This window comes from Mesorhizobium sp. M1182 (assembly GCF_040318335.1).
Lineage (GTDB): Bacteria > Pseudomonadota > Alphaproteobacteria > Rhizobiales > Rhizobiaceae > Mesorhizobium.
The window spans coordinates 56,989-158,477 of record NZ_JAMYMD010000013.1; the positions used below are offsets into that span (position 1 = coordinate 56,989).

The window sequence follows — 101,489 nt, forward strand, 5'->3', positions numbered from 1 at the left end:
TTTGCGGCGCTTTCCGGCGAAGTATCCGGGCTGGCCTGCGAAGCGTCCGGGCTGGTCTCGACTTCGCCGGACGCAGCTGCCCCGGGCGGGACCTGCGTGTCGTCGCCGGCATTGAAGTACCAATGGTCATGCTGCGTCGGCGTTTCGCCAACCGTGCGGTGATCGTCGGCCGCGTCGGCAGGTTCGTGCTCGGCCGATGCTGAGGTGCCTTCCATCGCTGCAAGGTCGATCTCCGCCGCGCCGCTGCTGGCGATCGGCTGCTCGTTGTCCTGGTCAGTTGGCTGGGGAAGATCGCCACCGCTCGGTGCCGCTGCCGCCTCGGTTTCCCCGCCGGCGCGTTCGCCATCGGGAGCCTCGCCGTCAAGCCGGTCCTCGTCGATCACCACCAGCAGGTGCCGCTCTTCCGTCAGCCGGGCAAGGCCCGCGGGATAGGAGCTGGACCCACCCGGAACCAGGCGCTTGACGATGCGGTCGCTCTCGTTCGCCACGTCGGCGACAAGCGCGGCCAGCGTCTCAGGCCGGATGCCGAGCGCCGAAAAGCCGTCCGATGCGGCGGCGATATTGCCCTTGGCATCGACAAAGGCGATGTAGTGGCCGTCTTCCGTAAAGCCACCGATGGCGCGGTCGGCGATCTCGGCGGCGCTTCGCGAGCCGGTCTGCGCCGCCGGCAAGGCCAGCATGATGGCTTCCTCGCCATCGGGCATGGTCACTGCGCTGGCCAGGAAGCCGACCGCGCGGCTGGTCAGGCCGGTCGCCAGCCGGACCATGATGGCACGGTCGCGGCCGATCTGCGGAAAACCGCTGGTTGCCATGATCTGGCGCCGGGCGATCAGCGGCAACCCTGCCGAGGCGCCGATGATAGCGCCGATGTCCGGGTAGCCGAATACCGCCGCGCCGGGCCCGTTGGCCCAGATCACCTGCTCGAGATCTGCCGACAGAATGGCGATCGCGTCGCCTGCGGCGAAGCGCAGGCGGACGGCGTCGAGCACGGCGACGTCAAGGAAGGAGTAGTTTTCAGCCGGCATGCGCTTGGCGACCCTCACAGAGCGGGCAATTTGCGGTTAACGCTTTGTTAATAAAAGCCGACGGCGCGAAGGTCCACAAGTCATAGCGTGCAACCAGCGGAATCTCTAGGCGCGTGGTTAACGCCGCGAACCAAATATTTTATGGTGCGATGCAACAAACATGTTGCAATGCACAAAATTTGCCTTTATATTGCCATGATAGATGAACGAGACGGCATTTTGTCAAAGCCGCTGCCGCTGAAAAGGATGGAAAATGTCCAGGACCAAGACCGCTGAAACGATCGAAAACGTAGAATTCCCGAGCTTCGACGCTTCGAAGGCCACCGACCAGATCCGTGCCTTCGCCGAAAAGGGCGTCGAGCAGTCGAAAGAGGCCTACGCCAAGCTGAAGACCGGCGCCGAGGAGACCCAGAAGGCTCTGGAGTCGACCTACGAAACCGCCAAGTCCGTTTCCAGCGACCTGTCGCTCAAGACCATCGCCGCCCTGCGCGCCAATGCCGAAGCCGGCTTCTCGCATTTCGAAGCGCTGATCGGCGCCAAGTCGCTGTCGGAAGTCGTCGAGTTGCAGACCGCTTTCCTGCGCAAGCGCGTCGAAATGACCGTCGAGCAGGCTAAGGACTTCCAGGCGGTTGCTGCCAAGGCGGCCGAGGACGTATCGAAGCCGATCAAGACCGCGTTCGAGAAGGCCGTGAAAGAAATCAAGATCGCCTAATATTTGCGCACAGTTTGACGATGCATCAAAAGGTCGCATTTCGTCAGACAAATAGATGTGCGATATAGTGGTTTAAGTGAATACCCGGCGGGTGGAACCTCCTCCCTCTGCCCACCGGGGTGACCAGCCAGCACCTCCTCCCGCTGGCTCGTAACAGGAAAAGGCCGGCACCTCCTCCCGCCGGCCTTTTCTTTTGTCCGGCGGAAAATGACTCGATGCCGGAGCGAGCTTTTGCCTTGCCAAAAGCCTTGAATTAAACTCCGATAGCCCGTATGGACGCATCGCCGAACGACAGAGCGGGTCCCGAACGTTTCATCTCGATCCCGCTCAGGCAAACGTGCCGTTGTAGCTCAGATGGTTAGAGCGCCGGATTGTGGATCCGGAGGTCGCTGGTTCGATCCCAGCCAACGGTACCATTCAGCTTTCAGCCAGGTTTCTGACCAATAGCGCAAGCGATCTCTACGATCCGGTTGCGGTTACCTGCGATCCCGCGCCTGGCGCGTGGCGCGCAGGTGATCCACGAGGGCTCTCAGCTTCGGCGCGATATTCCGTCGGCTTGGGAAGTAGAGATAGAAACCCGCAAACGGCGGAAAATAGCCGTCGAGGATTGGCACGAGCTCGCCGCGGTCGAGCCAGGGGCGGAATGTATCGGCCATGCCGAACGTGATCCCGGCGCCTGCAACGGCCAGCCGGATCATCAGCCACATGTCGTTGGCAGTGATCTCGGGCGCAACCGCCACGTCGAACTCGCGCCCGTCCTCGCCGAACTCCCAGCGATAGGGCGAAACTCCCGGCGCCGGCCGCCACCCGATACAGCGATGAGCCACAAGCTCACGCGGATGGACGGGTGCTCCGAACTTTTCGAGATAGCGCGGGGCGCAGACGGCCATCTGTCGCTGATCGCCCGATACCGGCACGGCAATCATGTCCTGCTCGATTACTTCGCCGAGCCTCACTCCCGCATCATAGCCTTCGGCAACGATGTCGAATTCCTCGTCGGTGACCACAATATCCAGATGCACCTCGGGAAACCTTTCTGCAAAGGACGCCAGCAACGGTCCTGACAGAAAGGCCTCTGCGATCGACGAAACCGCGATCCGCAGGCGGCCGCGCGGGCGATCCAGCAACTCCGTGGTGGCTTCGATTGCCGCGTTCACGTCGGCGATCGCCGGTGCGACGCTCGCCAGCAGGCGCTCGCCCGCTTCGGTCAGGTTGACGCTGCGTGTCGTGCGCTGCAGCAATGCGATGCCAAGGCGCTGTTCAAGCCTGAGGATGCTCTGGCTGACCGCTGAGCGCGTCACGCCCAACCGGTCTGCCGCAGCGCGAAAATTGCGTTCCTCGGCCACGGTGACGAAGACAGCAATTGCATTGAGATCGATGTCCATTGGTTAGCCAAACTTACCATATAGGTTAACGGCGGGCGGGTTATCGCGACAATGCCATGGCTCTATCTCTGTCGCAACGGCAAGAAAGGCTTGATCCCCCGATCCAGGTCGATGCCGGCTGACCAAGGAGATAACCCCATGACATCACTGCCTTCCTCCTGGAACCTGGATGGAAAGGTCGCCCTCGTGACCGGCGCGGCACGTGGCATCGGCCGTTGCGCGGCGGAACTGCTGCGGGCGCGGGGTGCCCGGATCGTGGCAAGCGATCTCAGCGACAGCGTACGCGAATTGGAAGCCGAGGATGTGGCAACGCTGGTCGGCGATGTCGCCGACGAGCACCTGGCCAGACGCTCGGTCGAACTCGCCGCGAAGCGCTTCGGACGACTGGACATCGTCGTGAACAATGCCGGTCGCACGCTCAACAAACGACTGACTGAGACCTCGGTCGACGACTATGACGGCATTCTGCAGATCAACGCGCGCGGCAGCTTCGTCACTGCCCGTGCCGCAGTGGAATTGATGGCCGCCGGCGGTAGCGGCGCGATCGTCAATGTCTCATCGATCTCGGCCGTCGCGGCCTTCGAGACGCAGGCGGCCTATGCCTCCTCCAAGGCGGCTGTCGCACAGCTGACCAAGGTGATCGCGATCGAATACGGGCGCATGGGCATTCGCTGCAACGCCGTTGCCCCTGGCGTGATCGAAACCGACATCATGGAAGGCGTGGTGGAGAATGGCCGGGAGATGCTGCGCAGCTTCGGCGGCGCGCATCCAATCGGCCGGATCGGCCAGCCGCAAGAAGTTGCCGAGGCCATCGCCTTTCTTGCCTCGCCGGCGTCCAGCTTCATCACCGGGGCCTTGCTTCTGGTCGATGGCGGCTACACCGCCCAGTGAGCCCCCCAATAGGGCCGGCGCGCCGCGGGAGCTCACCCGCACCCAATCCCTTCACATCGTGAAAATAATCACAGACCAAAAGGACCATCTCGATGACCATGAACAGAGTTGTTCTGATCACCGGTGCCTCCAGCGGCATCGGCGCTGGCATTGCCCGCGAGCTTGGCGCGGCAGGTGCGAAGCTGATGCTCGGCGCACGCCGCACCGACCGCCTTGAAGCGCTTGCGGCCGAAATCGAGGCATCTGGTGGAACGGTTCGCGTGCGAGCGCTCGACGTCACCAGGAGGGCGGATGTCGCAGCATTCGCCGAGGCAGCCCGGGCCGAATGGGGCCAGGTCGATGTCATCGTCAACAATGCGGGCGTCATGCCGCTGTCGGCCATGGCAGCCATGAAGGTCGACGAGTGGGAGCTGATGGTGGACGTCAACATCAAGGGTGTTCTGTACGGCGTCGCGGCGGTTCTGCCCGAGATGACGGCACGCGGCTCCGGTCACATCATCAATATCGGTTCCATTGGCGCACTGGCCGTCTCGCCCACGGCTGCCGTCTATTGCGCAACGAAATACGCTGTCCGCGCGATTTCCGATGGGCTCCGCCAGGAGAGTGACGATATCCGCGTAACCTGCATTCATCCTGGCGTGGTGGAAAGCGAGCTGGCGAACATGATCTCCGACGAAGCCGCTGCCGCCGCCATGAAAAGCTGGCGTGCTATTGCCCTGCAACCCGATGCCATCGCCAGGGCTGTGCGCTATGCAATCGAACAGCCCGACGATGTCGACGTCAACGAGATAGTCGTGCGTCCGACGAAGGCGGCGCATTGATGCGATCCACTTTGGCCGCAGTGCTTACGGGTATTGCCGTTGCTGTAGCTCCAACCGGCCTGACCCTTCCTGCAACTCCAATCCTTGCGGAGGAACCAATGACGCACCAAGCTCATCCCTATGTCGGAATGTGGGTCACCGAGGATCGCCATATCAGGCACGAACTCCTGGCGAACGGCCGTTATGACGAAGCGCGCGGTGACCGCGAAAGCGCCTACCGGGGACGCTATGAAGTGCACGGCAGCCACATAGAATACTGGGACGATACGGGCTTCACCGCGGATGGTGAGTTCGTCGAAGGCGTCCTCTATCATGCCGGCATGATCCTTTACCGCCAGCGGTAGAGAGCCACCCTGAGACAAGCACTTCAGGGTTTCCACAAGACGCTATTGCATGCCTTGCATGAGGCGCTCGGCAGCTTGCACGGCAAGGCCCGTCACACCACATATCTCCCAGCAAGCGCGGCGGAAAGAAGCAGGACCGCAAGCAGAGTCGACATTGCAAATGGTTATCACTATATAGCGGCGGCTTTGACGGCTCGCCTCTTACGTCGTGCCGGCGAGAGCGCGGTAAATGTGCTAGCTATTGTGACATCTATTGTGATCTAAAACGGCTTGAAAACCGAAAAAAAGCAAATAGAAACAATAGCGCGGGTCGAACGAGTTTCGTCGAGAGAATCAGTCCTCAAGAACTAGAACGTGCTCCTTGAACCCTCCATTCCCTTCAGCTCTGTGGACCTCGGACAAGTTCGGCTTGCCGGGCGAAGCCGACTCGGCTCGAATGGCAGCACGCATCTTTTCGAAGATGCCGACGTTTATGATTACCAACCGGCATAGCCGCTAGGGAAACAGCAGTATGAGTGAACACGCAATCGAGTTCTTGCGCGGGTGGATTGGCGAAAAAGTCCACTGCCAGCCCTCGCCAGCCAGGATCGAGAAGCAGGCCGAGACCCTCGCCAGGGAATGTGCGGCCAAGGCCGCCGAAGCCGGCATACCCCTGGAGGATATCCAGGAAGAGGTCGGCGACATTCAGGAGCTCATTGCTTCGAGGCTCGAAGAGGCGGCCGAGGCCGATCAGGACGAGCGGAATTCCAACAGGCCTGCCGGCTGACGGACCGCCCCCCGGCAAAACCTGCCGGGCGAACATTGCCTGTCTGATGCAGTTGCGCGGTCTTATCGCCGCGCAGCTTTGCCAAATCTCTCCTCGAGCCATGCTTCCGGCAACGCTGGCACGAAATTGTCGTCGCGCCCGGTCATGTCTTCATTGGCGACCAGAGCATTGAGGATTGCCTCTTCCACGCTCTGAACGACGGCGTCGAAGAACGGGTTGATGTCGGCATCCGGTATATAGCCGGCGCTGACCAGCTTGCCGGCCGCGCCGCGCGCCGCATCGGCATTGGCCGTGCTGAAGGCCAGAAAAATATCGCCGGATGAATTATATCCATAGCCGCCGGTCAGCGCGACGCCGAGCGGCACGCGTTTCGCCAGCCGTTTCAACTGGTGCGGCATGAATGGCGCATCGGTGGCGACGATCGCGATGATGGAGCTCTTTTCCGCTCGCGGCGTGTTGTCCCGGGTCGCCGGTTCGGCGAGTTCCGCTCCGGCTCTGATGCCACGGATCACGAGGTTTCGTCGTGCACCGAAATTCGACTGGACGAAGCAGCCGATCGTGAAACGCTCCCCATTCCAGTCGACGCTGCGCGAGGATGTGCCGGACCCTGCCTTGAAGCCGAAGGTGATCATGCCTGTGCCGCCGTCGACGCTGCCCTCTTCGATCGGCCCGCTTTCAGCCGTTTCGAGCGCGGAAAACACCTGCTCGAAGCTCACATGGTGGCCGTTGATATCGTTCAGGAAGCCGTCGTAAGTCTCGCCCGCCACCGGCAGCGCCCAGGCGCTGTCGAGCGATTGCGGCAGCACCGTCTGCATCCAGCGCAACGTTGCGTCGCGGCTGACGCCGCAGGAATGCGTGTTGGTGATGGTGATGGGAAGATTGAACGCTCCGAGCTCCTCTATCAGATGCGAGCCGGTCAGTTCGCCATTGCCATTGGCACTGAACACGCCGGCAAACGCCGGGACGGCCAACTCGTCTCTGGGCCGTGGCAGGATCGCGGTCACGCCGGTGCGTACCGGACCCTTGCCGACGACGAGCGGCCCATCCCCTGAGATCAGCGTCGTATAGCCGACCATCACGCCAGGCACATCGGTGATGGCGTTGAAGCGGCCTGGCGCGCCCTCGAATGGGATCGCGAAGGCACGGGCGCGCAGTTTGCCCGAGGGCGTCGCAAGATGCGGGTCGGTCATTTCACCCTCAAAGAAGTCTTGGTCACCCTCAGAAAAGCGAACCTTGGCCGCCCGGCGCCTTGAGCTTGGCCGCGGGCTTGGCAACCGTCTTCGGCCGCGTCGTGCCACTGATGGCGACTGCATCGGCGGTGCCGTCGGCGAACTCCAGTGAAAGCGCCATCCCCGACACAACTTCTGCCGCGTGCTTGACCACGGCGCCGTCCACATCCTTGACCAGCGCAAAGCCTCGCGCCAGCACGGCCTTGTGCGAGAGCGTCGCCAGCAGCCGGTCGGCCTGCGTCAGTTTTCCACGCAGGCGGTCCAGCCGTCTTGAAATCGCCTGGTCCTGCCGCCGTGTCAGTGCCAGCAGTGCATCGCCTTGCAGTTTCTGCCGTCTGGCGATCGGCGCCGGTGACAGTCTGGTCGCCGTGCGCGAAAACCGCGCTCGACGCTCGCGCACGATGGCGAAGAAAGCCGCTTGCGCACGGGCGAGGTCGCGGCGCGTCAGAGTGCGGGCTTCGTTCATGCGCCGCGACAAGGTCGCCGGCGTCAGCCGCTGCCCCAGAAGCCTGGCTCGCTTGCGCTCGACGCTGACCGACAGCGCCCGGCCGAGCCGGCTCGTCGCCTCGTCGAAGCGCCGCCGTGGCAGCGCCAGCAACTGGTCGGGCGAGGGCAGCGCACGGGCGGCCGCGCGTGCCGCCTGCCGCTTGCGTTCGAAATTGCGCGACAGTGCGGTCTTCAACCGCGCGCCAAGGCCGGCAAGCGTGGCTTCGAGGTCGACCTTGACCGGCGCGGCGATCTCGGCGGCGCCTGTCGGCGTCGGCGCCCGCACATCCGCAGCCAGATCGATCAGCGTCCAGTCGGTCTCGTGGCCGACCGCGGAAATCACCGGAATGCCCGAAGCGGCGACGGCCCGCGCGAGGGCTTCGTCGTTGAAGCCCCACAGATCCTCCAGGCTGCCGCCGCCGCGTGCCACGATCAACAGATCGGGCCGCGCGATGGCGCCGTCCCATGGCAGTGCGTTGAAGCCGTTGACGGCAGCGGTCACTTCCGCACCCGCCGTCTCGCCCTGCACCCGCACCGGCCAGACGAGCACGTGCAGTGGAAACCGGTCCTTGATGCGGTGGATGATGTCGCGGATGACGGCGCCTGTCGGCGATGTGACGACGCCGATGACGCAGGGCATGAACGGCAGCCGCCGCTTGCGTGCCGCGTCGAACAGGCCTTCGGCCTGCAGCCGGCGCTTGCGCTCGTCCAGCAGCGCCATCAGCGCACCGGCACCGGCCGGCTCGAGATTGTCGATAACGATCTGGTAGTTCGACTTTCCGGGATAGGTGGTGAGCCGGCCGGTGGCGATCACCTCCATGCCTTCCTCTGGACGGAATTTCAGCCGGCTCATCGTGGTCTTCCACACCACGGCGTCGAGCCGCGCGCGATCGTCCTTCAGGCAGAAATAGGCATGGCCGGAGGAATGCGGTCCGCGATAGCCGGAAATCTCGCCGCGCACCCGTACATTGCCGAAGACGTCCTCGACCGTACGCTTCAGCGCGCCGGAAATCTCGCTCACCGTATATTCGGTGGCGTTGGTGCGTGATTCGGATGCTGCGTCGCTCATCGGCCGATTGGGGGACGGTTGCTGGCCGGCGTCAAGGCGGCCGTGTTCGATGTCGGCCTCAATCGCGCGATCACCAGCCCGGCAGGATCTGGTTAGGCTTGGTCCGCTTCATCTTGGCGAAGGCGAGGGCGGCGAAATCGAACGTGCCGGTCTCCTCGCCGAGTGGCACGGAAATATTGTCGAGGCTCTCCGAAATGTGGCGCGCAAGCGCGTCGACGATCTCCGGCCGCGAGGTCTGACCGCGCATGATGCCGATGCGGCAATCGGGCAGGGCGCCGAAACCATCGGCCTCGCCCAGCACCCGCATGCCGGGCCGCAGGGCGCATTCCGGCAGCACCGAGATCGCCAGACCGGAGAGCACCGCGGCGGCGATGACGGTGGCAGAGAAGCTGGTGAACAGGATGCGATAGTCGCGGCTCTGCTGATCGAGCACGTCGGCGGCGGCCCGCCGCCAGATGCAGTTCGGCCGGCCGAAGGCCATCGGCAGGATCGGCTGCTCATGCGTCGCATGGTTGGCCGAGGTAACCCACAGCAGCGGTTCGCGCCGCACCACTTCCGACTGGCCGCGCGCGTCGTTGTGCGTCACCAGCGCCAGGTCGAGATTGCCGCGCTTGATGTGTTCGACCAGTCCCGGCGTCGGTTCGCAGATAACGGTCAGTTCGACATGCGGGTTGGAACGGGCAAACCGCGCCATGATCTCTGGCAGGAAGCGATCGGCATAATCGTCCGGCGTGCCGATGCGGATGGTGCCTTCGAGCCGGCGGTCGTCGAAGGCGGCCAGTGTTTCCTTGTTGAGATAGAGCAGCCGCCTTGCGTAGGAGAGCAGTCTGTCGCCTTCCTCGGTCAGCCTGTTGGTGCGGCCGTCTTTTTCGAACAGCGGCTTGCCGATCCGTTCCTCCAGCCGCCGCATCTGCATCGACACCGCAGACTGGGTCCGATGCACCGCTTCCGCCGCGCGGGTAAAGCTGCCGGTGTCGACAATCGAGATGAAGGTCTGCAACTGATCGAGATCGAGCGGCGCTTTCATTGGCCTAATCCATCATTGATGCTGATGCTAAAGATTAGAAACATTCGTTGGATTAATCAATCGGGCCATGGCAAATTCCGATTGTCCATATGAGCTAATGCATGTCGCCCAAAAGTGGTCACCGGTTTTGGGCCAACGACATGCATCATCTTAGATGAATCGAAGCCGGAACGGCCGCTGTCGCCAGCGCCCGATCGACCGGTTTCGCCCGTTCGAATGTGAAGGAGACCGACATGGCTACGTTTGATTTCGCCACCGAGACCTCGCGCATCACCTCGCGTCCGGCCGTTGCGACGCGCGTGGCCAATGCCGCTGCCAATGTTTACCGCGCCTGGAAAAACCGCCGCGCCTTTTATCGCCTCGGCGAGATGTCGGATGCCGAGCTCGCCGACATCGGCCTGACCCGCGCCGACCTGCACGTCGCTGTCGGTGTACCCTTTGGCCGCGATCCGACAGAGAGGCTTCGCGTCATCGCGGTCGAGCGCGCCGAAACGATCGGGGATATTGCCCGCAAGGTCGTGTGATCGCGTGGGTTTCGCCGTTCGGGCGCGTTGAACCTTTTTGCCGCACGACGCCACCAAGTTACGCAGGCTCCCCACTCCCTGCCGGATGCCCCCCGGCCAGCCTGCGCGCTGCCCGGTCCTCCCAGGACCGGGCTTTCTTTTTTGGGCGGCACTGATGATTGGTTGCCGGTATCTGGTCTAGCGCCGGCCCATGCCCTGCTTGAACTGGTCGAAGATCGACTCCATGCCTTTCTGGTAGTCGTCGCGCTGCTGGGCGCCTGTCTCGAACATCTTGCCGAACAGGTCGTCAAACGGATTTCTCGGCCTGCCGCTCGGATTGGCCTGCGGCTGCGGCGCCTGGGGCTGCTGCGGCGCCTGACGCGGCTGAGACTGTTGTGCGCCACCGCCGAACATGTCCTGCAGCACCTTGCCGAGCGGATTGTCAGCATAAGGGTTCTGTGTCTGCTGGGGTTGGTTCTGCGGCTGCTGTGGCTGTGGTGCACCGCCGCCGAACATATCCTGCAGCACCTTGCCGAGCGGATTGTCACCATAAGGGTTCTGTGTCTGCTGCGGCTGGCTTTGTGGCTGCTGCCCGCCGCCGAACATGTCCTGCAGCACCTTGCCCAGCGGGTTGTCGCCGTAAGGGCTCTGCGTCTGTTGCGGCTGCTGTGCGCCGCCGAACATGTCCTGCAACACCTTGCCGAGCGGGTTATCCGTGGGGGCTGCAGGCTGAGGGGCCGGCGCCTGGCCGCCGCCGCCCGCCTGCCGCATCATCTGCTCGATGAGCTCGCCAAGCGGATTACCGCCACCGCCTGCCGCATGCATCTGCCCGCCTAGCTGGTTGGTGGTCTGCTTGAACAGCCCGCCCATCATCATCGAGGCGATTGCCGGCAGCATCTGCTGCAACACCTGCTGGCTGACGCCGCTCGCCTGCGCGGCCTGGTTGGCGACGGCCCGCGACAGGTCCTTCGAGCCGAACAAATGGCCGAGAATGCCGTTGCCTTCATCGAGGCCCTGCGGCGAGAAGGCCCGGCTTGCATCCTCGAAATATTTGGCGTGCTGGCCGCTGGCCATCGCCGTCATGAAGGAGCCGAGCCCATAAGGGTCGGAAGTGTTGCGCTTCAGCCCCTGCGAAAAGGCCGGCAGCAGCGCCGCGACCGCCGCCTGCGTCTGCTGCTGCGAAAGCCCGAACTGCTGGGCCAGCGCCTGCATGCCGTTGCCGTTCTGGGCCTGTGCCAGAATATCGAACAAGGAAGGCATTGTTTTCTCCTCCGGGAAAATCCTCGTTGGAGAAGCCTAATTCGTTTCCATCACTGATTGAAGCGAATTTGCCGGACCATCGGCCAAGCGGATAGCGAAGCGTTAATATGCGTATTCCATGAACACCGGCTCGATCGAGCCGCCCCAGCGTGTGTGGTAGGCCGAGAGCATCTCTTCGGCGCTGGTGGTGCCACGCGCGACGACCTCGTCCAGCGTGTTGAGGAACGAGGTCTCGTCATAGTCGTCGCGGTTCTTGCGGCCGCGGTTCTTCAGTCCCATGCGCGAGATGACAAGCACGTCGCGGGCGATCTCGCGCAATGTCGTGTTGCGGAAGGGCGCCGAAATGCCCTGTTCCGGCACCGCGTTGCGCATTGCCAGCACTTCGTCATAGCTCCAGCTCGAGGTCAGCGCCTCGGCCGCGTCGAGCGCAGCCGCATCATAGAGCAGCCCGACCCAGAAGGCCGGCAGCGCGCAGATGCGCCGCCACGGCCCGCCATCGGCGCCGCGCATTTCGAGAAAGCGCTTCAGCCGCACATCGGGGAACAGCGTCGACAGATGGTTCGCCCAGTCGCCCATCGTCGGCAGCCCGTCCGGCAGGTCGTTACGGGCAGCACCCGCCATGAACTGGCGGAAGGTGATGTGCGTCATGTCGTGGTACTGGCCGTCGCGGATGACGAAATACATCGGCACGTCGAGCGCCCATTCGACATAGTCGGCAAAGCCGAAATCGGGCGAGAAGCAGAACTCGAGCAGGCCGGAGCGCTGATTGTCGGTGTCGCGCCAGATCTCGCCGCGCCAGCTCTGCAAGCCGTTCGGCCGGCTTTCGGTGAAGGGCGAGTTGGCAAACAGCGCCGTCGACAGCGGCTGCAATTTCAGCGACACCTGCATCTTGCGGCGCATGTCGGCTTCGCTTTCGAAGTCGAGGTTCACCTGGATCGTGCAGGTCCGGTACATCATGTCGAGACCCTTGGTGCCGACCTTGGGCATGTAGCGGGTCATGATCTCGTAGCGCGATTTCGGCATTTTCGGCGTCTCGGCCAGCGACCATTTCGGGCTGCCGCCAAGGCCGAGAAAACGAATGCCCATCGGTTCGGCGATCTCGCGCACCTGCGCCAGATGCGCATTGCCTTCGCGGCAGGTCTGGTGGATCGTCTCCAGCGGCGCGCCGGACAGCTCGAACTGGCCGCCGGGCTCCAGCGAGATCGCGCCCTGGCCGGTCGGCTCGACCAGGCCGATGATGCGGCCGGCATCCATGATCGGGTCCCAGCCGAGTTTGTCCTGCATGCCTTCGAGGATGGCGCGGATGCCGCGCTCGCCGCCATAGGGCACCGGCGCATTGCCGTCGACATAGAACGGGAATTTCTCGTGCTCGGTGCCGATGCGCCATTTGTCGCGCGGCTTGTTGCCTTCGGCCAGGTGCTCGACGAGTTCGTCGACGCTTTCGATCGGCCGGAAATCGGTTGTATCGCGCGCCATAATAGCCCTCCGCACATGACCCTGAAAATCGGCTTCGATTTTCGGAAGGGATCAGATGCCCAATCAAATGCTACAGCGTCCTTTGCGCGCCCGAAAGGACGCGCGGCCACTGCCGGCGCTAGATGGACGAAATGTCAGTAGCCGATCAAGCGAAAAATCCTGAGCCAGCGGGTAATTGGAATTGATCACCAATCGCCGATTGTCGCCTGGATCAGCGCCAGTGCCGCCACCGCCGCCGTATCCGCTCGCAGGATGCGCGGCCCGAGCGGAATCGCGGTAACGAAAGGCAGCGCTCTCAGCATCTTGCGTTCCTCGTCGGAAAAGCCGCCCTCCGGTCCGACCAGCAGACCGAGCTTTCTCTCCCGCACCACCTGCAATGCCGGCAGGGGATTGTTGGTCGATGCATCCTCGTCGCAGAAGATCAGCCGCCGCTCCCGGTCCCAGCCTGCCAGCAGGCGTTCGAATTTTTCCGCTTCGCGCAGCTCCGGCACCGCCAATATGCCGCATTGCTCGGCCGCCTCGACGACATTGGCGCGCAGGCGCTCGATGCCGGGTTTTGCCACTTGTGTATGCTGGGTGATGACCGGCTGCAGGATGCCGGCGCCCATCTCCACCGCCTTTTGCACGAGGTAGTCGAGCCGCCCTTGCTTCAGTGGCGCGAAGCAATAGACGAGATCGGGCAACGGCGGCTGCGGCCGCTGCAATGCCAGCAACTTCAGGCGCAACGCCTTCTTCGACTTCGCCGCGATCGCCGCCGACCATTCGCCGTCGCGCCCGTTGAAGACCAGAATTTCGGCGCCTTCGCCGAGCCGCAGCACGTGCGAGAGATAATGGCTCTGCTGCGGGCCGACGTCGAACTCGATGTCCGGTCCAAGCCCGTCCGGCACGAACAGCCGCTGCATCTTGTAATTGGCGCGCATCGCCGAGGAATGCGGCAACGTCACCCTCGGCGTCAAGCCTCGGCGGAAGGATGCCAGACAGGCTCGTAGCCTTTCTGCAGCACCGAAACAGTTGTCGCCGGCGTGAGCATGCCGATTGGACCGTCGGTAAAACCGCCGAACCCCACCGGTTCGCCATAACCGCCGAAACTCCAGGGCAGCGCGGCGCCGTCAAACAGGGCGTACGCCCTGTTTGCTGACGAGATCATCGTGCCGTCCGGCAAGTCCGCAAGCGCTTCCGCTTCCAGTCTCGTCGCCCGCCCGCCCGATGCCAGGCGCTCCTTGTGCAGGCGCTTGTCGAGCTGCGGCGCACGTGGCTCGGCAATGCCGAAGGCGTCGCCGAAATGCCGGACAAAATCCCTGGCCCGCTCGCGCTGGCAGAAGAAGCAGGGACGGTGGCCGGCGGCAAGCGCCGTCACCTCGTCGAGGAAAAACAGCTCGGTCCAGCCGGCCTTGCCGCCAGCCCGGTTGCGCCCCATCGGCTCGCGCCGCACGTTGCCGAATTCGCAAACGCAGATGATCCAGGCTTGCAGCGCCCAGCGCTTCTTCAACAGCGTTCTCGTCTCGGGGTCGTGAATGATGCCGCGATTGCCCATGAACAGGCCGCGCTCCGGCACGGCATGGATGGCGCCGAACGGGTCGACCCGGTTTTGCAGTGGCATAGGCGTTCCCTGTTGGCTGCAATGCTGGTGCCATGATATCGCTCGTTGCATCAATTGCATGTCAGCAGGTTTCGATGCGGGTCTTGGTTGTCCAGAACTTCGACAATGAGGGCCTTGGCCAGATCGGCGCGGCCCTTGTCGAGGCGGGCGCCGCTATCGACCTGCGCCGTCCCTACCGCGGCGACGCGCTGCCGCAAGATAGCGGCGGGCATGACGCCATGGTGGTGCTCGGCGGCGCCCAGAATGCGCTGGACGACGAGCTCTGTCCTTATTTTCCGGGCCTGCTCGACCTGACGCGCGACTTTGCCGAGAGGGATCGCGCGGTGCTTGGTATCTGCCTCGGCAGCCAGTTGGTCGCGCGCGCCTTTGGCGGCGAGAACCAGATCGGCGGCGCGTCGGAGTTCGGCTGGCACGAGGTCGCGCTCACCGCGGCGGCGCAGGCCGATCCGGTGCTCGCCGCCTTGCCTGAAAAATTCCCGATCTTCGAATGGCACGACGACACCTTTGTCTTGCCCGAGACTGCCGTGCGACTGGCCGGCAACGCCGTCGCCGAGAACCAGGCGTTCCGCATCGGCCGCGCCGTCTACGGCTTCCAGTTTCATTTCGAGGCCGACCGGCCGATGGTTCGCGACTGGAGCACGTCCTTCGCACCGCTGATCGCCGAACGCCATCCGGATTGGGCCGTCCGGCTCGACGACGAAATGGCCCGCAACGGACCGCAAGCCGATGCCGCCGGCCTGGCCATCGCCCGCGCCTGGGTGGCGACGATCTGACGGCCCATATAGTCAACGTATTTGGCGACGTTGCATATTTGGCACGCGGCGGCAAATCCGCCGGGGATAACGCGTTTCATCCTTGGCCTGTGTCTGTCCGCCAGCCTAAAAGGCGCGCGCTCTGCATCTTGCGTGCAACCGCGATGAACCTTTCCTGTGACCCGCGCGACACACCGCCGATACAGAACATGCCTAGAAGCGCGAAACCGTCCGACATTTGCGACGTATTTTGCGTTTCAACGCATTGGTAACCCGCTCGTGCATAGATGCAGGAAGCTCAACAAGAGATGACGTCCGTGAAAGCAGCCTTTTTGTCCTTTGTCATGTTGTCGGCTATCGTCTTGTGCGGCCTCGGCATTTATTCCGCCGACGCAGCCAACGACCACAATGCCGTTGACGGCTACGGCGTCACCGCCGCGCTTCGCTAGCCTCTCTGCTCATAATCCGACGCGTTTCCTACGCCCGCTCACCCGTCACTGTCAGGACATGCTTGTCCGCGCCGTCCACCACGAGCGCGGTGAGGTGTCCCGACTGCCAGGCGAGGGTGTCGACATTGACGCGGTTGCCGGTGATTTCGGCCTTGGGCACCGGCGTATGACCGTGCACCACGATCTTCGGATGAAGGCCGGTGTGGTCGTGGAAGACCTCGCGGATCCAGATCAGGTCCTGCCGGCTCTGGCTTTCCAGCGCAACGCCGGGCCGGATGCCGGCATGGCAGAAGAAGAAGTCGCCGAACGTCACTGAGAAGGGCAGCGAGCGCAGGAACTCGACATGGTTCTGCGGCACCGCCTCGACCAGTGCGGCGTGCCCTTGCCGCAGTGCCGCATCGGCGCGGCCAAACCAGGCGCTGCTCCCACCGAGCGACACGCCATAGGATAGCGCCGTCTGGATGCCGCCATAGCGCATGAACAGCCCGTCCGGATCGGGGACATCGAGAAAATCGAGAAAGCCGAGATCATGATTTCCGGCGAGCATCAGGTGACGCGGATCGCGTCTTTGCGCGTCGATCAGGAAATCGATGACGCCCCTGGAGTCCGGGCCGCGATCGACATAGTCGCCGAGATGGATCACGCGCCAATCGGCCGACGGCCTTTGACCGAGCTCCGCCTCGATCCGCCGGTGCATGGCTGTCAGCAAATCGAGCCGGCCGTGCACATCGCCGATCGCGTAAAGGCGCATGCCTTGCGGTCCGCGCGCCTCGTAGAAACTGATGCCGGGCTCCGTCAATGCCTGCGTCGCCTCCGTGGTCATGCCGTCACGGGACTTTAGCGCCGAAGCTGATCCTTGCCCATGTCGGTGACCAGGCGCTTTCCGCACAGAGCCAGCGTTATGTCCATCTCCTTGCGGATGATTTCCAGCGCCTTGGTAACCCCTTCCTTGCCGAGTGCGCCGAGGCCGTACAGGAAAGGCCGGCCGATATAGGTGCCCTTGGCGCCGAGGCACAGTGCCTTGAGCACGTCCTGGCCGGAACGGATGCCGCCGTCCATATGCACCTCGATCGCGTCGCCCACGGCGTCGGCGATCTCTTCGAGCGCCATGATCGACGACGAGGCGCCGTCGAGCTGGCGGCCGCCATGGTTGGAAACGATGATCGCGTCGGCGCCTGTCCTGGCCGCCATCAGCGCATCCTCCCTGTCGAGTATGCCTTTCAGGATCAGCTTGCCGCCCCAGCGCTCCTTGATCCAGGCGACGTCCTTCCACGACAGATGCGGATCGAACTGCTCCTTCGTCCACGACGACAGCGAGGCGAGGTCGCCGACGCCCTTGGCATGGCCGACGATGTTGCGGAAGCTCCGGCGCTTGGTCCCGGCCATGCCGACGCACCAGCGCGGCCTGGTCGCCATCTGCCACAGGTGCTTCGGCGTCATCCGCGGCGGCGCCGAAAGCCCGTTGCGGATATCCTTGTGGCGCTGACCGAGGATCTGCAGGTCGAGCGTCAGCACCAGCGCCGAACATTTCGCCGCCTTTGCGCGGTCGATCAAATCGAAGACGAAATCCTTGTCGCGCAGCACATAGAGCTGGAACCAGAACGGCTTCCTGGTCACCGACGCGACATCCTCGATCGAGCAGATGCTCATTGTCGACAGCGTGAACGGCACACCGAATTCTTCCGCCGCCTGGGCCGCCAGCATCTCGCCGTCCGGATGCTGCATGCCGGTCATGCCGGTCGGCGCCAGCGCCACCGGCATCGTCACCTTCTCGCCGATCATGGTCGATTCCAGCGAGCGGTTGTCCATGTCGACCAGCACGCGCTGGCGGAACTTGATCTTCTGGAAATCTTCCTCGTTGGCCCGGTAGGTGCTTTCGGTCCAGGCGCCGGAATCGGCATAGTCGAAGAACATCTTCGGCACGCGGCGGCGCGCCAGGTCCTTGAGGTCGGCGATGGTGAGAATGCTGCTCATGGATCTTTTTTCCGCTGGTTCTTCGCTGCTTCGTCGTTGAATTTTCTGGGCGGTGCCTACGGCTGTTTTCTTGCCGGCTCACCGCCACCGGGCTCGGAGCGCTGCCTGAGCCTCAGCCGCGATACGCGCTGCCAGTCGCCGCTGCGCTCGGCCTCGGCCATCGACCGTTCGACGTACGAGATGTGGTCCATCGCCGCCTGCCGCGCCGCAGCCGGATCGCCGGCCTTGACCGCGGTGTAGATCGCCCGGTGCTGCGAAAGCAGCGCCTCGCGCGCGCCCGGCACGTTGAACACCAGCCGCCGGTTCTGGAACACGCCTTCCGACAGCAGCCGATAACAGGAGCGCAGTGTGTGCAGCAGGATGATGTTGTGCGCGCATTCGCAGATCGCGTGATGGAACTCGATGTCGATTTCCGCCTCGTCGTCGAAATTGCCGGTCCGGTGCGCCTCGTCCATACGTGCCATGATGCGGTCGAGCAGCGCCAGATCGTCCGATGTGGCACGCCGCGCCGCATATTCCGCCGCCACCGCCTCGATCTCGCGGCGGTACTCCAGATAGTCGGTCACCGCCTTGCGATGCATCGAGATCAGGTCGGTCACCGGCTTGGTGAACAGCTGGCCGATGACATCGGCGACATGGGTGCCGCCGCCTGGCCGTGTCGTCAACAGCCCGTGCCCTTCCAAGGCTTTCAAGGCATCGCGCAGGATCGGCCGCGACACCTCGAACTGGCGCGCCAGTTCGCGCTCGCCCGGCAGCCGGTCGCCGGTGCGCAGGACGCCTTCGAGGATCAGACTCTCGATCTGCTGCACCACCTCGTCGGCGGTGCGCGAATGCTCGATCCGGGAGAAAATGTCGCTCAAACGGGATGCCTGGGGGTTGAACCGATGTCGCGCAAGATAAAGCCGGCGTCGCCAACTGGTCAAATTATTTATCCAATTCGCCGGGGGCCGGGTCCGTTTCACAGCCGCGGCGCCATATCATCTTCAGCTAAATTGGGCGTTTGCGTCCCCTGACGATTGCCTCTAGAGGGACATCATTGCCAAAGGGCTCACAGAAGCCCGGGGGACCAGCCGTGCCAGACGCCGACCCTTCCAACCTCGAATTCCAGCTGCGCGCCAAAGCCGTGGGCGGCACCGTCATGGGCTTTCCGGCGCATGAAGGTCGGCCGGGCGCGCTCGGCGAGGTCCACGCCCGGCCGCAGCCGCTGGTCGAAAAGCCGCGCGTGCTGGTGCAGCTTTCCTTCATGACCGAAGCTGGATCCGGGATCGATCAGGCCGTGCTTTCCGAATTGTCGCGACGCCTCGGCATCGCCGCGCCCGACCCTCACGCCCGCCACCACGCGATGAAATGGGGCAAGGGCTCGCTGCGCTGGGAACGCCACACGGAATTCTCGACCTATCTCTGGGAAGGCCCGCTCGCCGAAAACGGCAGGGGGCAAGAAGACACACCCTTCGGCAACGGGTTTTCGCCGCCGGGCACGGTGATTTCCGGCATCAGGCTGGAGATCCGCAAATGGACGCCGGCGAACGAAAAACTGATCGCCGGCTTCGACCCGACCAGCCTGTGCTATTCGCTGGTCGAGCGCGGCAACGCGGCCATCGTCACCGATTTCCGTCAGGATGGCGACGGCTTGACCCGCATGCTGGTGCTCGACCGCGGCCTGACCCCGGCGCGCACCGGGGCACTGTCGCAGCGGCTGATCGACATCGAGACCTACCGCACGCTGGCCATGCTTGGGCTGCCGCTGGCCCTGACGCTGTCCGGTCGCGCCCGCCGCATCGAAGACAGGCTGGCCCAGACCACGTTGGAAATGAAGGTCGCCGAGACCCGCGACAGCCAGACGCTGCTTGCCGACTTGACCGAACTGGCCGCCGAGCTGGAGGCCGATGCCGCCTCCAGCCTCTACCGCTTCGGCGCCAGCCGCGCCTATGACGGCATCGTGCGCGAACGGCTGGAGGCGCTCGACGAAGAAGCGGTGCCCGGCTACGACACCTGGGGCGGTTTTCTGCAGCGCCGCGTGGCGCCGGCGATGCGTACCTGCCGTTCGGTCGAGGAGCGTCAGGCCAACCTGTCGACGAAGCTCACCCGTGCCACCACACTGCTGCGCACCTGGGTCGACGTCGAGGTCGAGAAGCAGAACCGCGATCTTTTGGCATCGATGAACAATCGCGCCCGCCTGCAATTGCGGCTGCAGCAGACGGTGGAGGGGCTCTCGGTCGCCGCGGTTTCCTACTATGTCGTCGGCCTCATCGGCTACGTCGCCAAGGGCGCCTCGATCTTCGGCCATGCCTTCGCGCCGGAAATGGTCACCGCCGCCTCGGTGCCGCTCGCGGTCGTGCTCGTCTGGTGGGGCGTGCGCCGCGTCCGCCGCATGCACTCCGAACCAGGCAAGCAGCCGGGCGAGTAGTGTGGGGCGCAGCGGCAGATTGCCGCTGCGGAAGGCTGTCTCGGCCATAGGCCTCTCATCCCGGCCAAAGCGGCATTTGCAAGCGACCACCGTCGCTGGTAAAAGATTTTTACCAGTCGATCGAAGGAGGCTGTCGATGTCCGGCCTTGCCATGCCGAAACCAGACGACGCCACGATGCGCCGGCGCGACGAGATCGTCGCCGATATGCGCATCATGGTGCCGGGCGAGGGCGTCGTCGACGCCGCCAATGCCATGCGCGCCTTCGAGAGCGACGGGCTCACCGCATACCGGCAATTGCCGCTCGTCGTTGTACTGCCGCAAACCGTGGCCCAGGTCTCGCGGGTGCTGAAATATTGCAGCGACCGCAACATCCGCGTCGTGCCGCGCGGCTCCGGCACCTCGCTCTCCGGCGGTGCGCTGCCGCTCGAAGACGCGGTGCTGCTGGTGATGAGCCGCTTCAACCGCATCCTCGAGATCGATTTTCAGAACCGCGTCGTCGTCGCCCAGCCCGGCGTCACCAATCTCGGCATCACCACCGCCGTCGAGCAGGAGGGCTTCTATTACGCCCCCGATCCATCCTCCCAGATCGCCTGCTCGATCGGCGGCAATGTCGCGGAAAATTCCGGCGGCGTGCACTGCCTGAAATACGGTCTCACCGCCAACAATGTGCTCGGCATCGAGATGGTGCTGATGAATGGCGAGGTGGTGCGCCTCGGCGGCAGCCATCTCGACGCGGAAGGCTACGACCTGCTCGGCGTCATGACCGGCTCCGAAGGACTGCTCGGCGTCGTAACCGAGGTCACCGTACGCATCCTGAAGAAGCCGGAGACGGCGCGTGCCCTGCTGATCGGTTTCCCGACCAGCGAGCAGGCCGGCCAATGCGTTGCCGACATCATCGGCGCCGGCATCATTCCGGGCGGCATGGAGATGATGGACCGTCCGGCCATCCACGCCGCCGAGGATTTCGTCCAGGCCGGCTATCCGCTCGATGTCGAGGCGCTGCTGATCGTCGAGCTGGACGGGCCGGGTGTCGAGGTCGACCATCTGATCGGCCTGGTCGAAGCCATTGCTTTTAGGAACGGCTCGACCACATGCCGCACGTCGCAGTCGGAACAGGAGCGGCTGAGCTTCTGGGCCGGCCGCAAGGCGGCGTTCCCGGCGGTCGGCCGCATCTCGCCCGACTACTACTGCATGGACGGCACCATCCCGCGCAAGGAACTGCCGCGCGTGCTCGCCGGCATGCGCGAACTGTCGCAGAAATACGGGCTCGGCGTCGCCAATGTCTTCCACGCCGGCGACGGCAATCTGCACCCGCTCATCCTCTATGACGCCAACGTGCCGGGCGAACTCGACAAGGCGGAGAGTTTCGGCGCTGACATATTGCGGCTCTGCGTCAAGGTCGGTGGCGTGCTGACCGGAGAGCACGGGGTCGGCATCGAGAAGCGCGACCTGATGCCGGAAATGTTCAACCAGATCGACCTCGACCAGCAGATGCGCGTCAAATGCGCCTTCGACCCCAACCATCTTTTGAATCCCGGCAAGGTCTTCCCGCAATTGAGGCGATGCGCCGAGCTCGGGCGGATGCACGTGCATCGCGGGAAAGTGGCGTTTCCGGACATTCCGAGGTTTTGAGCGCGTATGTTAGCGCTTGAACACCCCCCTCTGTCCTGCCGGACTTCTCCCCCTCAAGGGGGGAGATTGGCAGCTTCGGCGCCTCGCCCTCCCGTTAACACTGGAGATTGGCGAAGCCCGACGCAGCATCCGATCTCCCCCCTTGAGGGGGAGATGTCCGGCAAGACAGAGGGGGGCGCGAAGGAACACGACGTTCCCGCATTTGCAAATGCCGCGTCCGTCCCATGACCACCTTCACCCCGTCAACAGCCGCGGAAACCCTATCCACCGTCGCTTGGGCAGCCGCCGAAGACTCGCCGCTCGAAATCCTCGGCCACGGCTCCAAGCGCGGTATCGGCCGGCCGCAGCAGAGCGAGCATACGCTCGACCTTTCCAAACTCTCCGGCGTCATGCTTTACGAGCCGGCCGAACTGGTGCTGTCGGCAAAAGCCGGCACGCCGCTGGCCGAAATCGAAAGCCTGCTTGCCGAAAACGGCCAGCAACTTGCCTTCGAACCGATGGATTACGGCCCGCTGCTCGGCGGTGAGCCAGCGCGAGGCACGATCGGCGGCGCACTCGCCGCGAACCTTTCCGGCCCGCGCCGGCTGAAGGTGGGTGCTGCGCGCGACCATATCCTTGGCATAGCGGCCGTTTCCGGGCGCGGCGAGGCCTTCAAGTCCGGCGGCCGCGTCGTCAAGAACGTCACCGGCTATGATCTGTCCAAGCTGATGGCCAACAGCTGGGGCACGCTGGCGGTGCTCACCGACGTCACCTTCAAGGTGCTGCCTGCTGCCGAGACCGAAGTCACGCTTGCCATCCGCGGCCTGCTCGACGATCACGCCGCCGCCGCCATGGCGCTGGCGCTGGGTTCCAGCGCCGAAGTGTCGAGCGCTGCCCATCTTCCCGAACGGGTCGCAGCCAGGGTCGCCGGCGGCAGTCTCGGCAGCGATGCCGCGACGCTGCTGCGCATCGAGGGCTTCGGCCCGTCGGTCGCTTACCGCATTGCCGCGCTGAAAGACCTGCTGAAAAACGCTGGGCCGCTGCAGGAGATTTCCGGTTCGGTCTCGTACTCGGTCTGGCGCAATGTCCGCGACTGCGCGCCGTTCGCCGATGGCAGCGAAAGGCCGGTGTGGCGCGTCTCGATGGCGCCGTCGCGGGGCCACCAGATGGTGCTGGCGCTGCGCATGCAGGCCCCGGTCGATGCCTTCTATGATTGGCAGGGCGGGCTGATCTGGCTGCGCATGCAGCAGGACGATCCCGAGGCAGGCCTGTTGCGCAGCCTGATCAGAAAACACGGCGGCGGCCATGCGACGCTGGTGCGCGCAACCCCTTCGCACCGCGCCGCCGTACCGGTGTTCGAACCGCAAGCGCCGCAACTGGCAGCACTGTCGGCGCGGCTGAAGGCCGAATTCGACCCGAAGAATATCCTCAATCCCGGCCGTATGGCGCCGGGCGCAAGCTCTGCTACTCTCGCGCCGGCAACCGAGGGAGGAGCACAATGAGCGATCCAGGCCAAAACGGTACGTCACGCCAGACCGACCGCTGGCTGGAGCCCGGCCCGACCAACGCGCTGGTCATCTACATCCTCTATCTCGCCGGCCTGGCCATCGGCGTCAGCGGCATTGTCGGCATCGTCCTGGCCTATATCAATCGCGGCAAGGCCGGCGGCTTCGTCGAAGGCCACTACACATTCCTGATCCGCACCTTCTGGATCGGCCTGCTCTATGCACTGATCTCGGCGCTGCTGATGATCGTGGTCATCGGTGTCGTGCTGATGGTTGCCGTTGCCGTCTGGTTCATCGCCCGCTGCATTCTCGGCCTGCAGGCGCTGCAGCGCGGCGAGGCGGTCAAGAACCCGGAAAGCTGGTTTCTGGGATTATGAGCATGATCCCCAAAACTGGGTACCGGTTTTGGGAAAAGATCATGCTCAAACGGTAGGGATTCGTTTACGTGCAGACCAATTTCTCAGCTGCCCAGCTCGCCGATCCGCATGTCGCGGAATCGGAGAAGATCCTGCGCAAATGTGTGCATTGCGGCTTCTGCACCGCCACCTGCCCGACCTATGTGACGCTCGGCAACGAACTGGATTCGCCGCGCGGCCGGATTTATCTGATCAAGGACATGCTGGAAAACGGACGGCCGGCCGACAAGCAGATCGTCACCCATATCGACCGCTGCCTGTCCTGCCTCGCCTGCATGACCACCTGCCCGTCGGGCGTCAACTACATGCATCTGGTCGACCACGCCCGCGTCCATATCGAGCAAACCTACAAGCGTCCGCTGGCCGATCGCCTGACACGCGCCATGCTGGCCTTCGTGCTGCCCTACCCCTCGCGTTTCCGCGCGGCGCTCAAGCTGGCGAAGCTCGGCCAGCCATTCGCCGGCCTGTTTGAGAAAATCCAGGCATTGAAGCCTTTGGGCGCGATGTTGAAGCTGGCCCCGGCGTCGGTCCCGGCAGTCTCGCCGATGGCCTCGCCGGGCGTCCATGCCGGGCAGGGCGCGAAGAAAAATGGCCGTGTCGCCATCCTCACCGGCTGCGCGCAATCCGTGCTCGATCCCGGCATCAACGACACGACGATTTCGCTGCTGACCCGGCTTGGCGTTGAGGTCGTGGTGGCCGCGGGCGAGGGCTGCTGCGGCGCGCTGGTGCATCATATGGGGCGCGAGGACGCTGCCTTGGCGTCGGCCCGACGGAACGTCGACGCCTGGACGCGCGCCATCGAGCAGGGCGGACTCGACGCCATCGTCATCACCGCATCCGGGTGCGGCACCACCATCAAGGATTACGGCTTCATGCTGCGCCTCGATCCGGCCTATGCCGACAAGGCTGCGCGGGTCTCGGCGCTGGCCAGGGACATCACCGAATATCTGGCAAGCCTCGACCTGCCCGAGCCGGTCCGCAAGCCGGGCACCATCGTCGCCTATCACTCAGCCTGCTCGATGCAGCACGGCCAGAAGATCACCCGCCAGCCGAAGGAGCTTCTGGTCCGTGCCGGCTTCGTCGTGCGCGAGCCGCGCGAAGGGCATCTTTGCTGCGGTTCGGCCGGCACCTACAACATCCTGCAGCCCGAGATTTCGGCGACGTTGCGCGACCGCAAGCTCAGGAATATCGAGGCGACCGGTGCTGAAATCGTCGCCACCGGCAATATCGGCTGCATCACCCAGATCGCTTCCGCCGCCAAGCTGCCGGTGGTGCATACGATAAAGCTGCTGGACTGGGCCTATGGCGGCGAGCCGCCAAAATTGGTTTGATTGCTGCGCACCCGCCGATGAGACTGCCGAGATGCCCAACCCAAAGTCAGAAGAGATTGGAACCGTCGTTCGGCTGCTGTCGGACAGATCGCCGGCGACGTTCCAGGCCAGCTATGGCGAATGCCAGACAATCATCGCTCGTCATCTCAAGGATGGGTCCGAATTCCTGTTTGCGCTCATAAGGGCAGCGGTACAAGCCGACGTCCAGCAAGACAATCTGATTATCGACGCCGTTTCGTTTCTCGACGACGCGCATTTGGCTCGTCTGGCATTTTTCCTGCAAGAGGAAGTGAAACGCGGAATAGACGTGGAGGATCTGCTGGCTCACGTCGCCTTGCAGGCGCCGGAATTGTTTCCAGACAGTACCTTGGGCGACATTCCCGATTTCGCAGACTGGCTGACGCATGATGATCCTCGTTCGTCCCCGGCATGTCATCATTTCAGCTTTGAGGAAGGCGCTCCGAGCGACATGTCTTTTCCGACGCATCGCAATCATCCTACCTGGCATCTGCCGGCGACTGGCAGGCCACTTACGGTCGGCGGCGAAGGATCGGCAGTGTGCCCGACCTGTCGAGAGCGACTGATACATCTGATTACGCTGGACGATCTTGGGAATGAGCTGACGATGCCTCTTCCCAGACTCCGTATCGAGACCTGTGCGAATTCTCTCGAACCGACCTATTATTCCCACGACGCTGCCGGTGTGCCGACGCCGATCGCGCCTCTGCATTCGCCCTACATTGAGAGGCTTGCAAAGGCCGCCGAGAAAAGAACTGTTCGGTTGGCACCGACCCCTGAACGGTGGCTCAGGCAGTCGTACGGGATAAGCAATTCAAGGCAAAACCTGTTTCGGCTTGGTGGGCTGCCGTCATGGATTCAGGGACCGCAGTTTCCAGTCGTTCCCGGAACGGACCGGGAAATGAAATTTCTTCTTCAGTTCGATTCACTCGCCGGTTTCTTCTGGGGCAGCGGCGGCGTGCTCTACGTCTTCTGGGATGACGAGTCCCGGATCACCTGCCATGTGCCGCAATACACGTGACGAAGGCGCCTACTCCGCCGCCAGCCGGTCTGCCGTGCCGTAGGTTGCCTGATAGCGGGCACGCTGCCGGCTGAGGGCCACCATCGTGTTGCGCAGCAGGATCGCCACCGTGATCGGGCCGACGCCGCCCGGCACCGGCGTGATCCACGACGCGACATGCCTGACGCTCTCGGCATCGACGTCGCCGACGATGCGGCTCTCGCCGTCCGGCCCGATTTCCGAATTGATGCCGATATCGATGACGGCGGCGCCCGGCTTGACCATGTCGGCCTTGATCAGCCGCGGTTTGCCGACCGCGACGAACAGTGCGTCGGCGCGGCGTGCGTGTGCCGCCACCGAACGCGTCATGTGGTGACAGACGGTCACCGTCGCGCCTTCGCTCATCAAGAGGAACGCGATCGGCTTGCCGACGATCTCGGAATGGCCGACGACCACCACCTCGAGCCCCTTGAGGTCGAGGCCGGTTTCCCTGAGCAGTTCGACCGAAGCGGCGGCGGTGCAGGGCGCCAGGTCGAGCTGGTTGTAGACGATGTTGCCGATCGAGGCCGGATGCATGCCCTCGACATCCTTGAGCGGATGCACCGCCGCCTGCAGCGTCTTGATCGGAATGTGCACCGGCACCGGCCGCTGGATGATGATGCCGGTGACGCGCGGGTCGGCGTTAAGCCCGTGGATTGCCGCTTCCAGCTCGCCGGCGGTGATGTCGGCGCGAAAGCGCCTTTCCTCGAAGCCGATGCCGGCCAACCCGGCCTTGGCGCGCTGGTTGCGGACATAGACATCGACCGCGGCGGTATCGCCGACGGTGACCGACACCAGCTTGGGCGGAAAGCCTTCGGCGGTGGCGATCGCCGCGTCCTCGCGCACGCCGGCGATGATGCGTTGAGCAACCGGGCCGCCTCTGAGATAGCGGCTGTCGTCGGAAAGGGACATCGGGATGGGGCCTTTATCTGGATTTTAGCCGCCACATAGCAAAGCAACCGCGAAAAGGCAGCGCGAAAAGCGAACCGCCATGCCGGTCGCGCGACGTGCCGGCAAAATCTTCCCGTCAATTCCTGCTGGCGGAAACAAAAAGGGCAGCACGGCTTGCCGCGCTGCCCTTTCGTGACTGGCCGCATCCCCACACGGCCCGTCCCCCGTTATTCAATGCTCCCGAGGCTTCTGAGCAGAATCATCGATGAGGTCAACCGCAGATTACATGACTACAACCGTCGTGCCAACATTGACCCGCTCGTAAAGGTCGACCACGTCCTCGTTGCGCATGCGGATGCAGCCCGACGACACCGCGCCGCCGATCGTCCAGGGCTGATTGGTGCCGTGGATACGGTACTCAGTCGAGCCGAGATAGAGCGCGCGTGCGCCGAGCGGGTTTTCCATGCCGCCGGCGAGATAGGTCGGCAGATAACGGCCCTTGGCGGCTTCGCGGGCGATCATCACCGCCGGCGGCCGCCAATCCGGCCAGACGCGCTTGTTGGTGATCTTGTGGGTGCCGGACCATTCGAAGCCCGGCTTGCCGGTGCCGACGCCATAACGCCGCGCCTTACCGTTCTTCCCGACCAGATAGAGGAAATTCTCTCGCGTATCGATGACGATCGTGCCCGGCTTCTGCGGGCCGTCATAGGCGACTTCCTGCGGCAGATAGATCGGGTCGATCTGCGGCCGCATCACCATGCGCTTGGCCGGCGCCTGCACCGCTGCGGTGCGCAGCTGATCGGGTTCGGCCAGCCGCCGGTAGCGCCGTTGCGGCTGCGCCTCTTGCCGGCTCTGCCGCACGATGCCCGGGGCATGGCCGAGCTGCAGCACCCAGGGTGCCGAAAGATCCGGGCTGACCACCACCGGCGGCCTCTCCGCATAGCGGTCGTTGGCATTGGCGGCGCCGGCAGCAAGTACGGCCGCGGCGCCGAACAGTGGGAACAAGAATGTCTTCATCGCAACGCACCTTGATCGTCGAACATGCCGGGGTGCAAAGCCTCCCCGATTTCGCCGACATTGGGCGCGAAGCGGCAACCGAAACATGAATCGGAATGTGTAAAATGCCGATCTGTCAGTAAAGCTTTTGGTGTGGTTACCGCCCGGTTCAGGAATCTGGTAAAGCCGCGGTAAAGGCCGCGTCAAAACGCGTTAACGCCAAGACACGAACGGAATTCCGCCATGGATGAAAAGACAGGTCTGCTTGCCGGTCCCGACGGCATCGCCCGCTGCTTCTGGCACGGCAACCTGCCGGATTATCTGCACTACCACGACCACGAATGGGGCCGGCCGGTCGCCGACGACCGCCGCCTGTTCGAGAAGATCTGCCTCGAAGGTTTTCAGTCGGGCCTGTCCTGGCTGACCATATTGCGCAAGCGCGACAATTTCCGCGAGGCGTTTGCCGGCTTCGATGTCGACAAGATCGCCGCCTTCACCGACGCCGATGTCGATCGCCTGCTCGGCAATGCCGGCATCATCCGCCATCGCGGCAAGATCGTCTCGACCATCAACAACGCCAAGCGCGCCCGCGAACTCATCGACGAGGCCGGCTCGCTGGCCGCCTGGTTCTGGAAGTTCGAGCCCGGCCCGCACGAGCGGCCCGAGATCGTCGACCTCGCGCATTTGCGCGCCAATCCGACGACGGCCGTCTCGGTCCGCATTTCGAAAGAGCTGAAGAAGCGCGGCTGGAGCTTTGTCGGCCCGACCACCGTCTACGCCTTCATGCAGGCGATGGGGCTGGTCAACGACCATCTCGAGGGCTGCGTCTGCCGCGAGCCGGTCGAGGCGGAACGGAAAGCGTTCAAGCGGCCGAAATAGCGGCTCAGGCGCCGCCGGCGCCGGCCAGGAAAAACCCGGCAAGGATGGCCGCCAGCGCGGCGAACACCGGATAGATCACCAGCAGTCCGGTCATCAGCACGTCGCGCATGGTCGGTCCACTGCGCTGTTGCGCCGCGACCTCGAACGGTCCGGCGATTTGCTTCGTATTCGGGGCATAACCATCGGCCGGCCGCAGCCGGACCGAGGCGTCGCGTGCCCGGCTATCGATGATGTCGAACTTCTGTAGCGTGGCCATGGCCCCGAACCCCTTGTTTCGGCGCGCTTATCGGCCCGGATTGTGTCGGCACGATGCCGCGCGCATGGCACAATTGTTTCATTTGTGACGCGGTTTGTTTCGATCGCCCTGCCTGATGGCTTTGCGCTGCCCCTCATTGCCCTGCCGGGCATTTCTCCCCGTATAGTGACGGGGAGAAAGGACGCCTCCGCCGGTGGTTTCGCCAATCACAGCGTTGCACAAGTAGCGGCGAGGCTGCGACAACTCCCCTTCTCCCCGTCACTATACGGGGAGAAGGTGCCGGCAGGCGGATGAGGGGCGGCGCGACATTTGCGAACCAACTGGTCCCGCGACATCGCGGAAAAGCCGCAAACCCTTGCCTTCTCCGGGCTGCATCGGTAGGACACGCCGACCCGAAATAAGTCACCGTTTACATAGCAAAGTACCCATCCCATGGCCGACAAATCCGAAAAGATGAAAGCGCGGCTGCCGCGCGGCTTTGTCGACCGCGGCGCCGACGATCTGCGCACCGTCGAGAAGATGATGGCGACGATCCGCTCGGTCTTTGAGCTCTACGGTTTCGAGCCGGTCGACCAGCCGCTGATCGAATACACCGATGCGCTCGGCAAGTTCCTGCCCGACCAGGACCGGCCGAACGAGGGCGTGTTCTCGTTCCAGGACGACGACGATCAATGGCTGTCGCTGCGCTACGACCTGACCGCGCCGATGGCGCGCTTTGTCGCCGAGAATTTCGAGCGCCTGCCGAAACCCTATCGCAGCTATCGCTCCGGCTGGGTGTTCCGCAACGAGAAGCCCGGTCCCGGCCGCTTCCGCCAGTTCATGCAGTTCGACGCCGACACGGTAGGCACGCCGGGTGTCGCGGCCGATGCCGAGATGGCGATGATGATGGCCGACGTGATGGAGGCGCTCGGCATCAAGCGCGGCGACTACGTCGTCCGCGTCAACAATCGCAAGGTGCTCGACGGCGTGCTCGAGGCGATCGGCCTCGGCGGCGACGAGAACGCTGGCCGCCGGCTGCAGGTGCTGCGGGCGATCGACAAGCTGGACAAGCTGGGCGTCGAGGGCGTGCGCCTGCTTTTGGGCGCCGGGCGCAAGGACGAGAGCGGTGATTTTACCAAGGGCGCCGGGCTGGGTAACGCGCAAATCGATGTTGTGATCAGCTATTTCACGGTCATGGCGCAGCATGATCCCGAACAAATTGTCCAGACACTGGGATCTATCACCCCGGGGCTCAGCAATCTTGTCGAGGAAAGGAAACTCGAACATCTCGGCATAACGAATGCCTCGTTTGTCGAGGGTCTTGCAGAGCTGGAGCAGATAAGAACCATGGTCGCACAAAGCGGCTACGGTGAGGATCGCATTCGCATCGACCCATCCGTCGTCCGTGGCCTCGAATATTACACCGGCCCGGTCTACGAGGCCGAGCTGCTGGCCGAGATCCCCAACGAGGACGGCCAGATCGTGCGCTTCGGCTCGGTTGGCGGCGGCGGACGTTATGACGGCCTCGTCTCGCGCTTCCGTAGCGAGCCGGTGCCGGCGACCGGTTTTTCCATCGGCGTCTCGCGCCTTATGACGGCGCTGAAGAACCTCGGCAAGCTCGACACTTCCGATGTCATCGCGCCGGTCGTCGTGCTGACCATGGACAAGGATACGGAAAGCCTCGGCCGCTACCAGAAGATGGTGGCCGAGCTGCGCGCCGCCGGCATCCGCTCGGAAATGTATCTCGGCGGCGCCGGCATGAAGGCGCAGCTGAAATATGCCGACCGCCGCGGTAGCCCGGTCGCCGTCATCCAGGGCGGCGACGAGCGCGCCAAGGGCGAGGTGCAGATCAAGGACCTGATCGAAGGCGCGAAGATGTCGGCCGAGATCGCCGACAACGCCGAATGGCGCGCCGCGCGACCGGCGCAGGTGACCGTGGCGGAAGGCGATCTGGTCGCCGAGGTGAAGAAGATACTGGCGGCGCAGGCCGAGGAGCGGGCGCGTGGCAAGTAGGGCGCCGCTTCCTTCTCCCCTTGTGGGAGAAGGTGGCCGAGCGAAGCTCGGTCGGATGAGGGGTGTTCCAGGGAACGCCGACGCCTCATTTCTTCCGGCACCCCTCATCCGTCTTGGCGCTTCGCGCCAATCCACCTTCTCCCACAGGGGGAGAAGGGAAGGGCGCCTGCCGTGACCTCGCGCCCCGCCATCGCATCCGACATCACCAGCCTCTTCGCCGCGCGAAATACGCATGCGGTCGAAGTCGCGGTGCTGCAGCCGGCCGACCCGTTCCTCGACATGGCCGGCGAGGATTTGCGGCGCCGCATCTTTCTCACCGAGAGCGAGACCGGACAGACGCTTTGCCTGCGGCCGGAATTCACCATTCCGGTCTGCCTCGACCACATCGCCAGCCAGGCCGGCACGCCGCGCCGCTATTCCTATCTCGGCGAGGTGTTTCGCCAGCGCCGCGAGGGCGGCAACGAGTTCTTCCAGGCCGGCATCGAGGATCTCGGCGACCGCGACACGGCGGCCGCCGACGCCCGTTCGCTGGCCGATGCGCATGCGCTGCTGTCGCTGGTCCTGCCCGGCCGGGAACTGGCGGTGACGCTCGGCGACCAGACCATCTTCGAGGCGGTGCTGGCAGCACTTGGCCTGCCGCGCGGCTGGCGCATGCGGCTGGCCCGCGCCTTCGGCTCGGCGCCGATGCTTGAGGCCGCCCTTGCCGATCTGGCCAATCCACCGCGCAACAGCCAGCTTGCCGGCGCGGTCGCCGCGCTTGTCCTTGATGGCGATCTCGACGGTCTTTCGGCGCATGTCGCCGGCGGCATGGAAGAGGCTGGCCTGTCGGCAACGGCCGGGCGTTCGCCGTCCGAGATTGCGCGGCGCCTGATCGAGAAGGCCGAACTGCGCAGCGTGCGGCTGTCGAACGAGGCATTCGCGGCGCTAGAGAGTTTCCTGGCAATCGACGTGCCGCTCGACAGCGCCGCCGGAGCGCTCCAACGTTTTGCAGCCGATGCCGGGCTTTCACTGGGGGCTGCGCTGGAGAATTTCGCAGCCCGCGCCGCGGCCATCGAAAGCCTCGGCCTGCCGATGTCTGAAATCAGCTACGACGCCGCCTTCGGCCGGCCGCTCGATTACTACACCGGCCTGGTCTTCGAGATCGCGGCGCAGGATGGCGACCGGCCGCTCGCCGGTGGCGGCCGCTACGACCGGCTGCTGACGCTGCTCGGCGCCAAAACGCCGATCCCCGGCGTCGGTTTTTCCGTCTGGCTCGACCGCATCGAGGCGCTGCGGGAGACGGCGCCATGATCACGCTGGCGATCCCGTCGAAAGGCCGGCTCAAGGAGCAGGCGCTGGAGGTGCTGGCCAAGGCCGGGCTTGCCGTCAGCCTGCCCGGCGACGAGCGCAAATATCGCGCCCGCATCGACGGCCTTGACGGCGTCGAGATAGCATTCCTGTCTGCCTCGGAGATATCAGGCGAAATCGGCCAGGGGTCGGTCGATCTCGGCATCACCGGCGAGGACCTTTTGCGCGAAAACCTCGCCGATTGCGAGACGCGCGCCGAAATCATCGCCCGCCTCGGTTTCGGCAATGCCGATGTCGTCGTCGCCGTGCCCGACATCTGGCTCGATGTCGACACCATGGCCGACCTCGACGACGTCGCCGCCGATTTCCGCCAGCGCCACGGCCGCCGGCTCAGGATCGCCACCAAATACTGGCGCCTGACCCAGCAGTTCTTTTCGCAAAAGCACGGCATCCAGGTCTACCGCATTGTCGAAAGCCTTGGCGCCACCGAAGGCGCGCCGGCGGCCGGATTAGCCGATATCGTCGTCGACATCACCACGTCAGGCGCGACGCTGCGCGCCAACCATCTCAAGGTGCTGGCCGACGGCGTCATCCTGCGCTCGCAGGCCTGCCTCGTGGCGTCGAGGAAGATGCGTTCGGCGACGGACGAGGCCGTGTTGCGCGATATTGCGGGCAGGATGGCATCGGTGAACGCAGGCTGACGACCAGCCGATCTCCCCCCTTGAGGGGGAGATGTCGCCGAAGGCGACAGAGGGGGTCGGTACGTCTTGACGCGACTCTCCTAACCGACAGAACAGGCTGGAGCTCCGCGCGCGGCGACCCCCTCTGGCCTGCCGGCCATCTCCCCCTCAAGGAGGGAGATTGGCAGCTTGGCCGCAGTGCCAACCTGACGCGATTTTCTTGACGTACAGCAATTTTGTTCTTGCTTTGTGCCGGCAGCTATGCTACTAATCTCGCTATGGTGTCAATTGGCCCCGAAGACCCGCCCGCCGAGGCGGGTTTTTTATTTTCGGCCCTTACAGGCGAGTTCCCACCCAGCCCCACCATGGACGGGATTTCCACCACCCTGCCGGGCTGATAGGCTCGGCCTGTCTGCGGAGGACACGGCGATGCCGATCAATCTCGACGAGTTGAAGAATGCAACCAACCTGCGCTCCAAGCGCGATGGCGGTTCGTTCATTGCGCCGGTCGACGGCACGGCGCATGTCTCGGGCGAGCGCAGCGTGCCGCTGCTCAACCTGACCATCCCGGCGCTGTTTGCCGATACGGTCGGCAAATATGGCACGCTCGATGCCGCCGTCTTCGTCGAGCAGCATAAGCGCTTTACCTGGGACGAACTGTCCGACACGGTCGATGCGCTCGCCGCCGGCTTCCTGGCGCTCGGCCTCGAGAAAGGCGACCGCGTCGGCATCTGGTCGCCGAACCGCTGGGAATGGCTGGTGACGCAATTCGCCACCGCCCGCATCGGCCTGGTCCTGGTCAACATCAACCCGGCCTACCGGCTGGTCGAGCTGGAATATGCCTTGAACAAGGTCGCTTGCCGAGCGCTCGTCACCGCCGCCACATTCAAGAGTTCCGACTATCTCGGCATGATCGAAACGCTGGCGCCGGAGATCGCCAAGGCCACCTCCGGCAAGCTCGACGCCAACAGACTGCCGGCGCTGAAGACCGTCATCCGCATGGACGAGGACAATTCGCCGGGCATGTTCAATTTCGCCGACGTGCTGGCGATGGCCGGCCGCGACGAGCATGACCGGCTCGACCGGATTTCAGCGGGGCTGAAACCGGACGACGCCATCAATATCCAGTTCACCAGCGGCACGACCGGCGCGCCCAAGGGCGCGACGCTGACCCACAACAACATCGTCAACAACGGCAATTTCGTCACCGCGGCAATCCGGCTCACCGTCGACGACCTGCTGTGCATCCCGGTGCCGCTCTATCATTGCTTCGGCATGTCGATGGGCACGATGGGCTGCGTCACCAAGGGCGCGACCATGGTTTTCCCCAGCGAGGGGTTCGATGCCGGCGCCACGCTGAGGGCGGTGGCAACGGAACGCTGCACCGCGCTCTACGGCGTGCCGACCATGTTCGTCGGCCTGCTCGACCATCCGGAGTTCGCCTCCTTCGATCTCACCAGCCTGCGCACCGGCATCATGGCCGGCTCGCCATGCCCGATCGAGGTGATGAAGAAGGTGGTGTCGCTGATGCATATGGCTGAGGTGACCATCGCCTACGGCATGACCGAGACCAGCCCGGTGTCGTTCCAGAGCAGCGTCGACGATCCCCTGGAAAAGCGCGTCTCGACCGTCGGCCGCGTCCATCCGCATGTCGAGGTCAAGGCCATCGACGCCGAAGGCGCCACCGTCGCGGTCGGCGCGCCGGGCGAGCTGTGCACGCGCGGCTATTCCGTGATGAAGGGCTATTGGGACGACGAGCAGAAGACCCGCGAGGCCATCGACGCCGACGGCTGGATGCACACCGGCGACCTCGCCACCATCGATGCCGAGGGCTATTGCAACATCGTCGGCCGGGTCAAGGACATGGTCATCCGCGGCGGCGAGAACGTCTATCCACGCGAGGTCGAGGAGTTTCTCTATCGCCACCCGAAGGTCAAGGAGGTGCAGGTGTTCGGCATTCCCGACCCGAAATACGGCGAGGAGCTGTGCGCCTGGATCGTGCTGAAGCCCGGCCAGATCACCACCGAGCAGGAGATCAAGGCCTTCTGCGCCGGCCAGATCGCCCATTTCAAGATACCGCGCTACATCCGCTTCCGCACCGAATTGCCGATGACGGTGACCGGCAAGCCGCAGAAATTCCTGATGCGCCAGGCGATGGTCGACGAACTGGGACTGGTGACGCAGAAGACGGCTTGAGGGCGCGCTTCGGGCTTTCGCAGGGTTCGCAGACGAGGCTTGCCCAGAAGAGGCTTGCAAAAGGGGCTTGCGGAAGGGGCTTGGAATGAGTGGTTTCGCAAGATCGGCGGTTTCCTACGGCATGCCGTTGGCCGCGCTGGCGATGGCTGTCGCGGTCAGGGCCAGCGGGGTGTCGGTCGACGAAGGGTCGCTGGGCACCAGGATATTTATCGGCGCGCTGTCGAGCGCGATCATGTTCACCACCATTTTCGTGGTGCTCGACCACGCCGAGGCGGTGGCCCGGCGGGTGGGCGAGCCGTACGGCACGTTGGTGCTGACCATCGCCGTGACGGCAATCGAAGTGTCGATCATCGTTTCCATCATGCTGCACGGCGCCAACAACCCGACGCTTGCACGCGAATCCGTGTTCTCGACGGTGATGATCACGTCCACCGGCGTCGTCGGCATGTGCCTGACGTTTGGCGGCTGGCGCCATCGCAAGCAGGCAATCGTCCGCCAAGGAACCAGCGCCTATCTGGCGGTACTGGTCGCGCTGAGCGTCATGACGCTCATTCTGCCGACCTACACGCGAACCACCGATCCCGGCACGTTCTCGGCGGCGCAACTCGGCTTCGTCAGCGTGCTTTCGGTGCTGCTTTATGCCGGTTTTCTGTTCGCGCAGACTGTCCGCCACCGCGACGATTTCATCGACGGGCAAGCACATGGCGCCGCGGTGCGAGCCGACGCTCACGAAAGCGTCGCCGCCGGCGCCGTTCTCCTGCTGATCGGGCTGATCGGCATCGTCATGCTCGCCGAACAGGTCGCCGCCAGCGTCGAGGACGCGCTCGTCGCCTACCAGGTGCCGCAGGCCGATGCCATTGTCGGCGCAATGATCGCCGCGCTGGTCTTGATGCCGGAGGCCATTTCGGCGGTTCGTGCCGCGCTCAGCAACGAGCTGCAGCGCGGCCTGAACGTCGCCATGGGCTCGGCCTGCGCGACGATCGGTTTGACAATACCCGGCATAGCCGCCGCCAGCCTGCTGACCGGAAGAGGCCTGACCCTGGGCCTGCCGGCGACCGACACGGTGCTTTTGGTCCTGGCGCTTTTCATCTGCAATGTGAGCTTCGGCACGGAGAGGACGACGTTCCTGACCGGCTTGGTGCACCTCGTGGTATTTTTTACCTGGGTGTTTTTGATATTTGTGCCGTGAGGGTTGGGGGGCGAGCAAGGGGGCAGGCAGATTCTGACGACTGTTTCTCGGCCGAGCAGCCACACGTTTTCCGCACCGAGTTCCGAAGTAGGCAAGCCGCACAAGTTCGGCAAAGACGGCGTGAGGGGTGGGCGCCAATTTTTCTCCTTTGCGCCATGGGCGGACGCTTAGCACCAAGGCCTTGAACGTCTCGATAGGGGCCGCGAGCGGATTGGCAGCTTCTGGCTTCGCAACGAAGATTGCAGACATTCAACCCGCTGGATGGAGGTCGTGAACTGACCCAAGGCGACATTCCTCAGACTGTCCGTTTCCACCGAAGCGGGGCGATGCGGCCGATCAAGCGCCCTTTCGGGTTCGAAAGCTGTTAGGGTAGGATGATAAACGATGTGCCGCAGGAGCGGGGATGCCCGTCGATCGCGTTCAGCGGAAAGTAGCTGCCATCCTCCCTGCCGACGTGGTGGGGTTCAGCCGACTTGTCGGCAAAGATGAAGAGACGACCCTTGCTACCCTGAAGGTCCATCGACAAGCGATCGACAAGCTAATTGCCGGCTACGATGGACGCATCTTCGGAAGCGCAGGCGACAGCGTCATCGCAGAATTCGCCAGCGCGATAGGTGCGGTTCGGTGCGCTATCGACATCCAGTTGGCGATCGATCGGCTCAACGCCGACTTGCCTGGGCCAGGGCGCATGCGATTCCGGATTGGAGTCAACCTCGGCGACGTGGTGGTTGATGGCGACAATCTCATGGGTGACGGTGTGAATGTCGCCGCCCGCCTTGAGGGGCTGGCGCTTCCGGGCGGCATCTGCGTCTCTGACGCTATCCAGATGCAAGTTCGCGACCGTCTTGCAGCAGATTTCGTTGACCTGGGTGAGCAGCGCCTAAAGAACATTGCGCGGCCGGTTCGGGCTTTTCGCGTGCCCGTCACGTCTGAGGAACCAACTAGCTCGCCGTTTCGCGGCCTCGACAGTTTCGATTTCGAGCACGCCGATCTCTTCTTCGGGCGGAGCCGTGCGATCGCTATCTGCACTGAGCGACTGGAGCAGCTCGCGGTCGCGGGCAAGTGCTTCCTGCTCATCTACGGGATGAGCGGCTCCGGCAAGTCCTCGCTCGTGCGCGCCGGGCTGATTCCGGCCGTCACGCAACGTGGCGCGGTGCCGGGCATCTTGCTCTGGCGGCGTTGCGTCATGCGTCCGTCCGAGGGACCTGACGCGATCACGTCTCTGTCAGCGGCGTTGCTCCGCGCCGAAGCCTTGCCCGAACTTGCCGAAAACGGGACGGCGACCGAGTTGGCGGCGACGTTTCGGAACAATCCCGATCGGGCGCTGGCTTTTGTCCGCTCGGCGCTCGCCTCGACCCCCTCCAGTGGCGGCCCGGGTAAGGCGCGTCTGGTCCTAGCCGTCGATCAGATGGAGGAACTCTTCACAACCGAAACGGAACCAGCCTCGCGCGCTTTGTTCGTGCGATTGCTTTCAGCGTTCGCCACTAGCGGACTTGTATGGGTGATCGCGACGATTCGCGGCGACTTCTTCCATCGGTGCGGCGAGGTCCCGGGTTTCTCGGCATTGAAGGATGGCCTGAGCAGCTACGAACTCTTGCCTCCGACCGGGGCCGAGATTTCGAAGATCATCCGTGAACCCGCAAGCGCGGCGGGCCTGCGCTTTGAGGAAACGAAAGACCGCGGCCGACTGGAGGACGTGCTTCAGGAGGCGACAGCGGCCGACCCCGGTTCCCTACCACTGCTCGAGTTCGTGCTCGAAGCACTTTACCAAGCCGGCCGAGCAGAACGCCTGCTTACCTTCGCAGCCTATCGTGCGCTTGGAGGCCTCGAGGGCGCGATCGCGCGCCGGGCCGACGAAGTGGTCGAGGCGTTGTCGCCCACGGTTCAGGATGCGCTGCCAACCGTCCTTCGCGCGCTGACGACGGTTCGTCTCGGCGACAATTCAGTCGCCGCGGCCCCGGCGGTCCGCGACAACATGGCGCGAACGCCCGCACAAGCTGCACTTCTCGACGCGTTGATCGCGGCTCGGCTTCTCGTTTCCGACGAGAACCTTGAAGGGCAGGCAGTCGTCCGCGTCGCCCACGAGGCGCTTTTGAGCCGTTGGCCCCGCGCGCGCGACATCGTCAACGCTGATCGAAGTTTTCTGGAGACGCGTGCCCGGCTGCGAACCGATGCCGGCCGCTGGCATGCCGACAACAGGAATCCCGACCTGCTTCTGCCCGCCGGCATACGACTTGCCGAGGGCGAGGAATTGCTAGTGTCGCGGCGAGAGGACGTCGACGATCAAGTAGCTCAGTATGTAGAAGCATCATTGTTGGCTCAGATGGCGGTCGCGGAAAGGGAGCGACAGGCCGATCGTGCGCGCATAGAGGCCGAAGAGGCGACCAAACGGGAGCGCCTTGAGCGCGAAGCGGAACGCCGCAGCCTGGTGGCGGAAGCGGCGACACGGCTTGCGCGCCGCACGCGTTACGCCGCTATTGTCGCCTTTGCATTGGCGGTCGTGGCAGGCGCCGGCGCGATCGCCGGATTCTGGGGACAACACGAGGCCAGCCTTCAGGCAGAGCGCGCCGACGAGAATGCCCAGGAGGCAATAGCGGCGAGAGACCTCGCGCTGCGCAACCAGTCACGGTCGCTCTCGTCGATCTCGCTGCAACTGTCGTCCGCCGGGGACAGCGAGCTTGCCATCCTTCTGGCGCTGGAGGCCCTTCCCAAGAAGGGAGAAACGACCGAACGGCCCTATGTGACCGAGGCCGAAGCCGCCCTGTTCAGAGCTCTGTCCGGGTATCAGGAACTCGCCGTCCTTCGCCATGAAGATGCCGTCACCCACGGCGCTTTCAGTCCGGAAGGAGACCGCGTCGTTACATCTTCCTTCGATCAGACCGCGCGAGTTTGGAACACCGCCGACGGAAAGGCGCTTGCCATCCTCAAGGGCCATAAAGGCGTGCTAAAGTTGGCAGTGTTCAGCCCGGACGGAAGACAAGTCCTCACTGGCTCGGTCGACGGCACTGCAAGGGTCTGGGATGCGGCGACCGGCAAGCAGCTCTACGTCCTCAATCAGACCGGTGACGTCCACGCCGCGATTTTCAGCCGCGACGGAACGCGGATCTTTACTGCTTCGGAGTTTGCCGCGCCGACGATCTGGAACGCTCGGGACGGCACCGAGATTGCCAGATTGCCGGGAGCCAGTTGGCAATCTACCGTTCTTGCGGTGAGTCCCGACGGTCAAATGCTTGCTTCCGTCCAGTTCCACGGAGACGTTCAAATTTGGAATGCGAACGACGGCACTCCGATCGGCACGATTCCGGTTCGCGGAGACAATGTTACTGGCATCGAGTTTAGTCCGAACGGGACCCAACTCCTGACCGTCGCCTGGACTGGCACGTCTCGTCTTTGGAGTCTGGCGGATCTGTCGGGACTTGCCGCTCTCCCCGGATCACCGAGTGCTGGCCATCAAGGGACCTTCAGTCACGATGGCCGCCTTGTGGCAGTCGTTGCCATCGACGGATCCGCCCGTCTTTGGAATACAAGGACAGGTGAGTTGATCCGCATATTCGGCCAAGAAACCAGGGCAAGCGCGCTCAATGCCGGAATCTCCTATCAATATCTCGACGTCAACGGCGCGTTCAGCCCTGACGGCGAACTTTTCGCCACCGCGTCGGTGAACGGCGTTTCCCGTATCTGGGACGTCAAGAGCGGCTCGCAGGTCTCGATCCTCCACGGGCATAGTGCGCTGATCGAGGAGGTCGCCTTCAGCCCCGATGGCCGTCGCCTTCTCACGGTGTCGCACGACGGAACCGCGCGCATCTGGGACGTCGACGGTGTGCTAACGACCACGTTGCGTCACGAAACCGCGCGCAGGTTCGCAGTATTCAGTGCTGACGGGGCGCGCGTCGTGACGGGAAGCGGTGTCGTGGGGCATGTCTGGGATGTTGCAAGTGGCAATTTGGTTGCGACGCTCGCGCCCGGCACGGAAGGCTTGCTTAAGCTTGCGGTATTCAGCCCTGATGGGCATCGTCTTGCCACGACGTCCAACGAAGGCGTGGTTCGGCTGTGGGAGGCCAAAGGCGGTCGCGAAGCGGCAGCGCTGGAAGGTCATGATCCCAAGGTCGTCCAGGTCCAATTCAGTTCCGATGGCTCGTTCCTGGCATCCGCTTCGGTCGATGGAACTGTGCGGCTCTGGGACGCCTCGACCGGCGCTGCCAAGACAGTATTTCAAACCACAGCGGATTTGCAGGATGCCTTGTTCAGCCCGGATGGCAAGCTGGTCCTTGCGACGTTGAACGACAATACAGCGCGGCTTTGGAAGATGGACGGCACTGAGATCACAGGTGTTCCAGGACACGAGAACCGCATCAGCGCAGCGGCTTTCAGTCCCGACAGCCGATTGGTCGCCATTGGTTCTTCTGACGGAACGACGCAAATCTGGTCAGTCGCGGAAGGGGAAGCTGCCGCCACGTTGGAGGGACACGGCGGGCCGGTGACAAATGTTGCCTTCAGCAACGATGGCAGGTCGCTGGCAACTGCCTCACGAGATGGAACCGTTCGCATCTGGAGCGTCAAGGACGGGAAGGAAAGGTCTGTCCTCACGGGGGGCAGTGCCAGCATCGACAACGTCGCATTGAGTCCCAACGGACAATATGCGGTGACGTCGTCCTACCGTGAGCGGTCTGTCAGGCTGTGGTCTGCCGACACGGGTCAGCAACTCGCGCTCCTTGTTGGCCAGCATGACACCAGCACGATCGTCCCGGCGGTCACGCGGGCCGCATTCAATTCGGATGGCACACAGGTCGCAGCTGTCTCAGGCGGAGATAGCGTGCAGTTGATCCGCGTCTTCACGTCGCCAGAGGACCTCATCGCCTATGCTCAAGACGTCGTGCACCGAAAACTCACTTCTTGCGAGCGTAGGCGCTTCTTCCTGCCCGTGGCAGATGATGCCGAGGACTGCCCTAGCTAAGCTGGCGTTGCAGCAGTCGTGTCAGCAGCGAGATGAAACGAATCCAGAGGGTCCGAAGCTGGCGCAACCTCGCCCGTCGTGTTGACACCAGGGAAGTCCGCTTCTGAAGGAAGGCAGGGGCCGGCTGAATGACCGACATTGGGCGCGAAGCGGTCATCCACGATCCTCAGGTTCTGACCCAGGACGGCCGTTCCCCGGTAGTGAGCGGGAAGGGCGCGGTCGTCGAGCGAGTTGTCAGCCGCCTATTTCCGCAGCCCATCAATGTGCAACTTGGGAAGCCGCTGACATCAATTCCTCCGGATTCGGCGCCTTGAAGGTATTGAGGCCATCCTCCAGAACTTCAGTGAAGTTCCAGCGTACGATGCCCGCCCGGTCGATTAGGAACTGACCGACAAGCTGCCCCTGGCCGGAAGCCATCGCCTGCTGGTCGGCTCCCGTAATCTCATATCCTTCCTTCTTGTTAAGAAACTCGTACATTGCCATGACGTCCATAGGCTCGGGCAACTCGCCCGGCAGATCGATACGGATCGCCATGACCGTGTCCATCCCGACCTCGCGCAAGCCGAAAGCACGGTGCGAGGCCCGCTCTGGGTCGGATGCGGCGAGAAGATCGGGTGCCGGGTGGTAACGGAAATAGAGCCGCGCCCGCTCGACTGGCGTATTGACCACCGCCAGGCATTCGACGCCTTTCTCACGCAGGGCCGGCTTAAGTTGCGCCATCGCCGCGACATGGCGCCGGCAGAACGGACAGTGCAGGCCTCGGAACAAACCGATCAACAACGGGCTACGGCCTCGAAAATCGTCGAGCGCGATCTTGCCTTCGCGGGAGATCGCATCGAGAATAATATTCGGCGCCCGGTCGCCCGGCTGGAGCGGGCGTTCGACATTACTCGTGGACATGGACAACCTCCTCGCCCCGGATAAGCACACCCAGCCATCCGGAGTTGAGTCCATGCTGGGCAACGCCAGGGCAAAAATGCGTTCGACCTTTGCCATATTGCCGAGGTCGAGATTACGCGCGTTGCAAGTGCATCATAACACGAAAAAAGCCTCTGCGGGTCGCCCGTTTCGCGAGCTGTCGCGAGCGCTGTGGTAAAACAATGTAATCGTCTCATCCGTGCCATGGGACGACACAGCGGCGGGACCGATTGGATCTTCACATGCTCGCGGTGTTCAAGTCTTGAAACTTGGGCGGCTTCGATGTGCCCGGACGTCAAATGCCGACCGTACAGATCGCGGAACTCTGCCCTCAGCGGAACCGACCCGCCATGCAGCCAGTTAACCCGCATGAAACTTCCGACCAGCGCAAGGCCACGTCATGAGCATTTTGCAAACCACGAAGAAAGCCGTCGGGCAGGTCACCGGCGTCGCCAGGCCGGGCCGGCGAGAGGTCGCCGACCTCCTGAGGCCGCGCAAACCGAACGAGTTTCGGTTCAGCGATGATGGCCTGGTGCCCAACCATCCGTTCTGGCCGCTGGTCGTCTATCGCGGTGCCGTGACGCTGCCCGAAGACTTCGATCCGGCGGCTGTCATCGAGGCGCTTTTCGAGGCAAATGGCTGGGGCGATAGCTGGCGCAACGGCATCTACGGTTACGTCCACTACCATTCGCGGATACACGAGGTGCTGGGCGTTGCGCGCGGCACGGCCAAGGTCCGCTTTGGCGGCAGCAAGGGGCGGACGCTGTCGCTGAAGGCCGGCGACGTCGCGGTGCTTCCGGCCGGCACCGGGCACCAGCGTCTTTCCGCATCCGACGATTTTCTGGTTGTCGGCGCCTATCCTCCATCCGGCACCTATGACCTGTGTACGACCGCCGCCGACCATGCCAAAGCGGTCGTCACGATCCCCAGGGTCGGCCGTCCGCGCAAGGACCCTGTCTATGGAAGCAACGGCCCGTTGCTCGCAGCCTGGGAAAAGGATTGAAGCCGTTTTCTTGCAGGTTGGCTTCGGGGCTAAAACCGGATCCTTGACCCGCCGCTCAAGCCGCCAGCACCGCCGCATCCAGCCCGCGAATGATCTTCGCCAGTTCGACGCACTCGTCGTGCCGGACCTTGTTGCGCCGCCAGGCGAGGCAGATCGTGCGTTGCGGCATCGGTTCCTGGAACGGCACGATCTTCAAATCGGGGATAGTGCTGGCCGGCCCTGCCGCCATTTCCGGGATGAGCGTGACGCCGAGCCCGTGCGCCACCATCTGTAAGAGCGTCGTCAGGCTGGTCGCGCCATAGCTTGCCATCGCCACCGGCCGCACGTTGCCGCACACGGCGAGCGCCTGTTCGCGCAGGCAATGGCCTTCCTCCAGCAGCATCAGCCGCTCCAGTGCCGGGCTCTCCGGTGGCACCGGCGGCGAGGCGAAGGCGGGATCGCCGGCCGGCACGGCCAGGAAGAACCGGTCGGAGAAAAGTTCCTCGGTAATCAGGCCTGGGTAGTCGAGAGGCAGCGCCGCGACGAAGGCGTCGAGCTTACCCGAACTGGTGTCCTCGACCAGCGAGGCGGTCACCGCTTCGCGCAGTTCCAGCTGCAAGGCCGGGAAATGCCGTTTCAGCTCCGGCAGCACATGCGGCAAGAGATAGGGCGCCACCGTCGGGATGATGCCGAGCCGGAAGCGGCCTTCCAGCGCCGGGCGGCCGCGCCGGGCCGTCGCCTCGACGTCGCGGACGTCGGCAAGAATGCGCTCGATGCGCGGCAGCAGGGCCACGGCCTCGTCGGTCATCCGCACCACCTTTCCGCCGCGCTCGAACAGACGGCAATTCAGCCGCAGCTCCATCTCGGCGATCTGCGAAGACAGCGCCGGCTGGCTGACGCCGGCGAGTTTTGCGGCACGGCCGAAATGCAGCGTCTGCGCCAGCGCCTCGAAATAATGCATCTGCCGGACGGTTAAACCGATCATAAGGAAAACCTATCAGAATAAACAGCAAAGGCAATTTGTCTTTATCGGCTGGGCGGGCTAGTCTGGAACCATTCCAGGATGGCGCGGCCGCCGGCCCTGCCCGGAAAATCAACAAAATCCCGAAAAATCAACAAATCGGAGGCAAAGATGGACGCGAAAACCGACGACAACAGCGCCGGCAAATGCCCGGTCCCACATGGATCGGCCAGGAGAAGCAACCGTGACTGGTGGCCGAACCAGCTTGACCTTGGCGTCCTCCATCAGCAGTCCAGCCTGTCGGACCCGATGGACGAGGACTTCGACTACGCCAAGGAATTCAAGAGTCTCGATCTCGATGCGGTGATCAGGGATCTGCACCAGGTGATGACCGATTCGCAGGATTGGTGGCCGGCCGATTTCGGCCATTACGGCCCGCTCTTCATCCGCATGGCCTGGCACAGCGCCGGTACCTATCGCATCGGCGACGGCCGTGGCGGCGCCGGCGCCGGCCAGCAGCGTTTCGCGCCGCTCAACAGCTGGCCGGACAACGCCAATCTCGACAAGGCGCGCCGGCTGCTGTGGCCGGTCAAGCAGAAATACGGCAGGAAAATCTCCTGGGCCGACCTGTTGATCCTCACCGGCAACGTCGCGCTGGAATCGATGGGCTTCAAGACCTTCGGCTTCGCCGGCGGCCGCGCCGATGTCTGGGAGCCGGAGCAGGACGTCGACTGGGGATCGGAAACCAAGTGGCTCGCCGACGAGCGCTATTCCGGCGACCGCGAACTTCAGGGCCATCTCGGCGCCGTGCAGATGGGGCTGATCTACGTCAACCCGGAAGGCCCGAACGGCACGCCCGATCCATTGGCCGCGGCGCGCGATATCCGCGAAACCTTCGCCCGCATGGCCATGAACGATGAGGAAACCGTGGCGCTCATCGCCGGCGGCCATACCTTCGGCAAGACCCATGGCGCCGGCGATGCATCGCTGGTCGGCCCGGAGCCGGAAGGCGCCGACATCGAGGCGCAGGGCCTCGGCTGGTCGAGCAAGCATGCCACCGGCATTGCCGGCGACGCCATCACCTCGGGCCTCGAGGTGACCTGGACCACGACGCCGACCAAATGGAGCAACAACTTCTTCGACAATCTGTTCAACTACGAATGGGAGCTGACCAAGAGCCCGGCCGGCGCCCATCAGTGGACGCCGAAGGGCGGCGCCGGTGCAGGCACCGTGCCGGACGCGCACGATCCCTCCAAGCGCCGCGCGCCGGCGATGCTGACCACCGACCTCGCGCTACGCGTCGACCCGGCCTACGAGAAGATCTCGCGGCGCTTCCATCAGAATCCTGATCAGTTCGCCGATGCCTTCGCCCGCGCCTGGTTCAAGCTGACGCATCGCGACATGGGTCCGGCCGTCCGCTATCTCGGCCCGCTCGTGCCGAAGGAAGAGCTGATCTGGCAGGACCCGATACCGGCAATCGACCACGAGCTGGTCAGCGAGCAGGACATCGTCTCGCTGAAGGCGAAGATCCTGGCCTCCGGCCTGTCCGTCTCAGAACTGGTCTCGACCGCCTGGGCCTCGGCCTCGACTTTCCGCGGCTCCGACAAGCGCGGCGGCGCCAACGGCGCCCGCATCCGCCTGGCGCCGCAGAAGGATTGGGAGGTCAACCAGCCGGCGCAGCTGGCCAAGGTGCTCGAGACACTCGAAAGCATCCAGAAGGGTTTCAATAACTCGCAGTCCGGCGGCAAGAAGGTCTCGCTTGCCGACCTGATCGTTCTTGGCGGCGTCGCCGCGATCGAGAAGGCGGCGAAAGACGGCGGCCATGACGTGGGGGTGCCGTTCACGCCAGGCCGCATGGACGCCTCGCAGGAACAGACCGATGTCCAGTCCTTCGCCGCGCTCGAGCCGAAAGTCGATGGCTTCCGCAATTATGTCAGGGGCAAGCCGCCGATGTCGGTCGAAGCGATGCTGGTCGACCGGGCGCAGCTGCTGATCTTGACGGCGCCGGAGATGACGGTGCTCGTCGGCGGGTTGCGGGTGCTCGGCGCCAACACCGGTCAGTCGAAGCACGGGGTGTTCACCGACAGGCCGGGCACGTTGACCAACGATTTCTTCGTCAACCTGCTCTCCATGAACACGATCTGGGATCCGGCCGCCGGCTCAGATGAGGTCTACGAAGCGCGCGACCGCAAGACCAGGGCAGTCAAGTGGACCGGCACCCGCGCCGACCTGATCTTCGGCTCGCACGCGCAATTGCGGGCGCTGGCCGAGGTCTACGGCTCGGCGGACGCCGGGCGGAAGTTCGTCAGGGACTTCGTCGCCGCCTGGACCAAGGTGATGAACGCCGACCGTTTCGACCTCGCGGCCTGATCCGGGCATATTTCTCGACGCAACGAAAAAGGCGCGGGCCTCGACCCGCGCCTTTTTCATGAAGCCTTCGAAAAGTCAGTCTTTCTCGAAGATACCGGCCTTGGCGACCACGCCGGCGATGGCGCCGCCGATCAGCGGCGCGACGATGAACAGCCAGAGCTGGCCGATCGCCGCAGTTCCCGAAAACAGCGCCGGTCCGATCGAACGGGCCGGGTTGAGCGATGTGCCGGTCACCGGAATGATGGCGAAGTGCAGTCCGGCCAGCGTCAGGCCGATGACCAGGCCGGCGAAGGCCGTCGTGTGCTTGGCGTTGGTGACGCCGAGGATCACCGTGACGAAGGTGAAGGTGCCGATCAGCTCCCACAGGAAGGCCGAGCTGACGCCCCATTTCGTCACGTCCCAGCCATTGGCGCCGAAGCCGCCGGTGTGGCCGCCGACCTGTCCGGAGACGATGATCCACAGCGCCAGCGACGCGATGATGGCGCCGATGACCTGCGCGATCCAATAGGGAATGACGTCCCTGGCCGGCATCCGCCCGGCGAGGAACACACCGAGCGTCACTGCCGGATTGAGGTGCGCGCCCGAAATCGGGCCGATCGCGTAAGCGGCCGCTATCAGGCCGATGCCGAACGCCAGACCGATACCTTCCTGGCCGAGCGGCAGCGCGCCGCCGAAGCCGCCCGTCACCACCGAAGCCGTGCCGATGAACACCAATAGAAACGTGCCTAGAACTTCCGCCAGATAAGTTTTCATTGCCCTCTCCTCGTATCGACCCGCGGCTCCGCTTTTTCTGCGACGCGAATCACCGCGCAAAGAGTATTCGCAACCGGAAAACTTGCAAAGCAGAGCAGTTTCGCAAGCCGCTATGCTTGTGAGCGCCGGACACGAACATTAGAGACGTATAATATATTTATCGAATTGTTCGTTCCGCATGCCGGCGCCCGCCTGGTGGCCGCGGCTCGCGATGCATCAATCCACATTCGTCACCCCTCGGCATGGATCGTCTCGCCGTCGGCGAAACAGAACTGTTTCAATCAGGGCACGAAAAGCTCTAAGAGCAGGGCCAGAATTAATTTACTGAATAATGGAAGACGACAATGAGACTGGGCGGGCGGCTGGCGGCAGCCATTGAAGTGCTTGACGAAATTGGCCGTCGCCACCGGCCGGTGGCCGATGCGCTGAAGGACTGGGGCCTGTCGCACCGCTTCGCCGGCGGCGGCGACCGCGCCGCGATCGGCAACATCGTCTACGACGCGCTGCGCCGCAAGCGCTCGGCCGGCTGGCTGTTGGGCGAAGACACACCGCGCGCCATCGGCTTCGGCGCGCTGCTGCTCGAATGGGGCCAGACGGCGCAGTCGCTGAACGAGGCGCTCGAGGGCGACAAGTTCGCGCCGCCGCTGCTTACCGCCGACGAATTGAAAACGCTCGGCGGTCGCCGGCTTGCCGATGCGCCGCCGGCGGTCAGGGCAGACATCCCCGACTGGTGCATGCCGCTGTTCGAACGGGCGTTCGGCACGGCCTGGGTGGAAGAGGGTGCCGCGCTGGCGACGCGCCCGCCGCTCGACCTCAGGGTCAACACGCTGAAGGCCGATCGCGGCAAGGTGCTGGCCGAGTTGGCGGAGACCGGCGCCAAGCCTGCGCGGATCGCGCCGCACGGCATCCGCATCCCGCCGATCGAAGGCGACGGCAGGCACCCGAACGTGCAGGCCGAACCGGCCTTCCAGAAAGGCTGGTTCGAGGTTCAGGACGAAGGCTCGCAGATTGCGGCCGAACTGGCCGGCGCCGAGCCTGGAATGCAGGTGCTCGACTTCTGCGCCGGCGCCGGCGGCAAGACGCTGGCGCTGTCCGCGGCGATGGACAATCGCGGCCAGATCTTCGCCCACGATGCGGAGAAGGCAAGGCTGGCGCCGATCTTCGACCGCATCCGCCGCTCGGAAAACCGCAATGTGCAGATCGTCACCAGGCCGGCCGAACTGGCGCCGCTCGGCAAGCACATGGATATCGCCCTGATCGATGCGCCCTGCACCGGCAGCGGCACCTGGCGGCGCCGGCCGGATGCCAAATGGCGGTTGACGCAAAGACAGCTCGACGCCCGCAAGGGCGAGCAGGAGACGATCCTCGATGCCGCCAGGGACTTCGTCAAACCCGGCGGCCTGCTGGTCTACATCACCTGTTCGGTGTTCGACGAGGAGAATGGCGACCAGGTTTCGGCGTTCCGGGACCGCCATCCCGATTTTGTCCCGGTCGATCACCGCCAGCTTTGGGACAGCCGTTTTGCGGGCCACGAAGCGGCAATGCGCATTGGCGCCGCGGGCGGCATTTCGCTGTCGCCATTGCTGAGCGGCACCGACGGCTTTTACTTCTGCGCGCTGCGGCGGGCCGGCTGAATCGTTGCCATCGATACAGGGCTAAGCCGAATGCTGCAGTGCAGCATTTGCGATTGCCTGCCGCCCACCCCTCTGCGATAAATGCCTTTGCAATAAGATTTGCCGAGAAACAAAGGGCGACGGCCATGGCAGCAAAGATCGTTCCTGCTCCCGATTATGAGGACCGCGTCAGGACGTCCTTCGCGCGCCAGAACGCGATGATGACGATTGGCGCCGAGCTGACGCTGGTGACGCCCGGCATCATCGAGATCGAAATGCCCTATTCTGCGGCGCTGACGCAGCAGCACGGCTTTCTCCATGCCGGCGTCATTTCGACGGCTCTCGACTCGGCCTGCGGCTATGCGGCATTCTCGCTGATGCCGGAAAATTCCGGCGTGCTGACCATCGAGTTCAAGGTCAATCTGCTGGCGCCCGGCAGGGGTGAGCGCTTCCTGTTCCGCGGCTCGGTGACCAAGCCCGGCCGCACCATCATCGTCGCCGACGGACAAGCCTATGCGTTCGCCGTCGACGGCGAGGCCAAGCTGATCGCCACAATGACCGGAACGATGATGACAGTACTCGGCCGCGACGGCATCGAAGGCTGAGGAGCGGGTAGGGAGGATGGACGATCATGGCCGGCAAGACACCTGGTGAGCTCACCCCGATCTCCGGCAAGTCCGTTCTCTTCGTCATGGCGGCGGAGGCCGAATACGGTCCACACCTGCAGCGGCTGTTCACGCCGCTGATGACCGGCGTCGGACCGGTCGAGGCCGGTATCGGGCTCGGCGCCGAACTATCCCGGCTGCATGCCGGGATGGGGCTGCCCGATCTCGTCGTGTCGCTCGGGTCGGCGGGCAGCCGGACGCTGGAGCAGACGGAAATCTACCAGGCCGTTTCGGTTGGCTACCGCGACATGGACGCCTCGCCCCTGGGGTTCGAGAAGGGCGCCACCCCGTTCCTCGACCTGCCTGTAAGCGTGCCGCTGCCGTTCAGGATACCAGGCGTCAGACAGGCGACGCTGTCGACCGGGGCGGCAATCGTCTCCGGCGCCGCCTACGACGCGATCGCCGCCGACATGGTCGATATGGAGACCTTCGCCTGCCTGCGCGCCTGCCAGCTGTTCGACGTTCCGCTTATCGGCCTGCGCGGCATTTCCGACGGCGCGGCCGATCTGAGACACGTTGGCGACTGGACCGAATATCTGCACGTCATCGACGAGAAGCTGGCCGCGGCGGTGCAACTGCTGGAACAGGCGATCGCCTCAGGCGCAATCCGGTTTTGAATCATCGCCTAAGGCGCGGGATTGAAGTAAGGCCGCGACCTCATAACCTATTGCGCCGACTCGTTCTTTCTCCAAACGCTCGCCATGGCAACATGTCGGCTTTCATTGGTTTAGCAAAAACTATTATGCAGATTTGTTCCCACCTGTGCCGCCCAAAATAGATAGTCGGAAACCAGCCCGGATATGTCGCCAGACTTTTTTGTTAGGCCGGTATCGCCTACATATCGTGACAACCATGACATATCGATTCGCATGATGCTTTACGTCCCGATGACGGCGACCGAATTCCGCGCTTGCCTAGCCGCCATCCCACTTTCGCAACTGGCTTTCTCTCGATTGCTAAGTGTTGCCCCGCGCACGGTACGCTCTTGGGCGCTGGCGGAGCGGCAGATACCGCCGCATGCCGCCATGATCGCCCGCCTGCTGGCGACGAAGCGAATTACGGTGAAACAGTTGCAGCACGCGGCCATGACCCAACTTAACGGCTAGGCTTTTTCAGCCTTGTAGCATAGGCACTATCAACCTATATTCTCTGGCTGCCGGGCAGCCGTCGTTCCCGATAGGCGCGGCAACGGGAGTAAAACTTATGAGTGACGTCGAAAACATTACGGCGCCCACACCATGGGAGCCAAAATTCCATCTCGACCTCAAAACCGCCAATTCGGGCACATTCTATGCCCTGGTTGATCAGTTTGAGGAATGGAGGAAAACCCGAGCTGAAAACGAGGACAAGCTTGCCAATGGATGGCATATCATAACTTCGGAAATGGCCGAAGGGCTGTTGCTCAAGAATCCAGCCGGGTCCAATCGCAAGGCCGTATTAGCTAACATTGTCTACTACGCGGAACAGATGGCCGCGGAGGATTGGCCCGAAACCGGGCAGCCGTTGATCTTCGATGTCGATGGCAAGCTGCTAGACGGTCAGCATCGCCTCTGGGCTTGCTACCTTTCCGGGGTGCCGTTCGCAACTTACGTTGTCAATCAGCGCAAGCCTATCAAATCGGCCTTCGCCTACATCGATAACGTCAAGGCGCGCACGGCCAAGGATGCGCTAGCCACGGCGGGCCTGAATGGCCTTTCGGCTCTGACGGCGCAAACGGTGATGATTGCCCAGCTTTACGAAAACAAAGCCTATACTGCGACGAAGAAGCACCGTCTTCCGCGCATGTCGCCCAAACAATTCATCGACTACGTCGAGGCGAATCCGAACATTCGCCGGGGCGCCCAGTTGATGGCGGGTGAGCATGCCTCCGCATCCGCGATGATAGGCCATAACGATGTCGCGGCCTTTGCGGCGGTCAAGATTCTCGACCTCCATGATGAATTCACGCTCGACGAGTTCATGAACGACGTGGGTTCCGAGGGTGAAGAATTCGGCGCGGGAAGCCCGATTGCGGCTTTGCAGCATGTCCTGAAACTCAACAGCGTTGCCAAGGAGCCGATGCAGAAACATCAGGTCTTGGCGCATGTCATCAAGGCATTCAATGCTTGGATGGCTGGCGAGCAGGTCAAGAAAATCAGTCTGAGGGTTGATGAAACATTCCCGCGTTTCATGCCGAAACAAGCCGAGGCCGCATAAAAACGTTCAACGGGGAGGCGCGCGAATGCGCCTCCATTTTTCGCGCAAGGACAGAACCAAAATGGCTGTTCATTATCTAGACCATCCTTTCGCTGGAATCTGGCCTCTGTTGGGCGGCGAGGATTTTGCGGAATTCGTGGCCGATATCCGGGCCAACGGTATGCATATGCCGATCGTGCTTTATCAGGGAAGGATTCTAGACGGGCGCGCCCGTTACCGCGCCTGCATTGAGGCGGGCATTGAGCCGCGCTTTGAAAATACCGGCACGCTAAACGATGTTGGCGCGCTTGATCTGGCCGTTTCGCTCAACGACTATCGGCGGCAACATTCAACCTTTGAGCGGCGGGCTTTCGCGGCGGCAAGGCTGGCGCATTTAAAGCAACAAATTCAATTTCAAGAAACGATAGAAATGCCTGCCAGCGCAACGCGTGATCCTAGCCTTCCCGGTCACAATCGTTTCGTTAAACAAGCGGCCTTGATCATGGATGTTTCTACGGGTTCGCTTGCCCGCGCCCGCACCGTTGTGCAGTACGCGCCGGAACTGGAAAAGGCCGTCGTGGATAAGAGAATCGGACTTCAAACTGCGTCCGAAAAAGCGCGCCCGCCAAATGCCACGCACGTCAAGCGGACCGCTGCTAAGCGATCCGCAGCCAAGGAATCCGCCGCCGAGGAAATCTATCAACGCGGGCTGGAATTCCGCCGCAACATTCCGAAAACCAACTTTCTGACACCGGAAGAAGTTGATCCGGATTTCGAGGGCACACCGCTCGAATTCGCCACCAAATACGGTCACGTTCTTACCAAAACTGCCTCACAGCGCGAACAGGAGGCGGCGCAAGCACGCGGCGAGGATTTCGTGGCTTGGCTCCGTAAGTGTGCCAGCGGTGCGCCGGCTAATGTCAGTGAAACCGATTTGCTAGCCTATATCAGGGGCAACGGCGCCGAACCCGGTTATCGACTCAACAAGCTCACCGAACGTTGGGCGGCACTCGATGCCATGCATGCCCGCTTTGCCGCGCTGGTCGCGCAACTGGAATCGCATCTGGCCGGCAAGCCGATCGAAGTAAAGCGCTAGTTCACCCTGCCCGCTCCAGATCGAGAGGAGCTACGTTGCCTGCCTCGGCCAGAAGGGTTCGCGGCGCTGATGGGCGCCTTGCGGTCGCTCGGCGCGGAGCGGACCGAGGCATCGATAGAGCCGCTCGCATTTAAGACGGTACAGCGGAATCGGATTGAGGCAGACGCCCAGCAACCCATTGCGCCGACTCGTTTCTTTCTCTAAACGCTCGCCATGAAAACAGCCAATCATCCCGACACCGTCCTGATTGTCGATTTCGGCAGCCAGTTCACCCAGCTGATCGCCCGCCGCATCCGCGAGGCCGGCGTGTTTTCCGAGATCGTACCCTTCCAGTCGGCCGAGGCGGCGTTCAAGCGCATCGATCCGAAGGCGGTGATCCTGTCCGGCGGCCCGGCCTCGACCGGCGACATCGGCAGCCCGCGCGCGCCGCAGATCGTCTTCGATGCCGGCGTGCCGGTGCTCGGCATCTGCTACGGCCAGATGGCGATGTGCGTGCAGATGGGCGGCGTCGCCGAAAGCTCCGATCATCGCGAATTCGGCCGCGCCTTCGTCGAGATCGCCAAGGACAGCCCGTTGTTCGAGGGCCTGTGGGCGCCCGGCCAGCGCCACCAGGTGTGGATGAGCCATGGCGATCGCGTCATCTCCCTGCCCAAGGGGTTCGAGGTGCTCGGAAAATCGGAGGGCTCGCCCTTCGCCATCTTCGGCAATGTCGAGCGCAAAATGTACGGCCTCATGTTCCACCCCGAAGTGGTGCATACGCCGGACGGCGCCAGGTTGCTCCGCAACTTCGTCCACAACATCGCCGGCATCGAAGGCGACTGGACGATGCGCGCCTACCGCGAGCACGCGGTCGAGACGATCCGCAAGCAGGTCGGCAAGGGCAAGGTGATCTGCGCGCTGTCGGGCGGCGTCGATTCCTCGGTCGCGGCCTTGCTGATCCACGAGGCGGTCGGCGACCAGCTTACCTGCATCCTTGTCGACCACGGGCTGATGCGCAAGGACGAGGCATCAGGCGTGGTGGAGATGTTTCGCCAGCATTACAATCTGCCGCTGATCCTGGTCGACGCTTCGGACCGTTTCATCGGCGCGCTCGAGGGCGAGTCGGACCCCGAGAAGAAGCGCAAGACCATCGGGCGGCTGTTCATCGAAGTGTTCGAGGAGGAGGCCGAGAAGCTCGGCGGCGCCGATTTCCTGGCACAAGGCACCCTCTATCCCGACGTCATCGAAAGCGTCTCTTTCAGCGGCGGCCCGTCGGTGACCATCAAGTCGCATCACAATGTCGGCGGCTTGCCCGAACGCATGAACATGCAGCTGGTCGAGCCGCTGCGCGAATTGTTCAAGGACGAGGTGAGGGCGCTCGGCAAGGAGCTCGGCCTGCCCGACAGCTTCATTGGCCGGCATCCGTTCCCCGGTCCCGGTCTCGCCATCCGCTGTCCGGGCGGCATCACCCGCGAAAAGCTGGAGATCCTGCGCGAGGCCGACGCCATCTATCTCGACGAGATCCGCAAGGCCGGACTCTACGACGCCATCTGGCAGGCCTTCGCCGTGCTGCTGCCGGTGCAGACCGTCGGCGTGATGGGCGACGGCCGCACCTACGAGTTCGTCTGCGCGCTGCGCGCCGTCACCTCGGTCGACGGCATGACGGCAGACTTCTACCATTACGACATGGCATTCCTGGGAGCAGCCGCCACCCGCATCATCAACGAGGTACGCGGCATCAACCGCGTCGTCTACGACGTGACGAGCAAACCGCCAGGCACCATCGAGTGGGAGTGACGAGGAGTAGTGCGGAGTAGAAGAGGATAGAGCAGCACGTTTAAGGCGATGTTGGCTCGGCGATAATAGTCAATAGTCCCAGCCCCCGGCCACCCGGCGACGGCATAGACGAAGCATCTGGCCGATCGGCGAATGTCTGGAACGAACGTCCCACAGAGAAGGGTGGAGCAGCCTAGCCTTGCTGGGTTTGACACCCGGGGTCCGCGGCAACTGCCACCGGCGAGGCGTTGCATCTGCCGGCCACGTATCCTTTCGCTGGGTTCATCCGTCTTAGCTGTTCATGGGCACGGTCATCCTTAACATCGCCCTCCTGGACGAATTGGAGCGTGACAAATGAACAGCAAGCAGAGCCTAGCGAACAAGATACACTACGAAACGCTCGCGGAGGCTTTTCGCAGCGGTCGAGAATCGCCACAGGAAGCATCCGAGTGGTCCGTTTTGACGGCAGAACCGGGCGGCGTCGATTACGTCGAGACGAACGTCGGCGACAAGACCGCGCTGTGGGTTCAGCCAAAAACGGCGGCCAAAGACCGGGTCATGCTTTACCTGCACGGCGGTGGCTATGTCGGCGGATCGATCTGGACCCATCGCAAGATGGTCGGACACCTTGCTAAGGCGATCGGCTGTTACGCTCTGCTCGCTACGTACGACTACGTTTTCCAGAGCAAGTTTCCGCGCCAAATCGAGCAGGCCGTGACCGCGTTCGAATGGCTCGCCGAGCAGGGTGTCGCGCCGAAGCACACCATAGCTGCAGGCGATTCCGCTGGTGCTGGCCTGATCGTTGCGGCGGCGATGAAACTCCGCGATGCGGGACGGCCGCTGCCGGCCGCGATCCTCAGCATCTCTGGCTGGTATGATCTGTCGGCGAGCGGGCACTCCTACGAAAGCAACCGCGAGAAGGACGCCTTCTTCCAGAAGGCGGTCGTGGATATGCTGGTATCGCAAGTCCTTGCGGGGACCGATCCCCGGCATCCACTCGCCAGCCCGATCTTTGCCGATCTGAAGGGCCTGCCGCCGATCTATCTGCAAGTGGGTGGAGACGAAACCCTGCTCGACGACAGCCGAGCGCTCGCCGACCGCGCGAAAGCCGCCGGCGTCGAGATGCGCTTAGACGTATTTCCGGGGATGCTGCACTCGTTCCAGATGATGGCCGGCCGCGCTCCCGAAGCCGACGACGCGATCGCGCGGTTGGCACAATGGGTTCGCCCCAAGCTTGGTCTGGCCGCAACCGCAGCAACACGCGCTGAAGGTCAGGAGGTCGCATGACTGGCAAATTGAAACCAAGATGTGGCAGCTGAAGGACATGCCCAAGCGACCGACCGGCCTGTTCGATGCGCGATATCGCGCCTTCCTCGAGACGGTGTCAGGCGTCCGCGCCCAACTGCATCGCTACTGCGCCCGCATGACGGGCTCACGCCTCGACGGTGAGGATCTCGTGCAGGAGACGCTGTTCGAGGCCTACACGAAGATTAAGACCCTCGATGATCCCCGCAGGCTAAAACCCTGGTTGTTTCGCATCGCTCACAATCGCTGCATCGACTTTCTGAGGCGACGCGATGTGCGCGAGCGCGCGGAGCACGGCTATTCGGACGACATCGGCGTTGTCTCTGCAGAGCCGGCAGCGACCGATGCACGCCGCGCCATCGAACGGCTGGTTGGCCGCTTGCCGCCCAAGGAGCGCGCCTGCATCCTCTTGAAGGACGTGTTCGACTATTCGCTGGAAGAGACCGCAGAACTCGTGGGCTCGACGGTTGGGGGCGTCAAAGCCGCGCTCTCCCGCGGACGGGCGAAGCTCGCCGACTTGCCCGCTGAACCTGCCGGTGAACCGAACCGTCCGCTTGATCCCGACACCGCGCGGCTCTTGCAGCGCTATGTTGACCTCTTCAACCGCCATGACTGGGATGGCGTGCGGAGCCTGACCAGCGCCGATGCTCGGTTGCGGGTCGCCGACTGCTTCGACGGCCTGGTCAGAAGTTCTCCCTATTTCGTCGAATACGAGCGAAACCCGGAGACGTGGACCATGGAGTTGGGGGCGATCGACGGAGAGCCTGTCCTGATCGTGCTCTTCCAGCGAGGCGACCGGTGGCAGGTCGCGTGGCCGGTTCGTGTCCATGTCGCCGGTCGCGTCATCGATCGCATCGAAGATTATTATGCCTGTCCATGGATGTTGGAAAACGCCGCGGAATCCGACCTGAAACTCATGACTGGGCCGCTTTGGGAAGAGCATAAGGCGACGATTTCTCACTCTGGCTTGGCCGAGTCACGATGGTGAATTCTCAACGAAAAATCGTGGCGTGCCTCGGGTCGAGCAGCACGGCGGGCAAGGGCCAGGCATTCGATTGGATGGCGGAGCTCCGCCGGCGGCCGGGCAACGGGCAATTTGAGTTCCGGAATTTTGGTGTCGGCGGCGACTTGGCCTACAACGCGCTGCAGCGCTTGCCGGATGTGCTCGCCTGTCGTCCCGACAAGGTCATCGTCTGGGTCGGCGGGAATGATGTTTTCACGCTCGTGTCACGCAAAGTGCGGCGGTTCTTTACGTTTTGGAAGCGTCTGCCCCGCACGCCTTCGCCCGATTGGTTCCACGAGAATCTGGCCGAGATAGCACGCAGGCTGAGGCGCGAGACGGCGGCGGAGATCGGCCTTTGCTCGCTCCCTCCGATAGAAGAAGCGCCGGATTCGGACGACCCGTTCCAGAGCGAGCTCAACCGGCGGATCAAGGAATATTCTGCGATCGTGGCGGCCATCGCGCACGAGGAACGCTGCGGCTATGTCCCGCTCCATGAGGCGCTCACCGAGGCGGCTCGCGCCTCGCCTGGCCGGCCTACACGGCGTTCATCTTTCTTCCATTCTATCGCGATGCTTTTCGCGTACTGGTGCTGCGGCAGCGTCCGGATGATGTCGCCCGCGTAAATGGCTGGCTATTTCACACCGACGGCGTGCACTTGAACAGCCGGGCAGGGCTGATCGTGGCGGATCGCCTACAGAAATTCGTTCAGGCCTGAACCCTGAGCGGCAAGGCTGTATCCGATTTGCGCACCTATCTGAATGTCTTATCGCGCAGGCTGGCGGCCGGTTTATCGACCTAGCAACATCGCCACGCGCGATGCCAAAAGTTTAACGACGAACCCTAGAGGATAACCCCGGTGGCTCGGCACGTCGTCAGGAATGACATCGCTGTTCGACTTGAACTTCGTGCAAATCCGCAGCTGCAGTGGCGGGAGTTCTCCGTGAAACCGCGCTCTGTATACCGAGACCCAATGTGGACCTCTATCGAAGTTCATTAACATCGCTGAATTGCAGCACATGGCGATGACCCTATTCGTAGCTGAAGTTTCCTTAAGCTTGTAACCCCTCAGCAATTCGGCCCCCTTGGAGCACTCGATGCGGTCCTTTCGATAGAGGATGTATGCGGTGCCGCCATCGGGATCGCGTATAGCGCCAGCACCTGGCAAAGCTTCGATCTGATCAGCTCCCTTCCGGCAGTCGTCGCAGTAGCAGGCACTGCTCACGATCGGCCTGCCAAAGGCTTTGAGTTCGACGCCACCGCAAGAGCAAGTTGCGGTCATGATAGGTGAGTGCGTCATCTGCTGGTGATCATCATGCGATTGCCCTCGCTGTCCCGAAATTCCGCGATCGTGCGCCCCGGTTGCCATGGCGCGGGGCGCGGTTCTGCTATGATCTCGGCGCCTCGCGATTTGAGTCTCTGAACGGTGACTTCGATTTCGTTGTCAACCAGCACGAGGACGGGCCCCTCAGATGGTGTTTCGTCCTTGCGCCTTAGGAAGTGGAGGGTGGTTTCGGCCCCTGGAAATCCGAGTTCGATCCATCGCCAGCCATCATTGCTCATGGGCTGATCGGCGACGATGCGGCAATTCAGGTGATCGATGTAGAACGCCTTGGCGCGTTCCTGGTCGAACACTGGAAGCTCCGCGAACTGGATGTGCATTGTCGATCTCTCCCCGTTGCATCTCGGTCCAAATCAAACTAGACGGTACAGTACCCATGAGTCAATCGGCAGCGGACACGCCAGGAGCATGACCACGACGCGTTCAGCAGGTGCTACAGAAGAACTCGAACCGCACGGACGGTCGGCGAAAAAGCGCCGGGCCATCCTCGATGCGGCTACAGAGGTGTTTCTGCAAAAGGGCTATCTGGCCACCAACATGGACGAGATCGCGGCGCTTGCGGCGGTGTCGAAACAGACCGTCTACAAGAATTTTCCGAGCAAGGAGACGCTGTTCGTAGAGATCGTGAGCAGCGTGACCAATCGAGCCAGCGATAGGGTCCACAGTAAAATGCCCGAACTCGCCGAGGGCGAAGATATTGCCGATTATCTTCAGCGCTATGCTTACCGACAGCTTGCCACCGTGCTCACGCCGCGCGTCATGCAGCTGCGCCGTCTGGTGATCGGCGAGGTCGGCCGCTTCCCGGAACTGGCAAAGGCACTCTTCGATGGCGGACCCGGGCGCGCAATTGCGGCGATGGCAGTGTTGTTCGAGCGTTTGGCTGATCACGGCCTGCTTGCGATCGATGATCCGGCCGTCGCCGCTTCCCAGTTCAATTGGTTGATTATGGGCGAGCCATTGAACAGGGCCATGCTGTTGGGTGACGAGTCGATTCCGAAACCGGCGAAGCTTCGACGGCACGCCGCGGCCGGCGTACGGGTGTTCCTTGCGTCATACGGCAAGTGAGGCACGCCACGGCGACGAGCGAATGCCGGGCGCAACCGTGCGGACCGCTCGGCCGTGTTTGACGGTCCTTTTTTTGGTCCCCAGTGGGTCGCGGCTTGTTGCGGCGCGGCTGTCGAAAATAGACCGATTGTTGTCGATAGTCGCCGAAACCGAGCCGATCCCGAATCGCCGAAATTCCCTTTTGAAATCAAGAGCGCAGATTTCTGACGGATCGCAGAGTCGGTTCTTTAGGGCGTGCAGAAAAGTTTGTGCTGCCGCGTCAACGCGTTACGATGGCTCAAAACGATCGAGTGGGAGTGAGGGGAGCGTAGTTTCGGATACTGCGGGAAACTGTGTCGTAGTGTAGGCGGCTCACACATCTCGATAGATACCGAGTAATGTCCGCTTGTGGTGCCGTTCACGCTTTTGGATTGGTCAGGGCTGGGCGTGCCATCACCTGCTCTCATCGAAGTAGGCATGATGATGCCCCGGGGACTGCAATCAAGGCCCTGAATTCAATGCATTTCCCTTTCGATAGACATCTCGATCCCCACTGCGTCCCTTATTGAAAAGGCAGCCGCAGCCTCATGGTGTGTGCCCACACAATCTTCATTCGAGCTTGGTCGGTATGGACCGCGAAAGATGCGGGGCTACATCCCTTGACCAATCTCATGCTATTCCCTATATAATCGAGTATGTACTCACTCAATGTCGTTGGACGGAAATATGGCGCGTCCCCTCAGTGAAGAAAAGCGACAGGCACTGCTCGATGCAGCGGCCGAGTTCGTCGCCAGCCTGGGCACAGGCGCGTCCACGGCCAAGATCGCAAAGGCTGCTGGCGTGTCTGAGGGAACGCTGTTCACTTACTTTCCAACCAAGGACGATCTGCTCAACCAGCTCTTTCTCGAGATCGAGGCCGACTTGGTAGAGATGATGCTGGCGCCATATCCGGCGGACGCCTCCCCCAAAGACCGACTATTCGCGGTCTGGAACCGTCTGATTGACTGGGGACTGGCTCACGCCACGGCGCGCAAGGCCCTTCGTCAGTTGAAGGTCTCGGATCGCGTGACAGCGGAAAGCCGGAACCGGTGTCACGCCATGCAGCGGGATGCGCGGACGATGGTGGAGGAGTGTCTCGCCGGCCATGCCGCGCCTGACAGGATCGCCTTCTACATCGATACCATTCTCTTCGACTTGGCCGACATCAGCATCAACGCGGTCACAGCCAAACCTCAGGAAAGTGACGCCATCCGGCAGGCCGGGTTCGACCTTTTCTGGAAGGGGTCTGCCGCCTGAGTTTTAGCCCCTAAATGAGTATGTAGTCACTCATAGATAAGGATCGAAAATGTCGAATTGCAAGGGTTTCACCGAAGCTAACGTTCCCAAGCAGACGGGAAAAAGCTTCATCGTCACAGGCGCCAACGCCGGCGTCGGGTTCGAAATCGCGCGGGTGCTTGCCGCTAGGGGCGCGCGCGTCCTGCTTGGCTGCCGCGAGCAGACCAGGGCGCAGGACGCCATCGCGCGGATCAAGCGGATCACGCCGAATGCCGATCTCGTCTGGTTGCCGCTCGACCTCGGTGACCTGGACAGCGTTCGCACCGCAGCCGAGATCGCGGCGAAGGAGCCACGGATCGATGCGCTCATCAACAATGCCGCGATCATGAATCCGCCGCTGACGCGCACGAAGCAGGGGTTCGAATCGCAGTTCGGCGTCAATCATCTCGGCGTGTTCGCGCTCACCTCGCTGCTCCTGCCCAAACTGGCGGAGACGCCGGGATCGCGGGTGGTCGTGACCTCGAGCATCGCGCATCTGAAGGCCAAGATCGACTGGGACGACCTCAACGCCGACAAGAGCTACATCAAGACCGATCGCTACGGCGGCAGCAAATTGGCGAACGCGCTGTTCTTCTTCGAACTGGATCGTCGCCTGCGCGCCGCGAAGTCGCCCGTCACAGCCATCGGCGTTCACCCTGGCTTCGCCAATACAAGTCTTGGCCGCCACATGGGGATTGTCCAGATCGCAGGCCCAATCGTCGGCCTGCTGCTCAATAGCTCCGACAAGGGCGCGTGGCCGGCACTTTTGGCTGCGACCGGCAAGGTGAAGCCCGGAGGCTATTACGGTCCCACCGGCCTTGGCGGAATCCGCGGTGTAGCCGGCGAAGCAAAGCGCGCGCCGCATGCCGAAGATCCCGCGCTTGCGAAGCGGCTCTGGGACGTCTCCATCGCCATGACCGGCATCGATCCAGGCTTGCCGGCCACCTGACTTCACGGCGACACGGTGCGTCAGGCCCTCGTGTAGGCTTGCTCTGGGGCGCGGATTGGACGAGCCTCGCCCGGGCGACGAAACCTTGCTATAAGAGACATGACGGTACTTTTCCGCTGTTAGCGGAGCGGCTCCCAGCCGCTAAAAATCGGTTCTCAGAGGCAATCGACCTCGATAGATGCCGAAACCATGCGAAAAATATTCAGTGAAAAGTCTGTTTAAAATCAATAGCGTAGATTTTTGACAGCCCCCATGTCGGCTATTGTCATCTAAACTGAGAAATTTCGAGCGAAATCAGCTGCTTATGGTCCGTCCGAACAATCGAGTGGGAGTGAGGGGGCGTGCGGTAGAGTAGGTTGGAGTACTGTCGGATATATTCGGAAATTGTTGGTCAACGATAGGAGGCGATAGTTCGCGGGCGATTCTGCAAGAACAAGCAGCCGTTTTGCAGGTCGGCGATAGACCTTCGATTATGTGTAGAGATGCTCAAAGGGATCGATCCACCGCGCCGTTCACAGCACATGCTTTGGATTGGGATCGGAGCGCCGATCCAATTCCTCGGACAATAGACATCATGTTCCGTGGATTTGTATCATGGTCTAAGCCCCGGGGCGGGACCAACGAGACGAGCACACAGCCGCCGAGCACAGCGGGGACGGCGCCGTAGCTGAATACGTTCTCGTGCCTCGCATAGTTTCAGAGTGCTCCCGCAATGCGTGGATCGTGCGCATGCCGTGCGCCAGATCCCTGTAGACTTAAGCGTGCCATGCTTCAGCAGCTTGGCCGACAGCGGACCCGAGTTGGCGAACGGAACAATTTGGTCGTCCTGCTACGCGACGAAGCGGACCACGCCACCATCCACCCGCAAAGCCGCGCCGGTGGTCGCCGAAGCCTGCTCCGAGCATGTGTAGATGATCATGTTGGCCACCTCATCGGTGGTCGCGAAGCGGTGGATGAGGCTCGTCGGACGCATCGCCTGCAGGAAGCCCTGCTCGGCTTCGTGCTGCGTGATTCCATTTGCGTCAGCCTGTTTCGCCATGAAGTTGCCCAGGATCTCAGAGCGGGTAGGTCCCGGCAGGACGGCGTTGACGGTGACGCCCGTGCCCGCGACCGCCTCGGCAAGCCCGCGTGAGACCGCGAGTTGAGCGGTCTTGGTCATGCCATAGTCGAGCATTTCCTTAGGGATGTTGACTGCGGATTCGCTACTTATGAACACGATGCGGCCCCAGCCTTTCGCCACCATCCGCGGCAGGTAATGACGGCTCGCGCGCACGCCACTCATTACGTTCAACTGGAAGAGGTCAAGCCAGTCCTCATCGGGGATATTTGCGATATCCTCGACGCCGTTGTAGCTCCGGATGTGTGCTGTACCGACGTTGTTCACAAGGATATCGGCGTCAGGCGCATGCGCGATCAAGGCCTTTGCCCCCTCCGCTGTCGCAAGATCAGCGGCGATACCCGAGATGTCGCTGCCGGGGAAGGCCTGCCGCATCTGCCGCACCGCCTCATCGACCCGAGCGTTTCCACGGCCGTTGACGACGACCGATGCACCGGCACGTGCCAACCCCTCCGCCGTCGCGCGGCCGATACCGGCGGTGGATCCGGTAACAATGGCCTTGCGGCCTTTGAGTTCGATATTCATCTCATTCATCTCCAAAATTAAACAGGAAGCGCAATCAATCCACTGTCGTCTTCGCTGTTTCCGCCTCCGCTGCGTGGGCGAGGCTTTCGACCCAGTCTTGGTGATACCGATAGAGTGCGCCGGGATGTTTGCGCCCGAGTTCATCGAGGAAGAAGGGGCCCTGCTGCGTTTCCTCGGTCAGCACATGGCAGCCATGGTCCGTAGGCGTGATGACCCAGCCATGGTATGCGCTTGAGCCGGTCTCGTCGCCATCAACTGTCGTCGCCCATGCGAGCCTGCGAAGGGGCTCGCATTCCGTCACGACCAGACTCATCGGAAATCCAACCGTCACACGGCTGTATCGCGTTCCGAGCGCCAGTTCCGGCTCCCCCGTCAGAATCTTGACCTGATCCTCGGCGGGAAAGTAGCTCGACCAATTCTCGGCTTCGACGAGCAGCTTCCAGACCGCTTCAGGCGGCGCCTTCACGTCAATGTCGTTGAGTGCGTAGATGGCCGACGTTTTCGGATCATATCGCTCGGGCCAAGTCACATGGTCGTACATCGATTACTGCTCCTTCTTGAACAAATCCTGGAAGATGAGCTGGCCCCAAGTGCGGCCGCGCGCGTGCACCAGCGCGCCACCCTCGTTGAGCTTTCCCAGCTTGACGGGTGCGAACCCGAGTTGTTTGGCCAAGGCCGCCACGGGAGCGGTCGCGTCCTCGTCGTCGCTCGACAGAAAGACGACACGGTGCCCGCCCTGGACGATCGGATCGGCAGCCAGAGAGGCCGCACCCAGATGATTGAACCCTTTGACGAGCTTGGCGCCGGTGAACGCCTTCGCGACGAAGGCGGAGGACGGGAGACCGTCCAGCTCTTCAGGCACTGGAAACGCGTTCATCGCGTCGATGACTGTCTTGCCTTCCCAGCTCGGCAGAGCCTTCGCAACCTCGCGATGCTCCCCGAACGGGACTGCCAAGATGATTGTGTCGGCCTCGAGTGCATCCCGCAGCGACTTGGCGACTACCGTGGGTCCAATCGCCCGAGCCTGCGGCGCCAACGCCTCGGGCGGTCGGCGGCTCGCGACGGCCACGTCGATGTTTTTACGGGCGAAGGCGTGGGCGAGGGCCTGGCCTATCTTACCGAATCCTACAATTGCGTAGCTCATGATCTTCTCCGATCCGTGTTGGTATTGATTTCCCCGGCCTTCAACGGCGCTGGGTTAGCGCGTCAGAGTTGCGCAAGACCGCCGTCAACGGCGACCTCGCTGGCAGTCATGAAGCTGCTGTCCGACGACGCGAGAAAGGCCGCCGCCGCCCCGATCTCCGCCGGATCGGCCATGCGCTGGAGCGGAGTCATCGAGGCGAAGACCTTCTGGCCCTCCTCGCCTAGCGCTTCCTTCGCTAGCTCGGTCGCAGTGGCCCCGGGCGACAGCACGTTTACCCGGATGCCGGTGCCCTTTAGGTCCTCCGCCCAGGTCCGCGCGAGGTTGCGCACTGCCGCCTTGCTCGCGCTGTAGGCGCTCATCCCCGGGGCGCCCGTGGTGCCAGCGCTCGATCCGGTCAGGATTATCGAACCGCCCTCGCTCATCAGCGGCAGCGCCTTCTGGATCGTGAAGATCGTACCCTTCACATTGGTGTCGAAGGTTTCGTCAATGTGCTCGGCGGTGATCTCGCCGAGCCGAAGCTGGCTTCCCGCCCCGGCATTGGCAAAGACGATGTCGAGGGTTCCACGCTCGGCCTTCACCGCAGCGTAAAGTCGGTCGAGGTCGGTCAGATCGGAGACCGAGCCCTTCACCGCGCGGGCATTGGGCCCGAGGTCGGCCACAGCGGCGTCGAGCGCTTCCTGCCGACGGCCGAAGATGAAAACGAAGGCGCCCTCCTCGATGAAGCGCTTTGCTGCGGCGCGGCCGATGCCGGTAGCGCCGCCGGTGATGACTGCAACCTTCCCTTCAAGCTTTCCCATGACTTATCCTTCCAGGCCTTCGCCTTTGGTTGTGCGGGGACACCCCCGAGAACCTCGAAATGGGTCCGCCGGCGTCAGTTGTTGAGTGCGGAAGCGCGCACATCGGTGGTGCGAAATCGATCCGGCTGGACGACTGACGCCAGCCGCGACGATCGGCGTCCGCCGTTCGGAATTGAGCCGCGCGCGTCGACATAGGCTATGATGACCGCCCGTACTGCTGTTCGATGTGTTAGATACGGGCTTTGGAAGGCGCACCGCGCGGTGCCGGATTGCACCATGATCGACTGGGATGACGTTCGCTACTTTCTTGCCGTCGCGCGCGGAGGCTCGGTGCGGGCCGCCGCCGAGCGCCTCGGTGTGAACCACTCGACCGTGCTGCGACGTGTCGCCCAGCTCGAGGAACGCCTCGGGGTGCACATGTTCGAAAAGCTGCCTTCGGGCTACCGCCTGACGACTGCGGGCGAGGAGGTCCTCGAGTTCGCGGACCAGATGGAAGTGTCGTCGCACCTGCTGGAGACGCGCGTCTTCGGGCGCGACCAGAGCGTGCGCGGGCTTCTGCGGGTGACGCTGGCACCGCCCCTCGCGACACACCTGCTCATGCCGGACTTCGCCGACTTCGCGCGTCTGCATCCGGACATCGAGATGGAAATCTTGTCGTCCGGCGAGCTGGCAAATCTGACCAACCGAGAGGCCGACGTCGCGATCCGCGTCGTCTACGACCGCAAAACCCTGCCGCTCAATCTTCACGGCCTGAAGGGACCGGAGCTGTTCGGCGGCGTCTATATGTCCTGCGATCGACTAGCCGCGTGGCGTGCGGGCGCACCTGATCCCATCCGGTGGATCGTCATAAGCATTCATGGAATTCCGGAATGGGCCAGCGAGGGTGAGGTTCGCACCACGGCGGTTCCCTTCAGGACCACGGACGCCGAGGCGCAGATCGTTGCTGTACGGCAAGGGCTCGGGATCACGACACTGCCCTGCTTCGTCGGCGATGCCGACCCCCTGCTGGCGAGGGTGCCGGGCACCGACCTGCACATGTACGGAACGCTCTGGCTTCTCACACAGGGGGAGACACGCAAGACGAAGCGCGTACGGCTCTTCACGGAGTTCGTATCCCGCAGGCTCGCCGCGTACGCGCCGCTTCTCGCGGGGCTGTCCATATCGCGCGACTGACGCCTGGCAGGTCGCCGATGGCGCTGTCTCGAGCGGTCGGCGGCCGTCAGAAAGAAATCGACCGATTGATACCGATAGTCGCCAAAACGAGCAAATCGTGGACCGTCGAAATTGGTGTTTGAAATCAAGAGCGCAAATTTCTGACGGATCGCAAGAGGGTTCTTCGTCATGCGCAAAGGATTTGCGATAGCCAAATCAGCGAGTTACCATAGCTATGAACCATCGAGTGGGAATGAGGGGGAGTCTTAGCGAGCTGCCGAGAGCAGAGTGGCGGAAGCGATAATACCCCGGCAGATGTAGGCGATTGTCCTTGCATGGTGGCCTCTAGTCCCTCAAGGCGACGAGAAGGGCCATTCTCGGCGTTGAAAAACAATTGCTCTTTGAAGACTGTGGCGCGTACAGCTATTTCGAAATCCCATGATTGGTATGAGAAGCTTTGCCCGAGCACCGCGCCGCACGAATGATGACGCGCAGCGCAACCAAATTGGGGAGGATTCAAAATATTAGTATGCGATGTTTGATTGTCACGGCTCATCCACTCAATCCAAGCCTTTGCCAAACGCTTTCGAACGCAGCTATCGACACCCTGGTGGATGCGAAGCACCAGTGCCGACATGTTGATCTGTATCGATCTGGCTTCTTCCCGGCTCTTACACCGGCGGAGCGTGCGAGCTACTATTCCGGATTCGAGACCACAGAGGTAGCTAAAGAGATTGAGGATCTTCTCTGGGCCGAGACTATCGTCTTGATTTTTCCCACGTGGTGGTTCGGACCTCCAGCTATATTGAAGGGCTGGTTCGACAGGGTATGGGTGCCTGGTATTGCATACGATCACGCAGCCGATCTTGGTGCCATACAACCGCGACTTCACCAGTTAAGGAAGGTGGTTGCAATAACAACTTTGGGCTCACCTTGGTGGGTCGATTGGCTGATCCTCAGGCGGCCAATGCGGCGTGTTCTCAAGACAGCTATTCTGAATACCTGTGCTCCTCAAGCCTCGCTTACGTTCCTTTCATTTTACAAGGTTGAAAGTCTGCCTAGGCAAGGCGTCGATGCTGCGATAAATCGCATTAGATCAACGCTACAGCGTCTATAGCTAAGCCCCGTCACAATGCTCCTTTTCCTTGAAGGGCGCACGTAGAGCAATGCCCGTGGGGACAGCGCGGCTCGTGACCGCTGCCCTTATCGGTATGTACGCGCATCACCATCGGTAGATGGCAGCACCGCGGATATCTACCGTCACGACATGGCATTCCTGGGCGCAGCCGCCACCGGCATCATCAACGAGGTGCGCGGCATCAACCGCGTCGTCTATGACGTGACGAGCAAACCGCCAGGCACAATCGAGTGGGAGTGAGGGAAACGGCGATGATAGGCGGCTCTAGCGTAGAATTTCGCAGAAAATACAATGATTTGCGGGCAGAGAAGACTGCTAGCCAGGGCACATTATCAATGGAATTGACAAACCTATCAAATCATTGAAATCGTTAAGTTTATCGGAGCGTCTGGCGCGGCTCGCAGCTTGTAGCAGATCACTCTGACGGTACTTTTGACGGTACTTTTCATATCCGACAGAGCATTCTAAAAAGTACCGTCATTCGTTTTTGAGATTTGACGGTACTTTTCTGTGCGTCAACGCTTTGAAATATAACGAAAATTGCCCGTAGCATGACATTTCTGCGCTGACGGTACTTTAGTTATCGACATACATAGTTTCAGCTTTGGCTGCGGTACCGATCGATGTTCCGGACCCGATAGCATATCGTCGGATGGCACCGTCGCATCACCTATCAAATGTTGTCCCGACTGCTGCCGGATCTGCGATGGAGAGAAGCGTCGACCGCATCTAGGCGGGAGCTTGGACCGCGGTAGATGCGAGCGTCTTTTGTCGTTGGGAGAAAGATGAGGTGCCGCGATCTGTGCAAGCTCGGCCGCGCGCGCCGGCCCAATATGACGAAGCGCCTGGACGACGGTCCCGGCCAAGCTGCCCGGAGCAATCAAATGCTTATCCGCCCGCGTGGTCGTTGCCACCGTGCGCGGCGATGAACATGGCGACGGCCGACCGGCAATAGGATTCGATTTCGTTGTCGTCCTCTGCTCTCGCCTCATCGAAGCGTGCGATAATCAGGAGATCGGATCCTTTGAAAAGCGCGGCAAACAAGCGGGCGGACCGGAGAGGATCGGGCACGTTCAGAACCGCCTTCGCGTGCAAGTGACGCAACAGCGCCTCGATTTGGGCGATGACATGGGCGGGGCCGGCTTCGTAATGGAGCTTGCTTGACGACTTTTGATTCGTCTTGTCGGCCATGATCATGGCTTCGACACTGCGGACGTCCGAGCTCAACAGCGTGCGAAGCAGGGATGATCCCACCGCCATGAGCTGATCTTCGGCCGAACCGTCGACGCCTTCAAGAAGGGCCTGTGGTGCAAACAACTGATGGCAGCCGGCCGCGATGGCCGCGCTGAACAGCGCCTCCTTGTTCTCGAAGTGCCGATAGATGCTGAGCTTGGATATCTTCGCCCGCTGGGCGACCTTGTCCAATGTCGTCGCTTGAAAACCCAATTCCACAAAGAGTTCGCACGCGGCGTCGACTATCGTTTGGCCAAGCGCCTCGTTGGCGGGCCGGCCGCGCCGGCCCTGGCTGTTTACAGTCACGACAATTCCAGTACTTGACAGTATCCTAATTCTTGCATTACGATACCATGTAGTATCTGAAATGTGCAAGCCAATGGGTAGGTTTCAACCTGTCCTCCAAATCAAATTTCCCGGGGCGCCCGGCGATATCGAATGCGGCATTGTCCGGCCGGTCAACACAGTGATGGGCGACTTTCTCGTCGATGCCGAAGCCCTGCTCGCTGCCCGTCTCGAGCGCGTATCGCCGGACGATATTTCGCGCTAGGCCCAGCCCAACCCCCTCCATCGACAACACGGAGCTTATCACCATGGATGACGTCATCATCATCGGCGGCAGCTTTGCCGGTCTCGCCGGCGCCCTGCAGCTCGGCCGTGCCCGCCGCAAGGTCACAGTTCTCGATACCGGCCTGCCGCGCAATCGCTTCGCCGGCCACTCGCATGGCCTGCTCGGTCACGATCACAAGCCACCGCTGGACATCCTGGCCGAGGCGCGGCAGCAGCTGGCGCGTTATCCCACGATCAGGCTGGTCAGTGCCCGGGCCGACAGCGTCTCCGGCGCCATCGACGATTTCTCCGTCCTCACTGGCGATGGCGAAAGCCTTGGGGCGCGGCGCCTGATCCTGAGCTATGGCGTCGCCGACCAGATGCCTGATGTTCCGGGCTTTGCCGAAAGCTGGGGCACGTCCATCGTACCCTGCCCCTATTGCGACGGCTTTGAAGCCGCCGGCCAGCATTGGGGCCTCGTCTGGTCCGGCCCGCAGTCGCACAATTATGTCAGGCTGTACCACGATTGGACCGACACGTTGACGCTCTTCGCCGATGGTCACGACATTCCACCCGATATCCGGGCCGATCTGGCGCGCCGCAACATACCTGTCGTCGATGGCCGGATCACCGAGATCGCCCATCACGGGGGCCATATCGCCACCGTCAATCTCGATACCGGCCGCAATGTCGCGGTCGACATCCTGTTCGCCCATCCGCGCAACAAGCCGTCCGCAAGCCTGCATGAATCACTGGGCCTCGCCACGGTCGATACGCCCCTCGGCATCGCCCTCAAGGTCGACGAGCGCCGCGAAACTAGCATTCCCGGCATCTACGCTGCCGGCGACCTCGCCAACCCCCTCATGGCCTCGGTCACCCTGGCAACATCGCATGGCGCGACGGCGGGTATCTCCGCCCAGCAGTCGATGCTGGTTTGAGAGCACAGATTCCCTTCTCCGGTTGCCGCGGGCTATCATATTCTGAAGGTTGCGGGCCGGTGCCACGGAACGCGGGGCCCCTCTCCCCTGAGGGACGTCTTTGGCCGGTCAGCCGTCTCGAAGGGGCAGTTGAGCAAAACGATTCCTAGGCTCAGGCCGGTCCGCAAACGGTCCCAAAAAGACCCACAGGCTTTCCACAGGTTATTCAACCTCCCCCGGCCCCCTCCGGGAAGAAGTTCAGCAAGTGGAGGGCGCGACATTGCACCTTGAACCGTGCTGTCGCGTCCTCGGAGCGGGTGGGTCTTGAGGTGTCCAGTTTATGCTGCCGGGAGTGTCCAGTTTGCACTGCCAGCGGTGTCCAGTTCACCTACAAACGGAGAGGGATGGCGCTTGGATGACGCTGCCGCGGCGGGTCGCGTTGTGGCGCGCTGTGCTATGAAAGTTAGTGACGGTACTTTCTTGGTTCGCTGTGAAACCCACCTGAGTTGCCCAAAGTGGGTCGGGAAAGGCGATCGACTTCGATAGATGCCAAAACCGCACAAAAAATTTTCGTGCTATTTTTCCATTTGAAATCAAGACTGTAACGTTTTGACGGCCCATGGGTCGGCTTCTTGCGCGGCAACGAATAAAAAACCTAGCTATATCAATGGCCTAACTAGATTTGGAACAATCGAGTAGGAATGAGCTCAAATTCGGTCCGACGGACGTTAGGGTGTCGGGTGGGTTGTGATCAGGCGGGAACGTACGTCACTCTGATCGCGTCCTCGCCAACCCGGTCGCTGGCCACGAGACGCAGCGGCGGCCGCGGGCCGGCGAAGAATGGCTTGCCGCGACCAAGCACGATGGGACGGAAGTAGAGCCGGTACTCATCGACAAGGCCAAGCTCGGTCAGACTACCCGCAAGCTCCGGTCCGGCGACTTCGATCTCGCCCTCGTGTTCGGCTTTAAGCGCCCTAACGAACCCTTTGAGATCGTCGTCCACCAGCGTCGCGTTCGGCCCGACCGACTTCAGGGTGCGAGAGACGACCCATTTCGGCTGCGCCCGCCAGGCCGCCGCAAAGTCGCGCCCGACCTGGTCCTGTCCTGGCTGACCCTCGTCCCAATAGCGCATTACCTCGTACATGCGCCGGCCGTAGAGGCTGCCGGCGATCCCGCGCACATGGGCGTTGAAGTGGCGATGGAGCGCCACGCCCGGCATCGGCAGCCCGGGCCCGCCCTCGGCGCCAGCGACATAGCCGTCGAGCGACTGCATCATTCCGAACACAAGCTTCGCCATGCACAGGCTCCTATCGATCGACGACGATCCGAAGGGATCGCATTCATTTATACCTCGCCCTTACTTCGTCGGTTCGTTGGCTGCACACATTCTCTGACCTGTTCACGTTGGCCGGTAAATCTGCGCCACCGCGGCCCCCGGAAAGGCTTTCGAGCTCACCAGCTTGAGAGACATCGGCGCGGCGAGTTCGGAGAACAGCGGCAGGCCTTTGCCCAGCGCCACGGGGCCACCATCAGGGCGAGCTGGTCAACCAGTCCTTGGGCGACGAGACTGCGGGCGAAGCTCACTCCGCCGTGGGCGATGATCGGCTTGCCCTCTTGGGCTTTCAACTTCGCGACTTCCTCCGCCAAGTCACCGCTCGCCACATAGGCCTCCGCCCAACTTTCACCACCGGGCTGCAATTTCGCCGGCTGGTTGCGGCTGAGGCAACAGCCGGTGCACGCCGACTGATTTGATTTCCCAAGACCGGATACGGGTCTTTCCGTAACGGCGCCAATCAGCTTATCGATTTTTCTCGGCCTGGTTCTCCTTTCGTCGCACCGAGGCGGGTAAGCAGATTGAGCGTGATCCTGCCGACATCGTTCATGGCGCCTGCGGCTGGCAGCGCGCCGCACCAGGCAACCGAGCTTGCGGAAAAGATCAAGCCGCCTGCTGCGAGCTTTCGCAGGGTCATTTCGGCGCAGCGGCGGGCGATGCGTTGCTTATCCCCGCCCTCATACCAGCGCGTCGGATCCTGGAAGAAGCTGTCGGGAAATCCCGTCGCCCGCGCGATCACGACGGTGTCAGCGGAAGTGCCGAGGGCTGGATACGTCGCATCCACTTCGTAGCCCGCGGCACCGCCCAGCACCATGCCGTCGGTGCCGAAGGTCGCATTTTCAACGCCTTCGAACAGCCATGCGCATCCTGCTTCATGGCTTTCCTCAGTGCGCGTGAAGGGGCGTGCGCCATCGAAACCCATCAATGAGATTGCACCGCCGATCAGCGAGAATTCGCCTCGGCCGCGGCAGCGGAGATAGCCGCCTGGTTCGTTGGTGATCGACAGCGCCTGTTCGGCGACAGGGCCGTCCCAGGTGCGGCCGGCCTCCAGCGGCGAGCGCCGCAACTCCATCAGGTCGTCCTTGAAAGCCACAGTGGCAGCAAAGCCGTTTCCGCCGAGATAGGCGATGCTGCCGCCTTCGGCTACAAACTGCCGCAGCGCCTGCTCCATCTCGATCGACATATATTCGGGATGACTGCCGGTGACGACGGCTTGATGTCGACGCAAACCGTCTATGCCGCATTCGTGCAAATCGTGATCGGTCATGACGTCAAACACGATTCCATTGTCGTGGCAGAATCGGAGGAAATGCAGATCGACCGGCAAATTGTGTGGGCAGCCGCAGAGCGGATAATCGTAATCGTCCCTGAGCGTCACTTTCGGCTTTTTGTAGGAGCAGATGGAAACACCGCTAAGGTCGGAATGGTAGTCGTAAAGGGATTTCAGATTGTTGGCGATCGCGAAGCGATGTCCCCGGTCGTCGCCTTTCCATTCATAAAGATGATCCGGGAGATATTCGTCCGCATAAGCGAGATAGGTGGCCGTCGGCACGAGATACAACAGCGGCGACGAAACCTGTGAAGAGGTGACGAAGAACACCACGCGTTCGTAGCCACCCTCCCATTCGGCCTGGAACGCGTAGACGCCTGGGTGTGCGTTTTCGGGGATCGTCACGCGGTGCGAGATCGGCCACTCAAGCGGGCCGATGTCGTCGTCGTGGCAATGGATAGCGTCGTAGTGCGACGGCACCAAGCGAGGCTCGAAGCTCGATCCGTCCCAGCGTGCCGAAGTCACGCAGAAGGCTGGCTGATTGATCACGTCGAGGAGCAACGGATCTGCTCCGCCCGACGTCAGGATCGCCTGCGTTGGTAACAGCGTCGGGAAATCCCAGGCAACAGTCCCCTGTGGGGTGTCGAGCCGGATCGCAGCAAATTTCGCGTTGAGGGTAGGTTCGTGGTTGGTGGCGCTTGCGCCGAAATGGATGTCGTGCGCCTGGAGGGTCCGCTCAGGGCCGGCAAAACCTTCATGGAGTTCGTAAGGCGCGAGACGGTCATGGGATTTGATGCGCAGGCGCAACTGCTCCTGCCGCAGGTCCAACTCGACAGTGAGCCACACACCAGTTGGCGCCTTCTTCTCGACAAGGGTTTCGCCGCCGATTTCCACGACAAATGCGCCGTCGCGGAGGCGCAGCCCGAGGGCGCCTGCTTCCAGGATCGTGCGCGCACCTTCGTTGCGAGTGAGGAACAGCTCGAAACGTATGTCGTGGACGGCTTGTACTTTGGCCAGTTCGCCGGCTCGCACGAACAGGAACGACCCTTGGTCGAAATGCCGACGCCGTGCTTCACCTACCGTTTCGATGGGCCAGGCGAGAAATTCCGGAACCGGCTTGTCGAGCCGGCAAATTCGTGTGGCCTTTATCGGCCGGTCGCATGACAGGCTGAGGGTGATCCGCTGGCCTGCTTTGGCACTCCAGGGGGTTGTATAGCCGACCACGCTCATCGCGTCGTGGTTTACTGCGCGCTTCATCTATCCCTCCCGATGAACTCCAGATGGGCCGGGGCGAACCGCGTAGACCGGTCCGATGTCGGCCAATGCGCTGCCGCTCTGACAAGCAGAGTTCCGCATGGCGCACTACGGCCATGATGTACATGCTTGTATAGATAAGCTGCATTCGGATAGTCTCGACGCGATCGGTCCAAGCGCGACATTACCAAGGACGATGACATGCGCAACGCATCTCTCTTCGATCTGTCAGGCAGGAAGGCGCTTGTAACCGGCGCAAGCCGTGGCATCGGGCGCAGCATCGCCGAGGCGCTCAGCGCGGCCGGCGCCGACGTCGCGGTCACAGCGCGCAGCGTGGCCTCGCTCGAGAAGACGATGGCCGCCATCCGCACCGCCGGCGGGGTCGCGCATGCCATCGCCCTGGATGTCACCGATGTCGACCGCTGCCGGGCTGCGACAGCCGAGGCCGGCAGCCTGCTCGGAGGTCTCGATATTCTCGTCAACAATGCGGGGGTGGAAGAGGTCCGGCCTTCACTCGATGTCGACGAGGCCTTGTGGGACCGGATTGTCGATACGAATCTCAAAGGCGCCTTCTTCTGCGCCCAAGCCGCCGCGCGGCAGATGAGAGACGCCGGACGGCCCGGCGTCATTATCAATCTCTGCTCGCTGACCTCCGAGGTTGGGGTTCCCACGGCGGTGCCGTACGGCTCGTCGAAATCAGGCCTCCTCGGCATGACGCGGGCGCTTGCTGCAGAGTGGGCCGATCTCGGGATCCGGGTCAACGCCATTGCGCCTGGCTATTTCAGAACAGCGATGACAGACGTGTTCTACAGCAACGAGGCATGGCAGCAATCGATGCTCGCCAAGATTCCGCAGCGCCGTTTTGGTGATCTCTCGGACCTGCACGGAATCGCGGTGTTCCTCGCTTCGGATGCGGCAGCCTACATAACCGGCCAGTCCATTCCCGTGGATGGAGGCTTTCTCGCATCGATTTGAAGGCTTCAGGGGCCGGAGACGTGTCCCAGAAGTGATCGACAAGCGCTAATCGTAATTGCGTCTAAGAAAAGGAGCCGCCATGTCTGACGTCAGCTTCCACCGCCTGTCATCCCTCAGTGTCGATCAGCGGGCCAGTTTACTGAAACGCGCCGAAGGAGATCTGTCTTCCTTCATCGAAAAGGTCCGTCCAATCATCCAGGCCGTCAAGGATGAAGGTGACGCGGCACTGCTCCGGTTTGCACGCGAACTCGACAAAGCCGATGTTGCCGACGGTGGACTGAAAGTTTCGGAAGCGGAGTTCGACGCGGCATTCGACAAGGTCGAAAAGGACGTCGTGGAGAGTATCCGGTTCGGCATTGAGAACATTCGGCATTTCCACGAGGAGCAGCGCCCGGAAACGATGTGGCTCAAGGAAGTTCGGCCGGGCGCCTATGCGGGCGACCGATACACACCGATTGCTTCCGTTGCGCTTTATGTTCCGCGCGGCAAAGGCGCCTTTCCCTCGGTGACGATGATGACTTCGGTTCCGGCGGTGATTGCCGGGGTTCCCCAGATCGCGATCGTGACGCCTGCGACTTCGGATGGTTCCGTCGACGCCGCGACGCTGGTTGCTGCCCGCATCGCCGGCGTGGAGACCGTGTACAAGTGCGGCGGCGCCCATGCGGTCGCCGCCGTCGCCTATGGGACCGAGACCGTGAAGCCTGCCGTCAAGATCGTCGGGCCGGGGAGCCCCTGGGTGGTGGCGGCAAAGAGCGTGTTGTCCCCGATCATCAACACAGGTCTCCCCGCCGGTCCTTCCGAAGCGATCATTTTTGCCGATCACAGCGTCGACGGCGGCCTGGCTGCTCTTGACCTGTTGATCGAGGCCGAGCACGGGCCGGATTCCTCGGCCTACCTGGTGACGCACAGCCGCAAGGTCGCCGAAGCCGCATTGATTGCGATACCGGAACATTGGTCCCGGATGAGCGAACAGCGTGTGGAGTTCTCGCGCGCGGTGCTGACTGGGAAGCGCGGCGGCATCGTGCTGACCGAGTCGCTGGAGGACAGCTACCGGTTCATCAACGACTATGCGCCGGAGCACCTCGAGATTCTGTCAGCGGAGCCATTTGCGCATCTCGGACGTATCACGGAAGCTGCCGAGATCCTCATGGGTCCGCATACGCCGGTGACCCTCGCCAACTTCGTCCTGGGACCCAATGCGGTGCTGCCGACCAGCCGGTGGGCGCGAACCTTTGGACCGCTTTCCGTGACGGATTTCGTCAAGAGATCGTCGGTCGGCTATGTGACCTCGGCGGCCTATCCGGAACTCGCCCTGCATGCCCGCAGGCTCGCCCGCTACGAAGGATTCAGCTCGCATGAGAACGCGGTTTCGGAGATCCGCGATCGCTATCTCGCCGGCTGAGCGGAAACGATGACGATGAGGGCGGCGCGGCTCCATGGACCCGGCGACCTGCGCGTCGAGGATATCGCCGCGCCAGGCGCTCCCGAGCCAGGCTGGGTGAAGCTGAGGGTCGATGCCGCAGGCATTTGCGGTTCCGATCTCCACAACTTCCGCACGGGCCAATGGATAAGCCGATCGCCTTCCACGGCCGGCCATGAGCTGACAGGCACGGTGATTGCCATCGGCGAGGGCGTGGATACCGTCGGTGTTGGCGACCGAGTGGTCGCCGATTCCCGTTTCTGGTGCGGAGAATGCGCGCAATGCCATGCAGGCAAGCGGCATCTTTGCACGTCGCTGGGCTTTGTCGGCGAGATATGCGACGGCGGATTTGCCGAACAGGCGGTCCTGCCCGCACGCCTCCTGCACATCGTCGATGCCGTGCTTGACGAACGGGTCGCGGCGATGGCCGAGCCGCTGGCTGTAGCGTTGCACGCAGTGCGGCGTCTGCCGAAAACGGCCGGTTCCGTTCTTGTCGTCGGCTGCGGGACCATTGGCGGGCTTGCCGCACTGCTGCTTTCCCGGACATTCGCAGGTACCGTGCTCGTCGCCGACCGCAATCAGGGCCGCTGCGCCCGCGTGGCGCGGGTCACCGGCGCCAGCATCGTCGATTTGAACTGGAACGCCATCGCCGCCGCCACCGCGGATGCCCCCTTGCTCGCTGCCGTCGAAGCGACCGGCAGCATCGCAGCACTCGGCCAGTTGCTCAGCGTTCTCGACGCCGGCGGCACCGTTGCGATGGTCGGCATATTCCACGGCCGCCTCGATATCGATCCCAACATCCTGGTTGAACGCGAAATCGCATTGCTGGGATGCCACGCCTTTGCCGATGAGCTTCCCGACGCCATCCGGATGCTCGGCGAATTGACCGAGCCCATGGTCGAACTGATCGACCGGGAGATCGGCCTGGATGATGTTCCCGCAGCCTATAAGCGGTTGTTGGCGGGACAGGGCGATGGCTTGAAAACAATCATCCGGATGCGGTCTGCCGGGCGCGTGTGATTTCCGAACCTTGCCGGAAAGGATTTTTGTAATGATCACTTTGCCCGACACCGCCAGCCCTCTTTACGAGAAGGTCAAGGACTACATCCTGACGAATATCGGAACGGGGCGATGGAGCAAGGACCGCAAGCTGCCGTCCGAAAATGAATTCGTGGCGACACTCGGCGTGTCTCGGATGACGGTCCATCGTGCCTTGCGGGAGTTGACCTCTGCGGGTTTTCTGATCCGGCTCCAGGGCGTCGGCACATTCATCGCGCCGCCTCGACCGCAATCCGCACTGATCGAGATCAACAACATCGCGGCGGAAATTGTCGCGCGGGGAAACAGGCATCGCTCCGAGGTTATCGTCCTCGAAAAGATCACGCCGACAAAGGAGCTCGCGCTTTCGTTTGAGTTTGCAAAGCGCGTGTCGGTCTATCATTCCATCGTCGTCAACTTCGAGAACGACCTGCCTGTGCAACTGGAAGAGCGCTTCGTCAACCCGGGCCTGATACCCGACTATGACAAGCAGGATTTTTCCAAGACAGCGACCTACGACTACCTCATGCAGAAAACCCCCGTGACGGAGGTCGAGCACATCATCTCGGCGACCCCTGCCGATGCCGAGACGGCGCGGTATCTGGGCATCGACGTCGGCAGCTGCTGCCTGTTTCTGCATCGCCGGACATGGACGGGCGCCGTCGTTGCCACGATCAGCAAGCTGACTTACGTTGGCAGCCGCTACTCGCTTGGCAGTCGATATTCTCCATCCAAAAAAACCTGATCGCAGTGAGGCGAATCAGAGTCGGAAGGAGGGGGGCTAACTTGTATATGCATGTATGTATTTAGCCTTGACATCCGCTGTTGCTGACGTTGAAGTGTCGTCGCACTTTCGTTGAACGGACAGCTAAGATGCCGAGGCACGGTGCCGCAAGAGCAGAAGCCCGCATTCTCACCAGGCCGGATGTTGGCTCAAAAAAAGCGGCCTGATCATCAAGGGGAACAAGATGATGCGTAACCTAGCAGGACAATTTCGGGCACTCGTTATGGCTGCTGCCGTCGGGTTTGCCCCGGCGGTCTACGCGGCCGACACGACAATTCCGGCGACGCCTGAGGCAGGAACATTCAAGATCGGCATCGAGCCATGGCTTGGCTACGGCCAGTGGCACGTCGCCGAAGCCAAGGGTCTGTTCAAGGCAAACGGGCTGTCTGACGTGCAGATCGTGAACTTCGCCGAGGACAAGGACATCAACGCCGCCCTGGCGAGCGGCCAGCTCGATGCCGCCAACATCGCGACCCACACGGCTATGGGCATGGTTGCGGCCGGCCTGCCGGTGAAGATCGTGCTTCTGCTCGACGTCAGCATGACGGCGGACGCCATGATCGCCGGCAAGGACATCGCCTCCGTCGCCGACCTCAAGGGCAAACAGGTGGCTTTCGAGGAAGGCACGACGAGCGACATCCTGCTCAAATACGCGCTCGCCAAGAACGGCATGTCCATCGCCGATGTCCAGCCGGTTCCAATGCCGGCGGCGGATGCCGGCAGTGCGTTGATCGCCGGCCAGGTCCCGGTCGCGGTTACCTATGAGCCCTATCTCACCGCGGCCAGGGCACAGAACAAGGACGTCAAGCTGCTCTTCACCGCAGGCGAAGATCCCGGCCTGATCAGTGACGTGTTCGTGGTGCGCGATGAGGTGATCAAGTCGCGTCCCGGCCAGGTGCTTGCAATGATCAAAACCTGGGATGCGGCCCTGAAGGCTTACAATGCCGACACGCCCGACGGCCGGGCGATCATCTCCAAGGCGGTTGGTTCGAGCGTCGAAGACCTCAACACCGCCTTTGATGGCGTGCGTTACTATACTCTCGCCGAAAACAAGGATGCGCTGACGGGCGAATTTTCCACCAAGACATTCGCCGATGTCGAGGCAGCCGCCAAGAACGCCGGGCTGCTTCAGGCGGACGTGACGCCGGAGCAGATGATCGACCCGTCATTCGTCAAGGCCGCGAAATGACGAGGGCCGGCTCGCGGTGGTGACGCAAATGTCCGAGCAGCGTGCGACCAAGCCAAGCCCGTCTCACGCAGCGCCGGGGCCGGTGATCAAACAGCCGATGCGCCGTCGCCCAAACTCCGGGATCGGCGCGCCCATCGCACGCTCGCGCTTCCTGATGATAGCAGTGGCGGTTTTTGCCGGCCTCGGTCTCGCCTGGTGGGCGGCAACGGGGCTGGGGCTGGTAAGGCCGATTTTCCTGCCCTCGCCGGGGAGCGTGGTGACCCAGCTCGGCAAGCTCTCGGGTGACGGCACGCTGTGGCTGGATCTCAGGACCTCGATATACCGTATTTCTGTTGGCTTCCTCATCGCCTCGGCATTGGCGATTCCGATTGGCGTGCTGATCGGCAGCTTCAGGACTTGGGAAGCGGCGATCGAGCCGCTTGTGGATTTCATCCGCTACATGCCTGTGGTCGCTTTCGTGCCCCTTTCCATCCTGTGGTCGGGGACCGGCGATGCCCAGAAGTTCCTGATCATCTTCATCGGCACCTTCTTCCAGCAGGTGCTGATGATCATGGACAATGTGAAGCGGGTTCCCGCTGATTTCATCGGCCTTGGCAGGACGCTCGGCCTGCCGGATCGCAGGATCCTGACGCGCATCGTGGTTCCCAGCGCCTTGCCAGGCATCTGGGATACGTTGCGCATCAGTCTCGGCTGGGCATGGACCTGGCTGGTGTTGGCGGAACTTGTCGCGGCGACATCAGGGCTCGGCTACCGCATCACCGTGTCCCAGCGTTATTTCCAGACAAACACCATCATCGGCTACATCTTGCTGCTGGGCGTGCTTGGCCTCATCACCGACCAGGTCATGAAGGCACTGGGAAAAGTGCTGTTCCGGCAGGAGGGCCACGTGCAATGAGGCCGGGCCGATGAGTTTGCCCAAATTGGGGATCAAAGGTCTCCACAAGAGCTTCGGCACGGGCGCGCGGCGCACGGAAGTGCTACGCGATATCAATCTCGATCTTGCCGACAACGAGTTCGTCTCGCTGGTAGGCACGTCGGGTTGCGGCAAGAGCACGCTGCTGTCGATCGTTGCCGGACTGCAGGATTTCGACGCGGGAGATCTTGCCATCGATGGCGCGCCGATCCTGCAGCCGGGCCTCGACCGCGGCGTCGTCTTCCAGTCCTACACCCTGCTTCCCTGGCTGACGGCGCAGCAGAACATCGAGTTCGCGCTCAAGGCCGCGGGTCATGATCGCGCGACCTGCCGCAGGATAGCACGCGAGCATCTCGATCTGGTCAAGCTCCCGCACAGCGCCAATCGTTATCCGTCTGAGCTTTCGGGCGGCATGAAGCAACGGGTGGCCATAGCGCGTGCTCTTTCGTATCGACCCAAAATGCTTCTGATGGACGAGCCCTTTGGCGCGCTCGATGCCTTGACCAGGCATCAGATGCAGGAACTCCTGACGCAGATCTGGGAGGAGCACAGGCTCACCGTGCTCTTCGTCACCCATGATGTGGAAGAAGCCGTCTACCTTTCGGACCGCATCGTCGTGATGGGGATCGGCCCAGGACGCATCATGCAGACCTTCAATGTCGACATCGAGCGCCCGCGCCGGGAAGAGGTCATGGAAACCCCGGCCTTCATGGATTTGCAGCGCAGCGTGCACAAGGCGATCCGCGAGGCCTCAAAACGTCCCGAAATGGTTTAGGCGAGCCACTCAATTACTTACAATCGGCGACCAGCGTTGCGCCCAATCTCGATATCGCGCCATCGCAATTCCTGACTAGAGGAGCCGCGATCGGCGGCTTTCTCCTCAACCTCGAAAAAAATTTGCAGGACAATGTCGATTTCCTAAACTCCGTTCGTCGTTTCGATGCCGGCCGGTGAGTTCGGCTCAACAAGGAGACAGACGATGCGTGTGATGGTGCTCGTGAAGGCTACCGAGGACAGCGAAAAGGGCTTTGTCCCCACGCCCGAGGCGAAGGAGGCGATGGAGGCGATGGGCAGGTTTAACGACGAGCTGCGCAATGCCGGCATCTTGCTCGACGCCGATGGCCTCAAGCCCTCCTCGCAGGGCAAGCGCGTTGCTTTCGATGGTCCCCGCCGGACGGTCATCGACGGGCCTTTCGCCGAGACCCGCGAACTGGTCGCCGGCTTTTGGCTCTGGGAAGTCAAGGACATGGACGAGGCGGTCGCCTGGGTGAAGCGCTGCCCCAATCCCATGCCGGGACCGAGCGAGATTGAAACCGGCCGCTGTACGAGATGGCTGATTGGCAATGGGAATCTGACGCCGGAGGTCACGGAAATCCATGACCGGACGCGCGAGAAGCTCAGCGGCAACTGAACCTGTCGGCCGCAACCTGCTTTGCCTTCGTTATGGCTTTGGCCGATAAGGCAGCATGACGGCAGGCGAGACGCAGCAGGCGATCGAGGCGATTTTTCGCATTGAACGGGCCCGGCTCATCGCGGGCCTGGCCCGCCTCGTGCGCAATGTCGATCTTGCAGAGGAACTGGTGCAGGACGCCCTCGTCATAGCCCTATCCGAATGGTCCAGGACCGGCGTTCCGGCCAATCCTGGCGCTTGGCTGATGACAGTCGCCAAACACCGCGCCATCGATGCGATCCGTCGCGACAAGATGCGCGAGCGCAAGCATGAGGAGATCGCGCGGGAGCTGGACGGCGAGTGCGACGGTACGGCCGAGGGAAACGAAATGACCATGAACAACGATCTTGGCGACGAACTGCTGGGCCTCATCTTCACAGCCTGCCACCCCATACTTTCGGCCGACGCCCGCGCGGCCCTCACGCTGCGTGTCATCGGCGGCCTGACGACGGACGAGATCGCCCGTGCTTTCCTGTCGAGCGAGGTGACGATCGCCCAGCGCATCGTCCGCGCAAAGCGGACGATCGGAAAGGCCAGGCTCAGCTTCGAGGTGCCGCGCGGCGCCGAGCGTGCGGCGCGTCTGTCCTCGGTGCTGGAGGTCATCTATCTCATCTTCAATGAAGGCTATGCCGCCACGGCAGGCGACGACCTTGTCCGGCCGAGCCTGTGCCTGGAGGCACAACGGCTCGGCCGCATGCTGGCGGGGTTGATGGCCGAGGATGCCGAGGTGTTCGGCCTGCTGGCTCTGATGGAAATCCAGGCATCGCGCCTGCCGGCACGCATCGGGCCGGACGGCGCCCTCTTGACCCTGACCGAGCAAAACCGCGCGCGCTGGGACCAGCTGCTGATCCGCCGAGGCCTTGACGCGCTGGCCCGTGCCGAAGCCCTCGGGGGCGATGGCCCCTATGTGTTGCAGGCCGCGCTTGCAGCCTGTCACGCGCGGGCGCGCAGTCCGGCCGACACCGACTGGCCCCGCATCGCAGCGCTCTACGACCGGCTGCGTGCAGTGATGCGCTCGCCGGTGGTCGATCTCAATCGAGCGGTCGCCCACAGCATGGCCTTCGGGCCCGAAGCGGGCCTGCGGCTGGTAGACGAGATTGCCGACGCCGCCGCCTTGCGCAATTATGCGCCATTGCCGGCGGCGAGGGGCGATTTTCTGTTTCGGGCCGGCCGGCTGGCCGAGGCCCGCGCCGAATTCGAGGCTGCGGCCAAGCTCACCCGCAACGTGCGCGAGGCGTGCCTTTCTCCTCGCCCGCGCAGACGCTTGTGGTTGACAGCATCGCTCTCCGTGCCCGACGCGCCGCTCGGCAACATCGAAAGCCGCCAGTTCGCTCCCGGCCAGCCCCCTTCAATGAGCGTGATCAGCTCGCAACGCGAAAGGGATTAACGATGCGCAAGCCTTCGTCGAGCGCCATTCCGTGCTGCATGTCCTCTGACCAGAGTGTATCGCAGCCAGCGTGAACCGCCGCGGAGACGATCATCGCGTCATAGGTGGAAAGGCCGTACCGCTCGGCGAACCTCAATCGGTTTATTCATTTTGGAGGAGAGGGCCTCGATCATGCCAGCAACTGCGTCGGCACGCCGAGAATCGGTCCTGCCTCGGCGAGCCGCTGGTCGAGGGTCCACACCGTGGCGCCATGCTCCGATGCCGTCGCGAGGTGCAGGGCGTCGCCAGCACGAAGCCCGAGCATATGCTGATCGGCGAATTTCGCGGCGACCCGAAAATGCCCGCCCGTCACCGGCAGCACGGTGAAGCTCTCAGCGACAAGCCTATTGAACATCGCGAGCGCTGCCGCGCGTTGCTCCAGGTCGATCTGTCCGGTCCGAAGCTTGATCGCCATGGCGGAGGACATCTCGGTGATGGTCCAGCCGCTGATCACAAGTTGCGCTGGGTCCTGCTCCGCCAGCCAGCCCTGAACGCGCGCGGTCATGGCTTTGTTGGATAGCGCCGCGATGATCAGCGAAGTATCGAGATAGGACGTCAATAGCGATCGCCATCTCGCATCGATCGCACCAGATCGGTGGCAGCCTGAGCCTGCAGAGACATGGTTGCGGTCAGGGATTGGAGCAGGACGGCTCGATCCGTTTGCGAGGGCGGGCCACGGCCGTGAGCCTGGCGACCGGCTTGCCACGCCGGGTTATGTCGATCGAGTCTCCAGCTTCAACCCGGTCGACGAGCTCACTCAGATGTGCCTTGGCGTCCGCCAGATTGACTGCATCCATGTCACTCCTGACCATGTAGATGGTCATGTAGCGCATAACGCGTGACAATTCCAGTGCAGAGCACGGCGAATAAGCAACTGGCTGCGTGAGCGAAGCAGGTGACCTGCAACGAGAATTATGCCGCTTCCCGCTTGACTCACACATATCCCGGCGGTTATACATCGATCAATAGCCGAAGAGTTATCGATCCCAATGCCAAACGCTCACGATGTACTCTTCAGAACGCTTGCCGATCCGACTCGGCGCGCTATTTTTGAGCGGCTGTGTCGCGAAGGAGAGCAGACGGTCGGGGCTCTGACGGCTCAGGCCGGAATTTCGCAACCGGCCGTGTCAAAACATCTCGGCGTTTTGAGGCAGGCCGGGCTCGTGCGCGACCGCCATGCAGGGCGACAGACCCATTATAGCGCGCAGCTTGCTGCGCTTGCCCCCCTGATCGACTGGACAAGCCAGATGACCGGGTTCTGGCAGAGCCGGTTCGACGACCTCGAAGACCTGCTCAAAAGGATGGACCAGTGAACCGAACGTCGACCGAAACGCTCTCCGTCGTTGTCGAACGGGAAATCGCTTATCCGCCCGAGAAGATCTGGCGCGCGCTCACGCAACCACACTTGATCGAGGAGTGGCTCATGAAAAATGACTTCAAACCTGTCGCGGACCACCGTTTCAATCTTCACGCAGACTGGGGCGCTGTCGAATGTCAGGTGCAGACGGTCGAGCCGAACAGAACACTGACTTACACGTGGGATACCAAGGATCTCAAGAGTGTCGTCTCCTGGACCCTCACCCCCACGAGCACCGGAGCCCGCTTGCGCATGGAACAGTCGGGCTTCCGGCCGGATCAGCAGCCTTACTTCCGGGGTGCTAAAGTCGGCTGGCCGAGGTTCTTTGACGATCTGGAGCAGGTTCTGGCGCGGACGGACTGAGATCCGCTGGGCTATCCAGGCAAGGGCTCTGTTACAGAGCGACATCACGAGGCGATAATGGAGGCAAGCCAATGAAGATCAAGTTGGCCAAAGTATACGTGGACGACCAGGAAAAGGCACTGGGCTTTTACACCGAAACGCTCGGCTTTACCAAGAAGGCCGATTTCAGCAATGGGCCGTTTCGCTGGCTGACCGTCGCATCACCCGACGAGCCGGACAGTGCCGAGCTGCAACTCGCGCTCAATGACAACCCCGCTGCAAAGACCTACCAGCAAGCCATTTTCCAGCAGGGCCAGCCCGCGGTCATGTTCTTCACCGATAACGTCAAGGGCGACTACGAGCGCATCAAAGCGCGCGGCGCCGAGTTCACGATGCCGCCGACCGAAGTAACCGGCTCGACCATCGCCCAGCTGAACGACAACTGCGGCAATCTCGTTCAAATCACCCAACTGGCGCGCTGGTAAAGCATGCGTTCAGTGGCGTGGCTGCCCGGCGGGAGTCGCCAAACGGGCTGCCCGATCCGCTTCGGTTCGTCTTCAGAGGAGGTCTCAATGGATTGGAACAAATGGGTTCGGCAGATCCACCGCTGGCTGTCGATCATCTTTGCGGCGGTCGTCGCCGCCATCTTCATCAGCCTGGGAGTAGGCAAGGAACCCGCCTACTGGGTATACCTCTTGCCGCTGTTTCCACTCTGCTTGCTCCTGCTTACCGGACTGTACATGTTCGTGCTGCCTTACGCTCCCAAGTGGCGCAACGCAGGGGGCACCGGCGCATTGGAGTGACCGCATGGCCAACAAGACGTCCATCAAGTCAGCGGCGGTCGCGAAGAAGCCCGCCGCCAAGCCTGCAGCCGCCAAGCCGGTCCTCCTCGCAGGCGGCAACCCGCAGATCCCGAAGGGTGATGGTGACGCTCCTGTGCAGGCCTACATCGCGGCCATGCCGGGCTGGAAACGCGACGTCGGCCGCCGCCTCGACGCACTCATCGAGCGCAACGTTCCCAACCTGCAAGGCCGTCAAATGGAACTCGCCCTTCTATGGCGTAGAGGGTCAAGGCTGGTTCCTCAACTTCCATTGCTTCACAAAGTACATCAAGCTGGCTTTCTTCCGCGGCACGTCGCTGCATCCTTTCCCTCCAGGCGAGTCCAAGCACAAGGACGTGCGCTACCTCGACATCCGCGAGGACGACCAGCTCGACGAAGCTCAACTCACCGACTGGGTAAAGCAAGCCAGCCAGTTGCCTGGCGAGCGAATGTGAGTGGAATGCCAGTCATTCCCGCAAACCCGGTGCCGACTAGCGGTATTCATGTGACGGGCGAGCGGCAACAACCCTAGGGAAAGCGACAATGGTGATGAAGAGTGGCTCTATGGAAGGAAATGCAGAGAGCTCCCCCTCGCAGCTGATAGATGCGAGGATCAGTGAGCTGGGCGATTGGCGAGGCAAGACGCTTTCCCATGTCCGCGCTCTCGTCAAGCAGGCTGACCCGGAAGTGGTCGAGGAGTGGAAGTGGCGAGGCGTTCCGGTGTGGTCGCACGCCGGAATAATCTGCACCGGCGAGACCTACAAGAACGTCGTGAAGGTGACCTTCGCAAAGGGCGCCGCCCTGCAGGATCCTTCAGGCCTGTTCAACTCCAGCCTCGAAGGCAACACCAGGCGCGCCATCGATATCCGTGAGGGCGAAGACATAGATGAGAATGCGTTCAAGGCGCTGATACGCGCTGCTGCCGCCCTGAACACGGCCCGATAGTCAGCTCCGGCCGATATGGTCGGCTAGCGGGCCGAGAGCGGCGAGCAAAGCTTCGCCGGTGGCTTGCGTCGCGTTCTCATGCGGCGCGCGCAGGTTCAGCCAGCGTCTGTCGCCGGACCGTACCGCCAGCACTGCCTTCATCGCGGAGATGAGGCCGGCGTCCTGGATGATTTTGCGGAACGCCTTGATGGCGGCATCCGCGTCAGTAATGTCCTCTCCCGCCAGCGCTGCGTCGTAGAGGGCCCGGATCGCTGCGGCATTCAGATTGACCGTCGCCGAGATGCAGCCCGCAGCACCGTTGGCGAGGCCTTTCGTCAGCTGTGCTTCCGAACTCGGGAACACCGCGACCCCTGGAGCTGCCGCAATGACCGCCACGGTGTTGTTCCAATCGCCGGCGCTGTCCTTGTAAGCCACCACGACATCCAGAAACGCTTGGCTCAAGCGGGCGGTCAGCGCCGGGCTCACCGGTACGCCGGAATTCTGCGGGATGTGGTAGAGGATCATCCTCATCGCCGGGTTCGCCACCCGTTCGATCAGCTCGCCATAGTAGCGGGCCTGTCCGTTGTCGCCGGCGGCCGTATAGAAGAACGACGGCAGCACCATCACCCCGGCACAGCCGAGCCCGACGGCATGCGCCGTCAGCTCGACGGTCTCGGCAAGTGCTGTGACACCGGTGCCGGGCATCAGATGGCTTGGCGAAATGCCGGCCTCGACCAGCCACTCCAGCGCTTGCATGCGCTCGCGCAACGAGACGGACAACGCCTCGCCCGTGGTGCCGAACGGCGACAGGAAATGCGCTCCCTGATCCAGCACCCACTTGGCGTGTGATATCCAGAGGTCGCGGGCAATGCGGCCGTCGTTTTCGAACGGCGTCAGGATCGGTGCGATGGTTCCTTGTGGGCGGATCATGTGCGTCCTTCTACGGGTGAAAATCTGTGCTGTGCTCAAAGCCGGCATCAGAAATGTCGAGCAAGCTACATGAAGCAGTGTTGCTGAGTACCGGCCGTTCGACCTCGAAATCAAGCCGCTCGCGCATAGGCGCGCGATTGTGATCGGGCGGCGGTTCTGAGGCTCTCGAGGTATATCCTTGTCACGGGACAACCTCGTCCGGCCGAAAGGGGGGTGACAAACGAGTTCTGCTGTTTCATCAATGCCGCCTTTTGAGGAGAAGCCCATGCGCAGCATCGGCGTCGGCGTTATCGGCTGCGGCAACATTTCGGATGCCTATCTGAAGGCATCGCCACAATTCCCGGTGCTCGACATTGTCGGCGTCGCCGACGTCAACCGGACGGCGGCCGAGGCCAAGGCAGCGACCTACGGCCTGGCTGCCATGCCGGTCGACGCGCTGTTGGCCGATCCGCGCGTCGAGATCGTGCTCAACCTGACGACGCCGCAGCATCATGTGCCGGTCGGCCTGCAGGCTGTCGGGCAACGCAAGCACGTCTATTCCGAGAAGCCGCTGGCAACGACGCTCAGCGACGCCGAGCGGCTGGTCGCGGCCGCGCGCGAAAAGGGCGTGCGCGTCGGCTGTGCACCCGACACCTTTCTTGGCGGCTCCCACCAAACGGCGCGGCGGCTGGTCGATAAGGATACGGTCGGGACCATTGGCGCCGGCTCTGCCTTCATGCAGGTGCCCGGCCACGAGCTCTGGCATCCCAATCCGGATTTCTACTATCAGCCCGGCGGCGGGCCGATGCTCGACATGGGACCGTACTACCTGACCTGCCTGGTCAATCTCCTGGGTCCGGTAAAATCCGTGACCGGGCAGGCGAAGTCATCCTACGCCACCCGCACCATCGGTTCTGGACCGCGCCAGGGCGAGACCATCCGGGTCGAGGTGCCGACCCATATTTCCGGCCTGCTCGCATTCGAGAATGGCGCCGCGGTCTCGATCACCACCAGCTTCGACGTCTGGAAGCATGAACACAATCACATCGAACTTTACGGAACCACGGGCTCGATGATCGTCTCCGATCCCAACCAGTTCCAGGGCGACATCAGGACCAGCCAGCGCAAGGGCGACTGGACGGTGGCCGATCAGATCCATTCCTATGGCGACGGCAATTACCGGGGCCTCGGCCTTGCCGACATGGCGCAGGCGATCGTCTCGGGCAGGCAACACCGCGCCAGTCTCGACCTTTCCCTCCATGTCCTGAAAATCATGGAATCGATCATCTCTTCAGCAGACGTAGGGCAGCGTATCGATCTCCGATATGGCTGCGCCCGGCCGGCGCCGATGCGCGCCGATCTGCCTTTCGGAATTCTGGAATAGGGAACAATGCGATGAGCAAGACGGCACTGATTTTCTGGGGCGGCTGGGAAGGTCACACCCCGGCTCGAAGCGCCGAAATCGTCAAGGAGATGCTGGCCGGCAACGGCTTCGACGTGCAGCTGGAGCAGGGGACTTCGGCGCTTGCCGATCCGCAGCTGGGCATGCTCGATCTCATTGTCCCGGTGATCACCATGTCGACGATCGAAAAGCCGGAACTGCAAAACCTGACCAGCGCCGTCGGGGCCGGCACCGGCCTTGCGGGCTTTCACGGCACGATGTGCGACAGCTTCCGCAACGAGCCGGAATACCAGTTCATGACCGGCGGCCAGTGGGTCGCCCATCCCGGCAACATCATCGACTATCACGTCGATATCACCAGGCCAGACGATCCGGTCATGCAGGGCATCGACGGCTTCGCCTACCGTTCAGAGCAGTATTACATGCATGTCGATCCGACCAACGAGGTGCTGGCGACGACTACTTTCACCGGCGAGCATCTCGATTTCATCGCCGGCGTCGTCATGCCGGTCGTCTGGAAGCGCCGCTACGGCAAGGGCCGCGTCTTCTACAGCGCGCTCGGCCACACCGCCGACGAGTTCGCCGTGCCGCAAATGCGCACGATGTTCGAACGCGGCGCGATTTGGGCCAGCCGAAACTCGGACCTTGCATAGCCGTTCAATCTGAACGCCACGTACCGTTGTAATCTCTCATAGGGCGGCCGCCCGAACGCGGACACAGGACCGGGCCGGCAAGCAATTGACTGCCATGGTAGTATCCAATACACCAGCGGTTCTCATCGAGAAATTCCGCAGCTGGAGGTCGAATGGAGCAGACGTGGCGATGGTTTGGCCCGAGCGACGCAGCAACGCTTGCCCATGCCAGGCAGGCCGGCGCGACCGGCATCGTGACGGCACTGCACGACATCCCTTACGGCGAAGTCTGGCCGATCGACGCCATCAGGCAGCGCCAGGCGCTTATCGAAGCGGATCCGGCGATGGGCCTGAAATGGAGCGTCGTCGAGAGTGTGCCCGTGCACGAGGACATCAAGCTCGGCCGCGGCGATCTCGACCGGCTCTACGACAATTTCAGGCAGACCTTACGCAATCTCGGCGCCTGCGGTGTGCGCACGGTCTGCTACAACTTCATGCTGATCCTCGACTGGACCCGGACCGACCTGGCTGCGCCGCTGCCGGGCGGCGGACGGGCGCTCCGCATGAACATGCACGAGCTTGCCGCGTTCGATTGCTACATGCTGCAGCGCAAGGGATCGGAGCGCGACTATGCGTCCGATGTTCTCCAGCGGGCGAGCGAATGGTTCGAGACGACGCCGGATACGTCAAAAGAGCGTCTGCTCGCCAACATCATGGCCGGCCTGCCGGGCGCCTTCAAGCGCTACGACATAGCAGAATTGCGCGAAGTGGTGGCCGAGCAGTCGGGCCTGTCGCACGACCGGCTGCGCGAGAACCTCGTCCGTTTTCTCGAAAACGTGCTGCCGGCGGCCGAAGAGGCGGGCGTCACGTTGGCGATCCACCCGGACGATCCGCCGCGCGATCTCGTCGGCCTGTGCCGGATCGTCAAGAACGCCGACGACATCGCCCTTATCCTGGACGCCGTGCCATCGGCCCATAGCGGCCTCACCTTGTGCACCGGGTCGCTGGGCGCCAACCCGGCCAATGACGTGCCCGCCATCGCCAGGCGCTTTGCGCACAAGATAAACTTCGTGCATCTGCGCAATGTCAGCATGGACCCGGACGGCTCGTTCATGGAATCCGAGCATCTGAGCGGCGATGTCGACATGGTCTCGGTGGTCTCGATCTTGCTCGACGAGCAGCAACGCCGCCGCGATGCCGGTGAACCGGCGGCGCTGCTGCCGTTTCGCCCGGATCATGGCCACGAGCTGATTGATGACGCCGCGCGGCACACCCATCCCGGCTACCCCGTGATCGGCCGTCTTCGCGGCCTTGCCGAATTGAGAGGCGTGATGACAGCGATTGCCCATCAGCGCGGCTACCGGCTGCAATGACGGCGCCCCGCCTGCTCTGCGTCGGCGCGCTCACCTACGACACGATCTTGCGCCTCGATGTCCTGCCCTCCGGCGCCGGCAAGTTCCTGCCGAGCGAGGCCGTGCAGATCGCGGCCGGGATGGCGGCAAGCGCCGCCGCGTCAGCCAGCCGCCAGGGCGGGCAGGTCTGGCTATGGGCAAGCGTCGGCGACGATGCTGTCGGCCGCGATGTCATCGGCCAGATGGAGGCGGAGCGGGTCGACTGTTCGCTGGTGCGCAGGGTTGAAGGCGGTCGCTCGGCCATTGCCACGATCCTGGTCGATGCCGCCGGCGAGCGTATGATTGTGCCCTTCTACGATGCAATCACGCAAGCCGATCCTGACCGTCTTCCGCCCGCGGATTTTTCCCGCTTCGACGCCGTGCTGGTTGATGTCCGCTGGCCCGGAGCCGCGGCCCTGGCGCTGGCGAAGGCTCGCGAGTGCGGCATCCCGGCGATCCTTGACGCCGATGTCGCGTCGCGACCGGTGCTCGACCGGCTACTGCCGCTCGCCTCGCATGTCGTTGCTTCGCTGCCGGCGGCACGCATCCTTTGCGGTCCAGAGGTTTCCGCCGGTTCCGCCGTCGCCATTCTCGGCGAACGGACCGGCGCCTTCGTGGCGGTCACCGATGGCGCGAACGGCACCGTGTTCCGCTACTCGGGCAGCAATGATGTCCGTCATCTGCCGTCGCCGCGGGTCGAAGCCGTCGACACCCTGGCGGCGGGCGACGTGTTTCACGGCACCTTCGCTCTCGGCCTGGCCGAAGGTTGGGACGAAGAGCGGGCGATAGCAGTGGCCAGCGCCGCCGCCGCGCTAAAGTGCCTGCGCTTTGGCGGACGGCTCGGCGCACCGACGCGCGCGGAAACGCTGGCTTTCATGCAAGGATCGACATGACGCCGAACACGCTTGGGCCGGTTCGGCAAAGAAGGGCACGTCAAGTGGCGCCGATCGACTACCATGGCAGTCGCTGCGCAACTGTTCGAGGGAGGATAAATGGCTGAGTTCAAAAAACGCGCACTGGTCACGGGAGCGGCCATGGGCATCGGCCGTGCTGTCGCCGAAAGACTGGCCGGGCAAGGCGTCGACCTGATTCTGTTCGACCGGGCGGGCGATCAGCTGGATGACGTCGCGGCGCAGCTTTCGGCGCGCGGCGTGACCGTGCACACCGTGCTTGGCTCGACCGCCGACACTGAAGCCTGTGGCCGCGCCGTCGAGCTTGCCCGGTCCGCGTTCGGCGGGCTCGACATGCTCTCCCACAATGCCGGCATCCAGCGTTACGGAACGGTGGAGACCACGGACGAGGCGCTTTGGGACGAGGTGATGAACGTCAACCTCAAGGCTGCCTACCTGCTCTCCCGCGCGGCGATGCCGCTGCTGCGGCAAAGCCGCGGCGCCATCGTCCATATGAGCTCGGTGCAGGGTCTGGCCAGCCAGGAAGGGGTTCTGGCCTACAGCACGGCCAAGCACGGCCTGATCGGCCTGGTCAAATCGATGGCCGTCGACTATGCGCCGCTCGGCGTGCGCGTCAATGCCGTCGCTCCGGGTGCGGTTGACACGCCGATGCTGCGTAATGCGGTCAAGCTCAACGATAAGCCCGACGAGATCCTGCGCATCCTCGACAATATGCATCCGCTCGGCCGTACCGCCCAGCCGCAAGAGATTGCCGCAGTCGTCGCCTTCCTGCTGTCCGACGATGCCTCCTTCGTCACCGGCGAGGTCGTACGCGTCGATGGCGGCCTGCTGGCGCGCATCGGCGGTTCTCCGCGCAAGGAATAACGTCGGCGCTGCTGCTTGCGCAGGCATTTCATGAACGGCTTGAAGCTGCAGAGCCTATAAGGGTCGCCGATGGCACGGCTTTTGGGAACGCGGACTATCACCGAGGGGCGGCTCGACGAAACCGCCCCCGGCGCTTCAGTCGCGGCTAGGACGTTCGAGGTTTTGCTCGACCAGATCCTGACCTTCCGCCTGAAGCCGCACGAGCTGATTTCTGAAAAGGCGATGTCGGAAGCCCTCGGCGTGAGCCGCACGCCGGTCAGGGAGGCGCTCGCCCGGTTGGCCGGTCTTGGCTTGATCGACATTTATCCGCAGCGCGGCAGCATGGTGGCGCCGCTCCGGATTGCCGATCTCGAGAAATCGCAGTTTCTGCGCGAAGCGCTCGAAGTCGGCCTGATCAAGCGCGCGGTCGAGAGCCCGCGCCGTGCCGACTTGCTTGCCGTGCTCAAAGGCGAACTGGCCGTCCAGGAGACGTTCGCCTCCATCGCGGACGACAGGCGCTTCTTCAAGTCGGACGAGCTGTTCCACCAGCACATCGCGAGTCATGCCGGGTTTCCCGGAATCTGGGCCGACATCAGCGCGGCGAAGCTGCACATGGACCGCTTCCGCTTCCTGTCTTTTCCGCGCCTCGACAGCATGTCGGTGGTCCTCGGCCAGCATCGGCGGATTGTCGATGCGCTTGAGCAGGCCGACGCGTTTGCGGCGGAAGAGGCGATGCGAACGCATCTTCGCCGCATCTTCGAGGTGCTCGAAATCGTCCAGGAGCGCTATCCCTATTATTTCGAGGCAAACGGCAGTGTGAGCCCGCTTTCGGCCGGCTCAATCCAAGCCTGAGCCTTTCTTGCGCGCTTCCGAAGGTGTCTTGGTCTTGCTGCCGGATGTGTCGGAAGCTGGCTCGGCTTTGCGATTTTGACCCTCACCGCCTTGCTCGTTGCGGAGCTGCTTTTCCACTATCGATCGCGATCCTTCCGCCGGGTCTTGTTCAGGATGAGTATCGGTTCCCGTCATGTCGGTTCCTATCCATTTTGATCAATTGCGTGCGGCGTGGGCTGACCTCCGCCGCCGGTTCTGTCGCGCCCGATCATCAGCCAGGCGGCGAACAGCACGACCAGTACGACCACGATCCAGGCGACGAAACGAGGCATCGGCCTCATGTCCCTCGCCGCCGCTTGCTGCCGCGTGCCTCCGGATCGGAGCCGGCCTCGACCGTTGGATCGGGCACGACCGGGCCGCGTTCGGCCTCGGAACCCTCAGCTTCGATCTCCTGCACGGCCTGATCCCAATGCTCGCGCTCGCGTCCTTGCGGACGGCCTTCGCGCTCCCAGATCTCATGGGCTCGCTGCCTGATACGCTCTTCCCTGTCCATGGCCTTTGCCTCGTCATCCCCTAATCCGGCGATCGCTGGTTTGTTCCGCGGTGCCAGCGCCGTTCATCGCGATTCAGTTGACCTGATCACCCAGCGCTCTAGATCAAACTTCGCGCCGAAGTCGCCTGGTGCCGGGGAGAACAATCGTGTGGCAGCAACGCTACAAGCACGTATTGTAAATGCCGTTACAGCCGTCGGTTCTCGACCAGACCGCCTGCGCTTGCTGCTGATAATATTTGTAGTGACGGCATGCTCGCCTTCCGGCCAGGTCGAGCAGCAGTCGAAAACCGCGGCTTCCGCCACACAGACCGCATCGCTGGTCCTGGAGAGCTGGATCGCTGGGGAAGCCCCGTCGGAATACACGTCGCGCACTTTGCAATCGGCCGGCAAGGCGCTCGCCGATGCCGATGCGCAAATCCAGTCCGGCAAGTCGCCTGAGTCCAGCGGCCAAGCCGGTCTGAAGATGGCGGTTGGACGGCTTTCGGCAGCGGTAATTCGCGCGGCGACGGCCGTGCAGAACGGCAACCGCTCGGAAGTGGAACACGCGCAGCAGGATCTGCGGGCCGCCGCCGCCGACCTGAGCACGTCCTACGCGAAATATTTCGCGCCGAAATCATGAAGAAGCTGCTCGAAATATCGCTCGGCGTCGTCACCAGCGTTGGCGGCTTTCTTGAGGTCGGATCAATGGCGACCGCCGCTCAGGCCGGCGCCGCGTTCAGGTTTCAGCTGATATGGGCCGTCGTCCTGGGCACGATCTGCATCATCTTCCTGGTCGAAATGGCCGGACGCTTCGCCGCAGTTAGTCATCACACCATCGCCGACGGGATCCGGGAACGGTTTGGCTTCAACGCCTTTCTGTGGCCGTTGCTCGCCACTTTGCTGGTTAACTTCCTGGTCATGGCAGCCGAAATCGGCGGTGTTGCGATTGCGCTCGAGCTCGCCACCGGCATCGGCTTTCAGTGGTGGGCGCTGCCGGTCGCTTTTCTGGCATGGCTGTTCCTTTGGAAAGGCACGTTCGGATTCATCGAAAAAGGCGTCGCGATCCTCGGGCTGGTCACGCTGTGCTTCGTGGTTGGCGCCGTCATGCTGAAGCCCGATTGGGGGCAGGTCGCGGCCGGGGCCGTGCCAACACTGCCGGATCACGACGCGGCCAACTACTGGTTCATGGCAGTCAGCATTCTTGGTGCGTCGATCTCGCCCTATCTGTTCATGTTCTATTCGTCGGGAGCGATCGAGGACGAGTGGGACAAGAGCTATCTCGGAGCCAATCGGGCGATTGCCGGCCTGGGCATGAGTTTTGGCGGCACAATCGCTATGGGTGTGCTGATTGTGGCGGCGCTCGTTCTGGCAGCACACGGCATAGTGCAGGTCGACGACTACCACCAACTGCCGCTGATGCTGATTCAGATCTTCGGTTTCTGGGGGTTCGTCCTGTTCGTTGCGTCACTAGGCATTGCCTGCTTCGGCGCCGCGCTCGAAATCGGCCTGCAGCAAGCCTACCTTGTGGCGCAGGGTTTCGGCTGGACCTGGGGCGAGAACCTGAAACCGCGCGACGACCCGGGTTTCAGCACCGTGTATACGGTCTCGCTGTTTCTCGCCGCCATTCCGATCGCACTGGGTCTCGATCCGCTGAAGCTCACCATCTTCTCCATGGCGCTGACGGCCGCCAGCCTGCCGCTAACCGTGGTGCCGTTCCTCTTCCTGCTGAACGACGAGCGTTATATCGGCGAGCACCGCAATGGCATCATCGCGAATGCCGCGGTTATCTTCATCATCGCGCTCGGTTTCTTGCTCGCGATCGTGACCATTCCTTTGCAGATGTTCGGAGGCACGTGATGGATTTGCTGCGTGACATCCTGGACAAGCAAGTGGTCGACCGCGAGCAGGTCAAGATCGGCAAGGTTGACGGGCTGGTGGCCGAACTCAGGCCAGGCAAGCCGCCAAAAATCATTGCGGTCGAGCTCGGCTCGATCACGCTGGCGCGCCGGCTTGGCCAGCGGCCCGGGCGCTGGATGGCGCGGCTTGCGGCAAGGCTCGGCGGCAAGCGCCATGCCGAGCCGCACCGCATCGCCTGGAACAAGGTGCGCGACATCGGCGTCGACATCGAGTTCGATATCGACGTCCGCGAAACGGCGATTTTCGACTGGCAGGACTGGCTGCGCGATCATGTCATTGGGCGTATCCCGGGAGCTGGATGATGGCTACTATCAATCTCGAGCAATTGGCTGGCAGGAATGTGCTTTCGCAGCGCGGCAAAAGCATCGGTCATATCGAGGAGATACGCGCAGAATCGGATGGCGACGACCTGGTGATTGCCGAGTACCATGTCGGCATCTACGCGGCCTTCGAGCGTCTGTCCGCTTCGGCCATCGGCATTGCGGTCCTCAATGTCTTTCGACTGCGCAGTCGCGACAGCATGTACCGCATCCCTTGGGACAAGCTCGACATCTCCGATCCGGCGCGGCCGCGGTTGTTATGCACGACGGAAGAACTTTCCGGTATGAAGGGGAGTATCGAGGGCGATAAACCGGAATGAACGATACTTTCCCGCCGTCGGAGAATCGGGTCCAGTGAAAGTCCTGGTTACCGGCGCCACCGGCCTAATCGGTGCCTCCGTCGTGGCACGCCTTCTTTCCGAAGGACATGAGGTGATCGGATTGGTCCGCAGCCCCGGCGCAAACCGGACCGGCAATTATCAATTGCTGGTGCTGGACATGGCGGTGGCGCTGCAGCCCGAAGACTGGCTACCGCATCTCAGGGGCATAGACGCCGTCGTCAATTGTGCCGGCGTTCTGCAGGATAGCCCTCGTGAAAAGACGCGCGAAGTCCATCGCGAGGCGGCGGCAGCACTCTTCCTCGCCTGTGCGCGGGCAGGGGTTGCCCGGGTGATCCACTTCTCGGCAATCGGCGTCGATCGGGCGCAGCCTTCGGCATTCTCGGCGACGAAGCTGGCTGGCGACCAAGCGCTTATGGCGCTTGATCTGGATTGGGTGATCCTGCGCCCGTCCGTGGTGCTCGGCCGGCCGGTGTTTGGGGCCAGCGCATTGTTTAGGGGTCTCGCCTCGCTGCCGGTGCTGCCGTCCATGCCCGGCACCGGCCCGCTCCAAGTGGTGCAGCTCGACGACGTGGTCTCAACCGTCGTCTTCCTTCTCGATCCCGCCAGTCCGTCTCGCATCGTGCTGGAACTTGTCGGTCCCGAACAGCTGAGCATGGACGAGGTCGTCGGCAGCTATCGCCGATGGCTCGGCTGGGCTCCTGCAGCCAGGTTTGTCTTGCCGGCGGCTGTTGCAAGGCTTCTCTACCGCCTCGGCGACCTTGCCGCGATGTTCGGCTGGCGTCCACCGATGCGCACCAACGCGGCCAGAGAGATTGCCCGAGGAGCGGTTGGAGATCCCTCGGACTGGACCGCCACGACCGGCATACGCCCGCAAACCCTGGCGGGCTTCCTCGCGCTCAATCCGGCAACGGTGCAGGAAAAATGGTTTGCCCGGCTGTATTTCATCAAGCCTGCGATCTTCGTCGTCCTGCCCTTCTTGTGGATCGTGACGGGAATTGTGTCGCTGACCACCGGCTACCGCAGCGGCGTCGATCTGATGCAAGGCACGGGGGCGGGCATCTTGTCGCCGCCGATCGTGATAGCCGGTGCTCTTGCCGACATCGCCGTCGGCGCGCTCCTAGCCTGGCGGCCGGCGGCGCGAAAAGGCCTCTATGGCGGCATCGCGCTCTCGCTCTTCTACCTGGTCGTCGGAAGCTTTCTGAGCCCCGAGCTGTGGAACGACCCGCTTGGGCCGTTCCTCAAGGTGTTGCCGATCCTGGTGCTGCACTTTGTGGCCTTGGCAGTGCTGGAGGAGCGTTGATGCTCTATTTCCTGCTGAAATTTCTGCATGTCATCGGCGCATCCGTGCTGCTTGGTACCGGCGCCGGTATCGCTTTCTTCATGTTGCTCGCCCACAGGACCGGCAATGCCGCGACGGTTGCGGCGGTGGCGCGTGTCGTCGTCGTCGCCGACTTCCTTTTCACCGCGACGGCCGTGGTCGCGCAACCTTTGACCGGAGCCGCGCTCGCCTGGCAGGCCGGCTACTCGCTGTCGGAGGGCTGGATCGTACTTTCGATCGCGCTCTATATCTTCACCGGAATGTTCTGGCTCCCGGTCGTCTGGATGCAAATGGAGATGCGCAAGCTGGCATCGCAAGCCGCCGCTGCAGGCGCGCCGTTGCCGCCGCGCTATCATCGGCTCTTCTGGCTGTGGTTCGCCTTCGGCTTCCCCGCCTTCGCTGCCGTACTCGGGATTTTCTGGCTGATGATCGCGCGGCCTGCGATCGAGTGGTAGGTCGCAGGCAGGTCCCACTGCGATAATGCCCAGTCAAAGCACTACGGAAAGATTCCGGCCCATGCAGCGCCATGTGCCGGAGCGGACCTGCGCCTCGACCTGTAAGTCGCACCGGAGTCCGGTCTCGTATCATTTCCAACCGCGCGCTCACCGCCATCGGCACAGGACAACATCCCGTCTTGAGGCTGGTTAGGCTTCGCTTACCAAAAAAGATGACGCCTGAGGGGAACACGGGAAGCACAGGCAAGTTCGGTGCGCAGTGGAGGAGATTGCGCCATGAACAGTGTTATTTATCTCATCGGCTTCGTCGTCGTCGTGCTTGCGATCCTCTCCTTCCTCGGATTCCACTAGGAGACACCATGCAGGACCAGGACGATCAGGGCCGTCAGACGGCCGATTTCGAGACAGCCAGAAGCGAGCTTTCGGAAAGACTACAGCGAGAAAAGCAGACCGCGACGGAAGCGCTCCACGATGCGCGTGACGAGATCACCAGGAAAGCCGGAGACTACGCATCGGAAGCAAAGCAAGCATTGTTCAACAAGGCGGAGGGAACGCAGCGCGACGTGAGCGCCAATCTGAAGGCCTTCAGCGGCGCATTGCGCGCGGCAAGCGAGCATCTTGCCAATAATGATCAACGGACCGCTTCGAAATTCGCCCTTGACGCCGCAGGCGGGCTCGAGCGGCTTTCCTCGTCCCTGAAGGATAAACCGTTCGACGAGGTGCTTGGCGAAATTCAGTCGTTCGGCCGCGAAAACTCGGGGGCGCTGATCGCCGGTTCGGTATTGGCAGGCCTGGCGCTGGGGCGGTTCATCAAAAGCTCGCCGCCCTCTGCCCAAGCCGGAGCACCGCGCCGGTCGGGAGCAGGCCGGGCGCCCGAGACCGGTCCTAGCTCGAATGAGTTCGGAGGGCGATCGGCAGAGGCAGTGGAGCCGGCCCCGCTAGTATCCGATCAGTCCGGCGATGACTGGGCCAATGCAAGCCTGGAGCAAAACCCATGACTGACAATCAGGACACTCGCAGCCTGACAACCCTTGTCAGCGATCTGGCACAGCAGGTCACAACACTGCTTCAAACCGAAAGCAGGCTGTTGCGGGCTGAAATGTCGGAAAAGGTAAGCAAGGCCGGCGCCGGCGCCGTGGAGGTAATGGGAGGCGCCATTTGCCTGCTCGCCGCCCTGATGGTGCTTTTGCAGGCGCTGGTGATTGCCTTGGCGAGCGCCGGGCTGGGAGCCGGATGGTCCTCGCTGCTCGTCGGCGTCGTGGTGGCAGTACTGGGCGTCATACTCTTGCGCTCCGGCAAGGCAAGCATGGCTCCCTCAGAGTTGACCCCCGACCGGACACAAGACCAACTTAAACGCGACGCACGCGTGATCAAGGAACAGATAAGATGACCGACAAATCCGCAGCCGAGTTGGAACGCGATGCTGATATTGCTCGCGCCAGAGTGGCAGATACCGCAGACTCGATCCGCAGCAAGATGACACCGGGCCAACTGATCGACGAATTCACCGGGATGTTCAGCGGCGAGGGATCCGCCATGCTCAGCAATCTTAAGACTCAGGTCAGGGACAATCCGTTGCCGCTTACATTGGTCGGCGCGGGCCTGGCCTGGCTGATGCTTGGCAAGGGCACGTCGGTAGACAGTTCAGCACTTGGTGCCTATTCGACCAGCAGGGAACCTGACGGCAGCCGAACCTTCTCTGACCAGCGGAGCTTGGGCGGGGCCTGGCAGGACTCAAGCGGCGATGAGTACGGTGCCGAGAGCGAAGATTCCGCCGGCTCCATGCTCTCCGATGCCGCTCGTTCGGTTGCTTCCGTGGCAGGCGGTGGGACTGAGGCTGTCGCAGACGTTGCGAGCGGCGCCAAAGAAAGATTAAGAAGCACGGCCGGGCAGTTCGGCTCGAGCGCCAACGATATGGCGGGGCGGGTGCGGCAGTCGACGCGAGACCTGTTCCAGCGCGAACCTCTGGCAATGGCCGCGGTGGGCCTTGCCGTGGGCACCGCCATCGGCGTGATGCTGCCTCACACCGCCGCGGAAGACGAACAACTCGGCCCCTACCGCGACAAGCTTCGTGACAGTGCCGAGGAGCTCTTTGAAGAAGGCGTGGAACAAGCCAAGCAGGTCGCCGCCGAAGCATATGAGACTGTAAAAGAAGAGGCTGACCGACAGGGTTCCAGCAGCGACGCCGAGACCTTGGTCGACCGCGTCGAGAAAGTCGTGAAAAAGACGGCAAGCAAAACTGAGGAAGCGATTCGCGATCGTTTGCCGGAGACCGACGAGGTTCCCAGTTCGAACGATTCTCCCGAAACAACGTGATAGCGCTGCGGTCGTTCGTGGCGATTCCGACCACGGGCCGCCTCGCGGTTGGCACATCGAAGTCGGCTAGGAGTCCGCAACCTTCCGCAGACAAATATGATCGCGGCGCTCAAGTCATTAGCCGAGGCGCTCCGGTCCGTTCCGATTCTTCGCTCTGAATCCGTTCGGTTCGTCGGGCTGCATGAAGCGTGTCTGGCCAACGGGCCTCAGCAGCACTGTCCATTCTGAAAAAAAACAACCACATGGGGTAATCGCGGGAGCGACGCGCCCTGGAACCGATCATAGCCTTGGAGGGTGGCTGTTCCCCGATAAGATGAAATACGGGCTCACGACTGGACGCCGGGCCCAGCATCAACGGAGAACAGCCATGGAAGAACATATCGGTCTCGACGTGTCGATGAAAGAGACGGCGGTGTCGATCCGCCGTGAAGGCGAACGGATCTGGCGCGGGAAGTGCGCATCTGATCCCAGGATCATTGCCGAGCTTGTCCGCAAGCGGGCGCCGGCCGCAAAGCGCGTCGTGTTCGAAACCGGCCCGCTGTCAGTTTGGTTCTATCATGCGCTGCGCGCCGAGGGATTGCCAGCCATCTGCATCGATGCGCGCCATGCCAAAGCCGCTCTCGATATGGCGGCGAACAAGACGG

General features: G+C 62.7%; 101 protein-coding genes, 1 tRNA gene and 6 pseudogenes (1 of these 108 running past the window's edge). 73 read left to right on the forward strand and 35 right to left on the reverse strand.

Annotated elements, in window-relative coordinates; all coding sequences use genetic code 11:
* Nucleotides 1-1,025, reverse strand: the start of a protein-coding gene (locus NKH33_RS17425) for a PAS domain S-box protein (protein WP_352920769.1). The gene continues 2,722 nt to the left of window position 1, outside the view; the window shows 1,025 of its 3,747 coding nt (coding positions 1-1,025); the start codon lies at nt 1,023-1,025; its stop codon lies off the left edge, out of view.
* A gap of 253 nt (nt 1,026-1,278) precedes the next feature.
* Here NKH33_RS17425 and NKH33_RS17430 point away from each other — a divergent pair, with 253 nt between their 5' ends.
* Both NKH33_RS17430 and NKH33_RS17435 read left to right on the forward strand, forming a co-directional pair.
* Nucleotides 1,279-1,737, forward strand: coding sequence for a phasin (locus NKH33_RS17430; RefSeq protein WP_254819298.1), 459 nt, complete (start codon nt 1,279-1,281; stop codon nt 1,735-1,737).
* A gap of 339 nt (nt 1,738-2,076) precedes the next feature.
* Nucleotides 2,077-2,153: transfer RNA gene (locus NKH33_RS17435), tRNA-His, on the forward strand.
* A 60-nt stretch (nt 2,154-2,213) separates the two neighbouring features.
* Here the strand turns inward: NKH33_RS17435 and NKH33_RS17440 are convergent.
* Nucleotides 2,214-3,122: a LysR family transcriptional regulator gene (locus NKH33_RS17440; RefSeq protein WP_352920771.1), complete on the reverse strand. Its 909-nt coding sequence runs from the start codon at nt 3,120-3,122 to the stop codon at nt 2,214-2,216.
* Nucleotides 3,123-3,260: 138 nt separating this feature from the next.
* Here NKH33_RS17440 and NKH33_RS17445 point away from each other — a divergent pair, with 138 nt between their 5' ends.
* The 4 genes from NKH33_RS17445 (at nt 3,261) to NKH33_RS17460 (ending at nt 5,944) form a co-directional block, all read left to right on the forward strand.
* Complete coding sequence (locus NKH33_RS17445; protein ID WP_352920773.1) at nt 3,261-4,013, forward strand: SDR family NAD(P)-dependent oxidoreductase; 753 nt, start codon at nt 3,261-3,263, stop codon at nt 4,011-4,013.
* 92 nt (nt 4,014-4,105) lie between these two features.
* Nucleotides 4,106-4,834 (forward strand): SDR family oxidoreductase, encoded by a 729-nt coding sequence (locus NKH33_RS17450; RefSeq protein ID WP_352472701.1) that lies wholly within the window; start codon nt 4,106-4,108, stop codon nt 4,832-4,834.
* Nucleotides 4,834-5,178, forward strand: a complete 345-nt coding sequence (locus NKH33_RS17455; RefSeq protein WP_352920775.1) for an Atu4866 domain-containing protein — start codon at nt 4,834-4,836, stop codon at nt 5,176-5,178. The genes NKH33_RS17450 and NKH33_RS17455 overlap by 1 nt, the downstream gene beginning before the upstream one ends.
* 511 nt (nt 5,179-5,689) lie before the next feature.
* Complete coding sequence (locus NKH33_RS17460) at nt 5,690-5,944, forward strand: hypothetical protein (RefSeq protein WP_352920777.1); 255 nt, start codon at nt 5,690-5,692, stop codon at nt 5,942-5,944.
* 62 nt (nt 5,945-6,006) lie between these two features.
* On the opposite strand, the gene NKH33_RS17465 is transcribed toward NKH33_RS17460, so the two are convergent.
* The 3 genes from NKH33_RS17465 to NKH33_RS17475 all read right to left on the reverse strand — a co-directional run bounded on the left by NKH33_RS17465 (nt 6,007) and on the right by NKH33_RS17475 (nt 9,755).
* Entirely contained in the window at nt 6,007-7,134 is a 1,128-nt protein-coding gene (locus NKH33_RS17465) for a DmpA family aminopeptidase (RefSeq protein WP_352920779.1), read from the reverse strand.
* Nucleotides 7,135-7,162: 28 nt separating this feature from the next.
* Nucleotides 7,163-8,728, reverse strand: a complete 1,566-nt coding sequence (xseA, locus tag NKH33_RS17470) for an exodeoxyribonuclease VII large subunit (protein ID WP_352920781.1) — start codon at nt 8,726-8,728, stop codon at nt 7,163-7,165.
* A gap of 70 nt (nt 8,729-8,798) precedes the next feature.
* Nucleotides 8,799-9,755: a LysR substrate-binding domain-containing protein gene (locus NKH33_RS17475; RefSeq protein WP_023680469.1), complete on the reverse strand. Its 957-nt coding sequence runs from the start codon at nt 9,753-9,755 to the stop codon at nt 8,799-8,801.
* A gap of 233 nt (nt 9,756-9,988) precedes the next feature.
* Here NKH33_RS17475 and NKH33_RS17480 point away from each other — a divergent pair, with 233 nt between their 5' ends.
* On the forward strand, nt 9,989-10,279 hold the full coding sequence (locus NKH33_RS17480) for a DUF1127 domain-containing protein (RefSeq protein ID WP_352472697.1): 291 nt from the start codon (nt 9,989-9,991) through the stop codon (nt 10,277-10,279).
* 177 nt (nt 10,280-10,456) lie between these two features.
* Here NKH33_RS17480 and NKH33_RS17485 read toward each other — a convergent pair whose 3' ends face one another.
* The 4 genes from NKH33_RS17485 to NKH33_RS17500 form a co-directional block, all read right to left on the reverse strand.
* Entirely contained in the window at nt 10,457-11,518 is a 1,062-nt protein-coding gene (locus NKH33_RS17485; RefSeq protein ID WP_352472696.1) for a DUF937 domain-containing protein, read from the reverse strand.
* 102 nt (nt 11,519-11,620) lie between these two features.
* A complete protein-coding gene (locus NKH33_RS17490; protein WP_352472695.1) occupies nt 11,621-12,994 on the reverse strand; it encodes a glutamate--cysteine ligase in 1,374 nt (457 codons plus the stop codon).
* Nucleotides 12,995-13,179: 185 nt separating this feature from the next.
* Nucleotides 13,180-13,914, reverse strand: coding sequence for a 16S rRNA (uracil(1498)-N(3))-methyltransferase (locus tag NKH33_RS17495; RefSeq protein WP_352472734.1), 735 nt, complete (start codon nt 13,912-13,914; stop codon nt 13,180-13,182).
* A gap of 32 nt (nt 13,915-13,946) precedes the next feature.
* A complete protein-coding gene (locus NKH33_RS17500) occupies nt 13,947-14,594 on the reverse strand; it encodes a hypothetical protein (protein WP_352472694.1) in 648 nt (215 codons plus the stop codon).
* A gap of 74 nt (nt 14,595-14,668) precedes the next feature.
* Here NKH33_RS17500 and NKH33_RS17505 point away from each other — a divergent pair, with 74 nt between their 5' ends.
* A complete protein-coding gene (locus NKH33_RS17505; protein ID WP_352472693.1) occupies nt 14,669-15,367 on the forward strand; it encodes a type 1 glutamine amidotransferase in 699 nt (232 codons plus the stop codon).
* Nucleotides 15,368-15,654: 287 nt separating this feature from the next.
* Nucleotides 15,655-15,795, forward strand: coding sequence for a hypothetical protein (locus tag NKH33_RS17510; protein WP_292664785.1), 141 nt, complete (start codon nt 15,655-15,657; stop codon nt 15,793-15,795).
* A 28-nt stretch (nt 15,796-15,823) separates the two neighbouring features.
* Here NKH33_RS17510 and NKH33_RS17515 read toward each other — a convergent pair whose 3' ends face one another.
* The 3 genes from NKH33_RS17515 to NKH33_RS17525 are packed head-to-tail and all read right to left on the reverse strand — an operon-like array spanning nt 15,824 to nt 18,629.
* The gene (locus tag NKH33_RS17515) at nt 15,824-16,594 is read right to left on the reverse strand and encodes a metallophosphoesterase (protein ID WP_352472733.1); all 771 of its coding nucleotides are present in this window, start codon (nt 16,592-16,594) and stop codon (nt 15,824-15,826) included.
* Between the two features lie 38 nt (nt 16,595-16,632).
* Nucleotides 16,633-17,769, reverse strand: coding sequence for an alpha-hydroxy acid oxidase (locus NKH33_RS17520; protein ID WP_352472692.1), 1,137 nt, complete (start codon nt 17,767-17,769; stop codon nt 16,633-16,635).
* A gap of 56 nt (nt 17,770-17,825) precedes the next feature.
* Nucleotides 17,826-18,629: a FadR/GntR family transcriptional regulator gene (locus NKH33_RS17525; RefSeq protein WP_352920783.1), complete on the reverse strand. Its 804-nt coding sequence runs from the start codon at nt 18,627-18,629 to the stop codon at nt 17,826-17,828.
* A gap of 212 nt (nt 18,630-18,841) precedes the next feature.
* Between NKH33_RS17525 and NKH33_RS17530 the strand changes: the two genes are divergently transcribed.
* The 6 genes from NKH33_RS17530 (at nt 18,842) to NKH33_RS17555 (ending at nt 26,079) form a co-directional block, all read left to right on the forward strand.
* Nucleotides 18,842-20,176, forward strand: a complete 1,335-nt coding sequence (locus tag NKH33_RS17530; RefSeq protein WP_352472690.1) for a DUF3422 family protein — start codon at nt 18,842-18,844, stop codon at nt 20,174-20,176.
* 136 nt (nt 20,177-20,312) lie between these two features.
* Nucleotides 20,313-21,809 carry an FAD-linked oxidase C-terminal domain-containing protein gene (locus NKH33_RS17535; protein WP_352472689.1) on the forward strand — a complete coding sequence of 499 codons (1,497 nt, stop codon included), beginning with the start codon at nt 20,313-20,315 and terminating at the stop codon, nt 21,807-21,809.
* A 224-nt stretch (nt 21,810-22,033) separates the two neighbouring features.
* Nucleotides 22,034-23,290: an FAD-binding protein gene (locus NKH33_RS17540; protein ID WP_352472688.1), complete on the forward strand. Its 1,257-nt coding sequence runs from the start codon at nt 22,034-22,036 to the stop codon at nt 23,288-23,290.
* Nucleotides 23,287-23,670, forward strand: a complete 384-nt coding sequence (locus NKH33_RS17545) for a DUF4870 family protein (protein ID WP_352472687.1) — start codon at nt 23,287-23,289, stop codon at nt 23,668-23,670. The genes NKH33_RS17540 and NKH33_RS17545 overlap by 4 nt, the downstream gene beginning before the upstream one ends.
* 68 nt (nt 23,671-23,738) lie before the next feature.
* Nucleotides 23,739-25,040, forward strand: coding sequence for a glycolate oxidase subunit GlcF (gene glcF, locus NKH33_RS17550; RefSeq protein WP_352472686.1), 1,302 nt, complete (start codon nt 23,739-23,741; stop codon nt 25,038-25,040).
* Complete coding sequence (locus NKH33_RS17555; protein ID WP_352618475.1) at nt 25,012-26,079, forward strand: hypothetical protein; 1,068 nt, start codon at nt 25,012-25,014, stop codon at nt 26,077-26,079. Before glcF ends, NKH33_RS17555 begins: the two co-directional genes overlap by 29 nt.
* A gap of 9 nt (nt 26,080-26,088) precedes the next feature.
* On the opposite strand, the gene NKH33_RS17560 is transcribed toward NKH33_RS17555, so the two are convergent.
* Both NKH33_RS17560 and NKH33_RS17565 read right to left on the reverse strand, forming a co-directional pair.
* Entirely contained in the window at nt 26,089-27,009 is a 921-nt protein-coding gene (locus NKH33_RS17560) for a bifunctional 5,10-methylenetetrahydrofolate dehydrogenase/5,10-methenyltetrahydrofolate cyclohydrolase (RefSeq protein WP_352618472.1), read from the reverse strand.
* A gap of 261 nt (nt 27,010-27,270) precedes the next feature.
* The gene (locus NKH33_RS17565; RefSeq protein WP_352472683.1) at nt 27,271-28,005 is read right to left on the reverse strand and encodes a L,D-transpeptidase; all 735 of its coding nucleotides are present in this window, start codon (nt 28,003-28,005) and stop codon (nt 27,271-27,273) included.
* Between the two features lie 222 nt (nt 28,006-28,227).
* On the opposite strand from NKH33_RS17565, the gene NKH33_RS17570 reads away from it, so the two are divergent.
* The gene (locus NKH33_RS17570) at nt 28,228-28,863 is read left to right on the forward strand and encodes a DNA-3-methyladenine glycosylase I (RefSeq protein ID WP_352472682.1); all 636 of its coding nucleotides are present in this window, start codon (nt 28,228-28,230) and stop codon (nt 28,861-28,863) included.
* A gap of 4 nt (nt 28,864-28,867) precedes the next feature.
* On the opposite strand, the gene NKH33_RS17575 is transcribed toward NKH33_RS17570, so the two are convergent.
* Nucleotides 28,868-29,119: a hypothetical protein gene (locus NKH33_RS17575; protein WP_352472681.1), complete on the reverse strand. Its 252-nt coding sequence runs from the start codon at nt 29,117-29,119 to the stop codon at nt 28,868-28,870.
* A 432-nt stretch (nt 29,120-29,551) separates the two neighbouring features.
* Between NKH33_RS17575 and hisS the strand changes: the two genes are divergently transcribed.
* From hisS to NKH33_RS17605, 6 genes are all read left to right on the forward strand, one after another.
* Nucleotides 29,552-31,111, forward strand: a complete 1,560-nt coding sequence (gene hisS, locus NKH33_RS17580) for a histidine--tRNA ligase (RefSeq protein WP_352472680.1) — start codon at nt 29,552-29,554, stop codon at nt 31,109-31,111.
* A gap of 171 nt (nt 31,112-31,282) precedes the next feature.
* Complete coding sequence (locus NKH33_RS17585; RefSeq protein ID WP_352472679.1) at nt 31,283-32,401, forward strand: ATP phosphoribosyltransferase regulatory subunit; 1,119 nt, start codon at nt 31,283-31,285, stop codon at nt 32,399-32,401.
* Nucleotides 32,398-33,099 (forward strand): ATP phosphoribosyltransferase, encoded by a 702-nt coding sequence (gene hisG / locus NKH33_RS17590; RefSeq protein WP_352618466.1) that lies wholly within the window; start codon nt 32,398-32,400, stop codon nt 33,097-33,099. The genes NKH33_RS17585 and hisG overlap by 4 nt, the downstream gene beginning before the upstream one ends.
* Nucleotides 33,100-33,507: 408 nt before the next feature.
* Nucleotides 33,508-35,274, forward strand: a complete 1,767-nt coding sequence (locus NKH33_RS17595; protein WP_352472677.1) for an AMP-binding protein — start codon at nt 33,508-33,510, stop codon at nt 35,272-35,274.
* Nucleotides 35,275-35,359: 85 nt separating this feature from the next.
* Nucleotides 35,360-36,463 carry a calcium:cation antiporter gene (locus NKH33_RS17600; RefSeq protein WP_352472676.1) on the forward strand — a complete coding sequence of 368 codons (1,104 nt, stop codon included), beginning with the start codon at nt 35,360-35,362 and terminating at the stop codon, nt 36,461-36,463.
* Nucleotides 36,464-36,866: 403 nt separating this feature from the next.
* A complete protein-coding gene (locus NKH33_RS17605) occupies nt 36,867-41,417 on the forward strand; it encodes an nSTAND1 domain-containing NTPase (RefSeq protein ID WP_352920786.1) in 4,551 nt (1,516 codons plus the stop codon).
* Between the two features lie 258 nt (nt 41,418-41,675).
* Here the strand turns inward: NKH33_RS17605 and NKH33_RS17610 are convergent, their stop codons facing one another.
* The gene (locus NKH33_RS17610; RefSeq protein WP_352473491.1) at nt 41,676-42,317 is read right to left on the reverse strand and encodes a peroxiredoxin-like family protein; all 642 of its coding nucleotides are present in this window, start codon (nt 42,315-42,317) and stop codon (nt 41,676-41,678) included.
* A 418-nt stretch (nt 42,318-42,735) separates the two neighbouring features.
* Between NKH33_RS17610 and NKH33_RS17615 the strand changes: the two genes are divergently transcribed.
* Nucleotides 42,736-43,338 (forward strand): cupin domain-containing protein, encoded by a 603-nt coding sequence (locus NKH33_RS17615; RefSeq protein ID WP_352771991.1) that lies wholly within the window; start codon nt 42,736-42,738, stop codon nt 43,336-43,338.
* Between the two features lie 55 nt (nt 43,339-43,393).
* Here the strand turns inward: NKH33_RS17615 and NKH33_RS17620 are convergent, their stop codons facing one another.
* Nucleotides 43,394-44,302: a hydrogen peroxide-inducible genes activator gene (locus NKH33_RS17620; RefSeq protein WP_352473479.1), complete on the reverse strand. Its 909-nt coding sequence runs from the start codon at nt 44,300-44,302 to the stop codon at nt 43,394-43,396.
* A gap of 147 nt (nt 44,303-44,449) precedes the next feature.
* Here NKH33_RS17620 and katG point away from each other — a divergent pair, with 147 nt between their 5' ends.
* Nucleotides 44,450-46,648, forward strand: a complete 2,199-nt coding sequence (katG, locus tag NKH33_RS17625; protein WP_352473478.1) for a catalase/peroxidase HPI — start codon at nt 44,450-44,452, stop codon at nt 46,646-46,648.
* A gap of 75 nt (nt 46,649-46,723) precedes the next feature.
* On the opposite strand, the gene NKH33_RS17630 is transcribed toward katG, so the two are convergent.
* Complete coding sequence (locus tag NKH33_RS17630) at nt 46,724-47,401, reverse strand: MIP/aquaporin family protein (protein WP_023677138.1); 678 nt, start codon at nt 47,399-47,401, stop codon at nt 46,724-46,726.
* Nucleotides 47,402-47,745: 344 nt separating this feature from the next.
* Between NKH33_RS17630 and NKH33_RS17635 the strand changes: the two genes are divergently transcribed.
* From NKH33_RS17635 to NKH33_RS17680, 10 genes are all read left to right on the forward strand, one after another.
* The gene (locus NKH33_RS17635; protein WP_352473477.1) at nt 47,746-49,035 is read left to right on the forward strand and encodes an RsmB/NOP family class I SAM-dependent RNA methyltransferase; all 1,290 of its coding nucleotides are present in this window, start codon (nt 47,746-47,748) and stop codon (nt 49,033-49,035) included.
* Nucleotides 49,036-49,160: 125 nt separating this feature from the next.
* Nucleotides 49,161-49,619, forward strand: a complete 459-nt coding sequence (locus NKH33_RS17640) for a PaaI family thioesterase (RefSeq protein WP_023677140.1) — start codon at nt 49,161-49,163, stop codon at nt 49,617-49,619.
* 26 nt (nt 49,620-49,645) lie between these two features.
* A complete protein-coding gene (locus tag NKH33_RS17645) occupies nt 49,646-50,296 on the forward strand; it encodes a 5'-methylthioadenosine/S-adenosylhomocysteine nucleosidase (RefSeq protein ID WP_352473476.1) in 651 nt (216 codons plus the stop codon).
* A gap of 252 nt (nt 50,297-50,548) precedes the next feature.
* Nucleotides 50,549-50,785 (forward strand): helix-turn-helix domain-containing protein, encoded by a 237-nt coding sequence (locus NKH33_RS17650; RefSeq protein ID WP_352473475.1) that lies wholly within the window; start codon nt 50,549-50,551, stop codon nt 50,783-50,785.
* Between the two features lie 97 nt (nt 50,786-50,882).
* The gene (locus NKH33_RS17655) at nt 50,883-51,875 is read left to right on the forward strand and encodes a hypothetical protein (protein ID WP_352473473.1); all 993 of its coding nucleotides are present in this window, start codon (nt 50,883-50,885) and stop codon (nt 51,873-51,875) included.
* 25 nt (nt 51,876-51,900) lie between these two features.
* Entirely contained in the window at nt 51,901-52,950 is a 1,050-nt protein-coding gene (locus NKH33_RS17660; RefSeq protein WP_352473472.1) for a hypothetical protein, read from the forward strand.
* 213 nt (nt 52,951-53,163) lie between these two features.
* Nucleotides 53,164-54,726: a glutamine-hydrolyzing GMP synthase gene (gene guaA, locus NKH33_RS17665; protein WP_352473470.1), complete on the forward strand. Its 1,563-nt coding sequence runs from the start codon at nt 53,164-53,166 to the stop codon at nt 54,724-54,726.
* A gap of 333 nt (nt 54,727-55,059) precedes the next feature.
* Nucleotides 55,060-55,992: an alpha/beta hydrolase gene (locus NKH33_RS17670; RefSeq protein ID WP_352473468.1), complete on the forward strand. Its 933-nt coding sequence runs from the start codon at nt 55,060-55,062 to the stop codon at nt 55,990-55,992.
* On the forward strand, nt 55,940-56,998 hold the full coding sequence (locus NKH33_RS17675; RefSeq protein ID WP_352920790.1) for an RNA polymerase sigma factor: 1,059 nt from the start codon (nt 55,940-55,942) through the stop codon (nt 56,996-56,998). Before NKH33_RS17670 ends, NKH33_RS17675 begins: the two co-directional genes overlap by 53 nt.
* On the forward strand, nt 56,992-57,636 hold the full coding sequence (locus NKH33_RS17680; protein ID WP_352920792.1) for an SGNH/GDSL hydrolase family protein: 645 nt from the start codon (nt 56,992-56,994) through the stop codon (nt 57,634-57,636). The genes NKH33_RS17675 and NKH33_RS17680 overlap by 7 nt, the downstream gene beginning before the upstream one ends.
* Nucleotides 57,637-57,800: 164 nt before the next feature.
* Here the strand turns inward: NKH33_RS17680 and NKH33_RS33235 are convergent, their stop codons facing one another.
* Both NKH33_RS33235 and NKH33_RS17685 read right to left on the reverse strand, forming a co-directional pair.
* The gene (locus NKH33_RS33235) at nt 57,801-58,379 is read right to left on the reverse strand and encodes a GFA family protein (protein WP_502906739.1); all 579 of its coding nucleotides are present in this window, start codon (nt 58,377-58,379) and stop codon (nt 57,801-57,803) included.
* Complete coding sequence (locus tag NKH33_RS17685) at nt 58,307-58,672, reverse strand: VOC family protein (RefSeq protein ID WP_352473465.1); 366 nt, start codon at nt 58,670-58,672, stop codon at nt 58,307-58,309. The genes NKH33_RS33235 and NKH33_RS17685 overlap by 73 nt, the downstream gene beginning before the upstream one ends.
* Nucleotides 58,673-58,760: 88 nt before the next feature.
* Here NKH33_RS17685 and NKH33_RS17690 point away from each other — a divergent pair, with 88 nt between their 5' ends.
* From NKH33_RS17690 to NKH33_RS17700, 3 genes are all read left to right on the forward strand, one after another.
* Nucleotides 58,761-59,417, forward strand: coding sequence for a TetR/AcrR family transcriptional regulator (locus tag NKH33_RS17690; RefSeq protein WP_352473464.1), 657 nt, complete (start codon nt 58,761-58,763; stop codon nt 59,415-59,417).
* A gap of 705 nt (nt 59,418-60,122) precedes the next feature.
* Complete coding sequence (locus NKH33_RS17695; protein WP_352502126.1) at nt 60,123-60,692, forward strand: TetR/AcrR family transcriptional regulator; 570 nt, start codon at nt 60,123-60,125, stop codon at nt 60,690-60,692.
* A gap of 49 nt (nt 60,693-60,741) precedes the next feature.
* Nucleotides 60,742-61,659: an oxidoreductase gene (locus tag NKH33_RS17700; protein WP_352920795.1), complete on the forward strand. Its 918-nt coding sequence runs from the start codon at nt 60,742-60,744 to the stop codon at nt 61,657-61,659.
* 713 nt (nt 61,660-62,372) lie between these two features.
* Here the strand turns inward: NKH33_RS17700 and NKH33_RS17705 are convergent.
* The 5 genes and pseudogenes from NKH33_RS17705 to NKH33_RS17725 all read right to left on the reverse strand — a co-directional run.
* Nucleotides 62,373-62,485, reverse strand: a pseudogene (locus NKH33_RS17705) (alpha/beta fold hydrolase); the annotation flags it as partial.
* A 3-nt stretch (nt 62,486-62,488) separates the two neighbouring features.
* Entirely contained in the window at nt 62,489-63,301 is an 813-nt protein-coding gene (locus NKH33_RS17710; protein WP_352473461.1) for an SDR family NAD(P)-dependent oxidoreductase, read from the reverse strand.
* A gap of 34 nt (nt 63,302-63,335) precedes the next feature.
* Nucleotides 63,336-63,842, reverse strand: coding sequence for an SRPBCC domain-containing protein (locus tag NKH33_RS17715; protein ID WP_352450990.1), 507 nt, complete (start codon nt 63,840-63,842; stop codon nt 63,336-63,338).
* A gap of 3 nt (nt 63,843-63,845) precedes the next feature.
* Nucleotides 63,846-64,445, reverse strand: a complete 600-nt coding sequence (locus NKH33_RS17720) for an NADPH-dependent F420 reductase (RefSeq protein ID WP_352473459.1) — start codon at nt 64,443-64,445, stop codon at nt 63,846-63,848.
* Between the two features lie 62 nt (nt 64,446-64,507).
* Entirely contained in the window at nt 64,508-65,242 is a 735-nt protein-coding gene (locus tag NKH33_RS17725; RefSeq protein ID WP_352473458.1) for an SDR family NAD(P)-dependent oxidoreductase, read from the reverse strand.
* A gap of 276 nt (nt 65,243-65,518) precedes the next feature.
* On the opposite strand from NKH33_RS17725, the gene NKH33_RS17730 reads away from it, so the two are divergent.
* The 3 genes and pseudogenes from NKH33_RS17730 to NKH33_RS33240 all read left to right on the forward strand — a co-directional run.
* Nucleotides 65,519-66,415 (forward strand): LysR family transcriptional regulator, encoded by an 897-nt coding sequence (locus NKH33_RS17730; RefSeq protein WP_352502130.1) that lies wholly within the window; start codon nt 65,519-65,521, stop codon nt 66,413-66,415.
* Nucleotides 66,416-66,923: 508 nt separating this feature from the next.
* Nucleotides 66,924-67,511 (forward strand): NAD(P)H-dependent oxidoreductase, encoded by a 588-nt coding sequence (locus NKH33_RS17735; RefSeq protein WP_352920828.1) that lies wholly within the window; start codon nt 66,924-66,926, stop codon nt 67,509-67,511.
* A gap of 96 nt (nt 67,512-67,607) precedes the next feature.
* A pseudogene (locus tag NKH33_RS33240) lies at nt 67,608-67,772 on the forward strand (GMP synthase (glutamine-hydrolyzing)); the annotation flags it as partial.
* 648 nt (nt 67,773-68,420) lie between these two features.
* On the opposite strand, the gene NKH33_RS17745 reads toward NKH33_RS33240, so the two are convergent.
* Nucleotides 68,421-69,071 (reverse strand): TetR/AcrR family transcriptional regulator, encoded by a 651-nt coding sequence (locus NKH33_RS17745; protein ID WP_352836489.1) that lies wholly within the window; start codon nt 69,069-69,071, stop codon nt 68,421-68,423.
* Between the two features lie 73 nt (nt 69,072-69,144).
* Here NKH33_RS17745 and NKH33_RS17750 point away from each other — a divergent pair, with 73 nt between their 5' ends.
* Together NKH33_RS17750 and NKH33_RS17755 are read left to right on the forward strand one after the other, a co-directional pair.
* The gene (locus NKH33_RS17750; protein WP_352920797.1) at nt 69,145-69,315 is read left to right on the forward strand and encodes a hypothetical protein; all 171 of its coding nucleotides are present in this window, start codon (nt 69,145-69,147) and stop codon (nt 69,313-69,315) included.
* A 43-nt stretch (nt 69,316-69,358) separates the two neighbouring features.
* Nucleotides 69,359-70,252 carry an NAD(P)/FAD-dependent oxidoreductase gene (locus NKH33_RS17755; RefSeq protein WP_352612032.1) on the forward strand — a complete coding sequence of 298 codons (894 nt, stop codon included), beginning with the start codon at nt 69,359-69,361 and terminating at the stop codon, nt 70,250-70,252.
* A 730-nt stretch (nt 70,253-70,982) separates the two neighbouring features.
* Here the strand turns inward: NKH33_RS17755 and NKH33_RS17760 are convergent.
* From NKH33_RS17760 to NKH33_RS17770, 3 genes and pseudogenes are all read right to left on the reverse strand, one after another.
* Nucleotides 70,983-71,528 (reverse strand): dihydrofolate reductase family protein, encoded by a 546-nt coding sequence (locus tag NKH33_RS17760; protein ID WP_352920799.1) that lies wholly within the window; start codon nt 71,526-71,528, stop codon nt 70,983-70,985.
* A 281-nt stretch (nt 71,529-71,809) separates the two neighbouring features.
* Nucleotides 71,810-72,142 (reverse strand): annotated as a pseudogene (locus NKH33_RS17765) (hypothetical protein); the annotation flags it as partial.
* Nucleotides 72,025-74,064 (reverse strand): N,N-dimethylformamidase beta subunit family domain-containing protein, encoded by a 2,040-nt coding sequence (locus tag NKH33_RS17770; RefSeq protein ID WP_352920801.1) that lies wholly within the window; start codon nt 74,062-74,064, stop codon nt 72,025-72,027. The gene NKH33_RS17770 and the pseudogene NKH33_RS17765, both read right to left, overlap by 118 nt.
* A gap of 225 nt (nt 74,065-74,289) precedes the next feature.
* Here NKH33_RS17770 and NKH33_RS17775 point away from each other — a divergent pair, with 225 nt between their 5' ends.
* The 9 genes from NKH33_RS17775 (at nt 74,290) to NKH33_RS17815 (ending at nt 83,244) form a co-directional block, all read left to right on the forward strand.
* Complete coding sequence (locus NKH33_RS17775) at nt 74,290-75,063, forward strand: SDR family NAD(P)-dependent oxidoreductase (RefSeq protein WP_352451001.1); 774 nt, start codon at nt 74,290-74,292, stop codon at nt 75,061-75,063.
* A 79-nt stretch (nt 75,064-75,142) separates the two neighbouring features.
* On the forward strand, nt 75,143-76,465 hold the full coding sequence (hisD, locus tag NKH33_RS17780) for a histidinol dehydrogenase (RefSeq protein ID WP_352502137.1): 1,323 nt from the start codon (nt 75,143-75,145) through the stop codon (nt 76,463-76,465).
* 15 nt (nt 76,466-76,480) lie between these two features.
* Nucleotides 76,481-77,503, forward strand: coding sequence for a zinc-dependent alcohol dehydrogenase (locus NKH33_RS17785; protein WP_352920830.1), 1,023 nt, complete (start codon nt 76,481-76,483; stop codon nt 77,501-77,503).
* Between the two features lie 31 nt (nt 77,504-77,534).
* Entirely contained in the window at nt 77,535-78,266 is a 732-nt protein-coding gene (gene hutC, locus NKH33_RS17790) for a histidine utilization transcriptional repressor HutC (RefSeq protein ID WP_352502138.1), read from the forward strand.
* A gap of 226 nt (nt 78,267-78,492) precedes the next feature.
* Nucleotides 78,493-79,494: an ABC transporter substrate-binding protein gene (locus NKH33_RS17795; protein ID WP_502896457.1), complete on the forward strand. Its 1,002-nt coding sequence runs from the start codon at nt 78,493-78,495 to the stop codon at nt 79,492-79,494.
* 97 nt (nt 79,495-79,591) lie between these two features.
* Nucleotides 79,592-80,389, forward strand: a complete 798-nt coding sequence (locus tag NKH33_RS17800; protein ID WP_352920832.1) for an ABC transporter permease — start codon at nt 79,592-79,594, stop codon at nt 80,387-80,389.
* A gap of 10 nt (nt 80,390-80,399) precedes the next feature.
* On the forward strand, nt 80,400-81,182 hold the full coding sequence (locus tag NKH33_RS17805; protein WP_023676185.1) for an ABC transporter ATP-binding protein: 783 nt from the start codon (nt 80,400-80,402) through the stop codon (nt 81,180-81,182).
* A gap of 204 nt (nt 81,183-81,386) precedes the next feature.
* On the forward strand, nt 81,387-81,818 hold the full coding sequence (locus tag NKH33_RS17810; RefSeq protein WP_352920804.1) for a YciI family protein: 432 nt from the start codon (nt 81,387-81,389) through the stop codon (nt 81,816-81,818).
* A gap of 55 nt (nt 81,819-81,873) precedes the next feature.
* Entirely contained in the window at nt 81,874-83,244 is a 1,371-nt protein-coding gene (locus NKH33_RS17815) for an RNA polymerase sigma factor (protein WP_352920806.1), read from the forward strand.
* 169 nt (nt 83,245-83,413) lie between these two features.
* Here NKH33_RS17815 and NKH33_RS17825 read toward each other — a convergent pair whose 3' ends face one another.
* The gene (locus tag NKH33_RS17825; protein WP_352920808.1) at nt 83,414-83,842 is read right to left on the reverse strand and encodes a type II toxin-antitoxin system VapC family toxin; all 429 of its coding nucleotides are present in this window, start codon (nt 83,840-83,842) and stop codon (nt 83,414-83,416) included.
* A pseudogene (locus NKH33_RS17830) lies at nt 83,839-84,080 on the reverse strand (type II toxin-antitoxin system Phd/YefM family antitoxin). Before NKH33_RS17830 ends, NKH33_RS17825 begins: the two are co-directional and overlap by 4 nt.
* A gap of 192 nt (nt 84,081-84,272) precedes the next feature.
* On the opposite strand from NKH33_RS17830, the gene NKH33_RS17835 reads away from it, so the two are divergent.
* The 6 genes and pseudogenes from NKH33_RS17835 to NKH33_RS17860 all read left to right on the forward strand — a co-directional run bounded on the left by NKH33_RS17835 (nt 84,273) and on the right by NKH33_RS17860 (nt 86,748).
* A complete protein-coding gene (locus NKH33_RS17835) occupies nt 84,273-84,596 on the forward strand; it encodes an ArsR/SmtB family transcription factor (RefSeq protein ID WP_023716560.1) in 324 nt (107 codons plus the stop codon).
* The gene (locus NKH33_RS17840; RefSeq protein ID WP_352473443.1) at nt 84,593-85,003 is read left to right on the forward strand and encodes an SRPBCC family protein; all 411 of its coding nucleotides are present in this window, start codon (nt 84,593-84,595) and stop codon (nt 85,001-85,003) included. The genes NKH33_RS17835 and NKH33_RS17840 overlap by 4 nt, the downstream gene beginning before the upstream one ends.
* A gap of 71 nt (nt 85,004-85,074) precedes the next feature.
* Complete coding sequence (locus NKH33_RS17845) at nt 85,075-85,467, forward strand: VOC family protein (protein ID WP_352502145.1); 393 nt, start codon at nt 85,075-85,077, stop codon at nt 85,465-85,467.
* A gap of 87 nt (nt 85,468-85,554) precedes the next feature.
* Nucleotides 85,555-85,785, forward strand: coding sequence for a hypothetical protein (locus NKH33_RS17850; RefSeq protein WP_352612050.1), 231 nt, complete (start codon nt 85,555-85,557; stop codon nt 85,783-85,785).
* Between the two features lie 4 nt (nt 85,786-85,789).
* Nucleotides 85,790-86,258: pseudogene (locus tag NKH33_RS17855) on the forward strand (DUF1801 domain-containing protein).
* 109 nt (nt 86,259-86,367) lie between these two features.
* Nucleotides 86,368-86,748 (forward strand): DUF1801 domain-containing protein, encoded by a 381-nt coding sequence (locus NKH33_RS17860; RefSeq protein ID WP_352612052.1) that lies wholly within the window; start codon nt 86,368-86,370, stop codon nt 86,746-86,748.
* On the opposite strand, the gene NKH33_RS17865 is transcribed toward NKH33_RS17860, so the two are convergent.
* Entirely contained in the window at nt 86,749-87,657 is a 909-nt protein-coding gene (locus NKH33_RS17865) for a dihydrodipicolinate synthase family protein (protein WP_352920810.1), read from the reverse strand. It abuts the gene before it with no gap.
* 265 nt (nt 87,658-87,922) lie between these two features.
* Here NKH33_RS17865 and NKH33_RS17870 point away from each other — a divergent pair, with 265 nt between their 5' ends.
* The 6 genes from NKH33_RS17870 (at nt 87,923) to NKH33_RS17895 (ending at nt 93,667) form a co-directional block, all read left to right on the forward strand.
* Nucleotides 87,923-89,020: a Gfo/Idh/MocA family protein gene (locus tag NKH33_RS17870; RefSeq protein WP_352920812.1), complete on the forward strand. Its 1,098-nt coding sequence runs from the start codon at nt 87,923-87,925 to the stop codon at nt 89,018-89,020.
* 11 nt (nt 89,021-89,031) lie between these two features.
* Entirely contained in the window at nt 89,032-89,691 is a 660-nt protein-coding gene (locus NKH33_RS17875) for a ThuA domain-containing protein (protein WP_352920814.1), read from the forward strand.
* Between the two features lie 152 nt (nt 89,692-89,843).
* Nucleotides 89,844-91,043 carry a mannonate dehydratase gene (gene uxuA, locus NKH33_RS17880; protein ID WP_352473434.1) on the forward strand — a complete coding sequence of 400 codons (1,200 nt, stop codon included), beginning with the start codon at nt 89,844-89,846 and terminating at the stop codon, nt 91,041-91,043.
* A complete protein-coding gene (locus tag NKH33_RS17885; protein WP_352920817.1) occupies nt 91,040-91,954 on the forward strand; it encodes a PfkB family carbohydrate kinase in 915 nt (304 codons plus the stop codon). The genes uxuA and NKH33_RS17885 overlap by 4 nt, the downstream gene beginning before the upstream one ends.
* A 99-nt stretch (nt 91,955-92,053) precedes the next feature.
* Nucleotides 92,054-92,836: an SDR family NAD(P)-dependent oxidoreductase gene (locus tag NKH33_RS17890; protein ID WP_352920819.1), complete on the forward strand. Its 783-nt coding sequence runs from the start codon at nt 92,054-92,056 to the stop codon at nt 92,834-92,836.
* Nucleotides 92,837-92,905: 69 nt separating this feature from the next.
* The gene (locus NKH33_RS17895; RefSeq protein ID WP_352768239.1) at nt 92,906-93,667 is read left to right on the forward strand and encodes a GntR family transcriptional regulator; all 762 of its coding nucleotides are present in this window, start codon (nt 92,906-92,908) and stop codon (nt 93,665-93,667) included.
* On the opposite strand, the gene NKH33_RS17900 is transcribed toward NKH33_RS17895, so the two are convergent.
* The 3 genes from NKH33_RS17900 to NKH33_RS17910 are packed head-to-tail and all read right to left on the reverse strand — an operon-like array spanning nt 93,653 to nt 94,199.
* Nucleotides 93,653-93,841 carry a hypothetical protein gene (locus NKH33_RS17900; RefSeq protein ID WP_352473431.1) on the reverse strand — a complete coding sequence of 63 codons (189 nt, stop codon included), beginning with the start codon at nt 93,839-93,841 and terminating at the stop codon, nt 93,653-93,655. The two genes, NKH33_RS17895 and NKH33_RS17900, sit on opposite strands and share 15 nt — an antisense overlap.
* Nucleotides 93,842-93,849: 8 nt before the next feature.
* On the reverse strand, nt 93,850-93,978 hold the full coding sequence (locus NKH33_RS17905; RefSeq protein WP_280952094.1) for a hypothetical protein: 129 nt from the start codon (nt 93,976-93,978) through the stop codon (nt 93,850-93,852).
* A 5-nt stretch (nt 93,979-93,983) separates the two neighbouring features.
* Nucleotides 93,984-94,199 carry a DUF2934 domain-containing protein gene (locus tag NKH33_RS17910; protein ID WP_023676165.1) on the reverse strand — a complete coding sequence of 72 codons (216 nt, stop codon included), beginning with the start codon at nt 94,197-94,199 and terminating at the stop codon, nt 93,984-93,986.
* Between NKH33_RS17910 and NKH33_RS17915 the strand changes: the two genes are divergently transcribed.
* The 10 genes and pseudogenes from NKH33_RS17915 to NKH33_RS17960 all read left to right on the forward strand — a co-directional run.
* On the forward strand, nt 94,198-94,818 hold the full coding sequence (locus NKH33_RS17915) for a hypothetical protein (protein ID WP_352920822.1): 621 nt from the start codon (nt 94,198-94,200) through the stop codon (nt 94,816-94,818). The genes NKH33_RS17910 and NKH33_RS17915 overlap by 2 nt on opposite strands.
* Nucleotides 94,815-96,035: an NRAMP family divalent metal transporter gene (locus NKH33_RS17920; RefSeq protein ID WP_352473429.1), complete on the forward strand. Its 1,221-nt coding sequence runs from the start codon at nt 94,815-94,817 to the stop codon at nt 96,033-96,035. Before NKH33_RS17915 ends, NKH33_RS17920 begins: the two co-directional genes overlap by 4 nt.
* Entirely contained in the window at nt 96,035-96,397 is a 363-nt protein-coding gene (locus tag NKH33_RS17925) for a hypothetical protein (RefSeq protein ID WP_352473428.1), read from the forward strand. Before NKH33_RS17920 ends, NKH33_RS17925 begins: the two co-directional genes overlap by 1 nt.
* Nucleotides 96,394-96,735: a hypothetical protein gene (locus NKH33_RS17930; RefSeq protein WP_352920825.1), complete on the forward strand. Its 342-nt coding sequence runs from the start codon at nt 96,394-96,396 to the stop codon at nt 96,733-96,735. The genes NKH33_RS17925 and NKH33_RS17930 overlap by 4 nt, the downstream gene beginning before the upstream one ends.
* A 34-nt stretch (nt 96,736-96,769) precedes the next feature.
* Nucleotides 96,770-98,056, forward strand: coding sequence for an SDR family oxidoreductase (locus NKH33_RS17935; RefSeq protein ID WP_352473425.1), 1,287 nt, complete (start codon nt 96,770-96,772; stop codon nt 98,054-98,056).
* A complete protein-coding gene (locus tag NKH33_RS17940) occupies nt 98,056-98,529 on the forward strand; it encodes a DUF2269 family protein (protein ID WP_352473424.1) in 474 nt (157 codons plus the stop codon). The genes NKH33_RS17935 and NKH33_RS17940 overlap by 1 nt, the downstream gene beginning before the upstream one ends.
* 269 nt (nt 98,530-98,798) lie before the next feature.
* Nucleotides 98,799-99,527 carry a hypothetical protein gene (locus tag NKH33_RS17945; protein WP_352473423.1) on the forward strand — a complete coding sequence of 243 codons (729 nt, stop codon included), beginning with the start codon at nt 98,799-98,801 and terminating at the stop codon, nt 99,525-99,527.
* Entirely contained in the window at nt 99,524-99,919 is a 396-nt protein-coding gene (locus NKH33_RS17950) for a phage holin family protein (RefSeq protein WP_292657573.1), read from the forward strand. The genes NKH33_RS17945 and NKH33_RS17950 overlap by 4 nt, the downstream gene beginning before the upstream one ends.
* Complete coding sequence (locus NKH33_RS17955; RefSeq protein ID WP_352473421.1) at nt 99,916-100,845, forward strand: hypothetical protein; 930 nt, start codon at nt 99,916-99,918, stop codon at nt 100,843-100,845. The genes NKH33_RS17950 and NKH33_RS17955 overlap by 4 nt, the downstream gene beginning before the upstream one ends.
* Before the next feature lie 367 nt (nt 100,846-101,212).
* A pseudogene (locus NKH33_RS17960) lies at nt 101,213-101,489 on the forward strand (IS110 family transposase); the annotation flags it as partial.

What these genes read in the sequence shown, in the direction of transcription:
- NKH33_RS17760 (WP_352920799.1), bottom strand. Translation starts at nt 71,528, where the DNA reads ATGGCGAAGCTTGTGTTCGGAATGATGCAGTCGCTCGACGGCTATGTC.
- NKH33_RS17910 (WP_023676165.1), bottom strand. Translation starts at nt 94,199, where the DNA reads ATGGACAGGGAAGAGCGTATCAGGCAGCGAGCCCATGAGATCTGGGAG.
- NKH33_RS17685 (WP_352473465.1), bottom strand. Translation starts at nt 58,672, where the DNA reads ATGCACATCCAGTTCGCGGAGCTTCCAGTGTTCGACCAGGAACGCGCC.
- NKH33_RS17815 (WP_352920806.1), top strand. Translation starts at nt 81,874, where the DNA reads ATGACGGCAGGCGAGACGCAGCAGGCGATCGAGGCGATTTTTCGCATT.
- NKH33_RS17850 (WP_352612050.1), top strand. Translation starts at nt 85,555, where the DNA reads ATGGATTGGAACAAATGGGTTCGGCAGATCCACCGCTGGCTGTCGATC.
- NKH33_RS17865 (WP_352920810.1), bottom strand. Translation starts at nt 87,657, where the DNA reads ATGATCCGCCCACAAGGAACCATCGCACCGATCCTGACGCCGTTCGAA.
- NKH33_RS17450 (WP_352472701.1), top strand. Translation starts at nt 4,106, where the DNA reads ATGACCATGAACAGAGTTGTTCTGATCACCGGTGCCTCCAGCGGCATC.
- NKH33_RS33235 (WP_502906739.1), bottom strand. Translation starts at nt 58,379, where the DNA reads ATGGCAACCGGGGCGCACGATCGCGGAATTTCGGGACAGCGAGGGCAA.
- NKH33_RS17500 (WP_352472694.1), bottom strand. Translation starts at nt 14,594, where the DNA reads ATGCCACTGCAAAACCGGGTCGACCCGTTCGGCGCCATCCATGCCGTG.
- NKH33_RS17930 (WP_352920825.1), top strand. Translation starts at nt 96,394, where the DNA reads ATGATGGCTACTATCAATCTCGAGCAATTGGCTGGCAGGAATGTGCTT.
- NKH33_RS17610 (WP_352473491.1), bottom strand. Translation starts at nt 42,317, where the DNA reads ATGTCCACGAGTAATGTCGAACGCCCGCTCCAGCCGGGCGACCGGGCG.
- NKH33_RS17805 (WP_023676185.1), top strand. Translation starts at nt 80,400, where the DNA reads ATGAGTTTGCCCAAATTGGGGATCAAAGGTCTCCACAAGAGCTTCGGC.
- NKH33_RS17430 (WP_254819298.1), top strand. Translation starts at nt 1,279, where the DNA reads ATGTCCAGGACCAAGACCGCTGAAACGATCGAAAACGTAGAATTCCCG.
- NKH33_RS17540 (WP_352472688.1), top strand. Translation starts at nt 22,034, where the DNA reads ATGACCACCTTCACCCCGTCAACAGCCGCGGAAACCCTATCCACCGTC.
- NKH33_RS17460 (WP_352920777.1), top strand. Translation starts at nt 5,690, where the DNA reads ATGAGTGAACACGCAATCGAGTTCTTGCGCGGGTGGATTGGCGAAAAA.
- NKH33_RS17575 (WP_352472681.1), bottom strand. Translation starts at nt 29,119, where the DNA reads ATGGCCACGCTACAGAAGTTCGACATCATCGATAGCCGGGCACGCGAC.
- NKH33_RS17505 (WP_352472693.1), top strand. Translation starts at nt 14,669, where the DNA reads ATGCGGGTCTTGGTTGTCCAGAACTTCGACAATGAGGGCCTTGGCCAG.
- NKH33_RS17655 (WP_352473473.1), top strand. Translation starts at nt 50,883, where the DNA reads ATGAGTGACGTCGAAAACATTACGGCGCCCACACCATGGGAGCCAAAA.
- NKH33_RS17545 (WP_352472687.1), top strand. Translation starts at nt 23,287, where the DNA reads ATGAGCGATCCAGGCCAAAACGGTACGTCACGCCAGACCGACCGCTGG.
- NKH33_RS17695 (WP_352502126.1), top strand. Translation starts at nt 60,123, where the DNA reads ATGGCGCGTCCCCTCAGTGAAGAAAAGCGACAGGCACTGCTCGATGCA.
- NKH33_RS17710 (WP_352473461.1), bottom strand. Translation starts at nt 63,301, where the DNA reads ATGAATATCGAACTCAAAGGCCGCAAGGCCATTGTTACCGGATCCACC.
- NKH33_RS17510 (WP_292664785.1), top strand. Translation starts at nt 15,655, where the DNA reads ATGACGTCCGTGAAAGCAGCCTTTTTGTCCTTTGTCATGTTGTCGGCT.
- NKH33_RS17800 (WP_352920832.1), top strand. Translation starts at nt 79,592, where the DNA reads ATGCGCCGTCGCCCAAACTCCGGGATCGGCGCGCCCATCGCACGCTCG.
- NKH33_RS17885 (WP_352920817.1), top strand. Translation starts at nt 91,040, where the DNA reads ATGACGGCGCCCCGCCTGCTCTGCGTCGGCGCGCTCACCTACGACACG.
- NKH33_RS17785 (WP_352920830.1), top strand. Translation starts at nt 76,481, where the DNA reads ATGAGGGCGGCGCGGCTCCATGGACCCGGCGACCTGCGCGTCGAGGAT.
- NKH33_RS17615 (WP_352771991.1), top strand. Translation starts at nt 42,736, where the DNA reads ATGAGCATTTTGCAAACCACGAAGAAAGCCGTCGGGCAGGTCACCGGC.
- NKH33_RS17870 (WP_352920812.1), top strand. Translation starts at nt 87,923, where the DNA reads ATGCGCAGCATCGGCGTCGGCGTTATCGGCTGCGGCAACATTTCGGAT.
- NKH33_RS17595 (WP_352472677.1), top strand. Translation starts at nt 33,508, where the DNA reads ATGCCGATCAATCTCGACGAGTTGAAGAATGCAACCAACCTGCGCTCC.
- NKH33_RS17650 (WP_352473475.1), top strand. Translation starts at nt 50,549, where the DNA reads ATGATGCTTTACGTCCCGATGACGGCGACCGAATTCCGCGCTTGCCTA.
- NKH33_RS17860 (WP_352612052.1), top strand. Translation starts at nt 86,368, where the DNA reads ATGGAAGGAAATGCAGAGAGCTCCCCCTCGCAGCTGATAGATGCGAGG.
- NKH33_RS17895 (WP_352768239.1), top strand. Translation starts at nt 92,906, where the DNA reads ATGGCACGGCTTTTGGGAACGCGGACTATCACCGAGGGGCGGCTCGAC.
- NKH33_RS17485 (WP_352472696.1), bottom strand. Translation starts at nt 11,518, where the DNA reads ATGCCTTCCTTGTTCGATATTCTGGCACAGGCCCAGAACGGCAACGGC.
- NKH33_RS17750 (WP_352920797.1), top strand. Translation starts at nt 69,145, where the DNA reads ATGGGTAGGTTTCAACCTGTCCTCCAAATCAAATTTCCCGGGGCGCCC.
- hutC (WP_352502138.1), top strand. Translation starts at nt 77,535, where the DNA reads ATGATCACTTTGCCCGACACCGCCAGCCCTCTTTACGAGAAGGTCAAG.
- hisD (WP_352502137.1), top strand. Translation starts at nt 75,143, where the DNA reads ATGTCTGACGTCAGCTTCCACCGCCTGTCATCCCTCAGTGTCGATCAG.
- NKH33_RS17690 (WP_352473464.1), top strand. Translation starts at nt 58,761, where the DNA reads ATGACCACGACGCGTTCAGCAGGTGCTACAGAAGAACTCGAACCGCAC.
- NKH33_RS17490 (WP_352472695.1), bottom strand. Translation starts at nt 12,994, where the DNA reads ATGGCGCGCGATACAACCGATTTCCGGCCGATCGAAAGCGTCGACGAA.
- NKH33_RS17810 (WP_352920804.1), top strand. Translation starts at nt 81,387, where the DNA reads ATGCGTGTGATGGTGCTCGTGAAGGCTACCGAGGACAGCGAAAAGGGC.
- NKH33_RS17770 (WP_352920801.1), bottom strand. Translation starts at nt 74,064, where the DNA reads ATGAGCGTGGTCGGCTATACAACCCCCTGGAGTGCCAAAGCAGGCCAG.
- NKH33_RS17645 (WP_352473476.1), top strand. Translation starts at nt 49,646, where the DNA reads ATGGCCGGCAAGACACCTGGTGAGCTCACCCCGATCTCCGGCAAGTCC.
- NKH33_RS17605 (WP_352920786.1), top strand. Translation starts at nt 36,867, where the DNA reads ATGCCCGTCGATCGCGTTCAGCGGAAAGTAGCTGCCATCCTCCCTGCC.
- NKH33_RS17640 (WP_023677140.1), top strand. Translation starts at nt 49,161, where the DNA reads ATGGCAGCAAAGATCGTTCCTGCTCCCGATTATGAGGACCGCGTCAGG.
- NKH33_RS17725 (WP_352473458.1), bottom strand. Translation starts at nt 65,242, where the DNA reads ATGGGAAAGCTTGAAGGGAAGGTTGCAGTCATCACCGGCGGCGCTACC.
- NKH33_RS17495 (WP_352472734.1), bottom strand. Translation starts at nt 13,914, where the DNA reads ATGCGCGCCAATTACAAGATGCAGCGGCTGTTCGTGCCGGACGGGCTT.
- NKH33_RS17700 (WP_352920795.1), top strand. Translation starts at nt 60,742, where the DNA reads ATGTCGAATTGCAAGGGTTTCACCGAAGCTAACGTTCCCAAGCAGACG.
- NKH33_RS17520 (WP_352472692.1), bottom strand. Translation starts at nt 17,769, where the DNA reads ATGAGCAGCATTCTCACCATCGCCGACCTCAAGGACCTGGCGCGCCGC.
- NKH33_RS17915 (WP_352920822.1), top strand. Translation starts at nt 94,198, where the DNA reads ATGGCCTTTGCCTCGTCATCCCCTAATCCGGCGATCGCTGGTTTGTTC.
- uxuA (WP_352473434.1), top strand. Translation starts at nt 89,844, where the DNA reads ATGGAGCAGACGTGGCGATGGTTTGGCCCGAGCGACGCAGCAACGCTT.
- NKH33_RS17560 (WP_352618472.1), bottom strand. Translation starts at nt 27,009, where the DNA reads ATGTCCCTTTCCGACGACAGCCGCTATCTCAGAGGCGGCCCGGTTGCT.
- NKH33_RS17670 (WP_352473468.1), top strand. Translation starts at nt 55,060, where the DNA reads ATGAACAGCAAGCAGAGCCTAGCGAACAAGATACACTACGAAACGCTC.
- NKH33_RS17600 (WP_352472676.1), top strand. Translation starts at nt 35,360, where the DNA reads ATGAGTGGTTTCGCAAGATCGGCGGTTTCCTACGGCATGCCGTTGGCC.
- hisG (WP_352618466.1), top strand. Translation starts at nt 32,398, where the DNA reads ATGATCACGCTGGCGATCCCGTCGAAAGGCCGGCTCAAGGAGCAGGCG.
- NKH33_RS17875 (WP_352920814.1), top strand. Translation starts at nt 89,032, where the DNA reads ATGAGCAAGACGGCACTGATTTTCTGGGGCGGCTGGGAAGGTCACACC.
- NKH33_RS17565 (WP_352472683.1), bottom strand. Translation starts at nt 28,005, where the DNA reads ATGAAGACATTCTTGTTCCCACTGTTCGGCGCCGCGGCCGTACTTGCT.
- NKH33_RS17620 (WP_352473479.1), bottom strand. Translation starts at nt 44,302, where the DNA reads ATGATCGGTTTAACCGTCCGGCAGATGCATTATTTCGAGGCGCTGGCG.
- NKH33_RS17715 (WP_352450990.1), bottom strand. Translation starts at nt 63,842, where the DNA reads ATGTACGACCATGTGACTTGGCCCGAGCGATATGATCCGAAAACGTCG.
- hisS (WP_352472680.1), top strand. Translation starts at nt 29,552, where the DNA reads ATGGCCGACAAATCCGAAAAGATGAAAGCGCGGCTGCCGCGCGGCTTT.
- xseA (WP_352920781.1), bottom strand. Translation starts at nt 8,728, where the DNA reads ATGAGCGACGCAGCATCCGAATCACGCACCAACGCCACCGAATATACG.
- NKH33_RS17660 (WP_352473472.1), top strand. Translation starts at nt 51,901, where the DNA reads ATGCGCCTCCATTTTTCGCGCAAGGACAGAACCAAAATGGCTGTTCAT.
- NKH33_RS17680 (WP_352920792.1), top strand. Translation starts at nt 56,992, where the DNA reads ATGGTGAATTCTCAACGAAAAATCGTGGCGTGCCTCGGGTCGAGCAGC.
- NKH33_RS17555 (WP_352618475.1), top strand. Translation starts at nt 25,012, where the DNA reads ATGGCGGCGAGCCGCCAAAATTGGTTTGATTGCTGCGCACCCGCCGAT.
- NKH33_RS17940 (WP_352473424.1), top strand. Translation starts at nt 98,056, where the DNA reads ATGCTCTATTTCCTGCTGAAATTTCTGCATGTCATCGGCGCATCCGTG.
- NKH33_RS17845 (WP_352502145.1), top strand. Translation starts at nt 85,075, where the DNA reads ATGAAGATCAAGTTGGCCAAAGTATACGTGGACGACCAGGAAAAGGCA.
- NKH33_RS17475 (WP_023680469.1), bottom strand. Translation starts at nt 9,755, where the DNA reads ATGAAAGCGCCGCTCGATCTCGATCAGTTGCAGACCTTCATCTCGATT.
- katG (WP_352473478.1), top strand. Translation starts at nt 44,450, where the DNA reads ATGGACGCGAAAACCGACGACAACAGCGCCGGCAAATGCCCGGTCCCA.
- NKH33_RS17480 (WP_352472697.1), top strand. Translation starts at nt 9,989, where the DNA reads ATGGCTACGTTTGATTTCGCCACCGAGACCTCGCGCATCACCTCGCGT.
- NKH33_RS17775 (WP_352451001.1), top strand. Translation starts at nt 74,290, where the DNA reads ATGCGCAACGCATCTCTCTTCGATCTGTCAGGCAGGAAGGCGCTTGTA.
- NKH33_RS17630 (WP_023677138.1), bottom strand. Translation starts at nt 47,401, where the DNA reads ATGAAAACTTATCTGGCGGAAGTTCTAGGCACGTTTCTATTGGTGTTC.
- NKH33_RS17465 (WP_352920779.1), bottom strand. Translation starts at nt 7,134, where the DNA reads ATGACCGACCCGCATCTTGCGACGCCCTCGGGCAAACTGCGCGCCCGT.
- NKH33_RS17925 (WP_352473428.1), top strand. Translation starts at nt 96,035, where the DNA reads ATGGATTTGCTGCGTGACATCCTGGACAAGCAAGTGGTCGACCGCGAG.
- NKH33_RS17950 (WP_292657573.1), top strand. Translation starts at nt 99,524, where the DNA reads ATGACTGACAATCAGGACACTCGCAGCCTGACAACCCTTGTCAGCGAT.
- NKH33_RS17535 (WP_352472689.1), top strand. Translation starts at nt 20,313, where the DNA reads ATGTCCGGCCTTGCCATGCCGAAACCAGACGACGCCACGATGCGCCGG.
- NKH33_RS17905 (WP_280952094.1), bottom strand. Translation starts at nt 93,978, where the DNA reads ATGCCTCGTTTCGTCGCCTGGATCGTGGTCGTACTGGTCGTGCTGTTC.
- NKH33_RS17730 (WP_352502130.1), top strand. Translation starts at nt 65,519, where the DNA reads ATGATCGACTGGGATGACGTTCGCTACTTTCTTGCCGTCGCGCGCGGA.
- NKH33_RS17570 (WP_352472682.1), top strand. Translation starts at nt 28,228, where the DNA reads ATGGATGAAAAGACAGGTCTGCTTGCCGGTCCCGACGGCATCGCCCGC.
- NKH33_RS17955 (WP_352473421.1), top strand. Translation starts at nt 99,916, where the DNA reads ATGACCGACAAATCCGCAGCCGAGTTGGAACGCGATGCTGATATTGCT.
- NKH33_RS17900 (WP_352473431.1), bottom strand. Translation starts at nt 93,841, where the DNA reads ATGACGGGAACCGATACTCATCCTGAACAAGACCCGGCGGAAGGATCG.
- NKH33_RS17890 (WP_352920819.1), top strand. Translation starts at nt 92,054, where the DNA reads ATGGCTGAGTTCAAAAAACGCGCACTGGTCACGGGAGCGGCCATGGGC.
- NKH33_RS17720 (WP_352473459.1), bottom strand. Translation starts at nt 64,445, where the DNA reads ATGAGCTACGCAATTGTAGGATTCGGTAAGATAGGCCAGGCCCTCGCC.
- NKH33_RS17635 (WP_352473477.1), top strand. Translation starts at nt 47,746, where the DNA reads ATGAGACTGGGCGGGCGGCTGGCGGCAGCCATTGAAGTGCTTGACGAA.
- NKH33_RS17440 (WP_352920771.1), bottom strand. Translation starts at nt 3,122, where the DNA reads ATGGACATCGATCTCAATGCAATTGCTGTCTTCGTCACCGTGGCCGAG.
- NKH33_RS17795 (WP_502896457.1), top strand. Translation starts at nt 78,493, where the DNA reads ATGCGTAACCTAGCAGGACAATTTCGGGCACTCGTTATGGCTGCTGCC.
- NKH33_RS17835 (WP_023716560.1), top strand. Translation starts at nt 84,273, where the DNA reads ATGCCAAACGCTCACGATGTACTCTTCAGAACGCTTGCCGATCCGACT.
- guaA (WP_352473470.1), top strand. Translation starts at nt 53,164, where the DNA reads ATGAAAACAGCCAATCATCCCGACACCGTCCTGATTGTCGATTTCGGC.
- NKH33_RS17920 (WP_352473429.1), top strand. Translation starts at nt 94,815, where the DNA reads ATGAAGAAGCTGCTCGAAATATCGCTCGGCGTCGTCACCAGCGTTGGC.
- NKH33_RS17445 (WP_352920773.1), top strand. Translation starts at nt 3,261, where the DNA reads ATGACATCACTGCCTTCCTCCTGGAACCTGGATGGAAAGGTCGCCCTC.
- NKH33_RS17455 (WP_352920775.1), top strand. Translation starts at nt 4,834, where the DNA reads ATGCGATCCACTTTGGCCGCAGTGCTTACGGGTATTGCCGTTGCTGTA.
- NKH33_RS17735 (WP_352920828.1), top strand. Translation starts at nt 66,924, where the DNA reads ATGCGATGTTTGATTGTCACGGCTCATCCACTCAATCCAAGCCTTTGC.
- NKH33_RS17755 (WP_352612032.1), top strand. Translation starts at nt 69,359, where the DNA reads ATGGATGACGTCATCATCATCGGCGGCAGCTTTGCCGGTCTCGCCGGC.